This is a genomic window from Streptomyces capillispiralis (genome assembly GCF_007829875.1).
Taxonomy (GTDB): Bacteria; Actinomycetota; Actinomycetes; order Streptomycetales; family Streptomycetaceae; genus Streptomyces; species Streptomyces capillispiralis.
Window position 1 is genome coordinate 6,436,080 of sequence record NZ_VIWV01000001.1, and the last position, 113,830, is coordinate 6,549,909.

Genomic DNA, 113,830 nt, shown 5'->3' on the forward strand with positions numbered 1-113,830 from the left:
CGAGGGCTGGCTGTACGTCGTCGACCGCAAGAAGGACATGATCAACGCGTCCGGCTTCAAGGTGTGGCCGCGCGAGGTCGAGGACGTCCTGCACACGCACCCGGCGGTCCGCGAGGCGGCCGTCGTGGGCGTGCCCGACGGCTACCGCGGGGAGACCGTCAAGGCCTTCGTCAGCCTGCGCCCCGGCGCCGAGGCGGACCCGGCCGAGCTCGCCGCGCACTGCAAGGAGAGACTGGCCGCCTACAAGTATCCGCGGCAGGTGGAGGTCCTGCCGGAGTTGCCGAAGACGGCCAGTGGGAAGATCCTCCGGCGGGAACTGCGTTCCCCGAGCCACGACTAGCAGCGACACGGAAAGGCGGGTGGCGGCAGTGCCCAGGACCACGGACGGGGACGGCACTCCGGTGCCGCAGCGGCTCCTGGCCGCCGCCACCCGGCTCTTCGCCGAGCAGGGCTACGACCGCACCTCGGTGCAGGAGATCGTCGAGGCGGCCGGCGTCACCAAGGGGGCGCTCTACCACTACTTCGGCTCCAAGGACGACCTGCTGCACGAGGTGTACGCGCGCGTGCTGCGCGTCCAGCAGGAGCGCCTGGACGCCTACGCGGACGCCGACGAGCCGATCGAGAAGCGGCTGCGCGGCGCGGCGGCCGACGTCGTGGTCACCACGATCGAGAACCTCGACGACGCGTCGATCTTCTTCCGCTCCATGCACCAGCTGAGCCCGGAGAAGCACAAGCAGGTGCGCGCCGAGCGCCGCCGCTACCACGAACGCTTCCGCGCGCTGATCGAGGAGGGCCAGGAGGCGGGCGTCTTCTCCACGGCGACCCCGGCCGACCTGGTGGTCGACTACCACTTCGGCTCCGTGCACCACCTGTCGACGTGGTACCGCCCCGACGGCCCGCTCAGCCCGCAGGAGGTCGCCGACCACCTGGCCGACCTCCTGCTACGAGCCCTGCGCCCGTGAGGTCCGCCGGGGCCCGCACGTCAGGTGACTGCGGGCCCCGCGTCGGTGAGGTTCGCCCCCCGGGTGTCGGGTGACTGCGGGCCCCGCGTCCGTGAGACCAGCCCGCGTGTCAGCCGGCTGAGGACCCCGCGTCCGTGAGGTCCGCCCGCCCGCGTGTCAGGTGGCCGAGCAGGGCCGCCGCCGCGGGGTTGCGCGGCCGCGGGCCGCGCCCGGCCGGCACCATCGTGCGCCCCGGATCCGGCTGCCGCACCGTGACGCACGGCAGTCCCGCCCGCTCGCCGATCGGCCGGGGCACGAACGCCACCCCGATCCCGGCCCGCACCAGCTCCACCAGCAGCCGGCCTGCGTGACGTCGCAGGTGATCCGGCGCCGCAGCCCGCAGTGCGCGGCCAGGCGCCGTACGGCCGTCTCCAGACCGGTGCCCGCGCGGAAGTCCACGAACGGCTCCTCGGCGAGATCCCTGATCAGCGCCCTCCTGGCGCGGGCGAGCCGGCCCCGGCGCGGTGATCAGCACCAGCTCCTCGTGCCAGACCGCGTGCACCGTCAGCCCCTTTGGCAGCTCCCGCGCGTCCGGTGCGAGGTACGCCAGATCCAGCTCGCCCGCCCGCAGCGCCTCGGTCAGCTCGTCCACCGTGGCATCCCGCACGGAGACCCGGACAGCGGGGAACTCCTGGTGGAAGGCGGCCAGTTCACCGGGCAGATCGACACAGGTCAGCGTCTGGATGGTGCCGATGGACACCCGCCCGGTGTGCAGCCCGGCCACCGCCGCCACCGCGTCCCGCGCCGACCGCGCCCCGGCCGGCAGCGCCCGCGCCTGCGGCAGCAGCGCGCGCCCCGCCTCGGTGAGCACCACCCGCCGGCCGGTGCGGTCGAACAGGTCGGCGCCCAGCTCCCGCTCCAGATTGCGGACCGAGGTGCTGAGCGCCGACCGCACGATCAGTTCGGCGCGGGCGGCGGCGGTGAAGCTGCCCTCGGTGACGACCGCCACGAAATGGCGGAGCTGACGGATCTCCATCCCCCGACCCTAGGGATCCATCGATTCCGTAGATCGGTTTCAGCGAAACCATCTGTTGGACCGCGGGCCCGGCGGAAACCGATGCTGACGGCATGGATCTCCTGCCGGCCGGACCACCGCCTACGCCCCCACCGTCCGCCGTCTCGTGGCCCGCCGGATCCTGCGCCTGCGCGACTTCCTGCACGCCCTGGCGCTGACGGACCACATCCCGTCCGGCGGCTACTGGGTCCTACAGGTACTTCTTGAGTTCCCGCCGGGCCAGGGACCGCTGGTGCACCTCGTCCGGGCCGTCGGCGAGCATCAGCGTGCGGGCGCCGGCGTACAGCTCGGCCAGCGGGAAGTCCTGGCTGACCCCGCCCGCGCCGTACAGCTGGATCGCCCGGTCCAGGATGCCGACGACCGTGCGCGGAGTGGCGATCTTGATGGCCTGGATCTCGGTGTGGGCACCCCGGTTGCCGACGGTGTCCATCATCCAGGCCGTCTTCAGCACCAGCAGCCGCAGCTGCTCGACCGCCACGCGCGCGTCGGCGATCCAGTTCTGCACCACGCCCTGCTGCGCCAGCGCCTTGCCGAAGGCGTTGCGGGACACCGCCCGGCGGCACATCAGCTCGATGGCCCGTTCGGCCATGCCGATCAGCCGCATGCAGTGGTGGATCCGGCCGGGGCCGAGCCGGGCCTGGGCGATGGCGAAGCCGCCGCCCTCCTCGCCGATCAGGTTGGCCACCGGCACGCGCGCGTGGTCGAAGACCACCTCGGCGTGACCGCCGTGGTAGTGGTCCTCGTAGCCGAAGACCTGCATGGCGCGCCGGATCGTGACGCCGGGCGTGTCGCGCGGGACGAGGACCATGGACTGCTGGCGGCGGATGTCCGCCCCGTCCGGGTCGGTCTTGCCCATCACGATGAAGACCGCGCAGTCCGGGTGCATCGCCCCGGAGATGTACCACTTGCGGCCGGTGATGACGTACTCGTCGCCGTCCCGCTCGATGTGCGTGGTGATGTTGGTGGCGTCCGAGGAGGCGACGTCCGGCTCGGTCATCGCGAACGCCGAGCGGATCTCCCCGGCCAGCAGCGGCTCCAGCCACTGCTTGCGCTGCGCCTCGTCGCCGAACTGCGCCAGCACCTCCATGTTCCCGGTGTCGGGCGCGGCGCAGTTGGTGACCGTCGGCGCCAGCTGCGGGGAACGGCCCATGATCTCCGCGAGCGGGGCGTACTGGAGGTTGGTGAGCCCGGCGCCGTACCCGGAGTCGGGCAGGAACAGGTTCCACAGCCCCTGCCGGCGGGCCTCGGCCTTCAGCTCCTCCACCACCGGCACGGTCTCCCACGGCGAGGCCGCCCGCTCACGCTGCTCGTGGACGACCTGCTCGGCGGGGTACACGTGCGTGTCCATGAAGGCGAGGAGCCTGGCGCGCAGCTCCTCCGTGCGCGCGTCGAACGCGAAGTCCATGTCCTGTCAGCCTTCCTGAAGGGTCGTCAGACCGTGGTCGATGAAGACGGGGACCAGGTCGCCGATGCGGTCGAAGCCGCGTCCGACCGTCCGGCCCAGGGTGTAGCGGTAGTGGATGCCCTCCAGGATCACGGCGAGCTTGAACCAGGCGAACGCCGTGTACCAGGACACCGCGGAGACGTCGCGCCCCGAACGCTCGGCGTACCGCTCGACCAGCTCGGCCGGCGAGGGGTGTCCGGGGGCCTCCGCGGTGGTGGAGACGGGGGAGTCCGGCATGCCCAGCGGCATGCTGTACATCACCAGCAGACCGAGGTCGGTCAGCGGATCGCCGAGGGTGGACATCTCCCAGTCGAGGATCGCGTTGATCCGGTCGTCCTCACCGATCAGCACGTTGTCGAGGCGGTAGTCGCCGTGCACCACGGCCGGCGCGGGGGAGCCGGGCAGCTCCCGCCCGAGCGCGGCGTGCAGCTCGTCGATCCCGGCCAGCTCGCGGTTGCGGGAGGCGTCGAGCTGCTTGCCCCAGCGCCGCAACTGCCGGTCCAGGAAACCCTCGGGCCGGCCGAAGTCCGCCAGACCCACCTCGCCGGGCTCCACCGCGTGCAGCTCGACCAGGGTGTCCACCAGGTTCAGCACGGCGTCCCGGGTGCGCGCGGGGCCGAGCGGGACGAGCTGGTCCGCCGTGCGGTACGGGGTGCCCTCGACGAACTCCATGACGTAGAACGGGGCGCCCAGCACCTCCTCGTCCTCGCACAGCAGCACGGTGCGCGGGACGGGAACGGCGGTCGGGTGCAGCGCGCTGATCACCCGGTGCTCGCGCTTCATGTCGTGCGCGGTGGCCAGGACGTGGCCGAGCGGGGGCCGGCGCACGACCCACCGCGAGGTGCCGTCGGAGACCGCGTAGGTGAGGTTCGACCTGCCGCCCTCGATCAGCCGGCCGGAGAGCGGGCCGTTCACCAGGCCGGGCCGCTCCCGTTCGAGCAGGCCGCGCAGCCGGTCGAGATCGAGTCCGGGCGGGTGGTCGGGGCTCATCGTCACTCCTACGGGCAGGCGAAGGGTACCCGCTCATGATGCCGACCGGTCGGTATGCCGTCCAGAGCGACGGCGAAACGTGATCGGGGCCACGATAGGCGCACACCCCGTCCGCCGCCCGTCCGGCCGCCACGCGAACGGCGTATATCGTCCCATTCGGCTTGCACGGCACCGGCGTACCCCGGAGGGTCGGACACATGAAGGCGATCAGCTACGCACGGTACGGCGGCCCCGAGGTGCTGGAACTGGGGGAGGTCGACGATCCCAAGGTCGGTCCCGACTCGGTCCTGGTGAAGGTCCGGGCGGCGGCCGTCAACCCGGTCGACTGGAAGTGCCGCGAGGGGTACCTGGACCAGGCGCTGCGCGCCGTCTTCCCGGTCGTCCCCGGCTGGGACGTCTCGGGCGTGGTCGTCCGGCCGGGTCCGGCCGTCCCGGAGTTCGCGCCCGGTGACGAGGTCATCGGCTATGTGCGCGCGGACGTCCTGTCCGGCGGCACCTTCGCCGAGTACGTCGCCGCGCCCGTGCGCACCCTCGCGCGCAAGCCGCGCAACCTGACCTTCGAGGAGGCGGCCGGCCTCCCCCTCACGGGCCTCACCGCCTACCAGGTGCTGTACCGGATCCTCGAGGTCAAGCGGGGCGAGACCGTCCTGGTGCACGCCGCGGCGGGCGGGGTCGGCTCGATCGCCGTCCAGCTCGCCGCCCACCTCGGCGCCCGGGTCATCGGTACGGCGGGCGCGCACAACCACGACTTCGTCCGCGGCCTGGGCGGAGAGCCGGTGAGTCACGGCGACGGCCTGGCCGAGCGGGTGCGGGGGCTGGCCCCCGAGGGCGTGGACGCGGTCTTCGACTCGGTCGGCGGCGACGCGCTGAAGGTCTCCGCGAACCTCCTCGCCCCCGAGGGCCGCCTCGCGTCGATCACCGACCCCGAGGTGGTGGGCTACGGCGGCCGGTACTGGTTCGTCCGCCCCGACCCGCAGGACCTGCGACGCCTGTCCGAACTCGCGGAGGCGGGCGTGGTGAGCGTGCACGTCTCGGAGACCTTCCCCCTGGAACGGGCCGCGGACGCCCACCGCCTCAGCCAGGAGGGCCGCACCCGGGGCAAGATCGTGGTGACGGTCACGACGGACTGACGGCGCACCCCACGGGCACCGCGGGCCCACCGGGGATCCGCGGCCCCCGGGGACGGGCGGAGGGGACAGGACCCGCACTCCGCCGGGGCGGCCTCACCCCTGGAGCACCAGGGCCGCCCCGGACACCGCCATCACCACCGTGCACAGCACCGCCGCGCCCGCGTACCGCGGCACCATCGCCCCCGGCGCGGTCGCGGCCGCCAGCCACCGGATCCGCCGGTGGGCGATCCGCAGGAACCCCAGCCAGCACCCGCAGCACACCAGGCACGCGACCACTCCGGCCGCCGACACCCCGCCGGCCAGAGCCGTCTTCCCGGCGAGCACGGCCACCACCGTGCCCGACAGCGTCGTGCGCCGCCACGCCAGCCGTGTCCGCTCCGGCTGCAGCCCGGGATCCCGCTCCGGCACCCGCGCCGCCGGGCCGCCCACCGGTCCGCTCACCCCTCCCACCCGACGAGCACGACCACGACCATCACCACGGCCACGACCGCGACGACCAGGCTCAGCAGCGCGGGGAACCGGGACACCGGCAGGTCCTCGCCGCGCCGCATCGCCCGCTCGCAGCGCACCCAGTGGTTGACCGCGCGCAGTGCGCACAGCACGCCCGCGGCGAGCAGCGCCAGCGCGAGCCCGACCCGCCAGCCCCAGCGCAGGTCCGGCAGGAACTGGTCCACGGCGAACCCGCCGCCGATCAGCGCGAGCGCGGTCCGCAGCCAGGCGAGGAACGTCCGTTCGTTCGCCAGGGAGAACCGGTAGTCGGGCGTCCCGCCCTCCCGTCGCACCTCCTCGGGCGCGAACCACAGCCTGACGTTGCGCACGAAGTCGCTCACGCAGTGCCCCCCGGCCCCGCGGACGACGGAGCGGCAGCCCCCGACCGGTGCGCCTTGAACCGCTCGTACGCCACCAGCCCGTCCGGGGTCCACTCCCACTCGCCCAGGCGCCGCTCCAGCTCCGCCTCCGACAGGAAGCCGTGCCAGGCCACCTCCTCGGCCTGCGGCCGCACCGGCAGGTCGCAGCGGACCTCGTACACCGCCGACCACCAGCTGTGGCCGGCCGCGTCGTCGTAGCGGAACGTGAAGAGGTACTCGGGACGCGGCAGACCGGTCACGCCCAGTTCCTCCTCGGCCTCCCGCAGTGCCGCCTCGTCGTAGTCCTCGCCCGCGCCGACGACCCCGCCGACGAACATGTCGTACAGGGACGGGAAGACCTGCTTGCCCGGGGTGCGCCGGTGGACGAAGATCCGGCCCTCGGCGTCCCGGGCCAGGACGAAGGCGCAGCGGTGCCGCAGCCCCCGCGCGTAGGCCTCACCGCGGGAGGACCGCCCGATCACCCGGTCGTTCTCGTCGACGATGTCGATGATCTCGTCAGCACTCATACGGCCATCCAAGCAGGCCGGCCGTGCGGGGGCGGGCGGCGCCGCCCGGCACGGGAGCGCCGCCCGGCCCGCCCCGCGCCGGCCCCTGGAGCGCACCCGCCCCGGTGTCACAAGTGGTCTGCATGTGAACGCAGTTGACGCGTGTAACGCACCGGGCACCCTTGACGTGATCCGTTGGCTGACGGTTTGCTGTGAGTGATCAGCTCATGGCAGTCGGCAGCCGACCACTGCCGTACCACCGACCACCCGCCGTGAGTGGAGCCACCAGAAGAGCGCGTGAGGAAGTCCCGCGGTGTCCCCACCCCCGCCTCCCCTCGGCCGTCCCCGCAGACGTGCGGCACAGGCCTTCGACGAGGCTCTAGACGACGCCGACCTCGTCGCCGCACGGACCGCGCTGTCACAGGGCCGATGGCAGCACACCCGCACGCTGCTGGTGCAGACGGGGGACGACTGGGACCGCAGGGGCCACCGGCTCACGGTGCTCGCGCGGGAGTCGTACTGCGCCGCCTGGGCCCGCGAGTGGCTGCTCGCCGAGCCCGACTCCGGTGACGCGTCCGCACTGCTCGCCCTCGCCCAGGTGCGGCGCGTGCTGCGCGGCAAGGAGAAGCCCGCCCGCGCCCGCGAGGCCTGCGCCACGGCGGCGGACCTGCTGCCCGCCGACCCCAGCCCCTGGCTCGGACTGCTCCTGCTGGAGTGCGCCCAGGGGGCCGAGGGGGACGTGGTCCGGCTCTTCGAACAGGTCCGCACCCGCTACGCGGACCACCACCACGCCCACCACCTGGTGGTCGCCTGGCTCGCGGAGCGCCGCGTGGACGCGGGCCCCGACCCGCTGCACGAGGTGTACGACTTCGCCAACTGGGCCGCCGAACAGGCCCCCGCCGACTCGCCGCTGGCGATCCTGCCGGTCGTCGCGCACGCCGAGCGCTACCGCACCCTGGCCGCCGCCGGGCACGAACCCGCCGACCCGGTCGCCTCCGGCCACTGGGTCGGCCGCCGCGCCCGGCAGGTGATGAAGACCGCCTTCGACTGGTGGCTGGAGTGGGAGCAGGAAGGCCATCCGCGCCGCCTGGTCGACCTCAACTTCCTCGCCCACGCCAAGGTCTGCGAGGGCCGGGGGGCCGAGGCCGCCGCCCTCTTCCACCGCATCGGCGACCACGTCACGGCCGCCCCCTGGTCCTACCCCGACCGGGACGCCCGCACCGCCTTCCGCACCGCCCGCGCCGCCGCCCTGGGCACGGCCTGACCCCAGCCCCCACCCCCCGACCCCCCACCCCCCGACCCGCCACCGATCCGAGGACGGTCTCGACATGACGACGGACAGTTCGAGCACGAGCAGAGCCACAGCCGACGGCATCCACACCTTCAAGGGGCAGGAGCGCGCCCTGCGCGCCGACCGCCTCGGCACCGGAGGCCTGCTGCTCTCCGTCCTGGCCGCGACCGCCCCCCTCATGGTGGTCGCGGGTGTCATGCCCACTACATTCGCGGTGATGGGCATCGTCGGCCAGCCGCTGCTCTTCGTCCTCCTCGGCGTCGTACTGGTCCTGTTCAGCCTCGGCTACGCCGAGATGAGCCGGCACGTCCACAACGCCGGCGCCTTCTACGCCTACATCTCCCGCGGCCTCGGCGGCACCGCCGGCGCGGGCGCCGCCCTGGTCGCGCTCGTCGCCTACAACGCCCTCCAGGTCGGCATCTACGGCATCTTCGGCTTCGAGGTCTCCGGCCTGTTCGCCACCTACGCCGACCTGGAGGTCGCCTGGTGGATACCGGCGCTCGCGGCCGTCGTCGCCGTCGGCGCGCTGGGCTGGCTCAAGATCGACGTCAACGCGCGCGTCCTCGGCGTCCTGCTGGTCATCGAGGTGCTGCTCGTCGTCGTCTTCGACATCGCCGCCGTCGCCGACCCCGCCAAGGAGGGCCTGTCCCTGCACGCCTTCAACCCGGACACGCTCTCCGGCGCCGGCGTGGGCACCGCCCTCTGCTTCTGCATCGCCGCCTTCCTCGGCTTCGAGCAAGCCCCCGTGTACGCCGAGGAGACCAGCAGGCCGCACGTCCTCGTCCCGCGCGTGATGTTCCTCGCGGTCACCGGCGTCGCCGTCTTCTTCGCCCTCAGCAGCTGGGCGCTGACCGTCGCCACCGGCCCCTCCGCGATCGTCGGCACCTCCCGGGAGCAGAGCGCGGGCCTGCTGTTCTTCCTCACCGAGGACCGGCTCGGCTCCACCTTCACCGACGTCCTGCACATCCTGTTCGTGACCGGCATGTTCGCCGCGATGCTCAGCTTCCACAACGTCGTCGCCCGGTACGCCTTCGCCATGGGCCGCGAGGGCCTGCTGCCCGCCGCCTTCGGCCGCACCACCGGCACCAGCGGCGCCCCCGGCACCGGCTCCCTGCTCCAGACCGGCGTCGCCGCCGTCCTGGTCGTCGTCTTCGCCCTCACCGACGACAAGCCGGCCGGCGACCCGACCGCGCCCGTCCTGCACCTGTTCACCTGGGGCGGCAACATCGGCGCCCTCGGCGTGATCGTGCTCATGGCCATCGCCTCCCTGTCCGTCGTCGTCTTCTTCGTCCGGCGCGGCGCCGCGGGCGCCCAGGCGTGGCGGCTGGTCACCTCGGGCCTGGCGGGCATCGCCCTGCTGGTGATCGCGGGCTACACGGTCAGGGACTTCGACGTGCTGGTCGGCGCGGGACCCGGCTCCTCCCTGAGCTGGGTCCTGCCCGGCGTCATCGGGCTCGCCCTCGTCGTCGGACTGGTCCAGGGCGCGGTCCTGCGCGCCCGCGCCCCCGAGCGACACGCCCGCATCGGGCTGGGCAACGAGGCGTTCCAGCTGGACAAGGAGGCCGAACGCACCTCGTAGACGGGGTGGTTACGGAAGTCTGACGGGCACCCGCGCTCCCTGGCCCGGCCGGGACGCGGGTGCTCGAATGGAGAGGTGAACTCCGAACATCCGCCGCCACCGGACCCGGACGAGCAGAGCGAGCCGGGCCGTCCCATCGGCCGCCGGGTCCTCCTCGGCACCCTCGGTCTGGGCGCCCTCGGCGTGGTCGGCGCCCCCACCCTCCAACGCGGCCTGGAGAGCTTCCTCGCCGGAGCCTCCGACAAGGACCCCACCGGCCTGACCGGACTGCTGCCGAACGGCGGCGGCTTCCGCTACTACTCGGTCACCTCCTCCGTCCCGCGCAGGAACGCCGACACCTACCGCCTCACCGTCGACGGCCTCGTCGACCGCCCCACCACCTACACATTGGACGAGCTGAGGGCGCTGCCGCAGACCCGCACGGTCCGCGACGTCCAGTGCGTCACCGGCTGGCGGGTGCCGCACACCCCCTTCGAGGGCGTGCGCCTGTCCCGGATCCTGGACGCCGCGGGGGTACGCCCCACGGCCGGGGCGGTGCGCTTCACCTGCTTCGACGGCGCCTACTCCGAGAGCCTCACCCTCGCCCAGGCCCGCCGCGCCGACGTCCTGGTCGCCCTGCGCATGCGGGACGAGGACCTCGGCCACGCCCACGGCGGCCCGGTCCGCCTCTACGTGGCCCCCATGTACTTCTACAAGTCCGCCAAGTGGCTCTCCGGCATCACCGTCACCGAGGACGTCGAACCCGGCTACTGGGAGGAACGCGGCTACGACGTCGACGCCTGGGTCGGCCGCTCGAACGGACGCGACGATGAACCCACGAGCTGACGCCCCGCCCGCCGCCGCCGTACGGCGCTTCGGCCGCGCCCCCCGGTGGGTGCACCGCGCCACGGCCGCGCTGATGGGCGTCTGCGTGCTCTCGGCCGCCTGCCTCTACGTCCCCCAGCTCGCCCAGCTCGTGGGCCGCCGCGCCCTGGTCGTCACCCTCCACGAGTGGTCCGGCCTCGCCCTGCCCGTCCCCGTCCTCGCCGGTCTCGCCTCCCGCGCCTTCCGCGCCGACCTGGGCCGGCTGAACCGCTTCGGCCCGCACGACCGCACCTGGCTGCGGGCCGCCCTGCGCCGCGACAAACGGCCGTCGTCCCGACCGGCCGGCAAGTTCAACGCCGGACAGAAGGTCTACGCGGCCTGGATCGCGGGCGCCACCCTGGTGATGCTGGGCACCGGCCTGCTGATGTGGTTCACCCAACTCACCCCGCTGGTGTGGCGGACCAGCGCCACCTTCGTCCACGACTGGCTGGCGCTGACCATCGGCATCGTCCTCGCCGGCCACATCGGCATGGCGTGGGCGGATCCCGAGGCCCGGCGCGGCATGCGCACGGGGACGGTCCGCCGGGAGTGGGCGGAGCGCGAACACCCGCTGTGGCGGCCCTGAGACGACACGGGCCCACCCGCGCCCCGAGGGGGAGCGGGTGGGCCGTACGCGCCCGGTCTCCGGCTAGATGATCAGCGAGAGCAGCAGGACCAGGGCCCCGGCGACCACCGAGATGATCGTCTCCATGATCGACCAGGTCTTGATCGTCTGCCCGACGTTCAGCCCGAAGTACTCCTTCACCAGCCAGAAACCGGCGTCGTTGACATGGCTGAAGAACAGCGAACCGGCACCGATGGCCAGCACCAGCAGGGCCGCGTGCGTGGTCGACATGTCGGCCGCGAGCGGCGCCACCAGACCGGCCGCCGAGACGGTCGCCACGGTCGCCGACCCGGTCGCCAGCCGGATCGCCACCGCGATCAGCCAGGCCAGCAGCAGCGCCGGGATCGACCAGTCCTCGGAGATGTCCAGGATCATCCGGCCCACACCGGTGTCGATCAGCGTCTGCTTGAAACCGCCGCCCGCGCCGACGATCAGCAGGATGCCCGCGATCGGCGCGAGCCCCTTCTCGACCAGCGACGAGATCCGCTCCCGGCTGAACCCGGCGGGCATCCCCAGCGTGAAGATGCCGACCAGCACGGCCGCGAGCAGGGCGATGAGCGGGGAGCCGATCACGTCGAACACGCGCTGCACGGTGTTCTCGGGGTCGTCGACGACGATGTCGACCAGCGCCTTGGCCAGCATCAGCACGACCGGCAGCAGGATGGTGGCCAGCGTCGCGCCGAAGCCGGGACGCTTCTCCAGGTCCTCGGAGGGCCGCTGCGGGATCATCCGCTCCGGCGCCGGGACGTCCACCCAGCGGGCGGCGTACTTGGAGAACAGCGGACCGGCGATGACCACCGTCGGAATGGCGATGAGCACGCCCAGGGCCAGGGTCACACCGAGGTTGGCGCCGACCGCGTCGATGGCGACCAGCGGGCCGGGGTGCGGCGGCACCAGACCGTGCATCACGGACAGACCGGCGAGCGCCGGGATGCCGATGCGCATCAGGGAGTAGTTGCCGCGCTTGGCGACCATCAGCACCACCGGGATCAGCAGCACCACGCCGACCTCGAAGAACAGCGGCAGCCCGATCACCGAGGCGATCAGCACCATCGCCCACGGCATCGAACGGCCACCGGCCTTCGCCAGGATGGTGTCGACGATCTGATCGGCGCCGCCGGAGTCGGCGAGCATCTTGCCGAGGATCGCCCCGAGGGCGATCAGGACACCCACACCGGCGACGGTGGAGCCGAGTCCGGTGCTGAAGCTGGTGATCACCTTGTCCAGCGGCGCCCCGGCGAACGCGCCGAGCGCCAGCGACCCGATGGTCAGCGACAGGAAGGCATGCAGTTTGAACTTGGTGATGAGCAGGACGATGACGGCGATGCCCGCCAGGACGGCGATGCCCAGCTGAGCGTGGCCGGCCGAGGTGATCGGCTCCGGTGCGTCCGCTGCCAGCATCTCAACGCTGAGTCTGGTCACGGTGGTTCCCTTGCGTGTACGGGGGTCGGGGAGAAACCGGGGAGGTGGGGGCGCCCCGGGGAGGAGGTCCGGGCAGGGACCTACGGGGCCGGCTCGGGGAGCGCCGCCAGGGCGGTGACCGCCCCTTCGGTGATCTCCTCGGGGCTGCCGGTCACTTCCACGGCGACCCCCGCCTCGTCCGGCTCCAGCGGCTGGAGCGTGGCGAACTGGGAGTCGAGCAGTGCCGTGGGCATGAAGTGACCCTGCCGGTGCGACATCCGGTCCTCGATGAGCGCGCGGTCCCCGGTGAGGTGCACGAAGACCACGCCGGGCGCGGCGGCCCGCAGCCGGTCGCGGTACGACCGCTTCAGCGCCGAGCAGCTGACCACCCCGCCGAGACCGGCCCGCCCGTGCGCCCAGTCGCCGATGGCGTCCAGCCACGGCCACCGGTCGTCGTCGGTGAGCGGGGTACCGGCCGACATCTTGGCGATGTTGGCCTGCGGGTGGAAGTCGTCGCCCTCGGCGTAGGGAACGCCGAACCGGGCAGCGAGCAGGGGACCGATGGTGGTCTTGCCGGTGCCCGCGACGCCCATGATCACGACGACATGGGGGGTGTTCATCGCTGCCTCACTGTCTGCTGTCTTCGTCGACACGAGATGTCGACGACACTGAAGCCCATTAGATACGACGAATTCAAGAGTCTGTGACATATAAGTCTGACTTTTTGTTCGCGTGATCCGCCCCGTACGCTGAGTGCATGAGCACCACGGGCCGGGGGCTGCACGGCCGCGTACTGGACACCCTCGGCCCCGAGATCACCGCAGGCGAATACCCTCCCGGCAGCGTCCTGCGCACCGACGAGCTCGCCCAGCGCTTCGACGTGTCGCGCTCCGTGATGCGCGAGGTGGTCCGCGTCCTGGAGTCCATGCACCTGGTCCGGTCCCGGCGCCGCGTCGGCGTGACGGTCCTGCCGACCCACGAGTGGAACGTCTACGATCCCCAGGTCATCCGCTGGCGCCTGGCCGGCGCGGACCGCCCCCGCCAGCTGCGCTCCCTGACGGTGCTGCGCTCCGCGATCGAGCCCGTCGCGGCGGGCCTGGCCGCCCGTCACGCCACCGCGGAGCAGTGCGCCGAACTCACCGAGTGCGCCCTCGGCATGGTCGCCAACTCACGCGGTCACCGGCTGGAGGGCTACCTCTTCCACGACGTGGCGTTCCACCGGGTGATCCTCACGGCGTCCGGCAACGAGATGTTCGCCCGCCTCGGCGACGTCGTCGCCGAGGTGCTGGCCGGCCGCACCCACCACGACGTGATGTTCGAGGACCCCGACCCGGCCGCCGTCACCCTGCACGTCCAGCTCGCCGAGGCGGTCCGCGAACGCGACGCCCCCCGCGCGGAGAAGCTGACCCGCGAGATCGCCGAGGGCGCCCTCCAGGAGCTGGACATCCTGGCGCCGTAACGGGCTACTCCAGGAACTCCCCGTCGACGTACACCCACGCCCCGTCCACCCGCTCGAAGCGGCTGCGCTCGTGCAGCGAGCCGCCCCGGTAGGACGCCCGGAAGGTCACCGTGCCGGTGGAGTGGAAGGCGGAACCGTCGCCGGTGTCCAGGATCTCCAGCCCGGTCCACCGCGTCCGCGGATCGAAGTCGACCCGCTCCGGCCGCGTCCGCGGATGCCAGGTCCGCAGCAGATAACCGGCGTCCTGCCGTACGAAGGCGCAGTACCGGGACCGCATCAGCTTCTCCGCGGTCGGCGCGGCGGCGGAACCGGAGTGGAACCGGCCGCAGCAGGCCCCGTACGCCTCGGGCAGCCCGCAGGGGCAGGAACGTGTGGTCATGGTCGGCCTCCGCGACAACGCCCGAGGGCCGCGACCTCGTGGTCGCGGCCCTCGCGCTGCATGTGTCCGAGGGGGGACTTGAACCCCCACGCCCGATAAAGGGCACTAGCACCTCAAGCTAGCGCGTCTGCCATTCCGCCACCCGGACAAGGTGTCTGTCGCGCGGGTTTCCCCCCGCGGCGACGACGTAAACATTACCAGGTGTTCCGGGGTGGCCGATCACCCCCGCCCGGCGGCGCCGCCGCGTGAACGGCGTGTGACGGGCCGGGCCGGGTCTTGGGGTGCGCGCGCGGGAGAGAGAGGATGAGGACGACCCACCAGCGGGAACGGTCCACCGGCGGGAACCACCCACCACCGGGAACGGTCCACAGGCGGGCACACCAGCGACATCGGCAGCGGGAGGAAGCACGTGAGCGAGACGGACACGGCCAGGAGCGTCACCGGTGAGGACGAGGTCGTGGACCTCTGCCGCGAGCTGATCCGGATCGACACCAGCAACTACGGCGACCACTCGGGCCCCGGCGAGCGCAAGGCGGCCGAGTACGTCGCCGAGAAGCTCGCCGAGGTGGGCCTGGAGCCGCGGATCTTCGAGTCGCACCCGGGACGCGCCTCCACGGTCGCCCGGATCGAGGGGGAGGACCCCTCGCGGCCGGCGCTGCTGATCCACGGCCACACCGACGTCGTCCCGGCCAACGCGGACGACTGGACCCACCACCCCTTCTCCGGCGAGATCGCCGACGGCTGCGTCTGGGGGCGCGGCGCCGTCGACATGAAGGACATGGACGCGATGACCCTCGCGGTCGTCCGCGACCGGATGCGCAGCGGGCGCAAGCCCCCGCGCGACATCGTCCTCGCCTTCCTCGCGGACGAGGAGGCCGGCGGCACGTACGGCGCCAAGCACCTGGTGCACCGGCACCCGGAGCTGTTCGAGGGCGTCACCGAGGCGATCGGCGAGGTCGGCGGGTTCTCCTTCACCGTCAACGAGAAGCTGCGCCTGTACCTGGTCGAGACCGCCGAGAAGGGCATGCACTGGATGCGGCTCACCGTGGACGGCACCGCCGGCCACGGCTCGATGACCAACGACGACAACGCGATCACCGAGCTGTGCGAGGCCGTCGCCCGCCTCGGCCGGCACACGTGGCCGGTCCGGGTCACCAAGACCGTACGGGCCTTCCTGGACGAGCTGTCCGACGCGCTCGGCACCGAGCTCGACCCGGAGAACATGGACGAGACGCTCGCCAAGCTCGGCGGGATCGCCCGCATGATCGGCACCACGCTGCGCAACTCGGCGGCGCCCACCATGCTCGGCGCCGGCTACAAGGTCAACGTCATCCCCGGCCAGGCCACCGCGCACGTCGACGGCCGCTTCCTGCCCGGCTACGAGGAGGAGTTCCTCGCCGACCTCGACCGGATCCTCGGCCCGCGCGTGCGGCGCGAGGACGTGCACTCCGACAAGGCCCTGGAGACCGACTTCGACGGCCGGCTCGTCGACGCCATGCAGAGCGCGCTGAGCGCCGAGGACCCGATCGCGCGGGCCGTGCCGTACATGCTCTCCGGCGGCACCGACGCCAAGTCCTTCGACGACCTCGGCATCCGCTGCTTCGGCTTCGCGCCGCTGAAGCTGCCCCCGGAGCTGGACTTCGCGGGCATGTTCCACGGGGTGGACGAGCGGGTCCCGGTGGACGGCCTGAAGTTCGGCGTACGGGTGCTTGACCGTTTCCTGGACGCGTCCTGAAACGGTTACCCGATGAGCACGATAATCGTGCAAGCGTGCGGAGCTGACTGGGAAGAGTGAATGCGACCATAAGCTCGTAGCCTCATTACTTCCTCCTCGTTACCCGTGATGTGATCCGCGACTTTGGATCGCTTTGCCAACTAGGAGGAATAATGATCAAGAAGGTCGTCGCTGTCGCGGCTGCCACCGGTGGACTGGTTCTCGCGGGCGCGGGCCTGGCTTCCGCCCACTCGGGTGCCCAGGGTGCCGCCGTGCACTCCCCGGGTGTTGTGTCCGGCAACGTCGTTCAGGTTCCGGTCCACGTGCCGGTGAACGTCTGCGGCAACACGGTCTCCGTGATCGGGCTGCTGAACCCCGCCTTCGGCAACACCTGCGTCAACCAGTGACATTGCGCCCCGCTCGTCAAGGGCAGGCCCTCTGAGGGTTTGAGCCCGTCGGCCCCGGAGCGCGCGCCATGCGCTCCGGGGCCGACAGGTCTGTGAATACGTCGGAACACCGGGAATCCTTCGGAACGGAATTCCCGGCACCAGGTCGAAGGCAGGGATTCAGCAATGCGACAGGTCGCCCGCAAGGGCCTGATGACCATGGCGGGCGCCGCCGGAGTGCTCGCCGCCGCGGGCGGGGCCGCCCACGCCGACTCCGGCGCGGCGGGCGCCGCCATCGGCTCGCCCGGCGTGCTGTCCGGGAACACCGTGCAGGCGCCGGTGCACGTGCCGGTCAACGTCTGCGGCAACACCGTCAACGTCGTCGGTGTCCTCAACCCGGCCGTGGGCAACTCCTGCGCCAACCAGGGCGGCTCCGCCGCGGACGGACACGGCGGCTCCGGATCCCACGGCGGCTCGCACGCCGACGGCCGGGCGAGCGACTCGCCCGGCGTGGGCTCCGGCAACGTGATCCAGGCGCCGGTGCACGTCCCGGTCAACGTCTGCGGCAACAGCGTCAACGTCCTCGGCGCCGGCAACGCCACCGAGGGCAACGACTGCGCGAACGGCGGCCCGGGCCACGAGACGCCGGGACAGCCCGGCGAGCCCGGCACTCCGGGCAGCCCGGAGCACCCCGGCGACGAGCCGAGCACCCCGGCCACCCCGGGCGACCGCACCCCGCCCGGGGCCTCTCAGGGCAACGAGCCGGTCGCCCACACCGCCACCCGGTCCCAGGCCGACGCCCAGCTCGCCCAGACGGGCAGCGAGATGCCGATGGGCCTTGTGCTGCCGGTCGGCGCGGGCGCGCTGCTGGCCGGCGCGGTCCTCTACCGCAAGGCGCGGGCCGCTGCGTGATTCCGCGCACACGGAGCGGGCCCCGCGACCGCGGGGCCCGCTCCGTTCCGTGCGGGGAGCCGCCCGGGCTCACCAGGTGGCGCGTACCTGGCGGATGATCCGCCGCCGCAGCCGCACCCTGCGACTGCCGTCACGCATCAGCGTCAGGCGGTACAACTCCCAGTGTCCGTACTCCGCGTGGTCCGTCAGTAGACGCGCCGTCTCCCTGCGGGACACCCCGCGCGGCACGTACACGTCGACAAATTCGTATTCCGGCATCGCATCTATTGTGCGGGTCGGGCCCCGGTACGGATAGCGTCTGCACTATGTCTGATGCTGCGCAGCCCACCGCTGCCGAGGTACGCGCCGCCGCCGAGGCGGTCAAGACCGCGCTCGACCGCCACCTGGCCGCGGTCGAACGCCGGTCGGGGGAGGACGACCCGGCCGTCTACGAGGCGTTCAACCAGCTGGCCGCGGCCGCGGAGGCGTACGACGAACTGCTCTACGACCGCTACGACGAGGTCACCCCGTTCGAGATCCCCGGAGCGGAGGACGCGCTGCCGCCGTACGCCGGCCCCGAGGAACCGAACGCGCTCAGTGTGCTGATCCGCCGCGACTACTCGGTCGCGGAACCGCAGCGGCTGCTGGGGCACGCGCAGCGGATCGAGGCGGCGGACGGCGACGGCTCGGACGCCTCCGGCACCGTCCACGGCGCGCTCGGCCTGCTCTTCGGCGAGTTCGAACCGGACGAGATCGCCTCCCGGCACAAGGAGTTCGGCCTGGAGGAGGGCGACTCCACGCTCTGGGTGACGGCCTCGGACGTGCCCGCCGAACCCGGCGAATGGCTGGAGGCGCCGTTCGAGCAGGTGGACCCGCAACAGGTGGTGTGCCGCTTCGACGTGAGCGCGGTCTTCGACGAGGACGAGGACCTCGACGACGACACCGACGACCTCGACGAGCTGGATCCGGCCCTGGACGAGGACGAGGACCTGGAGCCGCTCGACGCGGACCGCTGACCGCACCCGTCCCGCATCACGGCGGCGGCATCCCGAAGGGGGCGCCGCCGTGGTGTGCGGCGCCGGCTCAGCCGTCCGCCGCCGGAACCTGCGGCGCCAGCAGCGCCGCCAGCCGCGTCGTCCGCGGCTTGGCCGCCACCTCGGCCACGGCCCGCGGCAGTGCCTGCTCCACCCCGTGCACCACGGACAGATGGCGGTCGGCGCGGCTGAACGCCGTGTAGACCCAGGGGCGGCTCAGTGCCGGCACGGCGTCGCCGGGCAGCACCACCACCGCCGCGGGCCACCGGCAGCCCACCGCCTGGTGCGCGGTCAGCGCCCACCCGTGCCGCACGGACTGCTCCACCCGCTCCCTCGGTACGACGATTTCCTCGCCCGCGCACACCAGGTGCAGCCCCTGCCCGTCGGCCTTGACCACGCGGCCCGGCAGCGTGCGGCCCGGAGCGGGGGAGTAGACGATCCGGTCACCGGGGTCGAACCCGCCGAACCGCCCCGCGCCCGGGTTCAGACGCTCCTTCAGCGCCGCGTTCAGCGCCCGTGTGCCCACCGCGCCCCCGTGGCCCGGGGTGATCACCTGCGTCTCCTCGGCGGGCACACCGATCGCGCGCGGCACCGAGTCCGCGACGAGCTGCACGGTCCGGTGCACGGCCTCTCCCGCGTCCCGCACCGGCACGATCACGACCTCCTTGCCGGGGGCCTCCACCTGGTTCAGCTCGCCCACGCCGATTCCCGAGACCAGCTCGCCCAGCGGCCCCGGATCCGGCCGCCGCGAGGCGATCTGCGGGCAGACCCGCGCCGCCAGCAGGTCCGCGAACACCCGCCCGGGCCCCACCGACCACAGCACCCCCGGATCACCGGCCAGCACCAGCCGGGCGCCGTCCGGCAGCGACTCCGTCACCAGCGCGGCGGCCTCGACGTCGAGCTGCGGGGCGTCGAGCACCACCAGCAGGTCCACGTCCAGTGCCCCGTCGGCGTCGCGCCCCGGCCCCTCGGCGCCGGAGAGCAGCCCGGCGACCGTGGCCACACCCGCTCCCTCGACCAGGGCCGCGAACCGCTCCCGGCCGACCGGACTGTGGGCGGCGGCCCAGGCCCGCAGCCCCAGACCGTGCGCGGCGGTCAGCAGCGCCGCCGGCTCGGCCAGCGAGGCCTCACCGCCGGTGTGCAGCACGAGCCCGTGCCGGGCGACCGCGCGGATCAGCTCACCCGCGGAGCCGTCCGCAGAGGCGGCCGCGGGCTCCCACTCCTCCTCCGTGCCGCCCTGCTCGGGCGCGGAGTTGACCAGCCGGGCCAGACCGTCGGCCAGGCTCTCCTCGGCCAGCGCGTACCGCTCCAGCCCCACCAGCACCCGGACCGGCCGCTCCTCGTCCTCCTCCTCGCCGTCCGCCCGCGGAGCCGGAGCCCCGGCGTCCGCGAGGGCGTCCTGGAAGACGAGCACGTCCCCTTCCGCGATGGCGTTCTGCACGGCCTCCTCGGGCTCCGGCACCCCCTGCCGCCCCAGCGCCGTGATCAGCGCGGACATGTCCAGGGCGGTGTGCCCGGCCAGTGCGGCCTGCTCCAGCAGCCACACGGTGACCGCCCGCCCCCGCCGCTCGTCGTCCGGACCGGCCCCGGCACCGAGCAGCGCCCGCGCGAACGCGTCGGCCTGTTCGGGCCGCACACCGGCGACCCGCAGCAACTGCCAGGGATCGGCGCGCAGCACCTCCGCGCCGCCCTCGCCCAGCACGCCGGCGGCCTGCGCGGCGAGCCCCTCCGGCGCGCCCCCCTGGGCCAGCACCCCCCGCACGTCCTCGACGGCGCCGGTGGCGGGAGCCACCTCGCCCGGGCTCACCGCGGGCGCCCGCCGCACCGGCTCGGGAGCGGGCCGCCGCGGCGCGGGCCGGTCCTCCTCGAACACCGTGGCGGCCGGCTTCTCCCCGCTCTCCACGGCCCGCACGGCGGCCAGCAGATCGGCGGCCGTGCCGCTCAGCTTGCCGCCGGCCTCGATCGGCCCCTGCCGCTCCGCCTTCCGCCGCTCGATCCGCTCCCGCTCCAGGCGCTGCGCGGCCAGTTCGCCCTCGGCCTCGGACACCTGCGCGCCCTCGGCGGGCTTGCCGTCCGCGCTTTCCGGCCCGGCGTCCTCCGTGGTCTCGGGCGGCTCGGTGCTCACAGCGTGCTCCAGTCGTGATCGGGATAGTGGTGCACGGGCGCCGACACATCGTCGAGCGCCCGGCAGATCTCGTCAGGAAGAGTAAGCGCCTCCACTGACAACGCCGCCGTGAGCTGCCGCGCGTTGCGCGCCCCGACGATGGGGGCGGCCACCCCGGGCCGGTCGCGGACCCACGCCAGCGCCACCTGGAGGGTGGTCACGGCGAGTCCGTCCGCCGCCGTCGTCACCGCGTCCACGATCCGGCTCGCCGCGTCGTCGAGGTACGGCTCGACGAACGGCGCGAGATGGTCCGACGCCCCCCGCGAGTCCGGCGGGGTGGCGTCGTTGCGGTACTTGCCGGTCAGCACGCCCCGCCCGAGCGGCGAGGAGGGGAGCAGCCCGATCCCCAGATCGAGGGCCGCGGGAAGCACCTCCCGCTCCACGCCCCGTTGCAGCAGCGAGTACTCCATCTGCGTACTCGCCAGCCGGGTCCGCGTCCCCGGCACGGCCAGCTGCCAGGTCGCGGCCTTGGCCAGCTGCCAGCCGCAGAAGTTGGACACACCGGCGTACCGCACCCGCCCGCTGCCGACCGCCATGTCGAGCGCCTGGAGGGTCTCGTCCAGCGGGGTGGCGGGGTCGTAGGCGTGGACGTGCCACAGGTCGACGTAGTCGGTGCCGAGCCGCGCCAGCGAGGCGTCGAGCGCGGCGAGCAGATGCCCGCGCGAGCCGTCGAACCGGCGGTCCGGGTCCGGTACGCTCCCGGCCTTCGTGGAGATGACGAGGTCCTGGCGCGGCACCAGCCCCTCCATCAGCCTCCCCAGCAGGTACTCGGCCTCTCCGTCGCCGTACACGTCCGCCGTGTCCACGAGGGTGCCGCCCGCCTCCCAGAACGTCTTCAAGAGGTCCGCGGCGTCGTGCTCGTCGGTGTCCCGACCCCAGGTCAGAGTCCCGAGCCCGATGCGGGACACACGCAGGCCGGTACGGCCGAGATGCCTCTGCTCCATGAACGCCGAGATTACTGGCCGGAGCCTGGGGTGTGCGTGCCTGTGGACAACGCAATTCCCGCCCGGGGAGGCCGGGCGGCGTGACCGCCCGCAGCGGCCGGCGCGTCCGCGCCCCGAGCCTCCTCGACCGACCGATTCCGCGCCGGAGACCGAGGACGGACACCCCCGCCCCACCACCGGAGGTATAAGGTCTCCGCACAAACGACGTTACTGATCGGTAAGGGGAGACGGCCATGCAGCTAGGGATCAACCTCGGCTACTGGGGCGCCGGAATGGACGCCGACAACCTCGCCGTGGCACAGGAGGCCGACCGCCTCGGCTACGCGGTGTGCTGGGCCGCGGAGGCCTACGGCTCCGACGCCGCCACCGTACTCACCTGGGTCGCCGCCCGGACCACCCGCATCGACGTCGGCTCCGCCATCTTCCAGATCCCCGCCCGCCAGCCCGCGATGACCGCGATGACCGCCGCCACCCTCGACTCCCTCTCCCGCGGCCGCTTCCGCCTCGGGCTCGGCGTCTCCGGCCCGCAGGTCTCCGAGGGCTGGTACGGCGTCAAGTTCGACAAGCCCCTCGCCCGCACCCGCGAGTACGTCGAGATCATCCGCAAGGCCATGACCCGCGAACGCCTCACCCACGACGGCGAGCACTGGACCCTTCCCCTCCCCGGCGGCCCCGGAAAGCCCATCAAGCTCACCGTGCACCCCCAGCGCGAGCACATCCCCCTCTACATCGCCGCCATCGGCCCGAAGAACCTCGAACAGACCGGCGAGATCGCCGACGGCGCCCTGCTGATCTTCCCCTCCGCCGAGCACCTCGAGGACACCGCCGTCCAGCACCTGCGCGCCGGCCGCGAGAAGGCGGGCAGGACCCTCGACGGCTTCGACATCTGCCCCACCGTCCCGCTGGCCGTCGGCGACGACAAGGACGTCACCACCCTCGCCGACACCTTCCGCCCCTACACCGCGCTGTACGTCGGAGGCATGGGCAGCCGCAAGCAGAACTTCTACAACCAGCTCGCCCGCCGCATGGGCTACGAACGCGAGGCCGCGGACATCCAGGACAAGTACCTGTCCGGCGACAAGCAGGGCGCGGCCGCCGCCGTACCGCACGACCTGATCGACAAGACCACCCTCCTCGGCTCGGTGGACCGCATCGCCGACCGGATGAAGGCCTACGCCGCCGCCGGAGTCACCACGCTCACCCTCGCCCCGGCGGGCTTCACCCTCGACGAGCGCCTGGCCTCGCTCCGCGCCGGCACCGAGGCCCTGGAGCGCGCGGGCCTGGCCTAGTCACGGCCGCGTCATGTGATCCCCACGGCCGTGGTGGGGGCTCGGGGGCACTCCCCGCCACGGCCGTCACCGGAACAACGCCCGCCGGCCCCCGCGGTTACGCCCGCATCCACACCCCCGTGTACTCCTTTTGGCGGAGTTGTCCGCCACACCTGTTGCCACCCCCGAAGCCGCGCACTTGACTCGTTCTTTGCGGATCCGCAGAACCGCAGAACCGGGAACCCGCGGAGAGGTGGCCCCCATGCTTTCGGCCAAGAGCCTGTTCCAGGAGATCCTCGACCACGACGACTCCTTCGCCCTCTTCTGCTCCATCGCCGCGAGCGGCGAGTCCCAGGGCGGCTGGGAGAACGCCCGCATCGCCGCGCTGGTGCCCGGCACCCAGCGCGACCTCGCTCCCAAGATCACCCGGCACGGCGCCGACGAGGACAAGCACGGCCGCATCTTCGACGCCCTGCTGAAGAAGCGCGGTCTGCGGCCCGTCCCCGTCCCGCCCGAGACCGACTACACGATGCTCCTCGAACAGAACGGCATCGGCCTGGCCCACGTCCGGCTCAAGCGCGACGAACCCCTCACCGAGGGGGACATCGTCACCTACCTCGCCCACAGCAGGGTCACCGAGCAGCGCGCCTCCGAGCAGATGGACCTGCTCCGCAAGCACTTCGCCGACCACCCCGACCTCGGCCGCGCGGTCAGGATGATCTCCCAGGACGAGGACAACCACCTCGCCTACTGCCACGAGGAGCTGCTGCGCTTCGCGTACGCCGGGCACGGCCGCGTCATCCAGCGCACCCTGCGCGAGTGCGCGCTCGCGGAGATCAGGATCTACCGGGACGTCAGCCTGGCGGTGATGGCCCACATGGGCCGCATCCTCGGCTGGCCCAAACCCAAGGCGGCCGCCCTCGCGGCAGGCATCCACGCGGTGTACGCGTACGAACGCCTGGGCGGCTGGCGCCGCATGGTCTCCCTCAGGATGCCGGATCGCCGCAACGCCCTGGGCGGCCCCGCCGGCCCGGAACCCGAGTTCGCCTGACCGGGCACCCCCGCCCCCGCCACGCCGGGACCCCCGCCTACAGCCATCCCCGCCGCTTGAACAACCGGAACAACAGCACCTCCAAGAGCGCCATCAGCACGATCACCGCCGGATACGACCACTCCCACCGCAACTCCGGCATGTGCTCGAAGTTCATGCCGTAGACCCCCGCGATCATCGTGGGGACCGCGGCCATCGCCGCCCACGCGGAGATCTTCCGCATGTCGTCGTTCTGCCGCACGCTCATCTGGGCGAGGTGGGCCGAGAGGATGTCCGAAACCAGACGGTCCAGCCCTTCCACGGACTCGTTCACGCGCGTGAGGTGATCGTGCACGTCACGGAAGAAGGGCCGCGCCCGGTCCTCCACGAACGGCACCCCCGCCCCGAACGTGCCCACCCCCGCCAGCCGCGTCATCGGCATCGCCAGCGGCCCGGTCGCCCGCCGGAACTCCAGGATCTGCCGCTTGAAGTTGTAGATCCGGGACGCGGTGTGCCGGGAGCCGCCCCCGTCGGGGGAGAAGACCTCCGTCTCCAGTTCCTCCAGGTCGGTCTGCAGCTCGGTCGCCACGTCCAGGTAGTGGTCCACGACGGCGTCGGCGACCGCGTACATCACTGACGTCGGCCCCTTGCCCAGCAGCTCCGGCTCCCGCTCCAGCCGGCTCCGCACGGCCTTGAGCGGGGCGCCCTCGCCGTGCCGCACGGTCACCACGAACGAGTCACCGAGGAAGGTCATGATCTCCCCGGAGGAGACGGTGTCGCTCCGGGGCTCGTACACCACCGGTTTGAGGACCAGGAACAGCGAGTCGTCGTACACCTCCAGTTTGGGCCGCTGATGGGCCTTGAGGGCGTCCTCGACCGCCAGCGGGTGCAGCCCGAACTCCTGCGAGACCAGGTCGAACTCGTCGGCCGTCGGCTCGTGCAGCCCGATCCAGACGAACCCTCCCGCCGACCGCGCCTCGGCGAGTGCGTCGGAGAAGTCCTCGGGCCCCTCCGACCGGTGCCCCTCCCGGTAGATGGCACAGTCGACGATCACGAAACGCACTCTCCCCTCATTCGGCGGACACCGCACACACACGTGCGCCTACCCTGGGCCGCATGCCCACGTTGCTCCTGGTCCGGCACGGACGCTCCACCGCCAATACCGAGGGACTGCTCGCCGGCTGGACGCCCGGCGTCACCCTCGACGACCGCGGGGCCCAGCAGGCCGCCGCACTGCCCGGGCGGCTCGCCGAGCTGCCGCTCTCCGAGATCGTCACCAGCCCCCTGCAGCGCTGCCAGGAGACCCTCCGGCCGCTCCTGGAAGCCCGCCCCGGCCTCACCGCCCACACCGACGACCGCATCGGCGAGTGCCACTACGGCGACTGGTCGGGCCGCAAACTCGCCGAGCTCCAGGACGAGCCCCTGATGCAGGTGGTGCAGGCGCACCCGTCGGCGGCGGCGTTCCCCGGCGGGGAGTCCATGCGCGCGATGCAGACACGCGCCGCCGAGGCGGTGCGCGAGTGGAACGCGCGTGTGGAGCGCGACCACGGCGCCGACGCCGTGTACCTCATGTGTTCGCACGGCGACATCATCAAGTCTCTCGTCGCCGACGCACTCGGACTTCATCTCGACCTCTTCCAGCGGATTTCCGTTGAACCGTGTTCCATCACCGCGATCCGTTACACACGACTGCGGCCGTTTCTCGTCCGTCTCGGCGACACCGGCGACTTCGCGTCCCTGGCGCCGCGCGAGGAGACGCCCGCCGACGACGCCACGGTCGGGGGTGACGCGGGCGCACCGTGATCGTCGGCCGCAGTAGGGTGAAGCGATCGCGAAGTTGCGCTCCCGTTCGAACAGCCGCCCGTTCCCACCACTCAATGGAGTCAGGACGTGTCCCGTCAGGTGTTCCTCTACGACCAACCGGAACGTTTCGTGGCCGGTACGGTCGGACTGCCAGGGCGCCGTACGTTCTTCCTCCAGGCCTCCGCCGGCTCCCGGGTGACCAGCGTGGCCCTGGAGAAGACCCAGGTCGCGGCGCTCGCCGAGCGCATGGACGAACTGCTCGACGAGGTCGTGCGGCGCAGCGGCGGCAGCGCCGCGGTGCCCGCCATGGCGCCGTCCGAGATCACCGACACCGCCCCGCTGGACACCCCCGTGGAGGAGGAGTTCCGCGTCGGCACCATGGCGCTCGCCTGGGACGGCGAGGAGCAGCGCATGATCGTCGAGGCGCAGGCCCTCGTCGAACTGGACGCCGACTCCGAGGAGGACCTCGCCGAGGCCGAGGAGCGGCTGCTCCAGGACGAGGAGAACGGGCCGCCCATGCTCCGCGTCCGCCTCACCGGCGCGCAGGCCCGTGCCTTCGCCAAGCGCGCCCTCGACGTCGTCAACGCCGGGCGGCCGCCGTGCCCGCTGTGCAGCCTCCCGCTCGACCCGGAAGGACACGTATGTCCGCGCCAGAACGGATACCGCCGCGGAGCGTGAGCGCCGACGACCCGGCCGTCGCGGTGCTGCTCGCCGAGGGCGAGCTGACCGTGCGCGGACGCATCCGTGAGGCGTCGAACGCCGCGCTGTACTGCACCGTGACGCACGAGGGCCTCGAGGCCGCGTGCGTCTACAAGCCGGTCGCGGGGGAGCGGCCCCTGTGGGACTTCCCCGACGGGACGCTCGCCGGGCGCGAGGTCGCGGCGTACGAGGTCTCCCGGGCGACCGGGTGGGGGCTGGTGCCGCCCACCGTGCTGCGCGACGGCCCCTACGGCGAGGGCATGTGCCAGCTGTGGATCGAGACGGCGCCCGCCGGCGCGGAACTCCTCGCCCTGGTGGATGCCGAGGAGCCCGAACCGGGGTGGAAGGCGGTCGGCTTCGCGGAGGTCGGCGAGGGCCGTACCGCGCTGCTCGTGCACGCCGACGACGAGCGGCTGCGCCGCCTGTCGGTGCTCGACGCGGTGATCAACAACGCGGACCGCAAGGGCGGGCACCTGCTGCCCACCGCGGACGGCCTGCTGTACGGCATCGACCACGGCGTCACCTTCAACGTCGAGGACAAGCTGCGCACGCTGCTGTGGGGCTGGGCGGGGGAGCCGCTGACCGAGGAGGCGCTCGACGTCCTCAAGGGCCTCAGGAAGGCCCTCGCGGACGGCGGGACCCTCACCACCGCCCTCACCCCCCTGATCACCCCCGCGGAGGTCGACGCGGCGCGGGCCCGCGTGGAGGCGTTGCTCACCTCGGGTGTCCACCCGGAGCCCGGCGGGCGGTGGCCGGCCATCCCGTGGCCGCCGGTCTGACCGGGGCGGACAGCACGTCGGGCGGCCGGGCGCAAGAGTGCCTTCCCGGCCGTCCGGACCGCTCCGGTTCGTATCTGGAACCGCGGTCCGGTTAGGCTCATGGCATGCATGCCTGGCCCGCTTCCGAGGTCCCCGCCCTGCCCGGTCAGGGCCGCGACCTGAGGATCCACGACACCGCGACCGGGGGCCCGATCACCCTCGACCCCGGTCCCGTCGCCCGTATCTACGTCTGTGGCATCACTCCCTACGACGCCACCCACATCGGACACGCGGCGACCTACAACGCGTTCGACCTCGTGCAGCGCGTGTGGCTCGACACCAAGCGGCAGGTGCACTACGTCCAGAACGTCACGGACGTCGACGACCCGCTGCTGGAGCGGGCCGAGCGGGACGGTGTCGACTGGGCCGCGCTGGCGGAGCAGGAGACCGCCCTCTTCCGCGAGGACATGACCGCCCTGCGGATGCTGCCGCCCCGCCACTACATAGGCGCCGTGGAGGCCATACCGGGCATCGTGCCGCTCGTCGAGCGGCTGCGCGACCTCGGCGCGGCCTACGAGGTCGACGGCGACATCTACTTCTCCGTCGAGTCGGACCCGCACTTCGGCAAGGTCTCGAACCTCGACGCCGCCGCGATGCGGCTGCTGTCCGCCGAGCGCGGCGGTGACCCGGAGCGTCCGGGCAAGAAGAACCCGGTCGACCCGATGCTCTGGATGGCCGCCCGCGAGGGCGAGCCGAGCTGGGACGGCGGCTCGCTGGGCCGGGGCCGGCCCGGCTGGCACATCGAGTGCGTGGCCATCGCCCTCGACCACCTCGGCATGGGCTTCGACGTCCAGGGCGGCGGCTCCGACCTGGTCTTCCCGCACCACGAGATGGGCGCCTCGCACGCCCAGGTGCTCACCGGCGAGTTCCCCATGGCGAAGGCGTACGTCCACGCCGGCATGGTCGCCCTGCACGGCGAGAAGATGTCCAAGTCCAAGGGCAACCTGGTCTTCGTGTCCGCGCTGCGGCGCGAGGGCGTGGACCCGGCGGCGATCCGGCTGGCGCTGCTCGCCCACCACTACCGTGCCGACTGGGAGTGGACCGACCAGGTCCTCCAGGACGCCGTGACCCGGCTCGGCCACTGGCGCGCCGCGGTCTCCCGCCCCGACGGCCCGCCCGCCGAGGCGCTGGTCGAGGAGATCCGCGAGGCGCTCGCCGCCGACCTGAACGCCCCGGCCGCCCTGGCGGCCGTCGACCGCTGGGCCCTGCTGCAGGAGGAGAGCGGCGGCACGGACCCGGGCGCGCCCGGCGTCGTCTCCCGCGCGGTGGACGCCCTGCTCGGCGTCGCGCTGTAACCGGCCCCGGACCAACGAGAAGGGGGCGTCCCGTCCATCGACGGGGCGCCCCCCTTCTCCGTACCGCCGGACCCGGTCAGTCCTCCGACGAATCCTCGCCGTCCGCGGTCGTACCCTTCCCCGGATCCGTCCCCGGACCGGTCCCCGGCTCCGCGCCGGAATCCGGACCCGGAGCGGGATCGGGACCCGTGTCCGTCTCCGGTCTGGACGGCTTCGACGGACGGGAGCGGCCGCCCGGAGTGTCCCGCCGGTACGGCGTGCCCTCCGAGCCGTCGGCCGTGGCGTGCCCGCCGGGCGGCCCCGACGCCCCGTCACGGCGCCGCAGATACCGCTCGAACTCGCGGGCGATCGCCTCGCCCGACGCCTCCGGCAACTCGGCGGTGTCCCGGGCCTCCTCCAGCGTCTGGACGTACTCGGCCACCTCGCTGTCCTCCGCGGCCAGTTGGTCCACACCCAGCTGCCAGGCGCGCGCGTCCTCGGGCAGTTCGCCCAGCGGGACGCGCACGTCGATCAGGTCCTCCAGCCGGTTGAGGAGGGCCAGCGTGGCCTTGGGGTTGGGCGGCTGCGACACGTAGTGCGGCACCGCCGCCCACAGCGACACCGCCGGGACACCGGCGTGCGTGCACGCCTCCTGGAGGATGCCGACGATCCCCGTGGGGCCCTCGTACTTGGTCTCCTCCAGGTCCATGCGGCGGGCCAGGTCCGGGTCGGACGTGGTGCCGCTGATCGGGACCGGGCGGGTGTGCGGGGTGTCACCGAGCAGCGCGCCCAGCACGACCACCAGTTCCACGCCGAGTTCGTGCGCGAAGCCGAGGATCTCGTTGCAGAACGAACGCCACCGCATGGACGGCTCGATGCCGCGCACCAGCACCAGGTCGCGCGGCTTGTCGCCGCCGACCCGGACCACCGACAGCCGCGTGGTCGGCCAGGTGATCTTGCGGACCCCGCCGTCCATGAACACCGTGGGGCGGTTCACCTGGAAGTCGTAGTAGTCCTCGGCGTCCAGCGCCGCGAACACCTCGCCCTTCCATTCCCGCTCCAGGTGTGCGACCGCGGTGGAGGCGGCGTCACCGGCATCGTTCCAGCCCTCGAACGCGGCCACCATGACCGGGTCGATCAGCTCGGGAACCCCCTCGAGCTCGATCACCCAGCGCCTCCTTCCGACGTGCCCTCGCGTACGCCCCAACCTTACGGCGTGCCCGCGGGGCGCCCGCAGCCCCCTCACAAGGGGAGTGCCCCCATCACTGCCCCGTGGGGGACCGTCGGACACCCCTCGGCGACCGGGGAGCGAACGGGGCGGAACGCACCGTTCACAGAGTGGAGCGCAGCCACTGCTCCACGCTCGCGATGTGCACCGTCGCCCAGGACCGCGCGGCCTCGGGATCCCGGTCCCGCAGGGCGGCGAGGATGGCCCGGTGCTCGCGCAGGGTGCGGCCGACCGCGTCCTCCTGGGTGAGGCCGCGCCAGACACGCGCCCGGGTGGTGGGGCCGGACAGACCGTCCAGCAGGGAACACAGCACGGAGTTGCCGGCCCCGCGCACGATGCCCCGGTGGAAGTCCAGGTCGGCGGCGACCAGGTCCTCCACCGACGGGTGTTCGCCGAGCGCGTCCAACTGGTCGGACAGGGCGTCCAGTTCGGCCTCGTCGATCAGGGTCGCCGCGAGGGCGGTCGCGGCCGGCTCCAGGATGCGGCGCACGGCGAGGAACTCCAGGACGGTGTCGTCGCGGTGGAAGTCGACCACGAAACTCACCGCTTCCAGCAGGAGTTGCGGGTCGAGGCTGGTGACGTAGGTGCCGTCGCCCTGCCGCACGTCGAGGATGCGGATCAGTGACAGGGCCCGCACCGCCTCGCGCAGGGAGTTGCGGGACAGCCCCAGCTCGGCGGCGAGTTCGCTCTCCTTGGGCAGCCGGGCACCGGGACGCAGCGCGCCGGAGACGATCATTTTCTTGATCTTCTCGATCGCCTCGTCGGTGACTGCCATGACCGGCCTCCCGCGGCTCGGACGTCCGATGTATCCCGCTCATTATGCGGGCCCGCGCAGGCCACCCGGAATCCGCTCGCCCCGGCCGCGACGGGCGGTCCGGGCGGCGGGGCACGGTGTGCGGCGGCGGAGGAAAGGGGCGGCTCCGCCGACGCGGAGCCGCCCCTCATCCCCTGCCGGCTCCGGTGTCCGCAAGCCGCGGGATCCTCGGTCGGTCCTCGGTCACTTCCTGTCGAGCAGGTCCTGGACGTTGGCGCGGACCTCGTCCGTGGCCAGGCCCCGGATCGTCAGGGTGGTGCGGCGGCGCAGCACGTCGTCCGCGGTCTCGGCCCACTCGTGGTCGCGGGCCCAGACGACCTGCGCCCAGATCTCCGGGGCCTCGGGGTGGACGCGCCGGGCGAGCGCCGGGTCGTCGTTGGCCATGCGGGCGATGTCGAAGGCCAGCGAGCCGTAGTGGGTGGCCAGGTGCCGGGCGGTGTCCGCGGCCATGCGGGGGCCGGGCGCCGGACCGTCGACCAGCAGCCGGTGGGCGACCGCGCGCGGGTTGGCGACACCCGGCAGCGGCAGCTTCTTCGGCAGCGCCGAGACCGGCTCGAAGTCGTCGCCGAGCGGGTGACCGGGCAGCGCCTGGAGCTTCTGCATCACCGTGCGGCCGATGTGGCGGAACGTGGTCCACTTGCCGCCGGCGACGGACAGCATCCCGCCCCGGCCCTCGGTCACGACCGTCTCGCGCTTGGCCTTGGCCGTGTCCCCGGGGCCGCCCGGCAGCACCCGCAGACCCGCGAACGCGTACGTGATCAGATCACGGTCGAGCTGCTGGTCGCGGATGGAGAACGCGGCCTCGTCGAGTATCTGCGCGGTGTCCTTCTCCGTGACCGCGACGTCCCCCGGGTCGCCCTCGAACTCCTCGTCGGTCGTGCCGAGCAGCAGCATGTCCTCCCAGGGGAGGGCGAAGGTGATCCGGTACTTGTCGATCGGCGTGGCCAGCGCGGCCTTCCACGGGGAGGTCCGCTTCAGGACCAGGTGCGCGCCCTTCGACAGCCGGATGGACGGCGCGGCACCGGGGTCCTCCATGCGGCGCAGGTGGTCGACCCACGGGCCGGTGGCGTTGAGCACCAGCCGGGCGTTCACACCGAACTCGTCGCCCGAGAGGCGGTCGCGCAGCTCGGCGCCGGTGACCTTGCCGCCGGTGAAGCGCAGGCCGGTGACCTCGGCGTGGTTGAGCACGACCGCGCCCGACTCGGCCGCCGCGCGGACCGTCATCAGGGCCATCCGCGCGTCGTTCATCTGGTCGTCGCCGTAGACGGCGACGGCCTTGAGGTTCTCGGTGCGCAGCTCCGGCACGTCCTGCGCGGCCTTGGCGGGGGAGAGCAGGTGCCCGACGCCGTCACCGAAGGCCGACAGCGCCGAGTAGGCGAAAACACCCGCCCCGAGCTTCGCCGCGCCGTGCGGCCCGCCCTTGTAGACGGGGAGGTAGAACGTGAGCGGGTTCGCCAGGTGGGGGGCGACCTGGCGGGAGACCGCACGGCGCTCGAAGTGGTTCTCCGCCACCAGCTTCACCGCGCCGGTCTGCAGGTAGCGCAGACCGCCGTGGAGCAGCTTGGAGGAGGCGGAGGAGGTGGCGCCGGCCCAGTCACCGGCGTCCACCAGAGCCACCCTGAGGCCGGACTGCGCGGCGTGCCAGGCGGTGGAGATGCCCAGGATGCCGCCGCCGATCACGAGAAGGTCGTACGACGCCTTGGAGAGCTGCTCCCGGGTCTCGGCCCGGCTCGGGTTCGAGCCGGAGGCCGGGTGCGTCCCCAGGGCAGGCACGGTCTGCAGGGTGGACTGAGTGGTCATCGCGGTTCTTACTCCTCGTCCTCGAGCCAGCCCATGGTCCGCTCGACGGCCTTGAGCCAGCTCTTGTACTCACGGTCGCGGGTCTCCGCGTCCATGCGGGGGGTCCACTCGGCGGCCCGCCGCCAGTTGGCGCGCAGGTCGTCGGTGCTGTTCCAGAAGCCGACGGCGAGACCGGCGGCGTAGGCGGCGCCGAGGCAGGTGGTCTCGGCGACCATGGGGCGCACCACCGGGGCGTCCACGAAGTCGGCGAGGGTCTGCATCAGCAGGTTGTTGGAGGTCATGCCGCCGTCGACCTTGAGGGCGGTCAGCTCCACGCCGGAGTCCTTGGTCATGGCGTCCGCGATCTCCCGCGTCTGCCAGGCGGTGGCCTCCAGCACGGCGCGCGCGAGGTGCGCCTTGGTGACGTACCGGGTCAGGCCGGCGATCACACCGCGGGCGTCGGAGCGCCAGTACGGGGCGAACAGGCCGGAGAAGGCCGGTACGAAGTAGGCGCCGCCGTTGTCCTCGACCGAGAGCGCGAGCGTCTCGATCTCGGCGGCGGTGGAGATCAGGCCCATCTGGTCGCGCATCCACTGCACCAGCGAACCGGTGACGGCGATCGAGCCCTCCAGGGCGTAGACCGTGTCCTGTTCGCCGATCTTGTAGCCGACCGTGGTCAGCAGGCCCGAGTAGGAGTTGATGATCTTGTCACCGGTGTTCATCACCATGAAGGTGCCGGTGCCGTACGTCGACTTGGTCTCGCCCTCGGCGAAGCAGGTCTGGCCGAACAGGGCCGCCTGCTGGTCGCCGAGCGCGGAGGCGACCGGGATGCCGCCGAGCAGGTCGCCCAGCTTGCCGCCCTTGATCTCGCCGTAGACCTCGGCGGACGAGCGGATCTCGGGGAGCATCGCCGTCGGGACGCCGATGGACTCGGCGATCTTCTGGTCCCACTGCATGGTGTGCAGGTTCATCAGCATCGTGCGGGACGCGTTGGTGACGTCGGTGACGTGGTGGCCGCCGTCGACACCGCCGGTCAGGTTCCAGATGACCCAGGAGTCCATGGTGCCGAAGAGGATGTCGCCCGCCTCGGCGCGCTCCTTGAGACCCTCGACGTTGTCGAGCAGCCAGCGGGCCTTCGGACCGGCGAAGTAGGAGGCGAGGGGAAGGCCGGTCTCGCGGCGGAAGCGGTCCTGGCCGACGTTGCGGCCGAGCTCCTTGCACAGGGAGTCGGTGCGGGTGTCCTGCCACACGATGGCGTTGTGGACCGGCTCACCGGTGTTCCTGTCCCACAGCACGGTCGTCTCGCGCTGGTTGGTGATGCCGATGGCCTTGATGTCGTCGCGGGTGATGCCGGCCTTGGCGACGGCTCCGGCGACGACCTCCTGGACGTTGGTCCAGATCTCGGTGGCGTCGTGCTCGACCCAGCCCGGCTTGGGGAAGATCTGCTCGTGCTCCTTCTGGTCGACGGAGACGATGCGCCCGTCGCGGTCGAAGACGATGCAGCGGGAGGAGGTGGTGCCCTGGTCGATGGCGGCGATGAAGGGGCCGGCGGTGTGGGCGTCGGTCACGGTGTGCTCCTGGGAGTTCCTTGGTTACGGGGCTGTGCGTACGGCGCTTCTACAACAGTGGGCGTTCGGGGCGACCTGGTCACCTCTACGCGAAGGCGACGTTGTAGAGACCGGCCGCGAGGGCGCCGCCGATCAGCGGACCGACCACCGGGATCCAGGCGTAGGACCAGTCGGAGCCGCCCTTGTTGGGCAGCGGCAGCAGCGCGTGCACGATGCGCGGACCGAGGTCACGGGCCGGGTTGATGGCGTAACCGGTCGGGCCGCCCAGCGACAGACCGATCGAGACGACCACGAGCGCCGTGATCAGACCGCCCAGCACGCCGAGGCCGTCGCCCGCGCCGTTCAGGCCCTGGGTGAGCACGGCGAGCAGCAGCACGAAGGTGCCGACGATCTCCGTGGCGAGGTTCTGCGCCGTGTTCCGGATCTCCGGGCCGGTGGAGAAGATGCCGAGCACCGGGCCCGCGCCCTTCTCCTGGGCCTCGACCGCCTTGGCGGCGGTGGTCTGCGCGCCCGGACCGCCGACGATCTCCTTGTCGGTGAGGTGGGCGTGGAACTGGCCGTAGTAGGCGACCCACACGAGCGCCGCACCGATCATCGCGCCGAGGAACTCTCCGGCGAAGTAGACCGGAACGTTGCTCCACTCGCCGTCCTTGATGGCGAGGGCCACGGTCACGGCCGGGTTGAGGTGGGCGCCCGAGAGCGGTCCCGCGATGTACACCGCCGTCATGACGGCGAAGCCCCACCCGAAGGCGATGGCGAGCCAGCCGGCGTTACGGGCCTTGGAGGCCTTCAGCGTCACGGCGGCACAGACGCCGCCGCCGAGCAGGATGAGTATGGCGGTACCGATGGTCTCGCCGATGAAGATGTCGGAGCTGGACACCCGCGACTCCTTTGTCCTTCGTCCAGGGAGCCGACCCCCGGGTCCCACCGGGGATTGGCGCCCTCAGGGGTGAGAGCGATGCCGGCCCTTGGCGTTGTCACACTCTAGCGCGTATTGCCGGTAAGTGTTCGACAATGCCGACCGATGGACGGGAGTCTTGCCCGGCGCCACGGATGCGTCAAGAGTTTGGTTATCGGAAGCGCGATCGTTATTGATCGCCACGATCTATCGGTCTCCGGGCGGTTCCGGTGCTCATGCCCGGTCCGTCCCTCCGGGACACGGCCGGGACGGCACGGCCGCGACCGGAACGCCGTACGGCGTCCCGGTCGTCGTCCGCTGTGCGCCCGCTGTCGCCGGCGCCCGATACCGCCCGGCGCTCAGAACCGCCCGGCGCCCAGGTCCCGCGACACCGCGCGGGCGCAGTCCCGTACCGCCGCGATCAGCTCGGGCCGCAGCTCGCCGTCCCGGCGCAGCCGCTCCACCGCGCCCGTGATGCCGACCGCGCCGACCGGCATCCGCCGCCGGTCGTGGATGGGGGCGGCCACGGAGGCCACGCCCTCCCAGGTCTCCTCCACGTCGGCCGCGTACCCGCGCGCGCGGGTCAGGTCGAGGATGTGCTCGAAGCCGTCCAGCTCGCACACGGTGTGGTCGGTGAACGCCTTGCGGTCCGCCTCCAGCGCCTCGCTGTGGGCCACCGGGTCGTACGCCGACAGCACCTTGCCCAGGGCCGTGGAGTGCAGCGGCTGCATGGCCCCTATCTCCAGGACCTGCCGGCTGTCGTCGGGGCGGAAGACGTGGTGCACGATCAGCACGCCCTGCTGGTGCAGGACGCCCAGGTAGACGCTCTCGCCGCTGGAGCGGGCCAGGTCGTCGGTCCACACGAGGGCGCGGGCCCGCAGCTCGTGGACGTCGAGGTAGGTCGTGCCCAGGCGCAGCAGCTCGGCGCCCAGCTGGTAGCGCCCGGAGGCGTCGTCCTGCTCCACGAACCCCTCCTGCTGGAGGGTGCGCAGGATGCCGTGGGCGGTGCCCTTGGCGAGGCCCAGCGACGAGGCGATGTCCGACAGGCCGAGCCGCCGCTCGCCGCCCGCGAGCAGCCGCAGCATCGCTGCCGCCCGTTCGAGCGACTGGATGTTCCGTGCCATCGCCGTACTGCCTCCGTCCCCTTCGGCCGTCGACCCGCGACTGCCGCTGCCACTGTTCGGCAATGTCGAACACTACCGGTCCATGTCGACCTCTCGCTAATGGTCGGACACGATCGGTTGCGCCGCTCCGGCCCGTGCCGTCGACTGTCGGCCATCCTCGTCCGTCCCGTGGACGCCCTGAACATCAGGTCGCGGTCCCCGATACCCTGACGGCGTGCGCCCCGCCGGGAAGGCTCGATCAGGAGCCTGCCGGGCAGCCGCAAAGCCGACAGCCGTCGCACCTGAGGGAGCCCCTTTCATGGCCTCGTTGCCGCTGACCCCTTCCGCCGACAGCCGGACCCGTGTGTCCGCGCTCCGTGAGGCGCTCGCCACCCGTGTGGTGGTCGCCGACGGAGCCATGGGCACCATGCTCCAGGCCCAGGACCCGACTCTCGAGGACTTCGAAAACCTCGAGGGCTGCAACGAGATCCTGAACCTGACCCGCCCGGACATCGTCCGTTCGGTTCACTCCGAGTACTTCGACGCCGGAGTCGACTGCGTCGAGACCAACACCTTCGGCGCCAACCACTCGGCCATGGCGGAGTACGACATCGCCGACCGGGTGTACGAGCTGTCCGAGGCGGGCGCCCGCATCGCCCGCGAGGCGGCGGACGAGTACGCCGCCCGGGACGGCCGCACCCGCTGGGTACTCGGCTCCGTCGGCCCCGGCACCAAGCTGCCCACCCTCGGACACATCGCCTACACCACGATCCGCGACGGCTACCAGGCGAACGCCGAGGGACTGCTGGCCGGCGGCGCCGACGCGCTGATCGTGGAGACCACCCAGGACCTGCTCCAGACCAAGGCGTCCGTCCTCGGGGCCCGCAAGGCCATGGAGGCGACCGGCGTCGAGGTGCCCCTGCTGGCCTCCATGGCCTTCGAGACCACCGGCACCATGCTGCTCGGCTCCGAGATCGGCGCCGCGCTCACCGCGCTGGAGCCGCTGGGCATCGACATGATCGGCCTGAACTGCTCCACCGGCCCGGCCGAGATGAGCGAGCACCTGCGCTACCTCACCCGGCACTCCCGCATCCCGCTGCTCTGCATGCCCAACGCCGGCCTGCCGATCCTCACCAAGGACGGGGCCCACTTCCCGCTCGGCCCCGAGGGGCTGGCGGACGCGCAGGAGAACTTCGTCCGGGACTACGGCCTGTCCCTGGTCGGCGGCTGCTGCGGCACCACCCCGGAGCACCTGCGGCAGCTCGTCAACCGCGTGCGCGGCGTGACGCCGCCCGAGCGCGCCCCCCGCCCCGAGCCCGGCGCCGCCTCCCTCTACCAGAGCGTCCCCTTCCGTCAGGACACCTCCTACCTGGCGATCGGCGAGCGCACCAACGCCAACGGTTCCAAGAAGTTCCGCGAGGCCATGCTCGAGGGCCGCTGGGACGACTGCGTGGAGATCGCCCGCGAGCAGATCCGCGAGGGCGCGCACATGCTCGACCTGTGCGTGGACTACGTGGGCCGCGACGGCGTCGCCGACATGGAGGAACTGGCCGGCCGCTTCGCCACCGCCTCCACCCTGCCGATCGTGCTGGACTCCACCGAGGTCGACGTGATCCGCGCGGGCCTGGAGAAGCTGGGCGGCCGCGCGGTCATCAACTCGGTGAACTACGAGGACGGCGACGGCCCCGAGTCGCGGTTCGCCAAGGTCACGCGGCTGGCGCAGGAGCACGGCGCCGCGCTGATCGCGCTGACCATCGACGAGGAGGGCCAGGCCCGCACCGCCGAGAAGAAGGTCGAGATCGCCGAGCGGCTCATCGACGACCTCACCGGCAACTGGGGCATCCACGAGGAGGACATCCTCGTCGACTGTCTGACCTTCACCATCTGCACCGGCCAGGAGGAGTCCCGCAAGGACGGCATCGCCACCATCGAGGGCATCCGCGAGCTGAAGCGGCGCCACCCGAACGTGCAGACCACGCTGGGCCTGTCCAACATCTCCTTCGGTCTCAACCCCGCCGCCCGCATCCTGCTGAACTCGGTCTTCCTGGACGAGTGCGTCAAGGCCGGCCTCGACTCGGCGATCGTGCACGCCTCCAAGATCCTGCCGATCGCCCGGTTCAGCGAGGAGGAGGTCACCACCGCCCTCGACCTGATCCACGACCGCCGCCGCGAGGGCTACGACCCGCTGCAGAAGCTGATGCAGCTCTTCGAGGGCGCCACCGCCAAGTCGCTCAAGGCCGGCAAGGCCGAGGAGCTGGCCGCCCTGCCGCTGGACGAGCGCCTCAAGCGCCGCATCATCGACGGCGAGCGCAACGGCCTGGAGGCGGACCTGGACGAAGCCCTCCGGGAGCGGCCCGCGCTCGACATCGTCAACGAGACCCTGCTGGACGGCATGAAGGTCGTCGGCGAGCTGTTCGGCTCCGGCCAGATGCAGCTGCCGTTCGTCCTGCAGTCCGCCGAGGTGATGAAGACGGCCGTCGCCCACCTCGAGCCGCACATGGAGAAGACCGACGAGGCGGGCAAGGGCACCATCGTGCTGGCCACCGTGCGCGGCGACGTGCACGACATCGGCAAGAACCTCGTCGACATCATCCTGTCGAACAACGGCTACAACGTGGTCAACCTGGGCATCAAGCAGCCGGTCTCGGCGATCCTGGACGCCGCGCACGAGCACAGGGCCGACGTGATCGGCATGTCCGGTCTGCTGGTCAAGTCCACGGTGATCATGAAGGAGAACCTGGAGGAGCTCAACAGCCGCGGGCTCGCCGCCGACTTCCCGGTCATCCTCGGCGGGGCGGCCCTCACCCGCGCCTACGTCGAGCAGGACCTGCACGAGATCTACCAGGGCGAGGTGCGCTACGCCCGCGACGCCTTCGAGGGCCTGCGCCTGATGGACGCCCTCATCGGCATCAAGCGCGGCGTGCCCGGCGCCCAGCTGCCCGAACTGCGGCAGCGCCGGGTCCGCGCGGCGACCGTGGAGGTCGAGGAGCGCCCCGAGGCCGGCCACGTCCGCTCCGACGTCGCCACCGACAACCCGGTCCCCGAGCCGCCCTTCTGGGACACCCGGGTGATCAAGGGCATCCAGCTCAAGGAGTACGCGAGCTGGCTCGACGAGGGCGCCCTGTTCAAGGGCCAGTGGGGTCTGAAGCAGGCCCGCACCGGGGACGGCCCGACCTACGAGGAGCTCGTCGAGACCGAGGGCCGGCCGCGGCTGCGCGGCCTGCTCGACCGGCTCCAGACGGAGAACCTGCTGGAGGCGGCCGTGGTCTACGGCTACTTCCCGTGCGTCTCCAAGGACGACGACCTGATCATCCTGGACGACCAGGGCAACGAGCGCACCCGCTTCACCTTCCCGCGCCAGCGCCGCGGCCGCCGCCTGTGCCTGGCCGACTTCTTCCGCCCGGAGGAGTCCGGCGAGAGGGACGTCGTCGGCCTCCAGGTCGTCACCGTCGGCTCCCGCATCGGCGAGGAGACCGCCCGGATGTTCGAGGCCAACGCCTACCGCGACTACCTGGAGCTGCACGGCCTGTCCGTGCAGCTGGCCGAGGCCCTCGCGGAGTACTGGCACGCGCGCGTGCGCTCGGAGCTCGGCTTCGCCGGGGAGGACCCGGCCGCGATGGAGGACATGTTCGCCCTGAAGTACCGGGGCGCCCGCTTCTCCCTCGGCTACGGGGCCTGCCCCGACCTGGAGGACCGCGCCAAGATCGCCGACCTGCTCCGGCCGGAGCGCATCGGCGTGCACCTCTCCGAGGAGTTCCAGCTGCACCCGGAGCAGTCCACGGACGCCATCGTGATCCACCACCCGGAGGCCAAGTACTTCAACGCCCGCTGAGGCCCGGAGCGCCGCTCCACGGGCCACACCAGGCGATCGCCTCCCGCACGACGTACACTGGTCGGTCCACTGCAGGCCGGTTCCCCTCGTGGGAACCGGCCTGGTCGTCCCCCAAGGAGGTACGTGGATGACCAGTACGGTCCCCGCGCTCGGAACCCTTACGGAGGAAGGCTCGGCGCTCCAGGCCGTGCTCCTCGACATGGACGGAACCCTGGTGGACACCGAGGGCTTCTGGTGGGACGTCGAGGTCGAGGTCTTCGCCTCCCTCGGCCACACCCTCGACGACTCCTGGCGCCATGTCGTGGTCGGCGGCCCGATGACCCGCAGCGCGGGCTTCCTCATCGAGGCGACGGGGGCCGACATCGGCCTCGCCGAGCTGACGGTGCTGCTCAACGACGGCTTCGAGGACCGCATCGACCACGCCCTGCCGCTGATGCCGGGCGCCGCGCGGCTGCTCGCCGAGCTGTCCGAGTACGAGATCCCCACCGCGCTCGTCTCCGCCTCCCACCGGCGCATCATCGACCGGGTGCTCACCACGCTGGGCCCGCAGCACTTCGCGCTGTCGGTCGCCGGTGACGAGGTGCCGCGCACCAAGCCGCACCCCGACCCGTATCTCGCGGCCGCCGCCGGACTCGGGGTGGACCCCGTGCGGTGCGCCGTCGTCGAGGACACCGTGACCGGCGTCGCCGCCGCCGAGGCCGCGGGCTGCCAGGTCGTCGCGGTGCCGTCGGTGGGGCCGATCACACCGGCCGCCCGGCGGACGGTCGTACCCTCGCTGGAAGTCGTGGACCTGACATTCCTGCGCGGTCTGATGACGGAAATGCGCTAGGCGTTCACCCAGCGTGCGGCGGTGTTACCGCCGGAATTCCGGCCTGTCGGGCCAGGGTGGCGGGCTCATGGGATCGAAAGAATTCGATCCGGTTCCGGTCGGCTGAATTCCGGCCCTCCGAGCCCGTTTTCACATGTGATGTTCACCACATGACAGGGGGTCGACAACGATGTCCACCTGTGCCGTCCGCCCCATTTCGGAGGTGATCGGTGCGCCCTTGTGTCCCGATTGGTGGGAAGCTGCACTAATCCTTCCCCGGTCACCCTCGTCGATCCGTTCACACCCGGTTTCACTGCGTGATGACGCCTCAACTCCGGCGGCCGCGAACCCTCCTGCGGGCGCGGACTAATGTCGTCGCGAGAACCTCGCCCCCATCCCCGTGACCCGCTGCAACAACCCCCGCATGCGGGATACACGGAGTCGACAGTCCTGGAGAAACTCGAGCATGAACCGCAAGACTTTGGTGCTGGCGGCCGCGATGGGCCTGCTCGCCCCGGTGCTCGCCGCCTGCGGCGACAGTGAGGGCGGGAGCGGCGACGGCGACGCGATCGTCGTGGGCACCACGGACCGGTTCACCGCCTCGAAAGAGGAAGGCCCGGCGCCCGTCGACCCGGCCTACGCCTACGACGTCGGCACCTGGAACATCCTGCGGCAGACCGTGCAGACCCTGATGGTCCAGCCCCGCGGCGACGGCGAGCCGGTGCCCGACGCCGCCGAGAGCTGCGGCTTCACCGACGCCGGCAACGAGCGTTACAGCTGCAGGCTGCGCGACGGCCTGAAGTTCCCGGGCGGCGACGCGATCACCGCGGCCGATGTGAAGTACTCCATCGACCGCGCCCGCGCCATCAAGGCCGACAGCGGTGTCTCCGGCCTGCTGTCCACCATCGACACGGTCGAGACGCAGGGCGACCGCGAGGTGATCTTCCACCTCACGTCCGCCGACGCCACCTTCCCGTACAAGCTGTCCACCCCGGTCGCCGGCATCGTCAACCCGGACAAGTACGCCAAGGACAAGCTGCGCGAGGGCTTCGAGGTGGACGGCTCCGGCCCGTACACGCTGGAGACCGAGGTCGAGAACAACGAGCTCGTCCGGGCCACCTACGTCAAGAACCCCGACTACAAGGGCGCCTTGGAGGTGAACAACAGCAAGGTGGAGATGGTCTCCTTCGAGGACGCCGAGGCCATGGGCGAGGCCCTGGAGAAGGCCGAGATCGACGTCATGACCCGCAGCATGTCGCCGGAGCAGATCCGCGAGCTCGGCAACGGCACCGACGGTGAGATCGAACTGGTCGAGTCGCCCGGTCTGGAGATCCGCTACCTGGCCTTCAACACCGAGGCCGAGAGCGTGAAGGACAAGGCCGTCCGCCAGGCGATGGCCCAGCTCGTCAACCGCAGCGAGCTGATCGGCAAGGTCTACGGCTCCCAGGCCGAGCCGCTGTACTCGCTGGTCCCCGCCGGCATCACCGGCCACTCCAACGCGTTCTTCAACAAGTACGGCGACCCGAACGCCTCGAAGGCCCGCGACCTGCTCGAGAAGGCCGGCGTCAGCACCCCGGTGAAGCTGACCCTGCACTACACGACCGACCACTACGGCCCCGCCACCAAGGCCGAGTTCGAGCAGCTCAGCAAGCAGCTCAACGACAGCGGTCTGTTCGAGACGGACATCGAGGGCGCCCCCTGGTCCACGTACCGCCCGGCCGGCCAGAAGGGCAAGTACGACGTCTACGGCATGGGCTGGTTCCCCGACTTCCCCGACGCCGACGGCTTCATCGCGCCCTTCCTCGCCGAGGACAACTTCCTCAACACGCCCTACGCGAACGCCGAGATCCGCAACGACCTGATCCCCGAGTCGCGCCGCCAGGCCGACCGGCTCTCCGCCTCGGACAGCCTGACGGAGATTCAGGACATCGTCGCGGCCGACGTCCCGCTGCTGCCGCTGTGGCAGGGCAAGCAGTACATCGCCGCGCGCGACGACATCACCGGCACCGCCTACATGCTCAACTCCTCCTCCACCCTCCAGCTCTGGGAGCTCGGCCGGGGCGTCAGCGGCTGACGCACGGAGCACGGCGGACCCGCCAATGGACCGACCGAGGGCGCCCTCCCCAGCGGAGAGGGCGCCCTCGGCGTACGTACCGGCACCGGCGGCCGCGTCACTGCGCGCCGGGGCGCACCAGTCCGCTCTCGTAGGCGTACACCGCCGCCTGCACCCGGTCGCGCAGCCCCAGCTTGGTCAGCACATGGCCGACGTGCGTCTTCACGGTGGTCTCGCTGACGAACAGGTCGGCGGCGATCTCCGCGTTGGACAGCCCGCGCGCCACCAGCTTCAGCACCTCGACCTCACGCTCGGTCAGCGTGTGCAGCGTGTCCGGCACCGGCTCGTCGCCGGACGGCAGGTGCGTGGCGTACTTGTCCAGCAGCCGGCGCGTGATGCTCGGCGCGAGCATCGCCTCACCGGCCGCCACCACGCGGATCGCCTGCACCAGCTCGTTGGCGGGGGCGTCCTTCAGCAGGAAGCCGCTGGCCCCCGCCCGCAGCGCCTCCACCACGTACTCGTCGAGATCGAAGGTCGTCAGCACCAGCACCTTCGCCGGGCCGTCCCGCTCGGGGCCGGTGATCTGACGGGTCGCCTCCACCCCGTCCATCCGCGGCATGCGGATGTCCATCAGCACCACGTCGGGCTGGAGCGCCCGCACCTGGTCCAGGGCCTGGAGGCCGTCACCGGCCTCGCCGACGACCGCGAGGTCCTGCTCGGCCTCCAGGATCATCCGGAAGCCGGTACGCAGCAGCGGCTGGTCGTCGACCAGTAGGACGCGGATGGCCACGTAAGTCTCCTTCGCTAGTCCGGCCCCATTCTGCCCTGTTGGACCCCGCCGGACTCGGGCGCCCTCACCGGGAGGGGGTACGGCGGGGGAGTGCCGCCGAACTCCGGACAGTGCGCCTGGTGGTCGCACCAGCCGCACAGCTTCGTCGGCCGCGGCCGCCAGTCACCCGTCTCCGTCGCCAGCCGGATCGCCTCCCACAGTGCGAGCAGCTTGCGCTCCACCCGCTCCAGATCGGCGAGGACGGGGTCGTAGGTCAGCACGTCACCGCTGCCGAGGTACACCAGCTGGAGCCGGCGCGGGACCACCCCCTTCAGTCGCCACACCACCAGGGCGTAGAACTTCATCTGGAACAGCGCGCCCTCGGCGTACTCCGGACGGGGGGCCTTGCCCGTCTTGTAGTCGACGATCCGCACCTCGCCGGTGGGCGCCACGTCCACCCGGTCGATGATGCCGCGCAGCCGCAGCCCGGAGTCCAGCTCCGCCTCCACGAACAGCTCCCGCTCGGCGGGCTCCAGACGGCTCGGGTCCTCCAGCGTGAACCACCGCTCGACCAGGGACTCGGCCTGCGCCAGCCAGCGCGCGAGCCGCTCGCCCTCCGGGTCGTCGGCGAACAGCTCCCCGACCTCCGGACGGGACTCGCGCAGCCGGTCCCACTGACCCGGGATCAGCGCCTTCGCCCGCGGCGCGGTCCGCTCGGCCGCCGGGGCGTCGAACAGGCGCTCCAGCACCGCGTGCACCAGGGTGCCCCGGGTGGCCGCCTCGCTCGGCTTCTCCGGCAGCCGGTCGATGACCCGGAAGCGGTAGAGCAGCGGGCACTGCATGAAGTCACCGGCGCGCGAGGGGGACAGCGAGGCGGGCGGTACGGCGGTGGCCCCGGTCACCACGACCGCGTCCCCCGCCACCCCTTCCGCCGTGACCACGCTGCTGTCGGGCGGTGCCGCGCCCCCGGTGCTCGTCTCCATGCCCACAGACCTTACGGCCCCGCACCGACAGCGCGGGGTGATCGAGGGGGAAGCGGGGGAAGGAGGGGAGGAGACAGGGGTGCCGGGGCGGAAGGGGCGGCGAGCGCCGCATACCATCGACTCGAGACCCTCCCGCCCGGCAGGCGCGGGAGACGCAGCGAACGAGGGGACACCGGTGGACGTAAGCGGCGGGCGCGGGCAGCCGCGGTCCGGCAACGACGAGTCGGCCGAACACCCGGGGCCCCGCGCCCCGGCCACCGACGACGCCGGCGGACACCCCACGGCCGCGTCCGGCGCCCCCGAGCCCGGGGACCGGCACCCCGCCCCCGACGCCCCACCGGCCACAGGAGCCACGACGCCCCCCGACGAGGGCCCCCGCACCCCCTCCGGCGACGAGCGGGGCCGGCCGGCCGCGGACCGCGCCCCCGCCGACAACGCCACGGCTCCCGGCACCGCGGACGGCGCCCCCGCCGACGGGGCGGCCCCCGCCGCCGAGGACACCCCGGCCGACGCGCGCCGTACGGCGGGAACCGGCCACCGCGTCACCGAGTGGGGCCGCGCCGACGACGGGCACCCGGGCGGCGCCCCCGCGGGCCACCGCGGCGGCGGGCGCCCGCCCGCCCGCTCCGGCAGCGGCCGGGGCGACGGGCCGCACAAGCCGCAGGAGCAGCAGCGGGGCGGACTGCTGATGGGCCGCCCGTTCGGGGTGCCGGTGTACGTGGCGCCCAGCTGGTTCCTCGTCGCCATCCTCATCACCTGGGTGTTCGGCGGCCAGATCGACCGGGTCCTGCCCGAGCTCGGCGCCGCCAGCTACCTGGTCTCCCTGTTCTTCGCGGTGGCCTTCTACGCCTCCGTGCTGGTCCACGAGCTGGCCCACACGCTCGCCGCCCTCCGCTTCAAGCTCCCCGTGCGCCGCATCCAGCTCCAGTTCTTCGGCGGCGTCTCCGAGATCGAGAAGGAGGCCGAGACACCCGGACGCGAGTTCGTGCTGGCCTTCGTCGGCCCGCTACTCTCCCTGGTACTGTCCGGCCTGTTCTACCTCGCGCTGCTGGCCGTCGACCCCAGCAGCGTCCCCGGCGTCCTGCTGGCCGGCCTGATGATCTCCAACCTCATCGTGGCCGTCTTCAACCTGCTGCCCGGCCTGCCCCTCGACGGCGGCCGGATGCTCCGCGCCGTCGTCTGGAAGATCAGCGGCAAGCCGATGACCGGCACCATCGCCGCCGCCTGGGTCGGCCGCGCCCTCGCCGTCTGCGTCCTGATCGGCCTGCCGCTCCTCACCCAGTCCGGCGCGCTCGGCTCCGACGCCGTCGACAACGTCGGCATGGACACCGTGCTGGACGCCCTGCTCGCCGCCATCCTGGCCGCGATCATCTGGACCGGCGCCGGCAACAGCCTGCGCATGGCCCGCCTGCGCGAACACCTGCCCGAGCTGCGCGCCCGCACCCTCACCCGCCGCGCGGTGCCCGTCGAGAACGACACCCCGCTCTCCGAGGCCCTGCGCCGGGCCAACGCCGCCGGCGCCCGCGCCCTGGTCGTCGTCGACCCCGACGGCGTCCCCCTCTCCCTGGTCCGCGAGGCCGCCATCGTCGGCGTCCCCGAGCACCGGCGCCCCTGGGTCCCGGTCAGCGGACTCGCCCAGGACCTCACCGACGGCATGCGGGTCTCCGCCGAACTCGCCGGGGAGGACCTCCTGGACGCCCTGCGCGCGACCCCCGCCACCGAGTACCTGGTGGTCGAGGAGACCGGCGAGATCTACGGCGTCCTGTCGGCGGCCGACGTGGAGCGGGCCTTCGTGAAGGCGATGGCACGGCCCTCCTGAGCCGCACGTGGTCGGCGGCCCCCGCCGGGACCGGTAGGCTGGTCACATGTCCGAACCGACCGGTGCCGCCCGCAGGCGCGGGCCCTTCAAGGTCGGGGACCAGGTTCAGCTGACCGACCCCAAGGGCCGCCACTACACGTTCACGCTCGAGGCCGGGAAGAACTTCCACACCCACAAGGGTTCCTTCCCCCACGACGAACTGATCGGTGCTCCCGAGGGCAGCGTTGTCCGCACCACCGGGAACGTCGCCTACCTCGCGCTGCGCCCCCTGCTCCCCGACTACGTCCTGTCCATGCCCCGCGGGGCAGCCGTCGTCTACCCCAAGGACGCGGGGCAGATCCTCGCCTTCGCCGACATCTTCCCCGGCGCGCGCGTCGTGGAGGCGGGCGTCGGCTCCGGCTCGCTCAGCAGCTTCCTGCTGCGCGCCATCGGCGACCAGGGCATGCTGCACAGCTACGAGCGCCGCGAGGACTTCGCCGACATCGCCCGGCAGAACGTGGAGCGCTACTTCGGCGGCCCGCACCCCGCCTGGCAGCTCACCGTCGGTGACCTCCAGGACAACCTGTCCGACACCGACGTCGACCGCGTCATCCTCGACATGCTCGCCCCCTGGGAGTGCCTGGAGGCCGTCTCCAAGGCACTCGTGCCCGGCGGCATCCTGTGCTGCTACGTGGCGACCACCACCCAGCTCGCCCGGACCGTCGAGTCCATCCGCGAGATCGGCTGCTTCAACGAGCCGACCTCCTGGGAGACGATGATCCGCAACTGGCACATCGAGGGCCTGGCCGTCCGCCCGGACCACCGGATGATCGGCCACACCGGCTTCCTCCTCACCGCGCGCCGCCTCGCCGACGGCGTCGAGCCGCCCATGCGCCGCCGCCGCCCCGCCAAGGGCGCCTACGGCGAGGACTACGCCGGCCCCAACGCCGACGGAGGCGCCGCCCGCTGACGCGGCCCGTCATCAGCACAACGCACAGGCGCCGTGGCGCAGTTCCCCGCGACCGCGGGAAACTGCGCCACGGCGCTTCGGCCTTGACGCGACGGCAGCACCACAACCCCTCCCGGTTCCCCCGCACCGGACCTGCACACCCCCGCCGTTCCCTCCGTACTGTGACGTGTGGCACGATGCTGGCCACCCCCACCGGCACAGCCCTCACAGGAGACACTCCTCGTGCAGCCTTCCGCCGTCCCGGAGCTCGCCCACACGCACACCCGCCCCATCCACTGGGTCGCCACCGCCACCGCGGTCGCCGGTGTCGTCGCCCTGTCCTCGGTCCTGCAGCCCGGCGCCGCCACCGCCGCGCCGCCCGGACCGCACACGAAGAGCGCGCCGGCGCACGCCGCCCCGCCCGACCCGGCGGCCGTCGAGTTCCCCCTCGAGTGCGGTCCGGTGAAGGCCGTGGTGAAGAAGAAGGTTTCCGGCGACCTCGACGGGGACGGGCGCCCCGAGACGGTGGCGGTGGTCCACTGCGACGCCCCGATGGGCACCCCGCCCGACGGCGTGTACGTCCTCACCCGGGCCGCGGGCAGCACGGAACCGCGCCTGGTCGCCACCCTCGTGGACCCCCGGGACCGCACCAACGTCGACGACTTCGCCCTGCGTGACGGCGAGGTCACCGCCGCGCTCCTCGGCTACTCGTCCGCCGACGTGCCCAGTTGCTGCCCCGACGTGCGGGAGAGCGTGAAGTGGCGGTGGGAGAACGGCGCGTTCGTCCGGTCCACGCCGTCCGGGGCGAAGAGCGTGTGACCCGCGCGCGGGCGCACGGAGGCGCGTGCGCCGAAGTGTGAGAAATCAGACAGTCGTGACGCGTCGTGTCATCTCGGTCACCCGGCGTCCGGCCCGTACACCTCGACGCTGTCCGAAACCCGACGGACGTGGATGCACTCGCCCGGGCACTCCTTCGCGGAGTCGATCACGTCCGTGAGGAGCGGCAGCGGTACGGGCGTTGTCGCGCCCTTGTCCTGCAGCAGCTCGTCCCGCGGGCTCTTCACGTAGGCCAGACCGTCGATGTCCAGCTCGAAGACCTCGGGCGCGTACTGGGCGCAGATGCCGTCTCCGGTACACAGGTCCTGGTCGATCCAGACCTCCAGGTCCTCTCCGCCGACTCCGGCCTCCTGCTGCACGCTCATCTCTCCTGCCGTCTGCTGCGTCGAGCCGGGCGGGAATCCGGCCAGCTCTGACGGGTGTTGAACACTTCGACCCTACCTTCGCCTGGGTTCCAATCATCATCGGTGGGTATTCCCCTGGCGTGAGGGAGAGCGCAAGGGTGAAGATCGGACACACCCCGACCGTCTTTGTGATCTAGGGGTTTCAATCGACACCCGCCCAGGTAGGGTCTGGAAGCGTCCAGCTCCCCTTGGAGGAGGTGAGGACCGTGGCAGCCCACGACGACGACATGAACCGCGGCATCCGCCCGGGACGCGGGTCCGACGACCCGGCCGGGCAGATCGCCTACCTTGAGCAGGAGATCGCCGTCCTGCGACGCAAGCTCGCCGACTCTCCGCGACACACGAGGATTCTCGAAGAGCGGATCGTCGAGCTGCAGACAAACCTGGCCGGCGTGTCCGCCCAGAACGAACGACTCGCGGGCACGCTCCGTGAGGCCCGTGACCAGATCGTGGCCCTCAAGGAGGAGGTCGACCGGCTCGCACAGCCCCCGGCCGGCTTCGGTGTCTTCCTCACGGCGAACGAGGACGGCACGGCCGACATCTTCACCGGCGGCCGCAAGCTCCGGGTGAACGTCAGCCCCAGCGTCGAGCTGGAGGAGCTCCGGCGCGGCCAGGAAGTGATGCTCAACGAAGCGCTCAACGTGGTCGAGGCCATGGAGTTCGAGCGCGTCGGCGACATCGTCACCCTCAAGGAGATCCTCGAGGACGGCGAGCGGGCCCTGGTGCTCGGGCACACCGACGAGGAGCGGGTGGTGCGGCTCGCCGAGCCGCTGCTGGACGTCACCATCCGCCCCGGCGACGCCCTGCTCATGGAGCCCCGCTCCGGGTACGTCTACGAGGTCGTCCCCAAGAGCGAGGTCGAGGAGCTCGTCCTCGAGGAAGTCCCCGACATCGGCTACGAGCAGATCGGCGGCCTCGGCAACCAGATCGAGGCCATCCGCGACGCGGTCGAGCTGCCGTACCTCTACCCGGACCTGTTCAAGGAGCACGAACTGCGCCCGCCCAAGGGCGTGCTGCTGTACGGGCCCCCCGGATGCGGCAAGACGCTCATCGCCAAGGCCGTCGCCAACTCGCTGGCCAAGAAGGTCGCCGAGGTCACCGGCCAGGCCGCCGGCAAGAGCTTTTTCCTCAACATCAAGGGTCCCGAGCTGCTGAACAAGTACGTCGGCGAGACCGAGCGGCAGATCCGCCTGGTCTTCCAGCGTGCCCGGGAGAAGGCCAGCGAGGGCACGCCCGTCATCGTCTTCTTCGACGAGATGGAGTCCCTCTTCCGCACCCGTGGCTCCGGTGTCAGCTCGGACGTGGAGAACACCATCGTCCCGCAGCTGCTCGCCGAGATCGACGGCGTGGAGGGCCTGCAGAACGTGGTCGTGATCGGCGCCTCCAACCGTGAGGACATGATCGACCCCGCCATCCTGCGGCCCGGTCGGCTGGACGTGAAGATCAAGATCGAGCGTCCGGACGCCGAGGCGGCCAAGGACATCTTCGGCAAGTACCTCACCGAACGCCTCCCGCTGCACGGTGACGACCTCACCGAGCACGGCGGCGACAAGTCCATGACGGTCCAGAGCATGATCCAGACCGCCGTGGAACAGATGTACGCCGAATCCGAGGAGAACCGCTTCCTGGAAGTCACCTACGCCAATGGCGACAAGGAAGTCCTGTACTTCAAGGACTTCAATTCCGGTGCCATGATCGAGAACATCGTGGGCCGCGCCAAGAAGATGGCGATCAAGGACTTCCTGGAGAAGAGCCAGAAGGGCCTCCGCGTCTCCCACCTGCTCCAGGCCTGCGTGGACGAGTTCAAGGAGAACGAGGACCTGCCCAACACCACCAACCCGGACGACTGGGCCCGGATCTCCGGAAAGAAGGGCGAGCGGATCGTGTACATCCGTACGCTCATCACCGGAAAGCAGGGCGCCGACACCGGACGCTCCATCGACACGGTGGCGAATACCGGTCAGTACCTGTAAAAGCCAGGGCGGCTGCGGGTGCCCTCAGCGGGGTACCCGCAGCCGACTGTTTTTCGGTGCCACGGCTGGAGCACAGCAATGACGCAAATGATCTCCCCACCAGCGCAAAGGCGTTCTAGGCTCTTCGGTACCGCCGAGTCGCGCAGTGCGGGGACGGGCACCGCACACGCACCGGAGCGCCAGCGGTACAGCAGCGCCCCCGACCGGGGACGCCGCCGGGCAAGGAGGGCCGCATGACCGTACGGCGAGTAATGGGCATCGAGACGGAGTACGGAATCTCCGTCCCCGGCCACCCCAACGCCAATGCCATGCTCACCTCGTCCCAGATCGTGAACGCCTACGCGGCGGCGATGCACCGGGCCCGCCGGGCCCGCTGGGACTTCGAGGAGGAGAATCCGCTGCGGGACGCGCGAGGCTTCGACCTCGCCCGCGAGGCCGCCGACGCCAGCCAGCTCACCGACGAGGACATCGGCCTGGCCAACGTCATCCTCACCAACGGCGCGCGGCTCTACGTGGACCACGCACACCCCGAGTACAGCGCCCCGGAGGTCACCAACCCTCGCGACGCCGTCCTGTGGGACAAGGCCGGCGAGCGGATCATGGCCGAGGCGGCGGAGCGGGCCGCCCAGCTACCCGGCGCCCAGCCGATCCACCTGTACAAGAACAACACCGACAACAAGGGCGCGTCCTACGGAACGCACGAGAACTACCTGATGAAGCGGGAGACCCCCTTCTCGGACATCGTGCGCCACCTGACGCCCTTCTTCGTCTCCCGCCAGGTCTTCACCGGCGCCGGCCGCGTCGGCATCGGCCAGGACGGCCACGAGCACGGCTTCCAGCTCAGTCAGCGGGCGGACTACTTCGAGGTCGAGGTGGGCCTGGAGACGACGCTGAAGCGCCCGATCATCAACACCCGGGACGAGCCGCACGCCGACGCCGAGAAGTACCGGCGGCTGCACGTGATCATCGGCGACGCGAACCTGTCCGAGATCTCGACGTATCTGAAGCTGGGTACGACGGCGCTGGTCCTGTCGATGATCGAGGACGGGTTCATCGCCGTGGACCTGGCCGTCGACCAGCCGGTGCGGACGCTGCACCAGGTCTCGCACGACCCGTCCCTGAAGCGGCTCGTCACGCTGCGCAGCGGTCGCACGCTGACCGCGGTCCAGCTCCAGATGGAGTACTACGAGCTGTCCCGCAAGTACGTGGAGGAACGGTTCGGGGCGGACGCCGACGAGCAGACCAAGGACGTGCTGGCCCGCTGGGAGGACACGCTCACACGGCTGGAGAACGACCCGATGAGCCTGGCCGGCGAGCTGGACTGGGTCGCCAAGCGGGAGCTCATGGAGGGCTACCGGCGCCGGGACGGCCTGGACTGGGACGCCGCCCGGCTCCACCTGGTGGACCTGCAGTACGCCGACGTGCGCCCCGAGAAGGGCCTCTACAACCGTCTGGTGGCCCGCGGCCGGATGAAGCGGCTGCTGGACGAGGGCGAGGTCGAGCGGGCCCGTACGAGCCCGCCGGAGGACACCCGGGCCTACTTCCGCGGGCGGTGCCTGGAGCAGTACGCGGACGACGTGGCGGCGGCCTCCTGGGACTCGGTGATCTTCGATCTGCCGGGCCGGGACTCGCTCCAGCGGGTCCCAACCCTGGAACCGCTTCGCGGAACGCGTAATCACGTCAAGGAACTCCTGGACCGCTGCCGGACGGCGGAAGACCTGGTCAGGGTGTTGTCCGGAGGGTGAGCCGGGGCCGAGCGGGTACCTGCGGATACCCGGGAAGGACCGGCCGGACAGGGTGGAACATCCCGGGTCCGGGAATCATCGGAGTGGTCCCCGTACGTTGGAGCAACTGCGGGGGCATTGTCGGACCCGGCTTGTAGGGTCTGATCTTGACCGAGCAAGTGTGTCGGGCGAACCGAGCGGGGTGAGGGTGATGGCGACCAAGGACACCGGCGGCGGACAGCAGAAGGCCACCCGGTCCACCGAGGAGGTCGAGGAGCAGGCGCAGGACGCGCAGGCCTCCGAGGACCTCAAGGAGCGTCACGAGAAGCTGAACGACGACGTGGAGGACGTCCTCGACGAGATCGACGACGTCCTCGAGGCCAACGCCGAGGACTTCGTGCGGTCGTTCGTGCAGAAGGGCGGCCAGTAACCTTCGGATCGAAGGTTGCGGGGGCGTCCGACGTGAGAGTCGTTGGCGGTGTGGAGCGCTGTTCGTGGTGCGGGCCGGGGGTGCCGTTTCGGATCAGGCCGCGATCCCGGCAGATCCGAACGGCGCTCCCGCGCCGGCCGCGGGCAGCGTTCGCGCTTCGGGGGACGCCTCCCGAAAGCCTCTTCCCCATATGTGGATCATTGCCGTGAGACGGGTAGGGTCCGTGGCGTACTGTGCTTCAACTGCAATTCGGCCATCGGCAAGTTGGGAGATGATCCCGACGCTGTTCGTCGGGCAGCTGCCTACCTGGAAGGAACTTCGTGGAAGCCAATACTCGTAGCACCGGGCGTCTGCCGTCTGCCTTCCTGACGCCGGGGTCTTCCTCCTTCATGGACTTCCTCTCCGAGCACCAGCCGGAACTGCTGCCGGGCAAGAGGACGTTGCCGCCCGTGCAGGGCGCGATCGAGGCGCCGCACGGCACGACGATCGTCGCCGTGACGTTCCCCGGCGGCGTCGTGCTCGCCGGTGACCGGCGCGCCACCATGGGCAACGTGATCGCGCAGCGGGACATCGAGAAGGTGTTCCCCGCCGACGAGTACTCGGCGGTGGGCATCGCCGGTACGGCGGGCCTGGCCGTGGAGATGGTGAAGCTGTTCCAGCTGGAGCTGGAGCACTTCGAGAAGGTCGAGGGCGCGCAGCTGTCGCTGGAGGGCAAGGCGAACCGGCTCTCGACGATGATCCGGTCGAACCTGGGCATGGCCATGCAAGGTCTGGCCGTGGTCCCGCTGTTCGCCGGGTACGACGTGGACCGCGAGAAGGGGCGGATCTTCTCCTACGACGTCACGGGCGGGCGGTCGGAGGAGCAGGGGTACGCCGCCACCGGTTCCGGGTCGATCTTCGCGCGCGGAGCGATGAAGAAACTGTTCCGGAGCGACCTGAGTGAGGCCGAGGCCACCACACTGGTGGTGCAGGCGCTGTACGACGCGGCAGACGACGACTCGGCGACCGGTGGTCCCGATGTCGCCCGCCGGATCTACCCGATCGTCACCGTGATCACCGAGGACGGCTTCCGCCGGCTCACCGAGGACGAGGCGTCCGACATCGCCCGGTCCGTGCTGGAGCGGAGGCTGGAGCAGCCGGACGGTCCGCGGGCCTCGCTGCTGTAGCCGCGAGGGCGGGTTGTTCGGTTGTTTCAGGTGGTCCAGTGACTTCGACAGAAAGGGACGGATAACCGGTGTCGACGCCGTTCTATGTCTCACCCCAGCAGGCGATGGCCGACCGGGCGGAGTACGCCCGCAAAGGCATCGCCCGTGGCCGCAGCCTGGTTGTGCTGCAGTACGCCGATGGCATCGTGTTCGTCGGCGAGAACCCGTCCCGGGCGCTGCACAAGTTCAGCGAGATCTACGACCGGATCGGGTTCGCCGCGGCCGGTAAGTACAACGAGTACGAGAACCTGCGGATCGGGGGCGTGCGCTACGCCGACCTGCGGGGTTACACCTACGACCGGGACGACGTGACCGCCCGGGGCCTGGCGAACGTGTACGCGCAGACGCTGGGCACGATCTTCTCCAGCGTGGGGGAGAAGCCGTACGAGGTGGAGCTGGTGGTGGCCGAGGTCGGGGAGACCCCGGAGCAGGACCAGATCTACCGGCTGCCGCACGACGGCTCCATCGTCGACGAGCACGGGTCGGTGGCGGTGGGGGGCAACGCGGAGCAGATCAGCGGGTACCTCGACCAGCGGCACCGGGACGGGATGACGCTGGCGGAGGCGCTGAAGCTGGCGGTGCAGGCGTTGTCGCGGGACACCAATGGCAGTGAGCGGGAGATTCCCGCGGAGCGGCTTGAGGTGGCGGTGCTGGACCGTACGCGGCCGCAGAAGCGGAAGTTCCGGCGGATCGGGGGGCGGCAGCTGGCGCGGCTGCTGGGGGCCGGGGGTGCGGAGACGGCGTCGGAGGCGGATGTGGACGCGGATGCGGATGCGGATGCCGGGACGGAGTCCGGCGGGGACGTCGAGTAGTCCTCGGGCGGGGTGGGGGATGCCTGCGGCGCAGCGTTCGGTCCGGTGGGGGCTGGGGTAGCGCCTACGGTCCGGTGGGTGGGTCGGGGCCGGGGCGGGGGTGTCCGTCCTCGGACTGGCGCGGAATCGGTCGCCTGAGAAGCGGGGGCGCGGACGCGCCAGCCGCTGCGGGCGGACACCCCCGCCCCGTCCCCTTTCCGCCGTAGGCGGCACATTGGCGCTGCCGCGGTGTTGCCCATCGTGGTCACACGTCGGCTGCGGTCACCCGCTTGCCGCCTACCGCGGGCGGCCACGGTCGTCCACCGCGGACATGGTGGGCGCGGTGGCACGCCGGCGGGGACGGGCTGCGCGGACACCCCCGGTCCCAACGCGACGCCGGACACCCCTCAGCGCGGGGCGTGGGCCGTGGAGCCTCTTACCGCCAGGTGGACCGGGATGTCGCCCGCCTCGGGGGTGCGGCCGTCCAGGACCGCCAGGAGCGCCTCCATGCCCCGTTCACCGAACAGCTCCGCGTCCAGCCGGACCGTCGTCAGCTCGGGGTCGATCGCCGTCGCCAGGGCCAGGTCGTCCAGCCCGGTGACGGACAGGTCCTCCGGGATCCGCAGCCCCAGGCGCCGCGCCGCCTTGTATGTGCCGGCCGCCAGCTGGTCGTCGTCGCAGACGACCGCCGTGGGACGGCCGCCGGGCGGTGCCAGCGCGGCCTGCGCCGCGGCCTCCGCGCCCCGGATGGAAATGGGCGAGCGCGCCGTACGGAGTGAGGTGCCGGCGACCGCCGCCAGCCGGGAGGCCAGCTCCCGGGCCCGTACCTCGAAGGTCCACGACGCCACGTCCGCCGCCAGGTGGAGGACGTCGCGGTGGCCCAGGCCGAGGAGGTGGTCCGTGACCTGGCGGACGCCGTCGGCGATGTCGAGGTTGACCGTGGCCGCGCCCGTCGTACCCTCCGGGTCGCTGTCCAGCATCACCAGGGGAAGCTGGTCGCCGCGGATCGCGGAGAGGGCGTCCGCCGCCATGGAGGACGCGATGACGCCGTCCAGGGCGGCCTGGGCGGAGGCGAACGGGTCGCGGGCGGGGCCGATGCCCTCGGGGGAGGGGTAGAGGACCACGCCGAAGCCGTGCCGGGAGGCGACGCGGGCCGCTCCCGTGTAGACGCCCGCGAAGAACTCCGTCGTGAGCGCCGGGACGACCAGGAGGACCGTACGGGTGCGGCCCAGGCGCAGATTGCGCGCGGCGAGGTTGGGGCGGTAGCCCAGGGTGCGCGCGGCCTCGCGGACGCGCTGTGCCGTGGCCTCGGAGACCCGGCCGCGCCACTTGTCGCCGAGGACCAGGGAGACCGCGGCCTGGGAGACGCCGGCGGCCTGGGCGACGTCCCGGCTGGTGGGGCGGGTGCTGGCTCGTGGCACCGTCGGCCGCTCCTTCGTCTGGACTGGTGAACAGCGCACATGGTACGTATGGAGTCGTTCGTTATACGTAACACTTCGAGGGTCCCGGCGAAGACCGGGCGATGAGTGGAGGGGCCGGGATGGCCACGGGATACCTGGAACTCCTCCGGGCGCGGCACGCCACCCGGCTGCTCGTCGGCACGCTCGTGGGACGGCTGCCCAACGCGACCGCCCCCATCGCGATCGTGCTGTTCGTGCGCGCGGAGGGCGGCGGCTACAGCCTGGCGGGCGCGCTGGCGGCGGTGTACGGCGTGGCCAACGCCGTCGGTCAGCCGGTGCTGGGACGGCTGGTGGACCTGCGCGGGCAGCCGCGGGTGCAGCTGCCCGCCGCGGTGCTGTCGGCGCTGGCGATGGCGCTCTTCGCCTTCGTCGGGACCGAGCCGGCGGCGGTGTCCTGGGCGGCCGTGGCCGCGGCCGGGCTCTTCACCCCGCCGCTGGAGGGCGGGCTGCGGGCGCTGTGGTCCTCCGTGCTGCCCAAGGAGGACCAGGTGCACCGGGCGTACGCCATGGACGCCGTGGCCCAGGAGGTGATGTTCACCGTCGGACCGCTGCTGGTGACGGTGTGCGTCTCGCTGTGGTCGGCCCAGGGCGCTCTGCTGGTCGTGAACGCCCTGGGGGTGCTGGGCGCCCTGTCCGTGGTCGTCTCGCCGCCCTCGCGCGCCTGGCGGTCCTCACCGCGCGAGGCGCACTGGCTGGGCGCCCTGCGCTCCCCGGGGCTGCTCGCCCTGCTGGGCGCCTTCCTGTCCGTCGGCATCGCGATGGGGTCGATCACCGTGGTGGCCGTGTCGTACGCGGACGAGCACGGCGGCGACCACGTGTACGGCTGGATGATGGCCGGCATCGGTCTCGGCGCGCTCATCGGCGGTGCGGCGTACGGGGCGCGGCAGTGGACCGGTGAGCCCGCGCGGCGACTCCAGGTGCTGGTGGCCCTTCTGGCGGTGTGTTACCTGCCGCTGATGCTGATGCCGGGCCCGGTGGTCATGACGTTGCTCACGGTGATCGCCGGTCTGTTCCTCGCGCCCGCCATCGCCTGCGCCTTCGTCCTGGTCGACCGGCACGCGCCGCGCGGGACGGTCACGGAGGCGTTCTCCTGGCTGGTGACGACCTTCACGGTGGGCGGGTCGCTCGGAACCGGCCTCACCGGCCCGGTGGTCGAGGCGGGCGGCACCCTGTGGGGATTCGCCGTGCCCGGTCTCGCGGGCGGCGTGTCGCTGGTGGTTTTGATCGCCACCGGACGGGTAATGGCAGTTCCGGCCGGGAGAGCGGTGGTCGCGGCTCGTTCGGAAAATGATCCGAACCGTGCCCTCGAACCCCGTTTCAGGTCGGGGGATCGGGCGTAATGTTCCCTCATGGACCGCCGCATTTTCGGGCTGGAGAACGAGTACGGCGTCACGTGCACGTTCAGGGGACAGCGCCGCCTGTCGCCTGACGAGGTGGCGCGGTACCTCTTCCGCCGTGTCGTGTCATGGGGCCGAAGCAGCAATGTCTTTCTGCGGAACGGCGCCCGCCTCTATCTCGACGTCGGGTCACATCCCGAATACGCAACGCCGGAATGTGACAACGTGACCGAGCTGGTCACGCACGACAAGGCCGGCGAGCGCATTCTCGAGGGACTCCTGGTGGACGCGGAACGACGCCTGCACGAGGAGGGAATCGCGGGCGACGTCTACCTCTTCAAGAACAACACCGACTCCGCCGGCAACTCCTACGGCTGCCACGAGAATTACCTCGTGGCCCGGCACGGGGAGTTCTCGCGGCTCGCGGACATCCTCATCCCGTTCCTGGTGACGAGGCAGTTGCTGTGCGGCGCCGGCAAGGTGCTGCAGACGCCGCGCGGCGCCGTGTACTGCGTCAGCCAGCGGGCCGAGCACATCTGGGAGGGCGTCTCCTCGGCGACGACCCGCTCCCGGCCCATCATCAACACCCGCGACGAGCCGCACGCGGACGCCGAGCGCTACCGCCGCCTGCACGTGATCGTGGGCGACTCGAACATGTCCGAGACGACCATGCTGCTCAAGGTCGGCGCCACCGACCTGGTGCTGCGCATGATCGAGGCGGGCACCGTGATGCGCGACCTCACCCTGGAGAACCCGATCCGGGCGATCCGCGAGGTCAGCCACGACATCACCGGACGCAGGAAGGTACGCCTGGCCAGCGGCCGGGAGGCGTCGGCGCTGGAGGTGCAGCGCGAGTACTACGAGAAGGCCGTGGACTTCTGCGAGCGCCGCGGCATCCGCACCGGCACCGTGGAGCAGGTGCTGGAGCTGTGGGGCCGCACCCTGGACTCGATCGAGTCCGAGGACCTCGACCGCATCGGCACCGAGATCGACTGGGTCATGAAGTACAAGCTCCTCGAGCGGTACCGGGCCAAGCACAACATGACCATGTCGCACCCCCGGGTCGCCCAGATAGACCTCGCCTACCACGACATCCACCGTCGGCGGGGTCTGTACTACCTGCTGGAGAAGAAGGGACAAGCCGCCCGGATCTGCAATGATTTGAAGATCTTCGAGGGCAAGTCCGTTCCGCCCCAGACCACTCGGGCCCGGCTGCGCGGCGACTTCATCCGCCGCGCCCAGGAGCAGCGCCGCGACTTCACGGTCGACTGGGTGCACCTCAAGCTCAACGACCAGGCTCAGCGCACCGTGTTGTGCAAGGACCCGTTCCGTTCGGTGGACGAACGGGTGGAGAAGCTGATCGCCGGAATGTGAGGGACGCGTTCCGCCAGGGGATCCCAAAATTCCCGGAACGTCACACGGGCGCCGTACGTTACACCGTGCGGCGCCCTTCCCACGCCGTAGAGTTGCGCGGACGCCATCCACAAGATCGACGATTACGAGGCCCCCACCGTGCGCCGACGCTCACTTCTCATTGCCGTTCCCGCTGGACTGGCCACCCTCGCCGCCTGCGGCGACGACAAGTCCGACTCGGGCAAGGCCAGCGACAGCGCCTCGCCCACGGCGCCGGAGACGGGGGCGGCGCCGCCGCCCAAGATCGTCGACGGCCCGCTGCCGGCGATCACGGAGGGCACGAAGTTCGGCGAGAAGCCGACGGTCGCCAAGGGCAGCGGGGACCCCTCCGACCAGCTCGCCGTCAAGACGGTCATCGCGGGCAGCGGCAAGGCGGTCGCCGAGAACGACTTCGTCGTCGCCCACTACCTCGGCCAGGTGTGGAACACCGCGAAGGTGTTCGACAACTCCTACGACCGCAAGACCCCGCTGGCCATCCAGCTCGCCCAGGGCAGCATCATCGACGGCTGGCGTTACGCGCTGACCGGCAAGAAGACCGGCAGCCGCGTCCAGATGGCCGTCCCGCCCACCTGGGGCTACGGCGAGCAGGGCAACGAGCAGGCGGGCATCAAGGGCACCGACACCCTGGTGTTCGTGGTCGACGTGCAGGACGCGTACAACGCCAAGAGCTCCGCCAAGGGCGGCGAGGTCGCCCAGGACAACACCGACCTGCCCAAGGTCGGCACCAACACCGACGGCAAGGCCCCCTCCATCGAGGTGCCCGACGCGGACGCCCCGAAGAAGCTCGTGTCGAGCTACGTCCTCGAGGGCGACGGCGAGGAGGTCGGCGCCGAGAACAGCGTCCTGGTGCAGTACAAGGGGGTGCTGTGGGACGGCGGCAAGGAGTTCGACTCCACGTACGGCCGGGGCCAGCTCACGTCGTTCTCGCTCCAGCAGGTCGTCAAGGGCTGGGCGCAGGGGCTGACCGGCAAGAAGGTCGGCAGCCGGGTCCTCATCGTGATCCCGCCGGAGCTGGGCTACGGCGACCAGCCGCCGCAGGGCAGCGGCATCAAGAAGGACTCCACGCTGGTCTTCTCGGTCGACATCCTCGCGAAGCTGTGACGCCGTGAGGATGTAAGACTGTGCGTGTTCGCCTTTCCGCAGACAAGCAGGAGCGTTAGACGTGAGCATCGACAAGCCCGAGATCGACTTCCCGGGCGGCGAGCCCCCGGCGGACCTCGAGATCAAGGACATCTGGGAGGGCGACGGCGAGGTCGCGAAGGCGGGCCAGACCGTCACCGTGCACTACGTCGGCGTCGCGTTCAGCACGGGCGAGGAGTTCGACGCCAGCTGGAACCGTGGCACCCCCTTCCGCTTCCCGCTGGGCGGCGGCCGGGTCATCAAGGGCTGGGACCAGGGCGTGCAGGGCATGAAGGTCGGCGGCCGCCGCCAGCTGACCATCCCCGCCCACCTCGCCTACGGCAACCAGAGCCCCACCCCGGCGATCAAGCCCGGTGAGACCCTGATCTTCGTGGTCGACCTGCTCGGCGTCTGATCCGACCGAAGCCGATCATCCGGAGCCCATGCCTGTCCGGGCATGGGCCCTCGGCTTTTACCGCGCCACCCCGGAGCGGTACGGTCATCGCTCGTAAGCACCATAGGGAGGCGAAGCGGGTCGATGGCCATTGCCAAGGCCGAGCGGCTGATGAACCTGGCGCTGTGTCTGCTCGGGACCCGGCGGCCGCTCAGCAAGCGCGAGCTGCGCGAGTCGATCGAGGCCTACCTCGAAGCGGGCTCGGACGACTCCTTCAACCGCATGTTCGAGCGCGACAAGGACGACCTGCGCGAGCTGGGGCTGGTCATCGAGACCGTGGAGAACCTCGACGGCGAGACCGGCTACCTGGCCCGCCGCGACAGCAACCGGCTGCCGCCCATCACCCTCGACGCCGAGGAGGCCGCCGCCCTCGGGCTCGCCGCCAAGGTGTGGCAGCAGGCCCGGCTCGCCGGAGCGGCCAGCGGCGCCCTGCAGAAGCTGCGCGCGGCAGGCCTCCCCGAGGACGTCGACCCCTACGGCGCCCACGGCGCCCTGGAACCGCGCATCCCCGTGCACGAGGCCGCCTTCGAACCGCTGATGCTGGCCTGCCGCGACCGCCGCCCGGTCGTCTTCGACTACCGCAAGGCCAACGCCGCCCAGCCCGGGCAGCGGCACGTCGAGCCGTGGGCACTGGAGTGCTGGCGCGGCCACTGGTACCTGGCCGGCTGGGACCGCGACCGGGGCGCCGAGCGGGTCTTCCGGCTCTCCCGGATCACCGGCAAGGTGCGCTCGCGCAGCGGCCGGTTCACCGTCCCGGTGCCGGACGTCGTCACCGTACGGGAGACGGTGGCGAGCTGGGCCGGGGAGAGCGCCGACCGCTCGGCACGGATCCGGCTGCGTTCCGACGCCGGCTACCCCCTTCGGGCGAAGGCCACCGCGGTCCGGGAACTCGGCGACGGCTGGGACGAGTTGGAGATTCCGTACGGGCACGGGCTGGACGCCTGGCTGGTGGAGTTCGGACCGGACGTGGTGGTCATGGAGCCCGCGGAGCTGCGGGCCGACGTGGTGGACCGGCTGCGCGCCGTGGCCAAGGGCTGAGGGGGAGCGGAGAAGGACGTGGCAGGCAAACCGGTCAGGCCCGTGAACGCCATCGACCAGACCCGGCGGATGCTCTCCCTGGTGACCTATCTGCGGGAGCGCCCCGGCGCCCGGATCGAGGACGTCGCGCGGGCCTTCGGGATCACCGAGGACGAGCTGGTCTCGGACCTCGACGTGCTGCCCATGTGCGGCACCAGCTTCCGCGGCGGCGATCTGCTAGACATCGACACCGACGGCGAGCGCATCTGGTGGCACAACCCTGCCGCCCTCGGCGCCGACGCGGCCGAGCCGCTGCGGCTCGCCGCCGACGAGGCCACCGCCCTGCTGGTGGCCGCCCGCGCCGTGGCCACGCTGCCCGGGCTGCGCGAGAGCGACCGGCAGGCACTGCTGCGGGCCACCGCCAAGGTGGAGACCGCCGCCGGCGAGGCGGCCGGCGCCAGCTCCCGGCTCTCGGTGACCTTCGAGTCGGAGGGCGGTGTCTTCGCCGACGTCGACCGGGCCATCGCCGAGCGCCGCAGACTGTGGATCCGCTACTACTCACCGGCACGCGACGAGGTCACCGAGCGCGAGATCGACCCCATCCGCCTGGTCAGCGTCGGGCACACCTACGTCGAGGCGTGGTGCCGCCGCTCCGAGGCGCGCCGCACCTTCCGTCTCGACCGGGTCGCCGAGATCAGGATCCTCGACGAGCCGTCCGCGCCGCCCGAGGTCGAGCTGCGGGACCTGTCGGAAGGGCTGGTGCAGCCCGCGGCCGAGGACCCGGAGGTCGTCGTCGAGGTCGGACCGGGCGGGCGCTGGGTCGCCGAGTACTACCCGCACGACAGCGCGGAGGAGCTGCCGGACGGCGGGCTGCGCATCACCCTGCGCACCCCCGACCCGGCCTCGCTCCGCCGGCTGGCCCTGCGGCTCGGGCGCGACGGCCGCATCGTCGGGCCGCACGAACTGGCCGACAGCGCCCGGCAGGCCGCCCGCGAGGCGCTGGCGGCGTACGACGGGCTCGAGGCGGCCGGATGAGCGGGCCGCACCCGGTTCCCGGTGCGGCACGGGCAGGACGACAGTCAGGAGCGAGCACTGTGAGCGAGTCGGCGACCCCTGATGTGCGGGGCATGACGGCGGCGTCCGCGTTCGCCGGGATGAGGAGCGTGGCCCCGGTCGTGTTCCGGGCGGGCTGCCCGGACTGCCGGGAGCGCTTCGAGCTCACCGCGAGCGCGCTGCGCCTGGCCATCGGCGCCAGCAGCCGCACCACCTTCTACTCCTTCACCTGCCCCAAGTGCGGTGCCGCCGTGCGCAAGCCGGCGGGGGAGCGGATCGTCGAGCTGCTGACCGGCGGCGGGGTCCGCACGCTGCGCCTGCACTCGACCGTCTAGGCTCGCCCTCATGTTCTGGCCGATGTTCGCGATTGCCCTGGGGTTCCTGGGACTGCTGGTGCTCGGGGTGCTCGCCGTCCGGGTCTTCGTCGAGGCGGAGCGGCTCGGCAGACAAGTGACGGAGTCGGCGCGGCGCATCAGCCGGGCGGCGGAGGACCTGGAGCACGCGGCGGCCGGCGCGGCCCGTTCCGCCGAAGCGCTCTGAGCGGTCCCGGCTCCGGACCGCCCCTCGCTCTGGCCCGCTTCGCCCTGTCACCTTGCGGGCCCCGGCAGGTACGCTGCTGATCGCGGCCCGGAGAACGAGGCCCGGACCGCGGACGGGAGTACGCACGGGGATTGCCGGACGTTTACCCCAGAGCGTTACGATCGCTGCCAGCACCGTCGTTCGGACACATGTCCGACCGGTCGGACAGCCACCCACCCACCCGCCTCGGTGAGAAGGTAAAGACTTATGGGACGGCTCGGACCTACCGAGATCATTCTGATCCTCGTCGTCATCATCCTGCTGTTCGGCGCGAAGAAGCTTCCGGACATGGCGCGGTCGCTCGGCAAGTCCGCGCGCATCCTCAAGAGCGAGGCCAAGGCGATGAAGGACGACAACAAGTCCTCCGCCCCGGCCGACCCGCCGGCCACCGGCGAGCAGCCCCCGGCGCAGCGCACCATCCAGGCGGCCCCCGGCGACGTGACCAGCTCCCGCCCGGTCACGGAGCCCACGGACACGACCAAGCGCTGACGCAGGGCCGGTGAACTCCGGCCCGCCGCACGAGATGGGAACGTGGGTTGCTCAAGTCTGCCCGCAAACAGGAGAGGGATCCCGAGGGGCGGATGCCCCTCGTGGAACACCTGCGTGAGCTGCGCAACCGGCTCGCCAAGGCCGTCGTCGCGATCGTCCTGGTGATGATCGTGGCCGCGTTCTACAGCGAACAGCTCATGCAGTTCCTCGCGGAGCCGGTGCCGAAATGCGAGGATCTGGCGAACAGCGACGGCGGCAACTGCGCCATCGTCTCCTTCAACACCCTGACGTCGCCGTTCACCACGACGATCAAGGTGAGCCTCATGGCCGGCCTGATCGTCTCCAGCCCTGTGTGGCTCTACCAGCTCTGGGCCTTCATCGCCCCCGGACTGCACAAGCACGAGAAGAAGTACACCTACGTCTTCGTCTCGGCCGCGGTCCCCCTGTTCGTCGGCGGCGCCTACCTGTCGTACGTCATCCTCCCCGTCAGCATCAAGGTGCTGCTCAGCCTGACGCCCGGGGGATCGGCCAACATCCTCTCGCTCGACGAGGTCCTCGACTTCACCATCAGGATGGTGCTGGTCTTCGGCCTGGCCTTCGAGCTCCCCCTGCTGCTCATCATGCTGAACATGGTCGGCATCGTCTCCGGCCGCCGCATGATCGGCTGGTGGCGCGGTGTCGTCATGGGCGTCTTCGTCTTCGGCGCGGTCGCCACGCCCACGACCGACCCGGTGGGAATGATCGCCCTTTCCGGACCGATCGTCGTCCTCTACTTCGTCGCGGTGGGGATCTCACTGCTCAACGACAGACGACGGGCCCGCAAGGAGTCCACGGGCCCCGCCGACGACGAGGCCTCCGAGCTGGACCTCACCCCCGAGTCCATCGACCCGGTGGAACCCGTGGCCGCCCTGCCCGAGCAGGCCACCAAGGACCGGGTCAACGGTTATGACGACGTGACCTGAGGATCGGCTCGCAGCTCGTAGGGTCACTGCGTGACCAGCGAGATCACCCTCTTCGTCAATCCCACCGCGGGCCGCGGCCGGGGCGCCCGCGCGGCGCGGCCGGCCGCTTCCGCGTTGCGGGACGCCGGTTTCTCGGTGCGGACCGTCCTCGGCGAGAACGCCGGGGACGCCCTGGCCCGCGCGCGTGCCGCCGTCGAGGACGGCACCGGCGCCCTGATCGCCGTGGGCGGCGACGGCATGGCGAACCTGGCACTGCAGGCCGTGGTCGGCACCGGGACCCCGCTCGGGCTGATCGCCGTCGGCACCGGCAACGACTTCGCCCGCGCGCTGGGGATGCCGCTGCGGGAACCGGCCGCCGCCGGCCGGATGATCGCCGACGCCCTGAAGTGCGGCCGGGTGCGCGACATCGACCTGGGGCGGGCCGGCGACCGCTGGTTCGGCACCGTCCTCGCCTCCGGCTTCGACTCCCGGGTCAACGACCGGGGCAACCGGATGCGGCTGCCCGCGGGGCGCTTCAAGTACGACCTCGCCATGGTCGCCGAACTCGCCGCCTTCCGTCCGGTCCCCTACCGGATCACTATGGACGGGGGCGACGTCCGCGAGGTCGAGGCGACGCTGGTCGCCGTCGGCAACGGGTCGTCGTACGGCGGTGGGATGCGGATCTGTCCCGGCGCCGATCTCACCGACGGGCTGTTCGACGTCACGGTGGTCGGGGACTGCGGCCGGGGCACGCTGCTGAGGGTGTTCCCGACGGTGTACCGGGGCACCCACGTCGACCATCCCAAGGTCACCGTGTTCCGGGCGGCGCGGGTGGAACTGGAGGCCGCCGGGACCACCGGGTACGCGGACGGCGAGCCCCTCGGGCCGCTTCCGCTCGGCGCGCGCTGCGTGCGCGGCGCCGTACGGGTCGTGGGCCCCTGAGCTGGGCGGTTCCCACCGCCCGCCGGAGCCGATCCGGATAATGATCGTCCTGTTGTCGGTGCGGCCCGGTACGCTCGAAAGCACGATGACAGAGGATCTCTCACCGGCCGAGCGGTACGCGGCAGCACGCAGGCGCGCTGCCGAGCAGGCCACCGCGCTCGCCTCCTTCCGCGAGATGTACGACTTCGGCCTCGACCCCTTCCAGATCGAGGCCTGCCAGGCGCTCGAGACGGGGAAGGGCGTGCTGGTCGCGGCGCCCACCGGCTCCGGCAAGACGATCGTGGGCGAGTTCGCCGTCCACCTCGCCCTGGGCCAGGGCAAGAAGTGCTTCTACACGACACCCATCAAGGCGCTGTCGAACCAGAAGTACGCCGACCTGTGCCGCCGCTACGGCACCGACAAGGTGGGCCTGCTCACCGGCGACAACAGCGTCAACTCCGACGCCCCCGTGGTCGTGATGACCACCGAGGTGCTGCGGAACATGCTGTACGCCGGCTCGCAGACCCTGCTCGGGCTCGGCTACGTGGTGATGGACGAGGTGCACTACCTCTCCGACCGCTTCCGCGGCGCGGTCTGGGAGGAAGTGATCATCCACCTCCCCGAGTCGGTGACCCTGGTGTCGCTGTCGGCGACGGTGTCGAACGCCGAGGAGTTCGGTGACTGGCTGGACACCGTCCGCGGCGACACCGAGGTGATCGTCTCCGAGCACCGGCCCGTGCCGCTGTTCCAGCACGTGCTCGCCGGGCGCCGGATCTACGACCTGTTCGAGGAGGGCGAGGGCCAGAAGAAGGCCGTCAACCCCGACCTCACGCGCATGGCCCGCCTGGAGGCGAGCCGTCCGTCGTGGGGCGACCGCCGACGCGGCCGCAACAACATGCGGGAGGCGGACCGGGAGCGGGAGCGCCGGCAGCGCTCCCGCGTGTGGACGCCGAGCCGGCCGGAGGTCATCGAGCGGCTGGACGCCGAGGGCCTGCTGCCCGCCATCACCTTCATCTTCAGCCGCGCCGCCTGCGAGGCCGCCGTCCAGCAGTGCCTGTACGCCGGGCTGCGGCTCAACGACGAGGAGGCGCGGGCCCACGTCCGCTCCCTGGTCGAGGAGCGCACCGCCTCCATCCCGGCCGAGGACCTGCACGTCCTGGGCTACTACGAGTGGCTGGAGGGACTGGAGCGCGGCATCGCGGCCCATCACGCGGGCATGCTGCCGACGTTCAAGGAGGTCGTCGAGGAGTTGTTCGTACGCGGTCTGGTGAAGGCCGTGTTCGCCACCGAGACCCTCGCCCTCGGCATCAACATGCCCGCCCGCTCGGTGGTGCTGGAGAAGCTCGTCAAGTGGAACGGCGAGCAGCACGCAGACATCACCCCCGGCGAGTACACCCAGCTGACCGGCCGGGCCGGCCGGCGCGGCATCGACGTCGAGGGCCACGCGGTGGTGCTCTGGCAGCGCGGCATGAACCCCGAGCACCTGGCGGGACTGGCCGGCACGCGCACGTATCCGCTGCGCTCCAGCTTCAAGCCGTCGTACAACATGGCGGTCAACCTGGTCGAGCAGTTCGGCCGGCACCGCTCGCGCGAGCTGCTGGAGACGTCGTTCGCGCAGTTCCAGGCGGACAAGTCGGTCGTCGGCATCTCGCGGCAGGTGCAGCGCAACGAGGAGGGTCTGGAGGGCTACAAGGCCTCCATGACCTGCCACCTCGGCGACTTCGACGAGTACGCGCGGCTGCGCCGCGAGCTGAAGGACCGGGAGAACGAGCTGGCCCGGCAGGGCGCGTCCCAGCGTCGCGCGGAGGCAGCCGTCGCGCTGGAGAAGCTGAAGCCCGGTGACGTCATCCACGTACCCACCGGCAAGTACGCGGGGCTGGCGCTGGTCCTGGACCCGGGGTTGCCGGCGGGGCGGTCCAACGGCCACCGCGGCTTCGAGCACCACGACGGTCCGCGCCCGCTGGTGCTGACCGCCGAGCGGCAGGTGAAGCGGCTGGCGTCGATGGACTTCCCGGTGCCGGTCGAGGCGCTGGAGCGGATGCGGATCCCGAAGTCCTTCAACCCGCGCTCCCCGCAGTCGCGTCGGGACCTCGCCTCCGCGTTGCGCACCAAGGCCGGGCACATCACCCCGGACCGGCACCGCAAGAAGCGGTCCGAGGCGGCCGACGACCGGGAGATCGCGCGGCTGCGCAAGGCACTCCGGGCGCACCCGTGCCACGGCTGCCAGGACCGCGAGGACCACGCCCGCTGGGCGGAGCGCTACCACCGGCTGCTGCGCGACACCTCGCAGCTGGAGCGGCGCATCGAGGGCCGGACGAACACCATCGCCCGCACCTTCGACCGGATCGTCGCGCTGCTGACCGAGATGGACTATCTGCGCGGCGACGAGGTCACCGAGCACGGCAAGCGCCTGGCGCGGCTGTACGGCGAACTCGACCTGCTGGCCAGCGAATGTCTGCGCGAGCGTGTCTGGGAGGGGCTCGCCCCGGCCGAACTGGCCGCCTGCGTCTCGGCGTTGGTGTACGAGGCCCGGGCCGCCGACGACGCGATGGCGCCCAAGCTGCCCTCGGGCAAGGCCAAGGCGGCGCTCGGCGAGATGGTCCGCATCTGGGGCCGGCTGGACGCCCTGGAGGAGGACTTCCGGATCAGCCAGACCGAGGGCGTGGGCCAGCGCGAGCCCGACCTCGGCTTCGCCTGGGCCGCCTACATGTGGGCCTCCGGCAAGGGCCTGGACGAGGTGCTGCGCGAGGCGGAGATGCCGGCCGGCGACTTCGTGCGCTGGTGCAAGCAGGTCATCGACGTGCTCGGCCAGATCTCGGCCGCGGCGCCCGCCGGTGACGGCTCGACGGTCGCCAAGAACGCCCGCAAGGCCGTGGACGCGCTGCTGAGGGGCGTGGTGGCCTACTCGTCCGTGGGGTGATCCATGCGACGACGTCCGTGGGGTGAGCGACACGACGACGTCCGTGGCGTGAGCCCCCGGCGGCGTCCGCCGCCGAGCCCCGACGCCGAACCGCCGTAAGCCCGGTGCGCCCCCTGCGCGCCGGGCTTCTGCGTTTCCCGCGCCCCCGCCGGCAGCATCACCGGGCGGTTTCCTGGGCAGGATCAGCAGGCGCGGGACGCCCGGGGGGTCTTCGTCACCCCTGACGGTGAAAGGGTCTCGTACGCGCGTTCGCGGTGACGGAGTGTGTTCGAACATATTCACACCGTTTAAATGACCCGAGCGTACTCCTGCCTCAGAGGTCATTTCCGGCACTTGCTGAATATGACATGGCGATGATCCCGTCGGACTAAGCTCGCCCGCAGCGCACCGAGTTGAGATGAATTCGTGCGCCTGTTCCCCTATGCGCAGGTTTCCGACCATCAGTCGATTCGCTTCAGAGGGCCCACATGGCGAGTGTCCACCTTCCTTATGCACGCGTGCTGTTGCTGCCGGCCATAGTGATGGCCGCGGCGACCGGAGCCGCCGTCGCCCTGGTGACGGAGCCCGCCCGGGTCGCCGTCGGTGTGTGCGGCGCGGTCGCGACCCTGCTGGTGACCGCCGCCGCGACGGAGGCGGTGCGCCGCGGCCGCGTCCTGCGGGACGCGCGCGCCGAGTACGAACGTCACCGCGCGTACCTGGAGGCGCGGATCGCCGCCCACGACACGGAGACGCACCACTTCATCCGCCAGGTGGTCCCCACCGCCCTGGACTACCTGCACAGCGGGCACGACGCCGACGAGGTGCTCCGCCACCTGCACCTGCTCAACCCGGCCTGGAGCGATCTGCCGAAGTACCAGCTCCAGATGCTCAAGACGATGCTGACGATCATCGACGAGGAGGAGACCCTGCGCGACTCGGCCCAGCGCTCCTTCGTCAGCATCGCCCGCCGCGTCCAGGCGATCGTCCACCAGCAGGCCAAGGAACTGCGCGAGATGGAGGAGGACCACGGCCGCAACCCCGAGGTCTTCGACGACCTGCTGCGCATCGACCACGGCACCGCGCTGATCGGCCGCCTCGCCGACTCCATCTCCGTCCTCGGCGGCGGCCGGCCCGGACGCCAGTGGCCCAAGCCCGTCGCGCTCTACAGCGTGCTGCGCGGCGCCATGTCGCGCATCCTCGAGTACCGCCGCATCGACCTGAAGTCGATCGCCAAGATCAACATCAAGGGCATCTACGTCGAGCCGGTCATCCACGCCGCCGCCGAACTCCTCGACAACGCCACCCGCTACTCGCCGCCGACCGCCAAGGTGAGCGTCACCGCCACGGAGGTGCAGACCGGCGTCGCCATCGAGATCGAGGACGCCGGTGTCAGCCTCGACGAGCAGGCCCGGGCCCGTATCGAGGGCATCCTGGAGCAGGCCCAGAGGGGCGTCGACCTCCAGGAGATCGGCGCCAACCCGCGCCTCGGCCTCGCCGTCGTCGGCCGGCTCTGCACCGCGTTCAACATGCAGGTCTCGCTGCGCGCCTCCGCGTACGGCGGCGTCCGCGCCGTCCTCATCGTGCCGAGCGAGATGATCACCGACCAGCCCGGCGTCGGCCTCGCCCACGGCATCGGGGCGACGGCCGTGCCCCGTCCGGTCGACGCCCTCCCGGGCCCCGAGCGCGCCCCCAAGAAGCGCCGCCCCACCAGCCCCCGCATCCCCGAGTCGGTCTCCATGGAGGACGACGTCCCCGAGGTCACCGAGTGGACCGCGGGCGGACTGCCGCAGCGCCGCAGCCGGGTCAAGACCCCGCTCGCCCAGCGGTACGCCGAGCAGGCCGCCGCCGAACGGGCCGAGCGGGAGGCCGCGGAGCGCGGCGAGGAGTACCACGACATCTGGGCCAGGCCGGAGCCCGAGAAGAAGCGGGACGACCGTGAACCCGGGCTCTGGGTCGACGCCTTCTGGGAGGGGATGAAGAAGGACCTCGACCCGGGCGTCCACCCCACCGACTTCACCCGGAACCCGACCGCCTACCTGCATCTCATCAACGAACCGGCCCGCACCGAGGCCGATGACGAGGGGGACCTCAAGTGATCCAGCAACGAGCCAACTTCGACTGGATGCTCAAGGAGCTCGCCGACGGCGTACCCGGCGTCGAGATGATCGTGGTGCTCTCCGCCGACGGTCTGCGCATCGCCCGCTACGGCGGTGACCCGGACGCCGCCGACCGGGTCGCCGCGGCCTGCGCGGGCGTCCAGAGCCTCGCCGGGGCCGTCGCCCAGGAACTCCCGCACGGCGACGGCGAGATGAAGCTGGTCCTCATCGAGATCAACGAGGGCTACTTCTACCTGATGGCGGCCGGCGCCAACGCCTATCTCGCGGTGCTCTCCGACATGACCTGCGAACCCGGCCGCATGGGCGGCATGATGCGCGACCTCGTCGTCCGCATCGGCGCCCATCTGACCAGTCCGCCCCGACGGAACGGGCAGACCGTATGACTCCTCCCCAACGCCAGAGGCGCTTCCCCCAGGGCGACCCCGCCCCGCGGCCGGCCGAGCCGGCCAAGAAGGAGGGTGAGGGCGGCAACCCGGAGCGGTTGTACGTCGTCGCCGGTCCGGACGGCGAACGTGCGGACCTCGACCTCGTGACGCTGATCGTGGCGCGCTCCCCGGACCCCCCGCCCTCCGCCACCCCCGAGCAGGCGGCGCTGCTCCGGCTCTGCGTCGCCCCTCTGTCCGTGGCCGAACTGTCGGCCTACCTCAGCCTGCCGTTCAGCGTGGTGACCGTGCTGCTCACCGAGATGCTGACGGCGGAACTGGTGCAGGCGCGCTTCCCGATCGTCCGCAAGGCGCTCCCGGACCGTTCCCTTCTCGAAGCGGTGATGCATGGACTTCAAAGGCTCTGACACCATTCCGGGCCCACGGGCCGAGGACCAGTTGCCGCACACGGCACAGTCCGCGGTGAAGATCGTGATCGTGGGCGGATTCGGGGTCGGCAAGACGACCATGGTCGGCTCGGTCAGCGAGATCAAACCGCTGACCACCGAGGAGACCATGACGCAGGCCGGCATCGGGGTCGACGACAACTTCGGTTCCGCGTCCAAGACGGCCACCACGGTCGCCATGGACTTCGGCCGGATCAAGATCACGGAACAGCTGGTGCTGTACCTGTTCGGCACCCCGGGGCAGGAGCGCTTCTGGTTCCTGTGGAACGGGCTGTTCGAGGGGGCGCTCGGCGCGGTCGTCCTGGTCGACACCCGGCGTCTCGAAGTCAGCTTCGACGTGATGGGGCGGCTGGAGGAACGCGGCGTGCCGTTCGTCGTCGCCGTCAACTCCTTCCCGGACGCCCCGCGCTACCCGATCGCGGACCTGCGCACCGCCCTCGACCTGTCCGAGCAGATCCCCATCATGGAGTGCGACGTGCGGCGCCGGGCCTCCAGCCGTGACGTCCTGATGACCCTGATGCGCTTCCTGCACTCGCTCGCCATGACGGGCTCGCTCACCTGATCCCCGGTATCCGTCCCTTCCCCCGACCCTGCTTCCCCTTCCGGAGCGACCACTGTGACGCCTGAATCCCACTCCCTGACCGGAGACTCCCCGGCCGGAACGGACGGCCCCCGGCCCGGCCCGCCCCCCGGCTGCCCCGCGCACGGCCTGGGCCCCGGAGGGCTGAGCCGGCTGCACGAGTCGGACGACCTGAAGAAGCTGTACGAGCGGCTGCGGGCCGAGCACGGTCCGGTGGCGCCCGCGCTGCTCCACGACGACGTGCCGGTGTGGGTGGTGCTCGGCCACGCCGAGAGCCAGCAGATGCTGCGCACCCCCGGGCAGTACTGCCGCGACACCCGCATCTGGGGTCCGCTCAGGGAAGGCCTGGTCAAGCCCGACTTCCCGCTGATGCCGCACATCGCCTGGCAGCCGATCTGCGCCTTCGCCGAGGGGGACGAGCACAAGCGGTTGCGCGGCGCCCTCGACTCCGCCGTGGCCACCATCGACTTCCGCACACTGCGCCGGCACATCAACCGCAGCGTGCAGCGGGTCGTCAACGCGTTCTGCGAGGACGGCGAGGCCGATCTCGTCAGCCAGTACGCCGAGCACCTGCCGATGGCCGTGATGTGCCAGATCCTCGGCATGCCCGAGGAGTACAACGACCGGATCGTCGAAGCCGCCCGCGACATGATCAAGGGCACCGAGACCGCCATCGCCAGCAACGCCTACATCGTGGAGGTCCTGGACCGCCTCACCGTCCGGAGCCGCGCGGAACCGCAGAACGACTTCGCCGGCCACCTCGTCACCCACCCGGCGGGACTGACCGACGACGAGGTCAGGGAACACCTCCGGCTGGTCCTCATCGCCGCCTACGAGACCACCGCCAACCTCCTGTCCAACGTGCTGCGCCAGGTGCTGATCGACCCGCGCTTCCGCGCCCAGCTCAACGGCGGCCAGATGACCGTGCCGGAGGCGGTGGAGCAACTGCTCTGGGACGAACCGCCGTTCAGCACCATCCTCGGCTACTTCGCCAAGCAGGACACGGAGCTCGGCGGCCAGCGCATCCGCAAGGGGGACGGCCTGCTGTTCGCGCCCGCGCCGGCCAACGTCGACCCCCGCGTACGCCCGGACCCCACCGCCGACATGCAGGGCAACCGCTCGCACCTCGCCTTCGGCGGTGGCCCGCACGAGTGCCCGGGGCAGGACATCGGCCGGGTCATCGCGGAAGTCGGCGTCGACGCGCTGCTCATGCGGCTGCCCGACGTCGAACTGAGCATCCACGAGGACGAGTTGTACTACACCGAGTCCATCGCCTCACGGCACCTCGTGGCCCTGCCCGTCCACTTCACCCCCCGGCCGCAGCAGGACGTGATGCAGCGGCCCACCCACGAGAACGACGCGCCCGTCCAGCAGGACTGGCACATCGGCGCCGCCCGGCCGGGGACCGTGCGGGAGACCGCGCCGGCGGCCGCGCCCGCACCGGTCCTCGAACCCCCCGTGCCGCAGCCGGTTCCGGTGCCGCTGCCCCCGCCGGTCGCGGAACAGGGCCCGCCGCGGAACACGTGGCAGCGCTTCCTGCGCTGGTGGCGCGGCTACTGACCGGCGGCCCAGTCCTCGTACGCGCTCCAGGCCCCGAGCGCCCTGCCGCTGGTGAACCGGTGCGCCACGCCCGTCACCGGGTCGGTGAACGCCAGGATCCGCGCCAGCAGTTGCAGCGGGCGCCGGAAGTCACCGGCCGGGACGGGGGCGGCCACCTCGGGGTACAGCGGATCGCCGAGGATCGGCACGCCGAGGGCGTTCATGTGGACCCGCAGCTGATGGGTCTGGCCGGTCCCGGGCAGCAGCCGGTAGCGGCCGAGGCCGTCCGCCCGGTGCTCGGCCAGTTCGACCCGGGTCAGCGCGTTCGGTTCGCCCTCCACCTCCCGGGCGGTCAGCACCCCGCGCTCCTTCACGATCCGGCTGCGTACGGTCCGGGGCAGCTCCAGCCCCGGATCGTACGGGGCGACGGCCTCGTACTCCTTGTGCACCAGCCGGTCGCGGAACAGCGTCTGGTAGGCGCCCCGCTCCTCGGGCCGCACGGTGAACAGCACCAGGCCCGCGGTCAGCCGGTCGAGGCGGTGGGCGGCCCCCAGCTCCGGGACGCCCAGTTCGCGGCGCAGCCGGGCGAGCGCGGTCTGGGCGACGTGAGCGCCGCGCGGGGTGGTGGCCAGGAAGTGCGGCTTGTCGACGACGACGATGTGCTCGTCCCGGTGGACGATCTCCAGCGGGAAGGGCACCGGCACCTCAGCGGGCGGTTCCCGGTGGAACCACAGGAACAGGCCGGGCGCGTACGGCGTGTCCGCCGGTACGGCGCGTCCGTCCGCGCCGACGATCAGCCCCGCGGCGAACATCCCGTCGACGACACCGTCCCCCGCCGACAGCCGCTGCACCAGATGGTCCCGCACGGTGGCTCCCGGCCCCCCGGCGGGCAGCCGCACCCGCACCGGGTCCACCCCGTCGCGCTGCGGCAGGGGAGCGGGCGGCACCGGGCGTCTGCGTCTCACAGGGTGCAAGGGTACGAGGCGGGCCGCGGGCCCGGTGCTACGCGTCCGGGGTGCCCGTCCCGGGCGGTTCCTCGGGGTGGACGGCCCGTCTCAGGCGGGCCTCGATCTCCTGGCGCGGCACGCCCTCGGCCCGCGCGTACTCGGTCACCGCGATCCGCACGTCACGGGCGAGGTCGCGCCAGGCCCGCCAGGCGGTCTCCCAGGTGGCGGTCTGGCGCCCGCTCCATCTGGTCCGGGCCGGTGGACCGTAGGCCTCCCGCAGCCGCCGTACCCGGGCGTGTGCCTCGTCCGCCGCGCGTTGCTTGGCCACGAGCTCGTCGAAGGTGTGTGCCACGCGCCCGGATCCTGGAGCAGCCGCCCGCCACCGGGGGCTCGCCACGCCGACCGGTCCGGGTCAGTGGACCTCGGTTCACCCGGGTGGCGCTCCGGGGAGGCCGGCGGGAGGCCCGGATGCGGTGGGGCGGAGGCCCGGGGCAGGCGGCAGCCGGACGCCCGGGGGAGTCGGTCGGCGCCCCGGGTGAGGTCAGCGGGAGGCCCGGAAAGGGGCCGGGCCCGGGTGAGGTCGGCCAAGGGCCCTGGGGTGGCCGGGCGGCGCTCCGGGGGGCGTCAGGCGGAGGCTCGGGCGGCTTCCTGTTCCGCTTCGATGCGGGCGTTCCACTCCGGCTTGGAGGCCTGCCAGCCGTCCTCGTTGTGGCCGAGCCGCCAGTAGCCGGAGATCGACAGGTCCTCGCGCGGAATGCCGCGCTCCACGCGCAGCAGCCGGCGCAGCTCCTTCACGAAGTGGGCCTCGCCGTGGACGAAGGCCTGCACCCGGCCCCCGGGGAAGTCGAGCGCGCGGACCGCCTCCACCAGGGCCTCGCCGACGGGACGCGCGCCGCGGTGCAGCCAGCGGACCTCCACGTCGGAGTCGATCTTCTGCTCCTCCTCGGGGCCGGAGATCTCCACGAAGGCGTACGCCCTGCTGCCGTGCGGCAGTGCCTCCAGCGAGCGGGCGATCGCGGGCAGCGCGCTCTCGTCACCGACGAGCAGGTGCCAGTCCGCGGCCGGGTCCGGGGCGTAGGCGCCGCCGGGGCCGAGGAACCGCACGACCTCGCCCGGGCGGACCCCCGCCGCCCAGGGGCCGGCCAGGCCCTCGTCGCCGTGGATCACGAAGTCCAGGGTCATCTCCCGGTGCTCGGCGTCCCACTGGCGCACCGTGTAGGTCCGCGTCACCGGCCACTGCTCGCGCGGCAGCTCCTCGCGGATGCGCTGCAGGTCGAACGGCTCCGGGTAGTCCGCCCCCGCGACCGGGAACAGCAGCTTGACGTAGTGGTCGGTGCACGTGTCGGCGGGGAGGCCGGCGAGCCCCTCGCCGCCGAGCACCACGCGCTGCATGTGCGGGGTCAGCCGCTCGGTGCGGACGACCTCGGCGGTGTGCGGCGTGCGCGGTGAGCGTCCGGGTCGCTCTGCCATGAGGGGCCTCCCAGCTGTCACAGTTAGGTTTACCTAAGTTAGCACCTCGGTCCCGGTCGGCGCCTCATCGTCGGGCGGGCCCTGCGGTCCGGCGGAGGCCGCGCCTCACGCCGTGAGGGTCGTCAGCAGGCGTTGCAGCGAGCCGCCCAGCCCCCAGCGGGCGGCCAGGGACTCCACGGCCGCCGGATCGCGCGGTGCGCGCGGCAGCGCCGTGTCGACGTCCGGGAGCGGCACGTCGTCGGCGACCCGGACGACCTTGGGGGCGACCGCGAGATACGGCCGCGCCAGATCCAGACGCTTGCGCTGCGTCGGGGTGAGCCTGGCCCGCCGGTCGTCCACGGCCGCCAGGATGCCCGCCAGGTCGCCGAACTCGGCGAGCAGCTTGGCCGCCGTCTTCTCGCCGATACCCGGCACGCCCGGCAGGCCGTCGCTCGGATCACCGCGCAGCAGCGCCAGGTCCGCGTACCCCCTGCCGTCCACCCCATACTTCTCGCGCAGCGCGGCCTCGTCGGTGACCTGCAGCGTGCCGACGCCCTTCAGCGGATACAGCACCCGCACCCCGCGCGCGTCGTCCACCAGCTGGTACAGGTCGCGGTCGCCGGTGACGATGTCGACCGGCCCCTCGGCCCGCGCGGTGAAGGTGCCGATCACGTCGTCCGCCTCGTACTCCGCGACGCCCACGCGGGCGATGCCCACCGCGTCCAGGACGGCCTCGATCACCGGCACCTGCGGCGAGAGCGTGTCGGGCACCTCCTCCTCGTCCGGGCCCGCCGGGCGCTCCTCGGCGACGCGGTGCGCCTTGTAGGACGGGATCAGCTCCACCCGCCAGTGCGGGCGCCAGTCGGCGTCCATGCAGGCCACCAGGTGGTCCGGCCGGTGGTCCCGGACCAGGCGGTCGATGAAGTCGAGCAGCCCGCGCACGGCGTTCACCGGGGTGCCGTCCGGGGCCCTGACGGACTCCGGGACGCCGAAGTAGGCACGGAAGTACAGGGAGGCGGTGTCGAGGAGCATCAGTCGTCCGGTCACGTCCGCATCATGCCGCACCCCACCGACAGTGCCCCGCAGGAAAGAGCGGCGGTGCGTCATCCGCAACGGGTTGCGTAACCCGCCTGCTGTGTGAGGCGTCACACCAACACGTTTGCCCCATGCAAAAGCGGGGAGGCGCGGCCCCGGAGCGATGCCGGTCACAGATTCAACTGTTGTGGGCCGCGTGAGGTCCGACGGGCGTCGCTCCTGTCCTTTGCCGTCGAGACAAGAGGTACGCGTGTCATCCAGGCTTGAGGCCGAGCATCTGTTCAAGGTGTTCGGCAGACGACCGGACCAGGCGGTCGAACGACTGCGCCAGAAGAATGCAGACCGGGAGGAGCTGCGCGCCGACGGCACCACCGCCGCCGTCATCGACGCCTCCTTCACCGTGGAGCCGGGCGAGATCTTCGTCGTCATGGGCCTCTCGGGCTCGGGCAAGTCCACCTTGCTGCGGATGCTCAACGGCCTGCTGGAGCCGACCGCCGGACACGTGCGCTTCGACGGTCAGGACCTGACCGCGCTGCCGGACCGGGAACTGCGCCAGGTCCGTTCCAGGAAGATCAGCATGGTCTTCCAGCACTTCGCGCTGTTCCCGCACCGCAGCGTCCGGGACAACGCCGCGTACGGACTTGAAGTGCAGGGCGTGCCCCGCGCCGAGCGCGAAGCCCGCGCCGACGAGGCGCTCGCCCTGTGCGGCCTGGCCGGCTGGGAGAAGTCGTGGCCGGACGAGCTGTCCGGCGGCATGCAGCAGCGCGTCGGTCTCGCCCGCGCGCTCGCCACCGACGCGGACCTGCTGCTGATGGACGAGTCGTTCAGCGCGCTCGACCCGCTGATCCGCCGCGACATGCAGGACCAGCTGCTGGAACTGCAGAAGACCCTGAAGAAGACGATCGTCTTCATCACCCACGACCTCAACGAGGCCATGCGCCTGGGCGACCGCATCGCGGTGATGCGCGACGGGCGCATCGTGCAGATCGGCTCCGCGCAGGACATCCTGATCCGGCCCGCCAACGACTACGTCGCCTCCTTCACCCAGGACGTCGACCGCTCCCGCGTGCTCACCGCCGGCGCGGTGATGGAGCGCGAGGTGCGCGGCGACGAGGCCGACTGCGGCTGCGAGACCGCGACGCCCGACACGCCGTTCACCGACCTGTGCGCGATCAGCGCCCGCGTGCCGCACCCGGTGGCCGTGCTCGACCGGGAGGGAGCGGTCGTCGGGGTCGTGCCCCGGCAGCGTCTCGTGGGCTTCCTCGGCGACGAGGAGGCCGATCCCGGGATCTGCGACTCCCCGCGCGACAAGGGCGGCGAGAAGGTGATGGCCAGTGCCTAGGATTCCGCTCGGCGACTGGGTCAACAGCACCGTCGACTGGCTGCTCGCCAACGTCACCTGGCTGTTCGACTTCTTCAAGGCCGTCTTCACCGGCGCCTACGACGGCGTGAACGCCGTCCTCCAGGCACCCGAGCCGCTGCTGCTCGCCGGCATCTTCGCGGTGATCGCCTTCTGGCTGCGCGGCACCGTCGCCGGTGTCCTCACCTTCGCCGGCTTCGCCTTCCTGGACTCCCTCGAACTGTGGGAGGACTCGATGGTGACGCTGGCGCTGGTCATCGTCGCCACCGCGATCGCGCTGGTCATCTCGGTGCCGGTGGGCATCTGGGCGGCCCGCTCGGACCGGGTCAGCGGATTCGTCCGGCCGATCCTGGACTTCATGCAGACGCTGCCCGCGATGATCTACCTCATCCCGGCCATCCTCTTCTTCGGGACCGGTCCCGCCCCGGGCATCGTCGCCACGCTGATCTTCGCGCTCGCCCCGGGCGTGCGCATGACCGAGCTGGGCATCCGCCAGGTCGACAAGGAACTGGTCGAGGCCGCCGAGGCGTTCGGCACCACGCCCCGCAACACCCTGCTGCGCGTCCAGCTGCCGCTGGCGCTGCCCACGGTGATGGCGGGCGTCAACCAGGTCATCATGCTCGGCCTGTCCATGGCCGCGATCGCCGGCATGGTCGGCACCGGCGGGCTCGGCGGCGCGGTCATCGAGTCCATCGGCCAGCTCAACATCGGTCTGGGCTCCGAGGCCGGCATCGCCATCGTCATCCTGGCGATCTACCTGGACCGGATGACCAGCGCCCTGGGCACCCAGGTCTCCCCGCTCGGCCGGCGCGCCGCCGCCAAGGCGCGCGCCGCGCAGGGCCTGAAGATCTGGTCCTACCGGCCGCGTCCGCAGGTCGCCGTGATCGGCGTCGTGGTCCTCGCGCTGGTCGCGGGCGGCATGAGCCTGTTCGGCGGCAGCACCGCCGGCTCCGCGCCCGCCGCCGACGGCAAGAACGTCGGCAACGGCAAGAAGATCACCATCGGCTACATCCCGTGGGACGAGGGCGTCGCCTCCACCTTCCTGTGGAAGGAGATCCTGGAGCAGCGGGGCTTCGAGGTCGAGGCCGAGCAGTTCGAGGCCGGCCCGCTCTACACCGCGCTCGCGCAGGGCAACATCGACTTCCAGACGGACGCCTGGCTGCCCACCACCCACGAGGCGTACTGGAAGAAGTACGGCGACCGGCTCGACGACCTCGGTGCCTGGTACGACGAGACGTCGCTGGAGCTGACCGTCCCGTCGTACATGAAGGACGTCGACTCCCTGGAGGACCTGAAGGGCAGGGCGGACCTGTTCGGCGGGAAGATCACCGGCATCGAGTCCAGCGCCGGCATGATGGGCCTGCTCAAGAGCAAGGTCCTCGGGGAGTACGGCCTGGACAAGGAGTACAAGGTCGTCGACAGCTCCACGCCGGCGATGCTGGCCGAGCTCAAGCGGGCCTACAGCAAGAAGGAACCGGTCGTCGTCACGCTCTGGTCGCCGCACTGGGCGTACAGCGACTACGACCTGAAGAAGCTGAAGGACCCCAAGGGCAGCTGGGGCAAGGGCGACGGCGTGCACACGCTGTCCCGCAAGGGCTTCGCCGGTGACCACCCCGCCGTCGGGAAGTGGCTGAAGGACTTCTCGATGACCGAGGAGCAGCTCACCGGCCTGGAGGCCGAGATCAACAAGGCCGGCAAGGGCAAGCAGCAGGACGCCGTCCGCGCCTGGCTGAAGGACAACCCCGGTGTCGTCGACGAGCTGGCCCCGGTCGGCTCCGGCTCCGGTGCCGCCCCCGCCGAGGCGAAGCGGCCGCTGGACGTGGCCTGGTTCCCCTGGGAGGAGGACGTCGCCGTCACCTACCTGTGGAAGAACGTCCTCGAGCGGCGCGGCTACCGGATGAACCTCAAGCAGATGGACGTCGGCCCGGTCTACACCGGCCTCGCCTCCGGGGACCTCGACCTCAACTTCGACGCGTGGCTGCCGTACGCGCAGAAGAACTACTGGGACAAGAGCAAGGACGACCTCACCGACCTCGGCACCTGGTACGAGCCCACCTCGCTGGAGATCGCCGTCCCCTCCTACGTCAAGGACGTCAAGTCCCTGGAGGACCTCAAGGGCAAGGCCGACCTCTTCGACGGGCGGATCATCGGCATCGAGCCGGGCACCGGTGAGATGAACCTGCTCAAGACCAAGGTCCTGCCCGGCTACGGCCTGGAGGACGAGTACGAGGTCGTCGACGGCTCCACGCCCGCGATGCTGGCCGAGCTGAAGCGCGCCTACGCCAAGAAGGAGCCCATCGCGGTCACGCTCTGGTCGCCGCACTGGGCGTACAGCGACTACGAGCTGACCAAGCTGAAGGACCCGAAGAAGGCCTTCGGCGAGGGCAACACGATCCGCACCATCGCGAGCAGGAAGTTCCCCGAGCAGTACCCGCAGCTCACGAAGTGGATCAAGGGTTTCCGGATGAGCGAGGACGAGCTCGGCACCCTGGAGGCGGAGATCAAGAACCGCGGCCAGGGCCATGAGGAGGAGGCCGTCGCCGCCTGGCTGGAGGAGCACCCGGACATGGTGGAGCGGATGACTCCGCAGTAGTCCGCCGCACCGGCCGTCCCCGAGGGGCGGGCCCGGATCCGCACCCAGTGGTGCGGCCGGGCCCGCCCCTCACGCCGTGTCCGGGCCGAACGGGAACACGAGAGGAATCCGGACAACCACGGAGCGCGATGCCCTCCCCGAACTTCCCCGTGACCTTCCGCCGAAGGCGGGGAACAATGGCGGGAACACCCCGTAACGCACGCGCGGGGGACCGAGGGGCTCGCCGGGCGGCTGGCGCGAACTGTGAGGTCGGCGCCGCTCCCGCGTGACGGCGACGTGACAGGCACCTGAAACGGTGTGCCGAACATGCGTAGGGTGCAGACAACTGCACAGGAGGAGTGCGCCGGGCATCCGGCGCACACGGCGCGGGACGACGGCGGAGGAGGGAGCCGGAGCGATGGGCGACCACAAGGAACAGCCCCTGCGGGTGGGCGCGGCCGTGCGGCGGCGACGCCGTGCGCTGGAGCTCACCCTCGCCGTCGTGGCCGAGCGCAGCGGCCTGTCGGTCCCGTTCCTCAGCCAGATCGAGAACGAGCGCGCGCGGCCCAGCCAGAGCTCCCTGGAGAAGGTCGCCGACGCCCTGCGCACCACCGCCGTGGAGCTCCTCGCCGCCGCCGACCCGGCGTGCAGCGTGGACGTGGTCCGGGCCGAGGGCCCCGGCGGGGAGCCGGTGCCCGACCCGCAGGTGCGCTCCCTGGTGCGCGGTCACCACCAGATGCACGCCTCGGAGTTCACCGGCGACCACGACGCCGGCCGTGAACTGCAGTTCCGCAACGACCAGTTGATGTACGTGGCGGACGGTGCCGTGGAGATCGAGGCGGAGGGCCGCGCCTATCGCCTGGGCCGCGGCGACACCCTGTACCTCACCGGCGGAGTCCGGCACCGCTGGCGGGCCACGGTCCCGGAGACGCGGCTGCTCGTCGTCGCCGTCGCCGAGCACATCGAGGCGCTGCGGGACAAGCCGCGCCGATGAGCGCGGCCAGGATCGTCTCCCTCGTCCCGTCGCTGACCGAGGCGGTGGCGCTCTCCGCCCCCGGCTCCCTGGCCGGCGCCACCGACTGGTGCACGCACCCGTCCGGCCTGGACGTCGTACGCGTCGGCGGGACGAAGAACCCGAAGGTGGACCGGATCATCGGCCTCGCCCCCGATCTGGTGATCGCCAACGAGGAGGAGAACCGCGCACCCGATCTGGCCGCGCTGCGTGCGGCGGGTCTGGAGGTGCTGGTCACGGAGGTGCGGACGCTGCCGCAGGCCTTCGGCGAGCTGACCCGGGTGCTCACGGCGTGCGGTGTCGGGGCGCGGCCGCGGTGGCTGGACGAGGCCGAGGCCGCCTGGGCGGCCCTGCCCGCGCCCGCGGAGCCGCGGACGGCCGTCGTGCCGGTCTGGCGGCGGCCCTGGATGGTGCTCGGCCGGGACACCTTCGCGGGCGACCTGCTGGCCCGGCTCGGCGTGCGCCACCTCTACGCGGACCACGCGGAACGGTATCCGCGCGCCCCGCTGGAGGAGCTGCGCGCGGCGCGACCGGATCTCGTCGTGCTCCCCGACGAGCCGTACCGCTTCACCGCCGGGGACGGCCCGGAAGCCTTCCCCGGGCTGCCCTGCGCGCTGGTCAGCGGCCGGCACCTGACCTGGTACGGGCCGTCGCTGGCCGAGGCGCCGACGGTGCTGGCCCGGGCGCTGCGAGCAGCGCGCCGCTGAGCAGGCCCCGCACGGTGTGCAGCGCGGCGGTGGCCCAGGCGGTGACGAGGAGCGCGTACAGCAGGACGGTCAGCGCGTCGTAGGCGAGGAGCCCGGTGTGCCGGGACAGGGCCGCGGCGCCGGTGACACAGGTGCCGACCGGGAAGGTGAACGACCACCAGGTCATCGAGAAGCGCATCCCCCGGCGGTGGGCCCGCACGACATGGGCGCCGGCGAGGCAGAGCCACAGCAGCGCGAAGCCGGTCACGGGCACCCCGTACAGGACGGCGAGCAGGCCGAAGCCCTCGTCGTACGGTGCCGGTACGACGCCGGGGGCGACGTCCGCGAACGCGCCGACGGCGGTGGTGGACTGGCCCAGCGGGCCGAGCACGAGGAACAGCGTCGGGGTGAGGGCGAGCGGCAGCGGGCCGCCGGTGACCAGCCGGGCGAAGACCAGCGGCAGCATCAGCAGGGTCGCGAGCAGGCTGAGCCCGAACAGGGCGAAGCAGGCGAACAGGAGGGTCGCCCGGGGCTGCCCCGCCGGCAGGTGCGGCACCAGACGCGGCCCGACGGCGGCGGACACCATGGGCGCGACCAGCGGCAGCAGCCACGCGGGCGTCGCCTGCCGCGGCGTGAGGCGGTGGCGTACGGCCATCAGGTACGGGACGGCCACGGCGGCCGCCAGCCCGACGGCCGTACCGGCGGTGAACAGCACCGCGTCGAGGGCGACGGCCGGACCGGTGCCGATCCAGCCCCGTCCGACGGCCGGCGCGCCGCCGCCGACGGCGAGCAGGGCCATGGACGGACAGCCGTAGAACGGGGCCACCGCCGGGTCGAGCAGATGGGCCCTGGCCTGGTCGCGGTGGTGGGCCCAGTGCAGGGCGCGGGCGGCGAGCAGGGCCACGAGGAGGACGAGGGACAGGGCCCAGACGGCGGCGAGGGCGGTGCGCAGGCCGGGCACCGGCACGGGGAGCACGGCGCCCGCGGCGGCCACGACGGCGGTGCCCATGACGCAGGCGTACCAGTTCGGTCCGAGGTGACGGACGGCCGGGGCGCGCGGGGGCGGTGCGGCGGTGAGGAGGAGGGCCATGGTCATACGGTCGTACCGGGTGGAGGGGCGCCACCAGGGAGTTTGCCCCTATGGCCGCATAAGCTGGGTTTATGAGCAGGACGGAAGAGCACGCCGACGACCGGCCGGTGAGCGCCGGGTCCCTGGCCCACCGGGTGCCGGACCTGGGAGCGCTGGAGCTGCTGCTGGCGGTGGCGCGGCTGGGCAGTCTGGGCAGGGCGGCGCGGGAGCTGGGCATCACCCAGCCCGCGGCGAGCAGCCGGGTCCGGTCCATGGAACGCCAGCTCGGGGTGGCCCTGGTCGACCGCTCGCCGAGGGGGTCGCGGCTGACCGACGCCGGGGCGCTGGTCACCGACTGGGCGCGGCGGATCGTGGAGGCGGCCGAGGCCTTCGACGCGGGCGCGCAGGCGCTGCGGGACCGCAGGGACTCACGGCTGCGGGTGGCGGCGAGCATGACGATCGCCGAGTACCTGCTGCCGGGCTGGCTCCTCGCGCTGCGCGCGCAGCGGCCGGACACGGCGGTGTCGCTGCTCGCCGGGAACTCGGCGGCGGTGGCGGAGCGGCTGGTGTCCGGGGAGGCGGACGTGGGCTTCGTGGAGGGGCTGACGGTGCCGGCGGGGCTGGACTCCGCGGTGATCGCCCACGACCGGCTGATCGTCGTGACGGCACCGACGCACCCCTGGGCCCGCCGCCGGAGCCCGCTCGCCGCGCGGGAGCTGGCGGCCACCCCGCTGATCCTGCGGGAGAAGGGCTCGGGCACCCGCCAGGTGCTGGACTCCGCCCTGGGCGGGCTGGCCCGCCCGCTGATCGAGCTGTCGTCCACCACCGCGGTGAAGGCGGCGGCGGTCAGCGGCGCCGGGCCGGCGGTCCTCAGCGAACTGGCCGTCGGCGAGGAGATGGCGACGCGCCGCCTGGTCCGCGTCCCCGTCGACGGCATCGCCCTCGCCCGTGACCTGCGCGCGGTCTGGCCGACGGGCCACCGTCCCACCGGCCCGGCCCGGGACCTGCTGTCGCTGACCCGGTCCTGAACCGGCCGTTCAGGACCGCACGCGGTCGCGATCGCCTGCGGCGGCGACCAGCGCCCGCATCACGCGCGGGTCCTCGCCCATCTCCGGGTGCCACTGCACCCCCAGGACCCACTCCGGTCCGGTGGCGGGTTCGACCGCCTCCACCGTGCCGTCCTCCGCGTACGCGGACGGGACCAGGCCCGCACCGAGTCGGTCCACGCACTGGTGGTGGTAGGTGGGCACGGAGGCCTCCTCCGGGACGGCGTCGGCGTACCGGGTGCCCGGCACCGGCTTGACCGGGTGCCGGCCGAAGACGCCCGGCACCTCGGCGTGCCCGTCGAGGTGCTGGACGAGGGTGCCGCCCAGGGCGACGTTCAGCAGCTGCATGCCCCGGCAGATCCCGAGCAGCGGGATCCGGCGCTCCAGGGCCGCCCCGATCAGCGCGAGTTCCCAGGCGTCCCGTGCCCGGGCGGGCGGCCCGGTGCGCGGGCCGGGCTCGGCGCCGTAGCGCGACGGCTCCACGTCGGGGCCGCCCGCGATCACCAGGCCGTCGAGCCGGGCCACGGCCGCCGCCGCGTGCTCCGGCGCGTCCGGCGGGAGCATCGCCGCCAGCCCGCCCGACCGCTGCACCAGCCCCGGGTAGCCGGCCGGCAGCAGCGCGGCGTCGAGCTGCCACACGCCCCAGCGCACCCCGGACTCCGCGTACGTACTGATCCCGATCAGCGGCCTGGCCGCCATGCCGGACACCTCCCTCGCCTCAGTCCCGTGACAACTCTGCCTCGGCCGCCGCCAGCGCCGCGAACTCCTCCTCCGGCGCCCTCGCCACCAGGCGGCCGCGGCTGTAGAGACCGAAGTACGCCAGGGCCACGACGTAGACCGCCAGCGCGATCAACGCCGCCGTCACGTCCACCAGGAACGTCGCCACCAGCGCCGCGCAGGCCAGCACCAGCGCCACCGACGAGGTCAGCACCCCGCCCGGGGTCCGGTACGGCCGCGGCAGCTCCGGCTCCCGGCGGCGCAGCACGATGTGCGACAGGGACATCAGCGCGTACGAGATCGTCGCGCCGAACACGGCGATGTTCAGCATGCGCGCGCCGTCGCCCGACCCGGCGGCCAGTGCGAAACCGATCGCGCCGGGCACCAGCAGACCGAGGTAGGGCGCACGGCGGCGGCTGGTCAGGGAGAGGAACTTCGGCAGGTAGCCGGCGCGGGACAGCGCGAACAGCTGCCGCGAACCGGCGTAGATCAGCGAGAAGAACGAGGCGACCAGACCGGCGAGCCCCGCGTAGTTCACGATCCGGCTCAGCGCCGTCGCCTCGCCGTCCGGCTGGAGCGCCTCCACCAGCGGGTTGCCCGCGTCCTGCACCGCCGCCGAGCCGCGCGCCCCGGCCGCCGCGACGAAGGTCACCACGGCCAGCACCACCAGGATGCCCATGGACCAGCGGATCGCCCGCGGCAGCGTGCGCGCCGGGTCCCGGGTCTCCTCGGCGGCCAGCGGCACGCCCTCCACGCCCAGGAAGAACCACATCCCGAACGGGAACGCCACCCAGATGCCCAGCAGTCCCATCGGCAGCCAGGAACTCGCGCCGAACGCCGAGGGGTCCACCGGGATGTCGTCGAGCGAGGACGCGTCGAACTCGGGCAGCGCCCCCAGGGCGAAGACCACCAGCGCGGCCACCGCGATGCCCGTGACGACGAAGCTGAAGCGCAGCGCCTCGCCGACGCCCCACAGGTGGATGCCGATGAAGAGCACGAAGCAGGCCAGGTACACCGGCCAGCCGGACTCCAGCCCGAACAGGCCCAGGGACTCGACGTAGTCGCCGATGAAGATGGAGATCGCGGCGGGCGCGAGGACGTACTCGATGAGGATCGCCGTGCCGGTGAGGAACCCGCCCCAGGGGCCGAGCGCCCGGCGGGCGAAGCCGTAGCCGCCGCCCGCCGTGGGCAGGATCGAGGACAGCTCGGCCAGGGCGAACACCATGCAGGTGTACATGGCGCCCATCAGCACCATGGCGATCGCCAGGCCGCCGAAGCCGCCCTCGGCGAGGCCGAAGTTCCAGCCCGAGTAGTCACCGGAGACGACGTAGGCGACGCCGAGGCCGGTCAGCAGCAGCCAGCCGGCGCTGCCGCGGCGCAGTCTCCTGCGCTCCAGGTAGTCGTCGTCCGCCGCACCGGCGGGTTCACGGGACGCGGGTGGCAGGCTCACGGGGCGACTCCCCAGGGGGCGGCGGCGAGGGCATGGGCAATGGAGCGGATCCAGACCTTTGTGGGCCCATACCTTCGTGGCGCGGACGGCGTGCGCGCAAGCCCCCTGCGTCAAGCCGCGGTAAACCCTGCCCGGTCCGGTGGACCCTGCCCGGCCCCGGCCCGCCGCACGCGCCCTCAGCCCAGGAACCCCCGCAGCAGCGCCGCCGTCCCCGCACAGTGCTCGCGCGTCATCTCCCGCGCCCCGTCCGCGTCGCCCTCCAGCACCGCCTCCACCAGCGCCGTGTGCTGGCGCTGCGAGTGCTCCAGGTTGCGCACCAGCAGCGGGATGCAGTCCAGCAGGTCGTTCACCGTCGCCCGCACCGCCGCGTACTGCGCGGTCAGCGACGGCGAGCCGCACAGCTCCGCCAGGGTGAGGTGGAAGAGCGTGTCCCGACGCCGGTACTCGGCCAGCGGGGCGTCGTGCGTGCCCGCCAGCGCCGCGCGCAGCCGCGCCGCCTGCCCCTCCGTGAGCCCGTGCGCCGCGCACAGCCCCGCCGCGCCCACCTCCAGCACCTCGCGGAAGCGCAGCACGTCCTCTATGTCGGTCTCGGCGATCCGCCGCCGCAGCTCCGCCTCACCGGTCTCCGTGGGCCGGGGCAGCACGAACGTGCCGCCGTACCGGCCGCGCCGCGACTCCACCAGCCCCTGCTCCTGGAGCACCTTCAGTACCTCGCGCAGCGTCACCCGGCTGATGCCCAGCCGCTCCGCCAGCTCCCGCTCGGCCGGCAGCCGCTCCCCGCCCGCCACCAGGCCCAGCCGCACCACCTGGAGGATCTGCTCCAGCGCCTCCTCGAACCCGTTGCCCGCGCGGACCTGCCGCAGCACCGGCGCCAGCCGGTCCCCGACGCCGCCGACCGCCTCCTGTGCCATCCGGCCGTGCCCCCTTCCCAAGCAATGGTTCTCGGCAATACCTTATGGCTCCCGGCTGACCGAAGAAGCCCGAGGAGGGTCTCCCGTGGCAGACCGCACACCCCCGCTCGCCGTCGAGGAGCTGCACGCCCTCGTCGCCGGCGGTGAGATCGACACCGTCGTCCTGGCCTTCCCCGACATGCAGGGGCGGCTCCAGGGCAAGCGGTTCGCCGCCCGCTTCTTCCTCGACGAGGTGCTGGAGCACGGCACCGAGGGCTGCAACTACCTGCTCGCCGTCGACGCCGACATGAACACCGTCGACGGCTACGCCATGTCCTCCTGGGAGAGCGGCTACGGCGACTTCGCCCTGCGCCCCGACCTCGCCACCCTGCGCCGCCTGCCGTGGAACGAGGGCACCGCCCTGGTCATCGCCGACCTCGCCTGGGACGACGGCTCCCCGGTCGTCGCCGCGCCCCGCCAGATCCTGCGCCGCCAGCTCGACCGCCTGGCCGAACTCGGCCTCACCGCCCAGGTCGGCACGGAGCTGGAGTTCATCGTCTTCAAGGACACCTACGAACAGGCCTGGGACGCGAACTACCGCGGCCTCACCCCGGCCAACCAGTACAACATCGACTACTCCGTGCTCGGCACCGGCCGCATCGAACCCCTGCTGCGCCGCATCCGCAACGAGATGGCCGGCGCCGGGCTCACCGTCGAGTCCGCCAAGGGCGAGTGCAACCCCGGCCAGCACGAGATCGCCTTCCGCTACGACGAGGCCCTGGTCACCTGCGACCAGCACGCGGTCTACAAGACCGGCGCCAAGGAGATCGCCGCCCAGGAGGGCGTCTCGATCACCTTCATGGCCAAGTACAACGAGCGCGAGGGCAACTCCTGCCACATCCACCTCTCCCTCGCCGACGCCGACGGCACCAACGCCATGGCGGGCACCGCGCGGGACCCCGGCGGCATGTCCGAGCTGATGCGGCACTTCCTCGCCGGACAGCTCGCCGCGCTCCGCGAGTTCTCCCTGCTCTACGCCCCGCACATCAACTCCTACAAACGCTTCCAGCCCGGCTCCTTCGCCCCGACCGCCGTCGCCTGGGGCCGCGACAACCGCACCTGCGCCCTGCGCGTGGTCGGCCACGGCCGCTCCCTGCGCTTCGAGAACCGGCTCCCGGGCGGCGACGTCAACCCGCACCTCGCCGTCGCCGGCATGGTCGCCGCCGGCCTGTACGGCGTCGAGCACAAGCTGGAGCTGCCCGAACCCTGCCCCGGCAACGCCTACACCGCCGGCTTCGCGCACGTCCCCACCACCCTGCGCGAGGCCGCCGAGCTGTGGGAGAACAGCGCGATCGCCCGGGCGGCCTTCGGCGACGAGGTCGTCGCGCACTACCGCAACATGGCGCGCGTCGAGACGGACGCCTTCGACGCCGCGGTCACCGACTGGGAGCTGCGCCGCTCCTTCGAACGCATGTGAGGCCCTCCGTGTCCGAGCAGACCCCCGCACTCCAGGTGCAGAACCCCGCGACCGAGGAGGTGATCGCCACCGTCCCGGCCGCCACCCCCGCCGACGTCGACGCCGCCGTCGTCCGCGCCGCCCGCGCGCAGACCGCCTGGGCCGCCCTCGCCCCCGGCGACCGGGCCCGGCTGCTGCGCCGCTTCGCCGCCACCGTCGACGAGCACGTCGAGGAACTGGCCCGGCTGGAGGTCCGCGAGGCCGGCCACACCCTCGGCAACGCCCGCTGGGAGGCCGGCAACGTCCGCGACCTGCTCGACTACGCGGCCGGGGGAGTGGAACGCCTCACCGGCCGCCAGATCCCGGTCCCCGGCGGGGTGAACGTCACCTTCCTCGAACCGCTCGGCGTCGTCGGCGTGATCGCCCCCTGGAACTTCCCCATGCCCATCGCGGCCTGGGGCACCGCCCCCGCCCTCGCCGCGGGCAACGCGGTGATCCTCAAACCGGCCGAGACCACCCCCCTCACCGCCCTGCGCCTGGCCGGACTCGCCCTGGAGGCAGGACTCCCCGAGGGCCTGTTCCAGGTGCTCCCCGGACACGGTCCCGTCGCCGGCAACGCCCTCGTGGAACACCCCGGCGTCGCCAAGATCGTCTTCACCGGGTCCACGGCCGTGGGCAAACAGGTGTGGGCCAAGGGCGCGGCCCACCTCAAGCGCGTCACCCTGGAACTCGGCGGCAAGAGCCCCAACATCGTCTTCGCCGACGCCGACCTCGAAGCCGCCGCGGCCACCGCCCCCATGTCCTTCCTCGACAACGCCGGACAGGACTGCTGCGCCCGCACCCGCATCCTCGTCCAGCGCTCCGTGCACGACCGCTTCCTGGACCTGCTGGCGCCCGCGATCGAGTCCGTCCGGGTCGGCGACCCCGCCGACGAGCACGTCCAGATGGGCCCGCTGATCTCCGCCGCCCAGCTCGCCCGCGTCCGCTCCTACGTCACCGACGACCTCGACGGCATCCGAGGCAAGGCCCCCGAGGGCCCCGGCCACTGGTACCCGCCCACCGTCCTCACCGGCGTCGACCCCCGCGCCCGCGTCGCCGTCGAGGAGGTCTTCGGGCCCGTCGCCGTCGTCCTCCCCTTCGACGACGAGGCCGACGCCGTCCGCCTGGCCAACGCCACCGACTACGGCCTGTCCGGCTCGATCTGGACCCGGGACGCCGGCCGCGCCCTGCGCGTCTCCCAGGCGGTCCGCGCGGGCAACCTGTCCGTCAACTCCCACTCCAGCGTCCGCTACTGGACCCCCTTCGGCGGGTTCAAGCAGTCCGGCGTCGGGCGCGAACTCGGCCCGGACGCGCTGGCCGCCTTCACCGAAACCAAGAACGTCTTCATCAGCACGGAGGCCTGAGCCCACATGAGCGAGGAAAACATCTGCCGCCGCCTGACCGGCCGCACCGCCGTCGTCACCGGCGCGGGCAGCGGCATCGGCCTGGCCACCGCCCGCCGGCTCGCCTCCGAGGGCGCGCACGTGGTCTGCGCCGACGTGGACGAGGCACGCGGCAAGGCCGCCGCCGAGGAGACCGGCGGCCTCTTCGTGAACACCGACGTCACCGACCCCGAACAGGTCGAGGCCCTGTTCCGGACCGCGTACGACACCTACGGCAGCGTCGACATCGCCTTCAACAACGCCGGGATCTCCCCGCCCGACGACGACTCCATCCTGGAGACCGGACTGGAGGCCTGGAAGCGCGTCCAGGAGGTCAACCTCACCTCCGTCTACCTGTGCTGCAAGGCCGCCATCCCCTACATGCGGCGCCAGGGCAAGGGCTCGATCATCAACACGGCGTCCTTCGTGGCCCGGATGGGCGCGGCCACCAGCCAGATCTCGTACACCGCCTCCAAGGGCGGCGTCCTCGCCATGTCCCGGGAACTCGGCGTGCAGTTCGCCCGCGAGGGCATCCGCGTCAACGCCCTGTGCCCCGGCCCGGTCAACACCCCGCTGCTCCGGGAACTCTTCGCCAAGGACCCCGAGCGCGCCGCCCGCCGCCTGGTGCACATCCCGCTGGGCCGGTTCGCCGAGGCCGAGGAGATCGCCGCCGCCGTCGCCTTCCTGGCCAGCGACGACTCCTCCTTCGTCAACGCCACCGACTTCCTGGTGGACGGCGGAATCTCGGGGGCGTATGTCACACCGCTGTAGCGCGCGTCCTACAGTGCCGGGATGAGCATGACGCCCCCGCCCGGCTGGTACCCCGACCCGCACGGACCCCACCTGGAACGCTGGTGGGACGGCACGGCCTGGACCGAACACCGGCGCGCCCCCGAGGCCCCCGGCGGTCCGGTGCCGCCGCCGTCCCCGGGCGGCACCGGCCGGGCCAGGGCCGTCGCGCTCACCACCGCGGGGGCCGTGCTCGTCGCCGCGATCGTCACCGGCGCCGTGTTCCTCGGCGAGGACGAGGGCGGCCCGGGGACGGGGACCGGCCCGACGGCCACCACCACCGCGCCCCCCACCGAGCAGCCCGTCCCCCCGCCCGCCCCGTCGGAGTCCGCCACCGAGGACCCGGACCTGGTCGAGGACCAGCTCAACGGGATCACCTTCGCGCTCCCCGACGGCTGGATCCGGCCCGAGCACGTGGCCGTGGACGACGTCGTCATGACCACCGAGGGCACCTACGACTGCCCCGGCGAGGGCACCGTCTGCCGCCACGGCCTCGTCATCTCCCGCACCGTGACCGCCACCGCCGGCGACGAGCAGTCGCCCCGGCTGCTCGCCGAGCAGGACATCCCGGACGCGGCCGAGGAGGGCTTCGAGGAGGACGCCATCGGCAACCGCCCCTACGGCGGCATCGAGTCCCACGAGGTCGTGAAGTCCGGCCCCATCGCGGTGGCGGGCCGTGCCGGGTACTTCGTGCGCTGGCGCGTCACCACCGGCAAGGGGCCCGGCGGTTACGTGCAGTCGACGGTCTTCCCGTCCAGCGTCGGCACCGAGTCGCCGGTCGTCGTCCGCTACGTCTTCGACGCCGGCGAGGACGGCCCGCCCCTGGCCGACATGGACCGCATCACCGAGGGCATCCGCCCGGTCACCGACGCGGCGACCGGCGGCGGCGTCGGCAGCAGCATCGGCCCCACCGACTGACGCACCGTCCGGCGACCGGCCTACAGGAAGGTGTGGCCCTCGCCGCGGTACGTCGGCACGGTCGCCGTCACCGCGTCGCCCTCCACCAGGTGCAGCGCGTCGAACCGCTCGCACAGCTCGCCCGCCTTGGCGTGCCGGAACCACACCTTGTCGCCGATCAGCAGATCGTCGGCGGGCGACCCCAGCAGCGGCGTCTGCACCTCGCCGGCGCCCTCCTGCCCGTCGTACCGCAGGCCCTCCGGCAGATACGGCACCGGCAGCCGGTCCGCGCCGGGCGCGCCGGACGCCGGGTACCCGCCGCCCAGCACCGTCACCACGCCCACCCCCGGCCGCCGTACGACGGGCAGGGCGAACAGGGCCGACGGGCGGGCGCTGAACGACGTGTAGTTGTCGAACAGCCGCGGCACGTACAGCCCCGAACCGGCCGCTATCTCCGTGACCGCGTCCTCCGCGGCGGTGTGCTGCACACTGCCCGTGCCCCCGCCGTTGACGAACTCCAGATCCGGCACGACCTCCCGCACCGCCCGGACCACCGCCGCGCGCCGCTCGGCGAGTTCACGGCGGGCTGCGGCCTGCATCAGCCGCACCGCGCGGGACCTGAGGGGCCGTCCGGCCACCGCGTCCCCGACCCCGGCCACATGCCCCTCGTACGCCATGATCCCCACGACCCGGAAACCCGGGCGCCGGGCCACCGCGCGCGCCAGCTCGGCGACCTGGGCGGGGGAGTGCAGCGGGGAACGCCGGGCACCGACCCGCACCCGGCCGCCGAACAGCTTCAGCGACGTGTCCAACTCCAGGCAGACGCGCACCACTTCGCCGCCGCCCGCGCGCGCGGCGTCGATCAGGTCCAGCTGCGCCGGATCGTCGACCATGACGGTGACGGCGGCCGCGAGCTTGGGATCGGCGGCCAGTTCCGCGTAAGCGGCACGGTCGGCGGAGGGGTAGGCGAGGAGGACGTCGTCGAAACCGGAGCGGGCCAGCCACAGGGACTCGGCGAGGGTGAACGACATGATGCCCGCGAAGCCCTCCCGGGCCAGGGTCCGTTCGAGCAGCGCGCGGCAGCGTACGGACTTGCTGGCGACCCGGACCGGCTTGCCCCCCGCCCTGCGGACCAGGTCGTCCGCGTTGGCGTCGAAGGCGTCCAGGTCCACGAGGGCGAGGGGGGCGTCGAGCTGGGCGGTGGCCCGGTCGTAACGGGCCCGGTCGGCGGCACGCGCAGTCATGACCGAAGCCTGCCAGACGGGATTACCGCAGGGTAGGGGGACGTTCCGGGCAGATGCCGCGGCCCTGCGGACTGGGTTCCCGTTCGAGCGGGGCCACGCCGTAGAGTGACGCGCACGCACGGCGGAACAGGGCCGGCCCGGAGACCGGGCGGGATGACGCGCCGTCCGTGCGGGTATCTGTGCCCGGACGAGTCCGGGCCCCTGGCAGGAGATCACCGGCCCGCACGTGGACGGCCCGGGCACGAGGAAACGGGGGGTGCATGAGCACGGAAGCGCGGCGCGCCCCGCTCCCCCCGCGGCCCTCCGTCCCGCCCCGCCCCGCGCACCCGCCGCGCCCGTCCGCCGCCGACACGGCGCACCAGGACCACGAGGAGCCGACCCCGGACGCGACCGCTCCGCGGGGGCTGACCTCCGGCGGCTCCGGCGCGTTCGACATGCGCGCGCCGGCGCGTCCGCCGGTCGACGGATCCGGCCGTGTGTCCGGCGGGTCGGACGACCGGGGCGCAGTGCCGGGTCCTCGGGGGCTGACCTCGGAGGGGTCCGGTGTCCTCGGCGGGCGTGGGCCGGGTCCGGCCGGCGCTCCGGACGGGCGGGGTGCGATGTCGCCGGGTCCCCGGGGGCTGACCTCGGGCGGCTCCGGCGCGTTCGACATGCGCGCGCCGGCGCGTCCGCCGGTCGACGGGACCGGCCGTGTGTCCGGCGGGTCCGGTGACCGCGACGGGGCGCCGGGTCCCCGGGGGCTGACGACCGCCGGTTCCGGCCTCTTCGACGCCCGCGCGTCGGCCGAACCACCGGCCGGGGACGGCCGACGGGCGACCGGTTCCGGTGAGCCGGGCACCGGGAGCGGTCCCGGCGCCGCCCCGGCGGACTCCCGGGCGGGCGACACGAATCCGGTACCCGGGCCGCGCTTCCCCGCCTCCGGATCGGGCTCCGCATCCGGCTCGGGCTCCAGCGGCTCCGCCTCGGGGTCGGGCTCCGGATCCGACTCCAGCGGTTCCGGTTCCGGTTCCGGATTCGGCGCACGCTCGGACTCGGGCTCCAGCGGCTCCAGCGGCTCCGGCTCCGGCGTGCCCGCACCCCCGCCGCCCCCGCGCGCCTCCGCCCGCTTCCCCGACGCCCCGCCGACCGCGGGCCGGGCCACGCCCCCCTCTGAAGCCCCGCCGACCGCGGGCCGGGCCACGCCCACCCCGGACGCCCCGCCCGCCGTACCCCCGCAGCCCGCCCACCGGCCCACCGCACGCGGCGCGGGCACACCTCCCGCGGCCTCCCGCACCCCCGAGACCGCGTCGGAGACCACCACCCGCCTGCGCGCCGTCCCCACCGACCCGGCGGCCCGGCCCAGTGGCACGTCCCCGGTGCCGCCCGTCCCGCCCCGCAGGCCGGCGCCCGAACCGCGCGGGGCGTACCCGCCCCCCGGCGGCCCCGACCCCGCGCTCTCCTGGAGCGCGCCCATGACGCCCGGCCGCCCGCCCGGCGCGGGCCGGCGGCCCATCGTGACGTTCGGTGAGCCGGAGGGCTACGACCAGGACGCCCGGCCGCGCCCGCTCGGGCGGCGCAGCCGCTCACAGGTCGTGGCGGCCGCCGCCTGCCTCATCCTCGGGACGGGGCTGATCAGCGGCGCCGTCGCCGGCAGCTGGCTCGCGGACGGCTCCGACGGGTCCGGCGCCCGCGGAGGCTTCGCCGCCGCCGGGGCCATGTGGCACAACGTCCCCGTCGACCAGCTCTTCCCGCCCACCGTCCAGGGCAAGGGCGCGGGCCCCGGCGACGCCGACCGGACCTGGACGCGCATCGCCGTGGCACCCGACAGCGGCTGCGACGGCGCCTTCGACCCCCTGCTGGGCAAGGTCCTCGCCCCCGTCGGCTGCGAACGCCTGCTCCGCGTCACCTACACCGACGCCACCCGCAGCCACGTCACCACCGTCGGCCTGCTGTTCACCAAGGCCGACGCCGCCGGCATGGCCTCACTCGCCCGCCGTTTCGACCGGGAACGCCTGGACCGCCGTACCGACCTGATGCCCCTGCCGTACGCCGCGAAGGGCACCGCCGCCGCGGGCTTCGGCGCCGAGCAGCGTGCCTCCTGGGTGATCTCCGTCCTCACGGACGCCCCCGTCGTCGTCTACGCGGTCTCCGGCTGGGCCGACGGCCGCGCCGTCGACACCCCGCAACCCGCCGAGGATGCCATGGAGTCCGGAGCCACCACCGCCCCCGCCCAGGCGGGCCTCGGCCACGAGGCCCGGGGCCTCGCCGACCGCGTGGAGCGCGGCCTGCGCAAGAAGGCCGGCACCGCCACGGAGCGGCCGTCATGAGGCAGGTCACCGGCCGCCGCCCCGCCGCGTCCCTCGCCGTCCTCCTCGCCGGCACGCTCGTGCTCCTCCCCGCCACCCCCGCGCACGCCGACGGCATCCGGGCCCGGCAGTGGTCCCTGGAGGCCATGCGCACCCAGGAGGCCTGGCGGACCACCCAGGGCGAGGGCGTCACCGTCGCCGTCCTGGACACCGGCGTCGAGGCCGACCACCCCGACCTCGACGGCAACGTCCTCCCCGGCGAGGACCTGGTCGGATTCGGCGCGAGCGAGGGCGACCGCGCCTGGGCGCGGCACGGCACCGCCATGGCCGGGATCATCGCCGGCCACGGACACGGCCCCGGCAACACCGACGGAGTCATGGGCATCGCGCCCGAGGCCAGAATCCTGCCCGTGCGCGTCATCCTGGAGGACGGCGACCCCTCCCGCGCCAAGGCCCGCAGCACCCGCGGCAACGCCCTCGCCGAGGGCATCCGCTGGGCCGCCGACCACGGCGCCGACGTCATCAACCTCTCCCTCGGCGACGACTCCGCCTCCGCGCACCCCGAACCCGGCGAGGACGAGGCCATCCAGTACGCCCTGCGCAAGGGCGTGGTCGTCGTCGCCTCCGCCGGGAACGGCGGGGAGAAGGGCGACCACATCTCCTACCCGGCCGCCTACCCGGGCGTCATCGCCGTCACCGCCGTCGACCGCTACGGCACCCGCGCCCCCTTCTCCACCCGCCGCTGGTACGCCACGGTCAGCGCCCCCGGCGTCGACGTGATCATCGCCGACCCCGATCACAAGTACTACGAGGGCTGGGGCACCAGCGCCGCCGCCGCGTTCGTCTCCGGCGCCGTCGCCCTGGTCAGGGCGGCCCACCCGGGACTGACCCCGGCCCAGGTCAAGCGGCTCCTGGAGGACACCGCCCGCAACGCCCCGGCCGACGGCCGCGACGACTCCCGGGGCTTCGGCTTCATCGACCCGGTCGCCGCGATCGAGGCCGCGGACCGCCTGGAGCCGGAGGGCCTGAACCCGGCCGCCCACGGCGAGCGGTACTTCGGCCCCGGCCCGGACACCGCCGAGTCCGACGACGACACCGCCGACTGGGCCGCCCCGCTGGCAGGCGGCGCCGGCGGGGTGCTGCTGGTGGCCACGGTGATCCTCTGGCGCGGCCGCCGCGCAGCGCCCGAGGACTTCTAGACCCCCGTCGTCGGCCGCCCGTCGGGACCCGCGCGGCCGGACGCGCCACGCCGGACGCTCAGCCGGCGACCGCCGCCCGCGCCGCTTCCGCCGCCCGCTCCACCAGCGCGACGCCGTGCGCCAGGGTGGCGTTGCCGTCGGAGAGCACGGCCAACAGACACGGGCGCCCGCCGGCCGTGACGCGCCCGACGCTGTGCACGACCCACAGCCCCGTCGCGTCGCGCGGCAGCCACCCGTTCTTCACGGCCCACGCCGTGCCCGCGTCCGCCACCGCCGGCACACCCCACGCCTGATCCGGCACGACCCGCTCCATCAGCCCCCGCGCATACGCCCGCGCGTCCTCGCCCAGCACCGGGCCCGCGCCGAACACCTGCCGCAGCAGCCTGATCCGGTCCTCCGCCGTGGTGCGGGTCAGCCCCCACAGGGTGCCGTCGCCGCCCGCGGTCCGCGTCAGCCCCAGGCGGGCGTTCGCGGCGTCCAGGCCGGCCGCCCGTCCGATCCCGTCCCACAGGGCCGACGCCGCGTCGTTGTCGCTGCGCCCGATCATCGCGGCCGCGTACTCCCGCTCCTGCCCGGTGAGGTCCCGTCCCGCGTCCTGCGCCCGGAGCAGCAGCGCGAGCAGGATGTCGACCTTGACGACGCTCGCGGTGACGAACGCCCGGTCGCCGTACGAGACGGCCCCACCGGTGACCAGGTCCACCGCCGCCACCGACAGCCCCCCACCGTCCGCCGGCCGCACCGCCTCCACCGCCGCCGCGAACCGCGCCTCACGCGCCGCCCCCGTGCCCCTACCCGTCCCCATGCCCATGCCCATGCCCGTCCCCCTCCGCCGGAGCCGCCCGCGTCCGAGCGTGCCACGGACGGCCGCTAAGGTCGGTGACCGTGGCGAACAAGAACATTCCCGACCCCGGCTACCGCGACGACGACGGCTCCGCCGACCCCCGGCTGAGCGCCGCGCTCGCCGCCTGGGCCGAGGACGGCTCCGCCGTCGGCCCCGTCCTGGAGGCGCTCAAGGGCGCCCGGCTGCTCGTCCCCGTGGTGGCCCTGCTCGGCGAGGTCGAGGAGGACGAGAACGGGCTGCGCCGCGAGAAGACCAGCGACATGGCCGTCCCCACCCTCAAGGCGGGACACCGCACCGCGCTGCCGGCCTTCACCTCCACCGACTCGCTCGCCCGCTGGGACCCGTCGGCCCGCCCCGTCGCCGTACCGCTGCACCAGGCGCTGCAGGCCGCCGCGCACGAGAAGGCCGACACGGTCGTCCTCGACCTGGCCGGCCCCGTGCCGTTCGAACTGACCGGTCCCACCCTGCTCGCCCTCGCCGAGGGCCGCACCAGCACCGACCCGCTCGCCGACCCGGCCGTCGTCGAGGCCGTACGGGCTGCGGTGGCCGCCGAGCCCGCCGTGCTGCGCGCCCACCTCGGGCCCGGACAGGCCGACGGCACCCTGGCCCTCGTCCTCGACCCGGCCGTCCCCGCCGCCGAGGCCGCCCGGGCGGTGGCCCGGCGGCTGGCCGCCGACGAAACGCTGAGGGCCCGCCTGGTGCGCGGCCTCGACCTGGCAGTCCTGCCGGCCGAGGCGACGCCGCCCGGCGAGCCCCTGTACGTCCGTACTCCCTGAGACCTAGCCGTAGATCGGGCCCGTGTACTTCTCGCCCGGGCCCTGACCCGGCTCGTCCGGGACCAGCGAGGCCTCGCGGAAGGCCAGCTGCAGCGACTTCAGGCCGTCGCGCAACGGCGCCGCGTGGAAGGAGCTGATCTCGGTCGCGGAGGCGTCGAGCAGACCGGCCAGCGCGTGCACCAGCTTGCGCGCCTCGTCCAAGTCCTTGAACGTGTCGCCCTCCTCGGTCAGACCGAGCTTCACGGCGGCGGCGCTCATCAGGTTGACGGCGACCGTCACGATCACCTCGACGGCCGGGACCTCGGCGATGTCGCGGGCCATGGCGTCGAAGTCGGGGCTGCCGGGGGTCTCGGGGGTGTCCGAGGGGGAGGTCTCACTCATGCCCCACACGATAGGCGCAGGCCGGCCTCCCCCCGACGGCAGGAGGCGGGAGACGGCCGGTTAGCGCACCTCCCGGGGAGCTGCTAACCTTGTGTAACGACCGGTCGGACCCGTATGCCTCGCGGCGCACGAGCCCGGCCCACAAGTGGAGGCTTTCGAACTCCCACCTGACCGCCCTCAGGGCGGCAGGTCACCGGTCAGGCGGTCCCGCTCTGCGGCGATCCGCCCGAAAGCGCGCCCCGCGTTCACGTGGCGGTGTTCCGGTAGTTCGAGGAGCCCCGCATGTGATCGTCCGGGGCATTTTTTCTGCTTCGGCGCGGTTAGGTCTTACGAAAACAGACGTTACGCGGCTGTCCGCCAGACCGTCGCGTGGTGCTATCGAGGAGGATCCATCAGCGCCGAGCCCCGCATCAACGACCGGATTCGCGTTCCCGAGGTGCGACTTGTCGGTCCCAGTGGCGAGCAGGTGGGCATCGTCCCCCTGGCCAAGGCACTGGAGCTTGCCCAGGAGTACGACCTCGACCTCGTCGAGGTAGCGGCGACCGCCCGTCCGCCCGTGTGCAAGCTCATGGACTACGGGAAGTTCAAGTACGAGTCGGCCATGAAGGCCCGTGAGGCGCGCAAGAACCAGGCGCACACGGTCATCAAGGAGATGAAGCTCCGGCCGAAGATCGACCCGCACGACTATGACACCAAGAAGGGTCACGTCGTCCGGTTCCTCAAGCAGGGCGACAAGGTCAAGATCACGATCATGTTCCGTGGTCGCGAGCAGTCCCGGCCGGAGCTCGGCTACCGGCTGCTGCAGCGGCTCGCGGAGGATGTCCAGGACCTCGGGTTCATCGAGTCGAACCCGAAGCAGGACGGCCGCAACATGATCATGGTTCTCGGTCCGCACAAGAAGAAGACCGAGGCGATGGCCGAGGCTCGCCAGGCACAGGAGGCCCGCAAGGCGTCCGCGAAGGCCAACCCCGGCCGCTCGCAGAACCCCGCGGACGCCGACACCGACGCCGATGTCGACATCGACGCCGAGGTGCCCGCCGAGGAACCTGCCGAGGCGTGACTCCCCGGGGCGCAAGCCCCAGGAAGCAACCGAAACAAGTACGACGCTCCACCGTGCCCGGTTTTCGTGACCGGGCACCGGAGCGCCACCGACGAGGAGAGAACGGCGCTATGCCGAAGAACAAGTCGCACAGCGGTGCCAGCAAGCGCTTCAAGATCACCGGCTCCGGCAAGGTGCTCCGCGAGCGCGCCGGCAAGCGCCACCTGCTCGAGCACAAGTCGTCCCGCGTGACGCGTCGCCTCACCGGCAACGCCGAGATGGCCCCGGGCGACGCCGCGAAGATCAAGAAGCTTCTCGGCAAGTGACGCCCCGGCGCGCGAGCGCCGTACGCACGTCAGACCGGGACCCAATCGATTTCGGGCCGTGTGGGCACAACCACGGCCCCGCTACAAGGAGTTAACAAGTGGCACGCGTCAAGCGGGCAGTCAACGCCCACAAGAAGCGCCGGGCGATCCTCGAGCAGGCCTCCGGCTACCGCGGTCAGCGTTCGCGCCTGTACCGCAAGGCCAAGGAGCAGGTCACCCACTCGCTGGTCTACAACTACAACGACCGCAAGAAGCGCAAGGGTGACTTCCGCCAGCTGTGGATCCAGCGCATCAACGCCGCTGCCCGCGCCAACGGCATCACGTACAACCGCTTCATCCAGGGCCTGAAGGCCGCGAACGTCGAGGTCGACCGCAAGATCCTCGCCGAGCTGGCCGTCAACGACGCCACCGCCTTCGCCGCGCTCGTCGAGGTCGCCCAGAAGGCGCTCCCGGCGGACGTGAACGCGCCCAAGGCCGCGTGATCGCCGCGCCGGCCTGACGCCGGCGCGAGAGAAGGACCCGCAGGCTCGAAGCTTGCGGGTCCTGCTGTTGCCCGGAACGCGCCGCGCGTTCCCGATCTCCCGAAGGTGAAGAGGAAGATGCCCCCCGTCGGCCCCGAGCTGATCTCCCCCCGTTCCCCCCGTGTCTCCGCCGCGCGGCGGCTCGGCAAGCGGAACTTCCGGGGGAAGGATCGGCTGTTCCTCGCCGAGGGGCCGCAGGCCGTGCGGGAGGCCGCCGCGCACCGTGCCGGGGACACCCCCACCCTCGTCGAACTCTTCGCCACCCCCGAGGCCGCCGAACGCTACGCCGACATCATCGGCGCCGCCCGCGACGCCGGGGCCCGCGTCCACCTCGCCGCCGAGCAGGTCATCGCCGACATCTCCACCACCGTCACCCCGCAGGGACTGGTAGGCGTGTGCCGGTTCCTGGACACGCCCTTCGAGCGGGTCCTCGCCGCCCGCCCCCGCCTCGTCGCCGTCCTCGCGCACGTCCGCGACCCCGGCAACGCCGGCACCGTGCTGCGGTGCGCCGACGCCGCCGGCGCCGACGCCGTCGTCCTCACCGACGCCTCCGTCGACCTGTACAACCCCAAGGCCGTCCGCGCCTCCGTCGGCTCCCTGTTCCACCTGCCCGTCGCCGTCGGCGTCCCCGTCGAACAGGCCGTGACGGGACTGCGGGACGCCGGCGTACGGCTGCTCGCCGCGGACGGCGCCGGCGACCGGGACCTCGACGACGAGCTCGACAAGGGCACCATGGGCGGCCCGACCGCCTGGGTCTTCGGCAACGAGGCCTGGGGGCTCCCCGAGGAGACCCGCGCGCTCACCGACGCCGTCGTGCGCGTCCCGATCCACGGAAAGGCCGAGAGCCTGAACCTGGCGACCGCCGCCGCCGTATGTCTGTACGCGTCGGCACGTGCACAGCGCGCCGCCGGAGGGTGCCGCTCCGTCACCAGGAGCTAGTAGGGTGACCAGCCCGGGGACCCTCCCCGAGCCCTCGGCCGGGCACGAGCACGGGGCGCCCCGCGAAGGTTCTGAGAGGTGGGGTACGGGGATGAGCGTCGGCACGAGCAGCGCACCGGGAGCACAGCGGGCGGCGCGCCCGCCCGCGCCCCGGCCCGGTGATCTCGCCGAACTCGGCATCGACCCCGACCAGCTGCCCGACGGGCTCGTCGTCGCCGACGAACACGGCCGGGTGATCTGCTTCAACGCGGCGGCGGCCCGCATCACCGCCGTCCCCGCCGAGCGGGCCCTCGGCCGGCCGCTGGAGACGGCCCTGCCGTTAGAGGACCTGGAGGGCCGCCGCTGGTGGCAGCTCACCGACCCCTACGGCGGCCTCGCCATCCGGGTCGGCCAGCCCGAACGCAACCTCCTGCTCCCCGGCGGCCGCGAGGTCCTCGTCTCCGCCCGCTACGTCCGCAGCCGTCCCACCGGGCCGGTCCGCCGCCTCGTCGTCACCCTGCGCGACACCGAGGCCCGGCGCCGCACCGAGCGCAGCCACGCCGAGCTGATCGCCACCGTCGCCCACGAACTGCGCTCCCCGCTCACCTCCGTCAAGGGCTTCACCGCCACCCTCCTCGCCAAGTGGGAACGGTTCACCGACGACCAGAAACGCCTGATGCTGGAGACCGTCGACGCCGACGCCGACCGCGTCACCCGGCTCATCGCCGAGCTGCTCGACATATCCCGCATCGACTCCGGGCGCCTGGAGGTGCGCCGCCAGCCCGTCGACATCGGCGCCGCCGTCGGACGGCACATCCAGGCCTACGTCGCCGCCGGGCAGCCGGCCGACCGGTTCCTGCTGCGGGTCCAGCACCCCCTGCCCGACCTGTGGGCCGACCCCGACAAGGTCGACCAGGTGCTGAGCAACCTGCTGGAAAATGCGGTGCGCCACGGCGAGGGAACCGTCACCATCGACATCACGCCCTCGGCGTCCCCCCGCGAACGGGAGACCGCCGAGAACGCTGAGAACGCAGCCACGTCGGTCACCGTGAGCGACGAGGGTCCCGGCATCCCGGAGGAGTCCATGAACCGCGTCTTCACCCGCTTCTGGCGGGGCAGCAAGCGCGGCGGGACGGGCCTCGGGCTGTACATCGTCAAGGGCATCGTCGAGGCCCACGGCGGCACCATCACGGTCGGACGCGCCCCCGGCGGCGGCGCCGAGTTCCGATTTACGTTGCCCGTGGCGGCACCGGCGTACCTCACCTGAGACGCCCCGGGGCCCCACGGGCGCGTTCGCGTTCCCCCACCCCGTTAGACTCGGCCTTTGGCACCTTTGCGTCCCAGAAACCGTGACGAGCCGTCCACGAGTCGGTACGGGGACCTTCAGCCAGCCAATCGGAAGCACGGGAAGAGATGTCGGCACCGAATAAGTCGTACGACCCTGTTGAGGTCGAGGCGTTGAAACCGGAAGAGATCGAGCGCATGCGGGACGAGGCGCTCGCCGCCTTCGCCGCCGCGGACTCCCTCGACGCGCTCCACGAGGCGAAGGTCGCCCACACCGGCCCCGCCTCCCCGCTGGCGCTCGCCAACCGCGAGATCGGCGCCCTGCCGCCGCACGCCAAGGCGGACGCCGGCAAGCGCGTGGGCCAGGCCCGCGGTGCCGTGAACAAGGGCCTCGCCGCCCGCCAGGCCGAGCTGGAGGCCGAGCGCGACGCGCGCGTCCTGGTCGAGGAGGCCGTGGACGTCACGCTGCCCCACGACCGCGTGCCGGCCGGCGCCCGTCACCCGCTCACCACGCTCTCGGAGCGCATCGAGGACATCTTCGTGGCCATGGGCTACGAGGTCGCCGAGGGCCCCGAGGCCGAGGCCGAGTGGTTCAACTTCGACGCCCTCAACATCGGCCCGGACCACCCGGCCCGCGGCGAGGCCGACACGTTCTTCGTGCAGGGCCCGGAGGGCGGCACCGAGTCCGGCGTCGTGCTGCGCACCCACACCTCGCCCGTCCAGATCCGCTCCGCGCTGGAGCGCGAACTGCCGGTCTACGTGATCTGCCCCGGCCGCGTGTACCGCACCGACGAGCTGGACGCCACGCACACCCCCGTCTTCCACCAGGTCGAGCTGCTCGCCGTGGACGAGGGCCTGACCATGGCGGACCTCAAGGGCACCCTGGACCACATGGTGCAGTCGCTGTTCGGCGCGGAGATGAAGACCCGGCTGCGGCCGAACTTCTTCCCCTTCACCGAGCCGAGCGCCGAGATGGACATGCTCTGCTACGTCTGCAAGGGCGCGTCCGTCGGCAACCCCGACCGGCCCTGCCGCACCTGCTCGTCCGAGGGATGGATCGAGCTCGGCGGCTGCGGCATGGTCAACCCGCGGGTGCTCACCGCCTGCGGCGTCGACCCGGAGAAGTACAGCGGCTTCGCCTTCGGGTTCGGCATCGAGCGGATGCTGATGTTCCGCCACAACGTCGAGGACATGCGAGACATGGTCGAGGGTGACGTCCGGTTCACCCGGCCGTTCGGGATGGAGATCTGATGCGGGTCCCGCTTTCCTGGCTGCGGGAGTACGTCGACCTGCCGGCCACCGAGACCGGCCGCGACGTGCAGGCCAAGCTGATTTCGGCCGGCCTCGAGGTCGAGACCGTCGAGCACCTGGGCGCCGACCTCAAGGGCCCCCTCGTCGTCGGCCAGGTGCTCACCATCGAGGAGCTGGAGGGCTTCAAGAAGCCGATCCGCTTCTGCACGGTCGACGTCGGCCGGGCCAACGGCACCGGTGAGCCCCAGGAGATCGTCTGCGGCGCCCGCAACTTCGCCGTCGGCGACAAGGTCGTCGTGGTGCTCCCCGGCGCCACCCTCCCCGGCGGCTTCTCGATCGCCGCCCGCAAGACCTACGGCAAGGTCTCGCACGGCATGATCTGCTCCACCGACGAGCTGGGCATGGGCGACGACGGCACCCACGGCATCATCGTGCTGCCGCCGGAGACCGAGGTCGGCAAGGACGCCATCGAGCTGCTCGAACTGGTCGACGAGGTCCTGGACATCGCCGTCACCGCCAACCGCGGCGACTGCCTGTCCATCCGCGGCGTCGCCCGCGAGGCGGCCATCGCCTACGGCCTGCCGCTGCGCGACCCGGCGCTGCTCGACGTGCCCGGCCCGAACGCCTTCGGCTACCCGGTGAAGGTCTCCGACCCGGCCGGCTGCGACCGCTTCACCGCCCGCACGGTGACCGGCCTCAGCCCCGAGGCGCGGTCCCCGATCTGGCTCCAGCGGCGGCTGCAGAAGGTCGGCATGCGTCCGATCTCGCTCGCCGTCGACGTCACCAACTACGTGATGATGGAGCTGGGCCAGCCGCTGCACGCCTACGACCGCGGCCTGGTCCGGGGCACCATCGGGGTCCGCCGGGCCGAGGAGGGCGAGAAGATCGTCACCCTCGACGGCGTCGAGCGGACCCTGCACGCCGAGGACCTGGTCATCACCGACGACCGCGGCCCCATCGGACTGGCCGGCGTCATGGGCGGCGCCAACACCGAGATCGCCGACCACGACGACCTGGAGAACTCCACGGCCGACGTGGTCATCGAGGCCGCCCACTTCGACGCGGTCTCCATCGCCCGCACCGCACGGCGCCACAAGCTGTCCTCGGAGGCCTCCCGCCGCTTCGAGCGCGGCGTCGACCCGCAGGCCGCCGCCGCTGCCGCGCAGCGCACCGTCGACCTGCTGGTGCTGCTCGCCGGCGGCACCGCCGAGGCCGGTGTCACCGAGGTCGTCGCCCCGGGCGCGCCGCACACCATCACCCTCCCGGCGGACCACCCGGACAAGGTCGCGGGCGTCACCTACGGCCGCGAGACCGTCGTACGCCGCCTCCAGGAGGTCGGCTGCGACGTGTACGGCCAGGACGAGCTGATCGTCACGGTGCCGTCCTGGCGGCCCGACCTCACCGACCCCAACGACCTGGCCGAAGAGGTCATCCGGCTGGAGGGCTACGAGAACCTGCCCTCCACGCTGCCCAGGCCCCCGGCGGGCCGCGGCCTCACCGCCCGGCAGCGGCTGCACCGCCGCGTCGGCCGCGCCCTGGCCGGCGCCGGCTACGTCGAGGCGCTGAACTACCCGTTCGTCAGCGAGCAGGTCTTCGACCAGCTCGGCCTGGAGGCGGACGACCCGGACCGCCGTGTCGTCAAGCTGGTCAACCCGCTCAGCGACGAGGAGCCCGCGCTGCGGACCTCGCTGCTGCCGGGCCTGCTCGGCGCGCTGCGCCGCAACGACGGCCGGGGCTCGCACGACCTGGCCCTGTTCGAGACCGGCCTGGTCTTCCACCCGCGCGACGAGCGGAAGGTCGCCGCCGACCTGCCCGTCGACCGGCGCCCCAGCGCCGACGACCTCGCCGCGCTGGACGCCGCGCTGCCCGACCAGCCGCGACACGTCGCCGTGGTGCTGGCCGGCGCCCGCGAACAGGCCGGCTGGTGGGGCAAGGGCCGCCCGGCCGACTGGGCCGACGCGGTCGAGGCCGCCCGGACCGTCGCCCGCGAGGCCGGTGCCGAACTCGGCGTGCGCAAGGGCCAGTACGGGCCGTGGCACCCGGGCCGCTGCGCCGAGCTGACGGTCACCGTCGACGGCGCCGAGCGCGTCATCGGCCACGCCGGTGAGCTGCACCCGCGCGTGCTCAAGGCCCTGGGCCTGCCCACGCGCAGCTGCGCGATGGAGCTGGACCTCGACGCCCTGGCGCGGGTCGGCGACGACACCCCGCAGGCGCCGGGCATCTCCACCTTCCCGGTCGCCACGCAGGACGTCGCGCTGGTCGTCGACGCGTTCGTGCCCGCCTCGGAGGTCGAGGCGGCGCTGCGCGAGGGCGCCGGCTCCCTGCTGGAGTCCATCCGCCTGTTCGACGTGTACGAGAACGCCGAGCAGCTGGGCGAGGGCCGCAAGTCACTGGCGTACGCGCTGCGGTTCCGCGCGAGCGACCGGACGCTGACCGTCGACGAGGCGTCGGCGGCCCGTGAGACGGCCGTCGCCCTCGCGGGCGAGCGCACCGGAGCCGTCCTGCGGGGCTAGTTCTCGCCGCGGTGAGGGGTGTGGGAGGCGTGCGGTACGCCTCCCGCGCCCCTCGCATTTCTCCGCACACCGGTCACCTCACTCGTTCGGGTGACTATTCGGGGTGATACGTCCGGATCGGGTGATCCGGTCGACAGAATCGGACCGGCCTCTCGAGGCCGGTCTGCGCTGTCCGGGCCTATATGGGGGGCCATCGGCATGATCCGCTTCAAGCCCGGGGTTCCCCGCTGGGTGCCGCCCCGGCTCCTGTCACGGGCGTCCGGCCTGGCGGTGCCCACGGTCTGGGGTGCCGTCGCGGTCGCCTACCGGATGACCTGCCCGCTCGCCCACGACGGCACGCTGGGGGCCCGGCTGGTCAGCAGCGCCGTCATGTGCACCGTCGTCACCGGTCTCGTGATGCACGTACGGCGGCGGCTGCTGCGGGAGCTGCGGCGGGCCCGGCGGATCGCGGACGCCGCCCAGAGCGTGCTGCTGCGGCCACCGCCGCCGCGGGTCGACGGGCTGGCCGTCGCCGCGGTCCACCTGTCCGCGGACCGGGGTGCCCGGATCGGCGGCGACCTGTACGACGTGATCGCCACCGAGCACGGCGTACGGGCCGTCATCGGTGACGTCCGCGGCCACGGACTCGGTGCCGTGCGCACCGGCGCCGCGGTGCTGGGCAGCTTCCGCGAGGCGGCCCACGACGAGGCGGACCTCGCCGGTGTGCTGCGCCGGCTGGAGCGGGCGATGGCCCGCCACCTGCGGGAGCGGTCCCACGCCGAGAGCGACCTCACCGGCGACGTCCCGGACGGCGAGGACTTCGTCACCGTCCTGCTGCTGGAGATCCGCCCGGACGGGGAGATCCGGGCCCTGAACTGCGGGCACCCCTGGCCGCACCTGCTGACCGGCGCCCGGGCCGACCCCCTGTCCCACGCCGAACCCCTGCCGCCCCTCGGCCTGTTCCCGCTGCCGCCCGAACTCCCGGCCGTCCCCTGCGGGCACCTGTTGCCCGGCGACGCCCTGGTGCTGCACACCGACGGGGTCGAGGAGGCGCGGAACGCCGAGGGCGGCTTCTTCCCGCTGCGCGCCGTCCTCGCCGAGGCTGCGCGCGACCACCCGCTCACGCCGCAGTCCGTGCGGCGCACGGTCCTCGCCGCCCTGCTGCGGCACACGACCGGCCCGCCGAAAGACGACGTGGCGCTGCTCGTCCTCCGCAACGAACGCCCGCCCCGGTGCCCGTCGCCGGGGGCGGCGCGGGACACCGTGCGGCCGGCCGCGGCGGACCCGTGCCCGACCGACCCCCTGCAGTTCCCCGCGTGACCGGCACGGCCGTACGCGCCGTCCGCCCCGCCACGGAGTGTCGGGCAGGCAGCCGGGCGGACGGCGCGGATACGGGCCGCCGCACTGTACGAGGGGGAGCCGGCGGCCCGGCCGGCCTCTTTCGAGGCAATTCAGTCAAGCGGCTGGAAACTCTCCGCGACAGTGCGCGCACACTACGGATTCGAGCACTCCGTTCACACCCCGTGTGAACGGCCGGCCACTACTCTGTCGGCACCGAACCACCGGGGGGCCTCATGCAGCCCAATACTCTGCTCGACGCGATCCTGGACGAGGCGGGGATCTCGCACGCGGGACTGGCCGCGCACGTCAACCAGGCCGGAAGAGCGCGCGGCCTGACGCTCAGATACGAGCACACCGCCGTGGCGCGGTGGCTGAAGGGGCAGCGGCCCCGGGGACAGGTGCCGGACCTGATCTGCGAGGTGCTCGCCGCCCGGCTGCGACGCCCGGTCACCCTCGACGACATCGGGCTCGGCGTCCCCGGCGAACCGTCCGCCCCGCACACCGGCTCGCTCTCCGGGTTCGTCGAGCGGGCCACCGCGCTGTGGCGCTCCGACCAGCAGCGGCGCCCGCACCTCCTCGGCGCCCCGGCGGTCACGGGGACGCCCGCCGTGATGCCCGTCTGGGAGTGGGAGAACCCGCCCGAGGACGTGGACGTCTCCCGCGGCGGCCGGCACCGGGTCACCCCCGGCGACCTCGACATGCTGCGCGCCGCCCGCACCCACTACGAGCAGATGTACCGCAAGGCGGGCGGCATGGCGACCCGCGCCCGGATCGTCGGCTTCCTCAACTCCGAGGCCGCGCCGCTGCTGCGCGGCAGCTACACCGACGCCACCGGCCGCCAACTGCACCGCGCCACCGGCGGCCTGGTGGCCATCGCCGGCATCTGCGCCTACGACTCCGACGCCCACGGCCTCGCCCAGCGCTACTTCCACCAGGCGCTGCGGCTGGCCAAGGCCAGCGGGGACCGCGGACTGGGCGCCTATGTGATCGCGCTGCTCGTCAACCAGTCGCTGTTCATGCGCGAGTACCGGCAGGCCGTCGCCTTCGCGGAGGCCGCGCTGCGCGCCGCCGGCACCGACATCACCCCGGCGCTCGCCTCCGACCTGTACGCGATGCAGGCCAAGGCCTACGCGCACCTGGGCGACGGCGGCAGCGCCCTGTCCTGCATCCGGCGCGCCGAGCGGACCGCCGAGCGCATCCGGCGCGGGCACGAGCCCGACGAGACCGGCTATGTCCAGCCCGGCCTGGTCAACGTGCAGGTGGCGGAGGCACTGCTCAGCCTCGGTGAGATCGCGGCGGCCGGGGAGCACGCGGCGGCGGCCGTGGACAACCCGGCGCACGACCGGGGCCGGGTGCACCGGCTGGCCATGCTCAGCACCATCGAACTGCGCCGGGGCAACGCCGACAAGGCGGTGGCCATCGCGGTGGAGATGGCCGAGCAGGCCCGGGGGATGGAGTCGCAGCGGCTGCGCGACCGGCTGCGCGCGGTGCGCGAACACCTCGTGCGCAGCGGCTGCGCGGGCACGGCCGAGGCGGCCGAACTCATCGACGGGGCACTGCGCGTACCGCTGTAGCACCGCGCGCGGTGCGGGCGACCCGGACCCGGAGCGTGCCTCCGGCGCGCCTTCCGCTGCGCCGCGGGCGGCCTCCCGTGCGCCTGCCTACCGGACCGCTGAGGCTGCGATATTGCCCCTTACCCGTCGGAAGGTGGCAGAACCGTGCAGTGGACGAAGCAGAACGAACAGACTGTGTACGCAAACCGCTGGTTCAGCGTCAATCTCGCGGATATCGCCCTGCCGGACGGCCGGCATCTCGACCACTTCCTCATACGGCTGCGGCCCGTCGCCGTGGCCACGGTGGTGAACGCGGCCAACGAGGTCCTGCTGTTGTGGCGGCACCGCTTCATCACCGACAGCTGGGGATGGGAACTGGCGGCGGGCGTGGTCGAGGACGGCGAGGACGTGGTGCGGGCCGCGGCGAGGGAGCTGGAGGAGGAGACCGGCTGGCGTCCGGGGCCCCTGCACCACCTGATGAGCGTGGAGCCGTCCAACGGCCTCACCGACGCCCGGCACCACATCTACTGGGCCGACGAGGGCGAGTACGTCGGACACCCGGTGGACGACTTCGAGTCGGACCGCCGGGAGTGGGTGCCCCTCAAGCTCGTCCCCGACCTGGTCGCCCGCGGCGAGGTCCCGGCGGCCAACATGGCGGCCGCGTTACTCCTGCTGCACCACCTGAGGATCTGACAGCCGGGACCCGGCACCCCGTCGGTGCCGGGCCCCTTCGCTCCGGCCGTCAGCCGTAGGTGTAGAACCCGGAGCCCGTCTTGCGGCCCAGCCGGCCCGCGTCCACCATGCGCTGGAGCAGCGGGGGAGCGGCGTACAGCGGCTCCTTGTACTCCTCGTACATCGAGTGCGCGACCGAGGCCACCGTGTCCAGGCCGATCAGGTCGGACAGCTTCAGCGGGCCCATCGGGTGGGCGCAGCCCATCTCCATGCCGTTGTCGATGTCCTCGCGGCTGGCGATGCCCGACTCGAACATCCGGATCGCGGAGAGCAGGTACGGGATCAGCAGCGCGTTCACCACGAAACCGGAGCGGTCCTGGGCGCGGATGGCGTGCTTGCCCAGCACCTTCTCGGTGAACACCTGGGCCCGGCTCAGCGTGCCCTCGGAGGTGGTGAGCGCCGGGATCAGCTCGACCAGCTGCTGCACCGGGGCCGGGTTGAAGAAGTGGATGCCGATGACGTGGTCGGGCCGCGAGGTGGCGACCGCCAGCTTCACCAGCGGGATGGAGGAGGTGTTGGAGGCCAGGATCGCGTCCGGCCGGGTCACCACCTGGTCGAGCACCTGGAAGATCTCGGTCTTCACCTGCTCGTTCTCGACCACGGCCTCGATCACCAGGTCACGGTCGGCGAACTCGCCGAGGTCCGTGGTGAAGCTCAGCCGGGCCTGCGTCGCCGCCAGCTCCTCCTCGGTGATCTTGCCGCGCTCGGCCGCCTTCGACAGGGAGTTGAACAGCCGGGTACGGCCGATCTCCAGCGCTTCGCCGGTGGTCTCGGCGACCTTGACGTCGAGTCCGGCCCGGGCGCACACCTCGGCGATCCCCGCGCCCATCTGACCGCAGCCCACCACTCCGACGCGTTCGATGTCGGTCACATCGTCCCTTTCCGCTCTGTCCGGCGGCGCGCCTCGTGGGCGCCCCGCACCCCTTCGGCCCGCGCGCTTGCGCTGGTTTTCGGCCGGGCAGGTCCGCCGGGTCCCGGTGCCTGCTCCGTTCGTGCACGTTACTCCGAAGTATCAATGATCGATCGCGGGGGTGGGGCATCCTGGCCTCCGGGACGGTCCGTGACCAGGCGGTCCGTGTGCGGTGCAAGAGGGGGCCCGATGGGACGCGTGTCACGCAGGGTGTTCGCGACGGCGGCGCTGGCCGCGCTGGCGACGGTGCCGCAGGCGTCGGCCGCGCCGGTGCGCCGCCCGGCGACGGCGCCGGTCCGCGAGATGCGCGGCATGTGGCTGGCCACCGTGACCAACCGGGACTGGCCCTCCCGGCCGGGCCTGAGCGCGGCCGAGCAGCGCGGCGAACTGCTCGCCCACCTCGACGCGGCCGTCCGCGCCCGGCTCAACACGGTGGTCTTCCAGGTGCGGCCCACGGCCGACGCGCTGTGGCCCTCCCCGTACGAGCCGTGGTCGCGGTACCTGACGGGCACCCAGGGGGTCCACCCCGGCTGGGATCCGCTGGGCACGGCCGTCGCGGAGGCGCACGCCCGCGGTCTGCACCTGCACGCCTGGTTCAACCCGTACCGGGTGGCGATGCACGACGACCCCGCCCGGCTCGCGGCCTCCCACCCGGCCCGCCGCAACCCCGACTGGGTCGTGACGTACGGCGGCAAGCTGTACTACAACCCGGGGCTGCCCGAGGTCCGCGCCTTCGTCCGGGAGGCGATGCTGCACGCCGTGCGCCGCTATCCCGTCGACGCGGTCCACTTCGACGACTACTTCTACCCGTACCCGGTGGCCGGCCAGACCTTCGACGACGACCTGGCCTACGACACCCACGGCGGTGCCTTCCCGGACCGGGCCGCCTGGCGGCGGGACAACGTGGACCGGCTGGTGCGCGAGACGGCCGCCGGGATCAGGGCGGTCCGGCCCGGCACCCGCTTCGGCATCAGCCCCTTCGGGGTGTGGCGCAACGCCGCGACCGACCCCCGCGGCTCGGCCACGCAGGCCGGCGTGCAGACGTACGACGACCTGCACGCGGACACCCGCAGATGGGCCCGGGAGAACTGGATCGACTACATCTGCCCGCAGCTGTACTGGCACATCGGCTTCGCCGCCGCCGACTACGCCGCGCTGCTTCCCTGGTGGGCCGAGGTCGTCCGGGACTCGGGGACCCGGCTGTACGCGGGGGAGGCGCTGTACAAGGCGGGCGATCCGGCGCAGCCCGCGCCCTGGGGGGACCCGGCGGAACTGTCCCGCCACCTCACGCTGGCCGGCCAGTACCCACAGGTGCGCGGGCACGTGTTCTTCGCCGCCCGTGAGGTGGCGGCCGATCCGGCCGGGGCGATGGCGCGGGTGGTCGCCGACCACTACCGGCGGCCGGCGGAGCCCCCGCGCTGATTCCGGGCGCTGATCCCGGGCGATGTCGTCCGGACCCCGGGGTCGCGGCGCCGCCGGGGCGCCGTCTCCCGGGGCCGGCCGATCCGAGCGCCGTCGCCCGGCGCTCAGCGGTGCTGCGTCGCCCTGTGGCGGATCTCGGTGTCGGGCCCGGGCGAGCAGACGCCCTCGTGTCCGTCCTCGAAGCGGACGCGGTAGGGCGGGTTGCCCTCCTGGCCCATCACTTCGACGATCTCGCCGACCTTGTCGTGCTGTCCGACCACCCTGCCGTGCTGGACAAGCTGGTCACCCTCGGTTGCGCGCATCGCGGGCCTCCTCGGCGAATGCGGGAGCAGCGGTCCGTGTCCTCGAGTCTACGGCGGAGCACGCCGCCCGGCAGCGGCCGTGCCCTCCTCAGCCGCGGGCCCGCTGGGTGACGGCGATGCACACCAGCACCGCCGCGGCCGTCAGCGGGGCAGCCGCCGTCAGGTGCTCGTTCAGCAGCAGCACCGACCACACCAGTGTGAGCAGCGGCTGGGCCAGCTGCAACTGGCTGGCCTTGGGGATGCCGATGGCAGCCATGCCCCGGTACCAGACGATCAGCCCGAGGAACTGCGAACCCGCCGCCACCCACAGCAGCCCGGTCACGCTGTGCGCGGTGAGCGTCACCGGCTCGACGGAGAGCGCGATCGCGGCGGCGGGCACGGTGAGCGGCAGGCACAGCATCAGCGCCCAGCCGATCACCTGCCAGCCCGGCATCACCCGGGCCAGCCTGCCGCCCTCGGTGTACCCGGCCGCGCACACCAGCAGCGCCCCGAACAGGTAGAGGTCGGCCGTGGTCAGCGCGCCGCCGCTCTGCTGCACGGTGAAGGCCACGACGGCCGCGGCCCCGGCGAGCGCGGCCAGCCAGAAGGTGCGCGAGGGGCGGGAGCCGACCCGCAGGGCGGACAGCAGCGCCGTGGTCAGCGGGAGCAGGCCCACCACGACGGCCGCGTGCGCGGTGGTCGAGGTCCGCAGCGCCAGCGTCGTCAGCATCGGGAAGCCGAGCACCACCCCGGCGCCGACCACCGCGAGCCCGGGCCAGTGCCGGCGCTCGGGCACCGGGACGCGCAGCGCGAGCAGACAGCCGCCCGCGATCACCGCGGCGAGCACGCTGCGCACGGCCACCAGCGTCCAGGGCCCGAACCCTTCGAGGCCCCAGGCGGTGGCCGGGAAGGTGAGGGAGAAGGCGACGACGCCGAGGGCGGCCTGGAGGGTGCCGAGGCCGCGGCGGTCGGGGGCGGCGGGGACCGCTATCGCCGCTGCGGTAGTAGC

106 protein-coding genes, 1 tRNA gene and 1 pseudogene (2 of these 108 only partly in view) are annotated in these 113,830 nt (G+C 72.4%); 70 read left to right on the forward strand and 38 right to left on the reverse strand.

Annotated elements, in window-relative coordinates; translation table 11 throughout:
* Both FHX78_RS28110 and FHX78_RS28115 read left to right on the forward strand, forming a co-directional pair.
* Positions 1–340: the 3' portion of a class I adenylate-forming enzyme family protein gene (locus FHX78_RS28110; RefSeq protein ID WP_145870198.1), read on the forward strand. It extends 1,322 nt beyond the left edge of the window; the window shows 340 of its 1,662 coding nt (coding positions 1,323–1,662); its start codon lies beyond the left edge, outside the window; it ends in the stop codon at positions 338–340.
* Positions 341–368: 28 nt separating this feature from the next.
* Entirely contained in the window at positions 369–962 is a 594-nt protein-coding gene (locus FHX78_RS28115) for a TetR/AcrR family transcriptional regulator (RefSeq protein ID WP_145870199.1), read from the forward strand.
* Positions 963–1,071: 109 nt separating this feature from the next.
* Here the strand turns inward: FHX78_RS28115 and FHX78_RS28120 are convergent, their stop codons facing one another.
* From FHX78_RS28120 to FHX78_RS28130, 3 genes are all read right to left on the reverse strand, one after another.
* Positions 1,072–1,977: a LysR family transcriptional regulator gene (locus FHX78_RS28120; protein WP_229923978.1), complete on the reverse strand. Its 906-nt coding sequence runs from the start codon at positions 1,975–1,977 to the stop codon at positions 1,072–1,074.
* Positions 1,978–2,206: 229 nt separating this feature from the next.
* Positions 2,207–3,421 carry an acyl-CoA dehydrogenase family protein gene (locus FHX78_RS28125; protein WP_145870200.1) on the reverse strand — a complete coding sequence of 405 codons (1,215 nt, stop codon included), beginning with the start codon at positions 3,419–3,421 and terminating at the stop codon, positions 2,207–2,209.
* A gap of 6 nt (positions 3,422–3,427) precedes the next feature.
* Complete coding sequence (locus FHX78_RS28130; protein ID WP_145870201.1) at positions 3,428–4,450, reverse strand: phosphotransferase family protein; 1,023 nt, start codon at positions 4,448–4,450, stop codon at positions 3,428–3,430.
* Between the two features lie 197 nt (positions 4,451–4,647).
* On the opposite strand from FHX78_RS28130, the gene FHX78_RS28135 reads away from it, so the two are divergent.
* Entirely contained in the window at positions 4,648–5,580 is a 933-nt protein-coding gene (locus FHX78_RS28135; RefSeq protein ID WP_145870202.1) for an NADP-dependent oxidoreductase, read from the forward strand.
* 93 nt (positions 5,581–5,673) lie between these two features.
* On the opposite strand, the gene FHX78_RS28140 is transcribed toward FHX78_RS28135, so the two are convergent.
* Genes FHX78_RS28140 through FHX78_RS28150 form a run of 3 tightly spaced genes read right to left on the reverse strand, consistent with a single transcriptional unit; the run spans position 5,674 to position 6,955 of the window.
* Complete coding sequence (locus FHX78_RS28140; RefSeq protein WP_229923979.1) at positions 5,674–6,021, reverse strand: DUF202 domain-containing protein; 348 nt, start codon at positions 6,019–6,021, stop codon at positions 5,674–5,676.
* Positions 6,018–6,410: a YidH family protein gene (locus FHX78_RS28145; protein WP_145870203.1), complete on the reverse strand. Its 393-nt coding sequence runs from the start codon at positions 6,408–6,410 to the stop codon at positions 6,018–6,020. Before FHX78_RS28145 ends, FHX78_RS28140 begins: the two co-directional genes overlap by 4 nt.
* A complete protein-coding gene (locus tag FHX78_RS28150) occupies positions 6,407–6,955 on the reverse strand; it encodes an NUDIX hydrolase (RefSeq protein WP_145870204.1) in 549 nt (182 codons plus the stop codon). Before FHX78_RS28150 ends, FHX78_RS28145 begins: the two co-directional genes overlap by 4 nt.
* Positions 6,956–7,247: 292 nt before the next feature.
* On the opposite strand from FHX78_RS28150, the gene FHX78_RS28155 reads away from it, so the two are divergent.
* The 4 genes from FHX78_RS28155 to FHX78_RS28170 all read left to right on the forward strand — a co-directional run bounded on the left by FHX78_RS28155 (position 7,248) and on the right by FHX78_RS28170 (position 11,233).
* A complete protein-coding gene (locus FHX78_RS28155) occupies positions 7,248–8,198 on the forward strand; it encodes a hypothetical protein (protein WP_145870205.1) in 951 nt (316 codons plus the stop codon).
* Between the two features lie 64 nt (positions 8,199–8,262).
* Positions 8,263–9,804 carry an APC family permease gene (locus tag FHX78_RS28160; protein ID WP_145870206.1) on the forward strand — a complete coding sequence of 514 codons (1,542 nt, stop codon included), beginning with the start codon at positions 8,263–8,265 and terminating at the stop codon, positions 9,802–9,804.
* Between the two features lie 75 nt (positions 9,805–9,879).
* The gene (locus tag FHX78_RS28165; RefSeq protein ID WP_145870207.1) at positions 9,880–10,629 is read left to right on the forward strand and encodes a molybdopterin-dependent oxidoreductase; all 750 of its coding nucleotides are present in this window, start codon (positions 9,880–9,882) and stop codon (positions 10,627–10,629) included.
* Positions 10,613–11,233, forward strand: coding sequence for a cytochrome b/b6 domain-containing protein (locus tag FHX78_RS28170; RefSeq protein WP_145870208.1), 621 nt, complete (start codon positions 10,613–10,615; stop codon positions 11,231–11,233). Before FHX78_RS28165 ends, FHX78_RS28170 begins: the two co-directional genes overlap by 17 nt.
* A gap of 63 nt (positions 11,234–11,296) precedes the next feature.
* On the opposite strand, the gene FHX78_RS28175 is transcribed toward FHX78_RS28170, so the two are convergent.
* A complete protein-coding gene (locus FHX78_RS28175; RefSeq protein WP_145870209.1) occupies positions 11,297–12,694 on the reverse strand; it encodes a GntT/GntP/DsdX family permease in 1,398 nt (465 codons plus the stop codon).
* Positions 12,695–12,774: 80 nt separating this feature from the next.
* Positions 12,775–13,293 carry a gluconokinase gene (locus FHX78_RS28180; protein ID WP_145870210.1) on the reverse strand — a complete coding sequence of 173 codons (519 nt, stop codon included), beginning with the start codon at positions 13,291–13,293 and terminating at the stop codon, positions 12,775–12,777.
* A gap of 137 nt (positions 13,294–13,430) precedes the next feature.
* Between FHX78_RS28180 and FHX78_RS28185 the strand changes: the two genes are divergently transcribed.
* Positions 13,431–14,132, forward strand: a complete 702-nt coding sequence (locus FHX78_RS28185; protein WP_145870211.1) for a FadR/GntR family transcriptional regulator — start codon at positions 13,431–13,433, stop codon at positions 14,130–14,132.
* A 4-nt stretch (positions 14,133–14,136) separates the two neighbouring features.
* On the opposite strand, the gene FHX78_RS28190 is transcribed toward FHX78_RS28185, so the two are convergent.
* Positions 14,137–14,511 carry a YchJ family protein gene (locus tag FHX78_RS28190; protein ID WP_145870212.1) on the reverse strand — a complete coding sequence of 125 codons (375 nt, stop codon included), beginning with the start codon at positions 14,509–14,511 and terminating at the stop codon, positions 14,137–14,139.
* Between the two features lie 63 nt (positions 14,512–14,574).
* A tRNA-Leu gene (locus FHX78_RS28195) sits at positions 14,575–14,659 on the reverse strand.
* A gap of 261 nt (positions 14,660–14,920) precedes the next feature.
* Between FHX78_RS28195 and FHX78_RS28200 the strand changes: the two genes are divergently transcribed.
* The 3 genes from FHX78_RS28200 (at position 14,921) to FHX78_RS28210 (ending at position 17,523) form a co-directional block, all read left to right on the forward strand.
* The gene (locus FHX78_RS28200; RefSeq protein ID WP_145870213.1) at positions 14,921–16,246 is read left to right on the forward strand and encodes a M20/M25/M40 family metallo-hydrolase; all 1,326 of its coding nucleotides are present in this window, start codon (positions 14,921–14,923) and stop codon (positions 16,244–16,246) included.
* Between the two features lie 152 nt (positions 16,247–16,398).
* On the forward strand, positions 16,399–16,632 hold the full coding sequence (gene chpH, locus FHX78_RS28205) for a chaplin ChpH (RefSeq protein ID WP_145870214.1): 234 nt from the start codon (positions 16,399–16,401) through the stop codon (positions 16,630–16,632).
* Positions 16,633–16,797: 165 nt separating this feature from the next.
* Positions 16,798–17,523 carry a chaplin gene (locus FHX78_RS28210; RefSeq protein WP_145870215.1) on the forward strand — a complete coding sequence of 242 codons (726 nt, stop codon included), beginning with the start codon at positions 16,798–16,800 and terminating at the stop codon, positions 17,521–17,523.
* Positions 17,524–17,592: 69 nt separating this feature from the next.
* On the opposite strand, the gene FHX78_RS28215 is transcribed toward FHX78_RS28210, so the two are convergent.
* The gene (locus FHX78_RS28215; RefSeq protein ID WP_142196342.1) at positions 17,593–17,781 is read right to left on the reverse strand and encodes a DUF5703 family protein; all 189 of its coding nucleotides are present in this window, start codon (positions 17,779–17,781) and stop codon (positions 17,593–17,595) included.
* Positions 17,782–17,828: 47 nt separating this feature from the next.
* On the opposite strand from FHX78_RS28215, the gene FHX78_RS28220 reads away from it, so the two are divergent.
* Entirely contained in the window at positions 17,829–18,518 is a 690-nt protein-coding gene (locus tag FHX78_RS28220) for a hypothetical protein (RefSeq protein WP_145870216.1), read from the forward strand.
* A gap of 67 nt (positions 18,519–18,585) precedes the next feature.
* Here the strand turns inward: FHX78_RS28220 and FHX78_RS28225 are convergent, their stop codons facing one another.
* Together FHX78_RS28225 and FHX78_RS28230 are read right to left on the reverse strand one after the other, a co-directional pair.
* Positions 18,586–20,661, reverse strand: a complete 2,076-nt coding sequence (locus FHX78_RS28225; RefSeq protein ID WP_229923980.1) for an ATP-dependent DNA helicase — start codon at positions 20,659–20,661, stop codon at positions 18,586–18,588.
* Positions 20,658–21,644 carry an aldo/keto reductase gene (locus FHX78_RS28230; protein ID WP_145870218.1) on the reverse strand — a complete coding sequence of 329 codons (987 nt, stop codon included), beginning with the start codon at positions 21,642–21,644 and terminating at the stop codon, positions 20,658–20,660. The genes FHX78_RS28225 and FHX78_RS28230 overlap by 4 nt, the downstream gene beginning before the upstream one ends.
* 233 nt (positions 21,645–21,877) lie before the next feature.
* Between FHX78_RS28230 and FHX78_RS28235 the strand changes: the two genes are divergently transcribed.
* Both FHX78_RS28235 and FHX78_RS28240 read left to right on the forward strand, forming a co-directional pair.
* Positions 21,878–22,933: an LLM class F420-dependent oxidoreductase gene (locus FHX78_RS28235; RefSeq protein WP_145870219.1), complete on the forward strand. Its 1,056-nt coding sequence runs from the start codon at positions 21,878–21,880 to the stop codon at positions 22,931–22,933.
* 241 nt (positions 22,934–23,174) lie between these two features.
* Complete coding sequence (locus FHX78_RS28240) at positions 23,175–23,963, forward strand: ferritin-like domain-containing protein (RefSeq protein ID WP_145870220.1); 789 nt, start codon at positions 23,175–23,177, stop codon at positions 23,961–23,963.
* 37 nt (positions 23,964–24,000) lie between these two features.
* Here the strand turns inward: FHX78_RS28240 and corA are convergent, their stop codons facing one another.
* Positions 24,001–24,996, reverse strand: coding sequence for a magnesium/cobalt transporter CorA (corA, locus tag FHX78_RS28245; RefSeq protein WP_167531873.1), 996 nt, complete (start codon positions 24,994–24,996; stop codon positions 24,001–24,003).
* Positions 24,997–25,058: 62 nt separating this feature from the next.
* On the opposite strand from corA, the gene FHX78_RS28250 reads away from it, so the two are divergent.
* From FHX78_RS28250 to mshC, 4 genes are all read left to right on the forward strand, one after another.
* Positions 25,059–25,745 (forward strand): histidine phosphatase family protein, encoded by a 687-nt coding sequence (locus FHX78_RS28250; protein WP_145870222.1) that lies wholly within the window; start codon positions 25,059–25,061, stop codon positions 25,743–25,745.
* Positions 25,746–25,832: 87 nt separating this feature from the next.
* Positions 25,833–26,423, forward strand: a complete 591-nt coding sequence (locus FHX78_RS28255; protein ID WP_145870223.1) for a DUF3090 domain-containing protein — start codon at positions 25,833–25,835, stop codon at positions 26,421–26,423.
* Positions 26,387–27,223: an SCO1664 family protein gene (locus FHX78_RS28260; RefSeq protein ID WP_189908604.1), complete on the forward strand. Its 837-nt coding sequence runs from the start codon at positions 26,387–26,389 to the stop codon at positions 27,221–27,223. The genes FHX78_RS28255 and FHX78_RS28260 overlap by 37 nt, the downstream gene beginning before the upstream one ends.
* A 104-nt stretch (positions 27,224–27,327) precedes the next feature.
* A complete protein-coding gene (mshC, locus tag FHX78_RS28265; RefSeq protein ID WP_145870225.1) occupies positions 27,328–28,557 on the forward strand; it encodes a cysteine--1-D-myo-inosityl 2-amino-2-deoxy-alpha-D-glucopyranoside ligase in 1,230 nt (409 codons plus the stop codon).
* A 76-nt stretch (positions 28,558–28,633) separates the two neighbouring features.
* Here mshC and FHX78_RS28270 read toward each other — a convergent pair whose 3' ends face one another.
* The 6 genes from FHX78_RS28270 to FHX78_RS28295 all read right to left on the reverse strand — a co-directional run bounded on the left by FHX78_RS28270 (position 28,634) and on the right by FHX78_RS28295 (position 35,947).
* A complete protein-coding gene (locus FHX78_RS28270; RefSeq protein WP_145870226.1) occupies positions 28,634–29,704 on the reverse strand; it encodes a PAC2 family protein in 1,071 nt (356 codons plus the stop codon).
* 163 nt (positions 29,705–29,867) lie between these two features.
* A complete protein-coding gene (locus FHX78_RS28275) occupies positions 29,868–30,539 on the reverse strand; it encodes a FadR/GntR family transcriptional regulator (RefSeq protein ID WP_145870227.1) in 672 nt (223 codons plus the stop codon).
* A 222-nt stretch (positions 30,540–30,761) separates the two neighbouring features.
* Positions 30,762–32,378, reverse strand: coding sequence for a glycerol-3-phosphate dehydrogenase/oxidase (locus FHX78_RS28280; RefSeq protein ID WP_145870228.1), 1,617 nt, complete (start codon positions 32,376–32,378; stop codon positions 30,762–30,764).
* Between the two features lie 8 nt (positions 32,379–32,386).
* Positions 32,387–33,925 (reverse strand): glycerol kinase GlpK, encoded by a 1,539-nt coding sequence (gene glpK / locus FHX78_RS28285; protein WP_145870229.1) that lies wholly within the window; start codon positions 33,923–33,925, stop codon positions 32,387–32,389.
* Between the two features lie 85 nt (positions 33,926–34,010).
* Positions 34,011–34,805 carry an MIP/aquaporin family protein gene (locus FHX78_RS28290; RefSeq protein ID WP_145870230.1) on the reverse strand — a complete coding sequence of 265 codons (795 nt, stop codon included), beginning with the start codon at positions 34,803–34,805 and terminating at the stop codon, positions 34,011–34,013.
* Positions 34,806–35,182: 377 nt separating this feature from the next.
* The gene (locus FHX78_RS28295) at positions 35,183–35,947 is read right to left on the reverse strand and encodes an IclR family transcriptional regulator (protein ID WP_145870231.1); all 765 of its coding nucleotides are present in this window, start codon (positions 35,945–35,947) and stop codon (positions 35,183–35,185) included.
* A gap of 298 nt (positions 35,948–36,245) precedes the next feature.
* On the opposite strand from FHX78_RS28295, the gene metH reads away from it, so the two are divergent.
* The 3 genes from metH to FHX78_RS28315 all read left to right on the forward strand — a co-directional run bounded on the left by metH (position 36,246) and on the right by FHX78_RS28315 (position 42,640).
* Positions 36,246–39,758, forward strand: a complete 3,513-nt coding sequence (gene metH, locus FHX78_RS28300; RefSeq protein ID WP_145870232.1) for a methionine synthase — start codon at positions 36,246–36,248, stop codon at positions 39,756–39,758.
* A 127-nt stretch (positions 39,759–39,885) separates the two neighbouring features.
* Positions 39,886–40,587 (forward strand): HAD family hydrolase, encoded by a 702-nt coding sequence (locus tag FHX78_RS28305; protein ID WP_145870233.1) that lies wholly within the window; start codon positions 39,886–39,888, stop codon positions 40,585–40,587.
* 445 nt (positions 40,588–41,032) lie between these two features.
* Positions 41,033–42,640: an ABC transporter substrate-binding protein gene (locus FHX78_RS28315; protein ID WP_145870235.1), complete on the forward strand. Its 1,608-nt coding sequence runs from the start codon at positions 41,033–41,035 to the stop codon at positions 42,638–42,640.
* A 97-nt stretch (positions 42,641–42,737) separates the two neighbouring features.
* Here FHX78_RS28315 and FHX78_RS28320 read toward each other — a convergent pair whose 3' ends face one another.
* Positions 42,738–43,409: a response regulator gene (locus tag FHX78_RS28320; protein WP_121545344.1), complete on the reverse strand. Its 672-nt coding sequence runs from the start codon at positions 43,407–43,409 to the stop codon at positions 42,738–42,740.
* A 14-nt stretch (positions 43,410–43,423) separates the two neighbouring features.
* On the reverse strand, positions 43,424–44,371 hold the full coding sequence (locus FHX78_RS28325) for a RecB family exonuclease (protein ID WP_145870236.1): 948 nt from the start codon (positions 44,369–44,371) through the stop codon (positions 43,424–43,426).
* 175 nt (positions 44,372–44,546) lie between these two features.
* Here FHX78_RS28325 and FHX78_RS28330 point away from each other — a divergent pair, with 175 nt between their 5' ends.
* The 3 genes from FHX78_RS28330 to FHX78_RS28340 all read left to right on the forward strand — a co-directional run bounded on the left by FHX78_RS28330 (position 44,547) and on the right by FHX78_RS28340 (position 47,937).
* On the forward strand, positions 44,547–46,190 hold the full coding sequence (locus tag FHX78_RS28330; RefSeq protein ID WP_145870237.1) for a site-2 protease family protein: 1,644 nt from the start codon (positions 44,547–44,549) through the stop codon (positions 46,188–46,190).
* Between the two features lie 46 nt (positions 46,191–46,236).
* Positions 46,237–47,139 (forward strand): tRNA (adenine-N1)-methyltransferase, encoded by a 903-nt coding sequence (locus tag FHX78_RS28335; RefSeq protein WP_073933638.1) that lies wholly within the window; start codon positions 46,237–46,239, stop codon positions 47,137–47,139.
* Between the two features lie 222 nt (positions 47,140–47,361).
* Positions 47,362–47,937: a hypothetical protein gene (locus FHX78_RS28340; RefSeq protein ID WP_145870238.1), complete on the forward strand. Its 576-nt coding sequence runs from the start codon at positions 47,362–47,364 to the stop codon at positions 47,935–47,937.
* Positions 47,938–48,014: 77 nt separating this feature from the next.
* Here the strand turns inward: FHX78_RS28340 and FHX78_RS28345 are convergent, their stop codons facing one another.
* Complete coding sequence (locus tag FHX78_RS28345) at positions 48,015–48,320, reverse strand: ferredoxin (RefSeq protein WP_145870239.1); 306 nt, start codon at positions 48,318–48,320, stop codon at positions 48,015–48,017.
* Between the two features lie 245 nt (positions 48,321–48,565).
* Here FHX78_RS28345 and arc point away from each other — a divergent pair, with 245 nt between their 5' ends.
* From arc to prcA, 6 genes and pseudogenes are all read left to right on the forward strand, one after another.
* Positions 48,566–50,332, forward strand: coding sequence for a proteasome ATPase (gene arc, locus FHX78_RS28355; protein WP_145870241.1), 1,767 nt, complete (start codon positions 48,566–48,568; stop codon positions 50,330–50,332).
* A gap of 233 nt (positions 50,333–50,565) precedes the next feature.
* Positions 50,566–52,077 (forward strand): depupylase/deamidase Dop, encoded by a 1,512-nt coding sequence (dop, locus tag FHX78_RS28360; protein WP_341874756.1) that lies wholly within the window; start codon positions 50,566–50,568, stop codon positions 52,075–52,077.
* A gap of 190 nt (positions 52,078–52,267) precedes the next feature.
* A complete protein-coding gene (locus FHX78_RS28365) occupies positions 52,268–52,486 on the forward strand; it encodes a ubiquitin-like protein Pup (RefSeq protein WP_145870242.1) in 219 nt (72 codons plus the stop codon).
* 174 nt (positions 52,487–52,660) lie between these two features.
* A pseudogene (locus FHX78_RS28370) lies at positions 52,661–52,855 on the forward strand (endonuclease domain-containing protein); the annotation flags it as partial.
* Positions 52,807–53,652 carry a proteasome subunit beta gene (gene prcB, locus FHX78_RS28375; RefSeq protein ID WP_145870243.1) on the forward strand — a complete coding sequence of 282 codons (846 nt, stop codon included), beginning with the start codon at positions 52,807–52,809 and terminating at the stop codon, positions 53,650–53,652. The pseudogene FHX78_RS28370 and the gene prcB, both read left to right, overlap by 49 nt.
* 68 nt (positions 53,653–53,720) lie before the next feature.
* Positions 53,721–54,503 (forward strand): proteasome subunit alpha, encoded by a 783-nt coding sequence (gene prcA / locus FHX78_RS28380; RefSeq protein WP_145870244.1) that lies wholly within the window; start codon positions 53,721–53,723, stop codon positions 54,501–54,503.
* A 386-nt stretch (positions 54,504–54,889) separates the two neighbouring features.
* On the opposite strand, the gene FHX78_RS28385 is transcribed toward prcA, so the two are convergent.
* Positions 54,890–55,903 (reverse strand): LacI family DNA-binding transcriptional regulator, encoded by a 1,014-nt coding sequence (locus FHX78_RS28385; protein WP_145870245.1) that lies wholly within the window; start codon positions 55,901–55,903, stop codon positions 54,890–54,892.
* A 119-nt stretch (positions 55,904–56,022) separates the two neighbouring features.
* Here FHX78_RS28385 and FHX78_RS28390 point away from each other — a divergent pair, with 119 nt between their 5' ends.
* From FHX78_RS28390 to FHX78_RS28470, 17 genes are all read left to right on the forward strand, one after another.
* Positions 56,023–57,282 carry an MFS transporter gene (locus FHX78_RS28390; RefSeq protein ID WP_145870246.1) on the forward strand — a complete coding sequence of 420 codons (1,260 nt, stop codon included), beginning with the start codon at positions 56,023–56,025 and terminating at the stop codon, positions 57,280–57,282.
* Positions 57,283–57,291: 9 nt separating this feature from the next.
* Positions 57,292–58,653 carry a Pup--protein ligase gene (gene pafA, locus FHX78_RS28395; RefSeq protein ID WP_145870247.1) on the forward strand — a complete coding sequence of 454 codons (1,362 nt, stop codon included), beginning with the start codon at positions 57,292–57,294 and terminating at the stop codon, positions 58,651–58,653.
* 138 nt (positions 58,654–58,791) lie between these two features.
* Positions 58,792–59,793: an FKBP-type peptidyl-prolyl cis-trans isomerase gene (locus FHX78_RS28400; protein WP_145870248.1), complete on the forward strand. Its 1,002-nt coding sequence runs from the start codon at positions 58,792–58,794 to the stop codon at positions 59,791–59,793.
* A gap of 61 nt (positions 59,794–59,854) precedes the next feature.
* Positions 59,855–60,226 carry an FKBP-type peptidyl-prolyl cis-trans isomerase gene (locus FHX78_RS28405; RefSeq protein WP_006132299.1) on the forward strand — a complete coding sequence of 124 codons (372 nt, stop codon included), beginning with the start codon at positions 59,855–59,857 and terminating at the stop codon, positions 60,224–60,226.
* Between the two features lie 123 nt (positions 60,227–60,349).
* Positions 60,350–61,303 (forward strand): helix-turn-helix transcriptional regulator, encoded by a 954-nt coding sequence (locus FHX78_RS28410; protein WP_145870249.1) that lies wholly within the window; start codon positions 60,350–60,352, stop codon positions 61,301–61,303.
* Between the two features lie 18 nt (positions 61,304–61,321).
* Positions 61,322–62,317 (forward strand): helix-turn-helix transcriptional regulator, encoded by a 996-nt coding sequence (locus tag FHX78_RS28415; protein ID WP_145870250.1) that lies wholly within the window; start codon positions 61,322–61,324, stop codon positions 62,315–62,317.
* Between the two features lie 92 nt (positions 62,318–62,409).
* Entirely contained in the window at positions 62,410–62,670 is a 261-nt protein-coding gene (locus FHX78_RS28420; RefSeq protein WP_145872191.1) for a hypothetical protein, read from the forward strand.
* A gap of 10 nt (positions 62,671–62,680) precedes the next feature.
* On the forward strand, positions 62,681–62,875 hold the full coding sequence (locus FHX78_RS28425) for a hypothetical protein (protein ID WP_145870251.1): 195 nt from the start codon (positions 62,681–62,683) through the stop codon (positions 62,873–62,875).
* Between the two features lie 246 nt (positions 62,876–63,121).
* Positions 63,122–63,403, forward strand: coding sequence for a Sec-independent protein translocase subunit TatA (gene tatA, locus FHX78_RS28430; protein ID WP_145870252.1), 282 nt, complete (start codon positions 63,122–63,124; stop codon positions 63,401–63,403).
* Positions 63,404–63,495: 92 nt separating this feature from the next.
* A complete protein-coding gene (gene tatC / locus FHX78_RS28435; RefSeq protein ID WP_145870253.1) occupies positions 63,496–64,365 on the forward strand; it encodes a twin-arginine translocase subunit TatC in 870 nt (289 codons plus the stop codon).
* A gap of 30 nt (positions 64,366–64,395) precedes the next feature.
* Positions 64,396–65,286 carry a diacylglycerol kinase gene (locus tag FHX78_RS28440; protein ID WP_145870254.1) on the forward strand — a complete coding sequence of 297 codons (891 nt, stop codon included), beginning with the start codon at positions 64,396–64,398 and terminating at the stop codon, positions 65,284–65,286.
* Between the two features lie 40 nt (positions 65,287–65,326).
* Positions 65,327–68,185, forward strand: coding sequence for a DEAD/DEAH box helicase (locus FHX78_RS28445; RefSeq protein ID WP_145870255.1), 2,859 nt, complete (start codon positions 65,327–65,329; stop codon positions 68,183–68,185).
* Between the two features lie 467 nt (positions 68,186–68,652).
* A complete protein-coding gene (locus FHX78_RS28450) occupies positions 68,653–70,260 on the forward strand; it encodes an ATP-binding protein (RefSeq protein WP_189908605.1) in 1,608 nt (535 codons plus the stop codon).
* Positions 70,257–70,664 carry a roadblock/LC7 domain-containing protein gene (locus FHX78_RS28455; protein WP_145870257.1) on the forward strand — a complete coding sequence of 136 codons (408 nt, stop codon included), beginning with the start codon at positions 70,257–70,259 and terminating at the stop codon, positions 70,662–70,664. The genes FHX78_RS28450 and FHX78_RS28455 overlap by 4 nt, the downstream gene beginning before the upstream one ends.
* Complete coding sequence (locus tag FHX78_RS28460; RefSeq protein ID WP_145870258.1) at positions 70,661–71,071, forward strand: DUF742 domain-containing protein; 411 nt, start codon at positions 70,661–70,663, stop codon at positions 71,069–71,071. The genes FHX78_RS28455 and FHX78_RS28460 overlap by 4 nt, the downstream gene beginning before the upstream one ends.
* The gene (locus FHX78_RS28465) at positions 71,052–71,672 is read left to right on the forward strand and encodes a GTP-binding protein (RefSeq protein WP_145870259.1); all 621 of its coding nucleotides are present in this window, start codon (positions 71,052–71,054) and stop codon (positions 71,670–71,672) included. The genes FHX78_RS28460 and FHX78_RS28465 overlap by 20 nt, the downstream gene beginning before the upstream one ends.
* Positions 71,673–71,726: 54 nt before the next feature.
* A complete protein-coding gene (locus FHX78_RS28470) occupies positions 71,727–73,250 on the forward strand; it encodes a cytochrome P450 (RefSeq protein WP_145870260.1) in 1,524 nt (507 codons plus the stop codon).
* Here the strand turns inward: FHX78_RS28470 and FHX78_RS28475 are convergent.
* The 4 genes from FHX78_RS28475 to FHX78_RS28490 form a co-directional block, all read right to left on the reverse strand.
* Positions 73,244–74,194, reverse strand: coding sequence for an RluA family pseudouridine synthase (locus tag FHX78_RS28475; protein ID WP_145870261.1), 951 nt, complete (start codon positions 74,192–74,194; stop codon positions 73,244–73,246). The two genes, FHX78_RS28470 and FHX78_RS28475, sit on opposite strands and share 7 nt — an antisense overlap.
* A gap of 37 nt (positions 74,195–74,231) precedes the next feature.
* On the reverse strand, positions 74,232–74,528 hold the full coding sequence (locus tag FHX78_RS28480; protein WP_145870262.1) for a hypothetical protein: 297 nt from the start codon (positions 74,526–74,528) through the stop codon (positions 74,232–74,234).
* 272 nt (positions 74,529–74,800) lie between these two features.
* Positions 74,801–75,646, reverse strand: coding sequence for a siderophore-interacting protein (locus FHX78_RS28485; protein ID WP_145870263.1), 846 nt, complete (start codon positions 75,644–75,646; stop codon positions 74,801–74,803).
* A 105-nt stretch (positions 75,647–75,751) separates the two neighbouring features.
* A complete protein-coding gene (locus FHX78_RS28490; RefSeq protein ID WP_145872192.1) occupies positions 75,752–76,657 on the reverse strand; it encodes a 5'-3' exonuclease in 906 nt (301 codons plus the stop codon).
* Between the two features lie 253 nt (positions 76,658–76,910).
* Between FHX78_RS28490 and FHX78_RS28495 the strand changes: the two genes are divergently transcribed.
* The 4 genes from FHX78_RS28495 to FHX78_RS28510 all read left to right on the forward strand — a co-directional run bounded on the left by FHX78_RS28495 (position 76,911) and on the right by FHX78_RS28510 (position 82,311).
* Complete coding sequence (locus FHX78_RS28495) at positions 76,911–78,002, forward strand: quaternary amine ABC transporter ATP-binding protein (protein ID WP_145870264.1); 1,092 nt, start codon at positions 76,911–76,913, stop codon at positions 78,000–78,002.
* Positions 77,995–80,613, forward strand: coding sequence for an ABC transporter permease/substrate binding protein (locus tag FHX78_RS28500; RefSeq protein ID WP_145870265.1), 2,619 nt, complete (start codon positions 77,995–77,997; stop codon positions 80,611–80,613). Before FHX78_RS28495 ends, FHX78_RS28500 begins: the two co-directional genes overlap by 8 nt.
* Positions 80,614–81,010: 397 nt before the next feature.
* The gene (locus tag FHX78_RS28505; protein WP_145870266.1) at positions 81,011–81,586 is read left to right on the forward strand and encodes a helix-turn-helix domain-containing protein; all 576 of its coding nucleotides are present in this window, start codon (positions 81,011–81,013) and stop codon (positions 81,584–81,586) included.
* A complete protein-coding gene (locus FHX78_RS28510) occupies positions 81,583–82,311 on the forward strand; it encodes a helical backbone metal receptor (RefSeq protein ID WP_145870267.1) in 729 nt (242 codons plus the stop codon). Before FHX78_RS28505 ends, FHX78_RS28510 begins: the two co-directional genes overlap by 4 nt.
* Here the strand turns inward: FHX78_RS28510 and FHX78_RS28515 are convergent.
* Positions 82,223–83,380, reverse strand: a complete 1,158-nt coding sequence (locus FHX78_RS28515; protein ID WP_167531874.1) for a TDT family transporter — start codon at positions 83,378–83,380, stop codon at positions 82,223–82,225. The genes FHX78_RS28510 and FHX78_RS28515 overlap by 89 nt on opposite strands.
* Before the next feature lie 71 nt (positions 83,381–83,451).
* Here FHX78_RS28515 and FHX78_RS28520 point away from each other — a divergent pair, with 71 nt between their 5' ends.
* Positions 83,452–84,387, forward strand: coding sequence for a LysR family transcriptional regulator (locus FHX78_RS28520; protein WP_145870269.1), 936 nt, complete (start codon positions 83,452–83,454; stop codon positions 84,385–84,387).
* Between the two features lie 9 nt (positions 84,388–84,396).
* On the opposite strand, the gene FHX78_RS28525 is transcribed toward FHX78_RS28520, so the two are convergent.
* The 3 genes from FHX78_RS28525 to FHX78_RS28535 all read right to left on the reverse strand — a co-directional run bounded on the left by FHX78_RS28525 (position 84,397) and on the right by FHX78_RS28535 (position 87,483).
* Positions 84,397–85,104: a gamma-glutamyl-gamma-aminobutyrate hydrolase family protein gene (locus FHX78_RS28525; protein WP_145870270.1), complete on the reverse strand. Its 708-nt coding sequence runs from the start codon at positions 85,102–85,104 to the stop codon at positions 84,397–84,399.
* 19 nt (positions 85,105–85,123) lie between these two features.
* The gene (eat, locus tag FHX78_RS28530) at positions 85,124–86,572 is read right to left on the reverse strand and encodes an ethanolamine permease (RefSeq protein WP_373313040.1); all 1,449 of its coding nucleotides are present in this window, start codon (positions 86,570–86,572) and stop codon (positions 85,124–85,126) included.
* Positions 86,573–86,748: 176 nt separating this feature from the next.
* Complete coding sequence (locus FHX78_RS28535) at positions 86,749–87,483, reverse strand: FadR/GntR family transcriptional regulator (RefSeq protein WP_145870271.1); 735 nt, start codon at positions 87,481–87,483, stop codon at positions 86,749–86,751.
* 85 nt (positions 87,484–87,568) lie between these two features.
* Here FHX78_RS28535 and FHX78_RS28540 point away from each other — a divergent pair, with 85 nt between their 5' ends.
* From FHX78_RS28540 to FHX78_RS28555, 4 genes are read left to right on the forward strand one after another with little or no spacing between them, the layout of a single operon-like run.
* Positions 87,569–88,939 (forward strand): glutamine synthetase family protein, encoded by a 1,371-nt coding sequence (locus tag FHX78_RS28540; RefSeq protein ID WP_145870272.1) that lies wholly within the window; start codon positions 87,569–87,571, stop codon positions 88,937–88,939.
* 8 nt (positions 88,940–88,947) lie between these two features.
* Complete coding sequence (locus FHX78_RS28545) at positions 88,948–90,321, forward strand: aldehyde dehydrogenase family protein (protein WP_167531875.1); 1,374 nt, start codon at positions 88,948–88,950, stop codon at positions 90,319–90,321.
* A gap of 6 nt (positions 90,322–90,327) precedes the next feature.
* Positions 90,328–91,110: a 3-oxoacyl-ACP reductase gene (locus tag FHX78_RS28550; RefSeq protein ID WP_145870273.1), complete on the forward strand. Its 783-nt coding sequence runs from the start codon at positions 90,328–90,330 to the stop codon at positions 91,108–91,110.
* Between the two features lie 27 nt (positions 91,111–91,137).
* Positions 91,138–92,046, forward strand: a complete 909-nt coding sequence (locus tag FHX78_RS28555) for a DUF2510 domain-containing protein (protein WP_145872195.1) — start codon at positions 91,138–91,140, stop codon at positions 92,044–92,046.
* A gap of 20 nt (positions 92,047–92,066) precedes the next feature.
* Here the strand turns inward: FHX78_RS28555 and FHX78_RS28560 are convergent, their stop codons facing one another.
* Positions 92,067–93,269 carry an amino acid deaminase/aldolase gene (locus FHX78_RS28560; protein WP_145870274.1) on the reverse strand — a complete coding sequence of 401 codons (1,203 nt, stop codon included), beginning with the start codon at positions 93,267–93,269 and terminating at the stop codon, positions 92,067–92,069.
* Positions 93,270–93,529: 260 nt separating this feature from the next.
* On the opposite strand from FHX78_RS28560, the gene FHX78_RS37650 reads away from it, so the two are divergent.
* Entirely contained in the window at positions 93,530–95,575 is a 2,046-nt protein-coding gene (locus FHX78_RS37650; protein ID WP_229923982.1) for a hypothetical protein, read from the forward strand.
* Positions 95,572–96,753 (forward strand): type VII secretion-associated serine protease mycosin, encoded by a 1,182-nt coding sequence (gene mycP / locus FHX78_RS28570; protein ID WP_145870275.1) that lies wholly within the window; start codon positions 95,572–95,574, stop codon positions 96,751–96,753. Before FHX78_RS37650 ends, mycP begins: the two co-directional genes overlap by 4 nt.
* A gap of 58 nt (positions 96,754–96,811) precedes the next feature.
* Here the strand turns inward: mycP and FHX78_RS28575 are convergent, their stop codons facing one another.
* Positions 96,812–97,555 carry a serine hydrolase gene (locus tag FHX78_RS28575; RefSeq protein WP_145870276.1) on the reverse strand — a complete coding sequence of 248 codons (744 nt, stop codon included), beginning with the start codon at positions 97,553–97,555 and terminating at the stop codon, positions 96,812–96,814.
* 80 nt (positions 97,556–97,635) lie between these two features.
* Here FHX78_RS28575 and FHX78_RS28580 point away from each other — a divergent pair, with 80 nt between their 5' ends.
* Complete coding sequence (locus tag FHX78_RS28580; RefSeq protein ID WP_145870277.1) at positions 97,636–98,370, forward strand: SseB family protein; 735 nt, start codon at positions 97,636–97,638, stop codon at positions 98,368–98,370.
* A 3-nt stretch (positions 98,371–98,373) separates the two neighbouring features.
* On the opposite strand, the gene FHX78_RS28585 is transcribed toward FHX78_RS28580, so the two are convergent.
* Complete coding sequence (locus FHX78_RS28585; RefSeq protein ID WP_145870278.1) at positions 98,374–98,751, reverse strand: DUF1844 domain-containing protein; 378 nt, start codon at positions 98,749–98,751, stop codon at positions 98,374–98,376.
* Between the two features lie 391 nt (positions 98,752–99,142).
* Between FHX78_RS28585 and infC the strand changes: the two genes are divergently transcribed.
* From infC to FHX78_RS28635, 10 genes are all read left to right on the forward strand, one after another.
* Complete coding sequence (gene infC, locus FHX78_RS28590) at positions 99,143–99,811, forward strand: translation initiation factor IF-3 (RefSeq protein WP_145872197.1); 669 nt, start codon at positions 99,143–99,145, stop codon at positions 99,809–99,811.
* A gap of 110 nt (positions 99,812–99,921) precedes the next feature.
* Positions 99,922–100,116 (forward strand): 50S ribosomal protein L35, encoded by a 195-nt coding sequence (gene rpmI / locus FHX78_RS28595; RefSeq protein ID WP_003977225.1) that lies wholly within the window; start codon positions 99,922–99,924, stop codon positions 100,114–100,116.
* Between the two features lie 98 nt (positions 100,117–100,214).
* On the forward strand, positions 100,215–100,598 hold the full coding sequence (rplT, locus tag FHX78_RS28600; RefSeq protein ID WP_004933571.1) for a 50S ribosomal protein L20: 384 nt from the start codon (positions 100,215–100,217) through the stop codon (positions 100,596–100,598).
* A gap of 117 nt (positions 100,599–100,715) precedes the next feature.
* Positions 100,716–101,576, forward strand: a complete 861-nt coding sequence (locus tag FHX78_RS28605; RefSeq protein ID WP_145870279.1) for a TrmH family RNA methyltransferase — start codon at positions 100,716–100,718, stop codon at positions 101,574–101,576.
* 91 nt (positions 101,577–101,667) lie between these two features.
* The gene (locus FHX78_RS28610; RefSeq protein WP_145870280.1) at positions 101,668–102,822 is read left to right on the forward strand and encodes a sensor histidine kinase; all 1,155 of its coding nucleotides are present in this window, start codon (positions 101,668–101,670) and stop codon (positions 102,820–102,822) included.
* 146 nt (positions 102,823–102,968) lie between these two features.
* Complete coding sequence (gene pheS / locus FHX78_RS28615) at positions 102,969–104,090, forward strand: phenylalanine--tRNA ligase subunit alpha (protein WP_145870281.1); 1,122 nt, start codon at positions 102,969–102,971, stop codon at positions 104,088–104,090.
* The gene (pheT, locus tag FHX78_RS28620; RefSeq protein WP_145870282.1) at positions 104,090–106,603 is read left to right on the forward strand and encodes a phenylalanine--tRNA ligase subunit beta; all 2,514 of its coding nucleotides are present in this window, start codon (positions 104,090–104,092) and stop codon (positions 106,601–106,603) included. Before pheS ends, pheT begins: the two co-directional genes overlap by 1 nt.
* A 198-nt stretch (positions 106,604–106,801) precedes the next feature.
* The gene (locus tag FHX78_RS28625; protein ID WP_145870283.1) at positions 106,802–107,902 is read left to right on the forward strand and encodes a PP2C family protein-serine/threonine phosphatase; all 1,101 of its coding nucleotides are present in this window, start codon (positions 106,802–106,804) and stop codon (positions 107,900–107,902) included.
* Positions 107,903–108,156: 254 nt separating this feature from the next.
* Positions 108,157–109,497 carry an NsdA family TPR-like regulatory protein gene (locus FHX78_RS28630; protein ID WP_145870284.1) on the forward strand — a complete coding sequence of 447 codons (1,341 nt, stop codon included), beginning with the start codon at positions 108,157–108,159 and terminating at the stop codon, positions 109,495–109,497.
* Positions 109,498–109,641: 144 nt separating this feature from the next.
* The gene (locus FHX78_RS28635) at positions 109,642–110,169 is read left to right on the forward strand and encodes an NUDIX hydrolase (RefSeq protein WP_145870285.1); all 528 of its coding nucleotides are present in this window, start codon (positions 109,642–109,644) and stop codon (positions 110,167–110,169) included.
* A gap of 49 nt (positions 110,170–110,218) precedes the next feature.
* On the opposite strand, the gene FHX78_RS28640 is transcribed toward FHX78_RS28635, so the two are convergent.
* Positions 110,219–111,079: a 3-hydroxybutyryl-CoA dehydrogenase gene (locus FHX78_RS28640; protein WP_145870286.1), complete on the reverse strand. Its 861-nt coding sequence runs from the start codon at positions 111,077–111,079 to the stop codon at positions 110,219–110,221.
* Positions 111,080–111,307: 228 nt separating this feature from the next.
* Between FHX78_RS28640 and FHX78_RS28645 the strand changes: the two genes are divergently transcribed.
* Complete coding sequence (locus FHX78_RS28645) at positions 111,308–112,540, forward strand: glycoside hydrolase family 10-like protein (RefSeq protein ID WP_189908606.1); 1,233 nt, start codon at positions 111,308–111,310, stop codon at positions 112,538–112,540.
* A 104-nt stretch (positions 112,541–112,644) separates the two neighbouring features.
* Here FHX78_RS28645 and FHX78_RS28650 read toward each other — a convergent pair whose 3' ends face one another.
* Together FHX78_RS28650 and FHX78_RS28655 are read right to left on the reverse strand one after the other, a co-directional pair.
* Positions 112,645–112,842: a DUF1918 domain-containing protein gene (locus tag FHX78_RS28650; protein ID WP_145870287.1), complete on the reverse strand. Its 198-nt coding sequence runs from the start codon at positions 112,840–112,842 to the stop codon at positions 112,645–112,647.
* Positions 112,843–112,930: 88 nt separating this feature from the next.
* On the reverse strand, positions 112,931–113,830 hold the 3' portion of the coding sequence (locus FHX78_RS28655; protein ID WP_145870288.1) for a DMT family transporter. It continues 18 nt past the right edge of the window; the window shows 900 of its 918 coding nt (coding positions 19–918); its start codon lies beyond the right edge, outside the window; it ends in the stop codon at positions 112,931–112,933.

Bases quoted from the DNA above. Each gene is read 5' to 3' on its own strand.
- FHX78_RS28210 (WP_145870215.1), top strand. From the start codon at position 16,798: ATGCGACAGGTCGCCCGCAAGGGCCTGATGACCATGGCGGGCGCCGCC.
- FHX78_RS28425 (WP_145870251.1), top strand. From the start codon at position 62,681: ATGTTCTGGCCGATGTTCGCGATTGCCCTGGGGTTCCTGGGACTGCTG.
- FHX78_RS28325 (WP_145870236.1), bottom strand. From the start codon at position 44,371: ATGGAGACGAGCACCGGGGGCGCGGCACCGCCCGACAGCAGCGTGGTC.
- FHX78_RS28560 (WP_145870274.1), bottom strand. From the start codon at position 93,269: ATGACTGCGCGTGCCGCCGACCGGGCCCGTTACGACCGGGCCACCGCC.
- FHX78_RS28160 (WP_145870206.1), top strand. From the start codon at position 8,263: ATGACGACGGACAGTTCGAGCACGAGCAGAGCCACAGCCGACGGCATC.
- FHX78_RS28490 (WP_145872192.1), bottom strand. From the start codon at position 76,657: ATGCTCCTCGACACCGCCTCCCTGTACTTCCGTGCCTACTTCGGCGTC.
- FHX78_RS28135 (WP_145870202.1), top strand. From the start codon at position 4,648: ATGAAGGCGATCAGCTACGCACGGTACGGCGGCCCCGAGGTGCTGGAA.
- FHX78_RS28520 (WP_145870269.1), top strand. From the start codon at position 83,452: ATGAGCAGGACGGAAGAGCACGCCGACGACCGGCCGGTGAGCGCCGGG.
- FHX78_RS28345 (WP_145870239.1), bottom strand. From the start codon at position 48,320: ATGAGCGTGCAGCAGGAGGCCGGAGTCGGCGGAGAGGACCTGGAGGTC.
- tatC (WP_145870253.1), top strand. From the start codon at position 63,496: ATGCCCCTCGTGGAACACCTGCGTGAGCTGCGCAACCGGCTCGCCAAG.
- FHX78_RS28645 (WP_189908606.1), top strand. From the start codon at position 111,308: ATGGGACGCGTGTCACGCAGGGTGTTCGCGACGGCGGCGCTGGCCGCG.
- FHX78_RS28585 (WP_145870278.1), bottom strand. From the start codon at position 98,751: ATGAGTGAGACCTCCCCCTCGGACACCCCCGAGACCCCCGGCAGCCCC.
- FHX78_RS28410 (WP_145870249.1), top strand. From the start codon at position 60,350: ATGGCCATTGCCAAGGCCGAGCGGCTGATGAACCTGGCGCTGTGTCTG.
- FHX78_RS28260 (WP_189908604.1), top strand. From the start codon at position 26,387: ATGTCCGCGCCAGAACGGATACCGCCGCGGAGCGTGAGCGCCGACGAC.
- FHX78_RS28215 (WP_142196342.1), bottom strand. From the start codon at position 17,781: ATGCCGGAATACGAATTTGTCGACGTGTACGTGCCGCGCGGGGTGTCC.
- FHX78_RS28305 (WP_145870233.1), top strand. From the start codon at position 39,886: ATGACCAGTACGGTCCCCGCGCTCGGAACCCTTACGGAGGAAGGCTCG.
- FHX78_RS28515 (WP_167531874.1), bottom strand. From the start codon at position 83,380: ATGGCCCTCCTCCTCACCGCCGCACCGCCCCCGCGCGCCCCGGCCGTC.
- FHX78_RS28555 (WP_145872195.1), top strand. From the start codon at position 91,138: ATGACGCCCCCGCCCGGCTGGTACCCCGACCCGCACGGACCCCACCTG.
- FHX78_RS28365 (WP_145870242.1), top strand. From the start codon at position 52,268: ATGGCGACCAAGGACACCGGCGGCGGACAGCAGAAGGCCACCCGGTCC.
- FHX78_RS28185 (WP_145870211.1), top strand. From the start codon at position 13,431: ATGAGCACCACGGGCCGGGGGCTGCACGGCCGCGTACTGGACACCCTC.
- FHX78_RS28240 (WP_145870220.1), top strand. From the start codon at position 23,175: ATGCTTTCGGCCAAGAGCCTGTTCCAGGAGATCCTCGACCACGACGAC.
- dop (WP_341874756.1), top strand. From the start codon at position 50,566: ATGACCGTACGGCGAGTAATGGGCATCGAGACGGAGTACGGAATCTCC.
- FHX78_RS28535 (WP_145870271.1), bottom strand. From the start codon at position 87,483: ATGGCACAGGAGGCGGTCGGCGGCGTCGGGGACCGGCTGGCGCCGGTG.
- FHX78_RS28465 (WP_145870259.1), top strand. From the start codon at position 71,052: ATGGACTTCAAAGGCTCTGACACCATTCCGGGCCCACGGGCCGAGGAC.
- FHX78_RS28230 (WP_145870218.1), bottom strand. From the start codon at position 21,644: ATGGAGCAGAGGCATCTCGGCCGTACCGGCCTGCGTGTGTCCCGCATC.
- pheT (WP_145870282.1), top strand. From the start codon at position 104,090: ATGCGGGTCCCGCTTTCCTGGCTGCGGGAGTACGTCGACCTGCCGGCC.
- FHX78_RS28525 (WP_145870270.1), bottom strand. From the start codon at position 85,104: ATGGCGGCCAGGCCGCTGATCGGGATCAGTACGTACGCGGAGTCCGGG.
- FHX78_RS28170 (WP_145870208.1), top strand. From the start codon at position 10,613: ATGAACCCACGAGCTGACGCCCCGCCCGCCGCCGCCGTACGGCGCTTC.
- FHX78_RS28335 (WP_073933638.1), top strand. From the start codon at position 46,237: ATGTCCGAACCGACCGGTGCCGCCCGCAGGCGCGGGCCCTTCAAGGTC.
- FHX78_RS28280 (WP_145870228.1), bottom strand. From the start codon at position 32,378: ATGACCACTCAGTCCACCCTGCAGACCGTGCCTGCCCTGGGGACGCAC.
- FHX78_RS28450 (WP_189908605.1), top strand. From the start codon at position 68,653: ATGGCGAGTGTCCACCTTCCTTATGCACGCGTGCTGTTGCTGCCGGCC.
- FHX78_RS28485 (WP_145870263.1), bottom strand. From the start codon at position 75,646: ATGGCAGAGCGACCCGGACGCTCACCGCGCACGCCGCACACCGCCGAG.
- FHX78_RS28125 (WP_145870200.1), bottom strand. From the start codon at position 3,421: ATGGACTTCGCGTTCGACGCGCGCACGGAGGAGCTGCGCGCCAGGCTC.
- FHX78_RS28445 (WP_145870255.1), top strand. From the start codon at position 65,327: ATGATCGTCCTGTTGTCGGTGCGGCCCGGTACGCTCGAAAGCACGATG.
- pafA (WP_145870247.1), top strand. From the start codon at position 57,292: ATGGACCGCCGCATTTTCGGGCTGGAGAACGAGTACGGCGTCACGTGC.
- FHX78_RS28275 (WP_145870227.1), bottom strand. From the start codon at position 30,539: ATGGCAGTCACCGACGAGGCGATCGAGAAGATCAAGAAAATGATCGTC.
- FHX78_RS28130 (WP_145870201.1), bottom strand. From the start codon at position 4,450: ATGAGCCCCGACCACCCGCCCGGACTCGATCTCGACCGGCTGCGCGGC.
- FHX78_RS28235 (WP_145870219.1), top strand. From the start codon at position 21,878: ATGCAGCTAGGGATCAACCTCGGCTACTGGGGCGCCGGAATGGACGCC.
- FHX78_RS28390 (WP_145870246.1), top strand. From the start codon at position 56,023: ATGGCCACGGGATACCTGGAACTCCTCCGGGCGCGGCACGCCACCCGG.
- tatA (WP_145870252.1), top strand. From the start codon at position 63,122: ATGGGACGGCTCGGACCTACCGAGATCATTCTGATCCTCGTCGTCATC.
- pheS (WP_145870281.1), top strand. From the start codon at position 102,969: ATGTCGGCACCGAATAAGTCGTACGACCCTGTTGAGGTCGAGGCGTTG.
- FHX78_RS28610 (WP_145870280.1), top strand. From the start codon at position 101,668: ATGAGCGTCGGCACGAGCAGCGCACCGGGAGCACAGCGGGCGGCGCGC.
- FHX78_RS28295 (WP_145870231.1), bottom strand. From the start codon at position 35,947: ATGGCACGGAACATCCAGTCGCTCGAACGGGCGGCAGCGATGCTGCGG.
- FHX78_RS28510 (WP_145870267.1), top strand. From the start codon at position 81,583: ATGAGCGCGGCCAGGATCGTCTCCCTCGTCCCGTCGCTGACCGAGGCG.
- FHX78_RS28250 (WP_145870222.1), top strand. From the start codon at position 25,059: ATGCCCACGTTGCTCCTGGTCCGGCACGGACGCTCCACCGCCAATACC.
- metH (WP_145870232.1), top strand. From the start codon at position 36,246: ATGGCCTCGTTGCCGCTGACCCCTTCCGCCGACAGCCGGACCCGTGTG.
- FHX78_RS28180 (WP_145870210.1), bottom strand. From the start codon at position 13,293: ATGAACACCCCCCATGTCGTCGTGATCATGGGCGTCGCGGGCACCGGC.
- FHX78_RS28625 (WP_145870283.1), top strand. From the start codon at position 106,802: ATGATCCGCTTCAAGCCCGGGGTTCCCCGCTGGGTGCCGCCCCGGCTC.
- FHX78_RS28315 (WP_145870235.1), top strand. From the start codon at position 41,033: ATGAACCGCAAGACTTTGGTGCTGGCGGCCGCGATGGGCCTGCTCGCC.
- FHX78_RS28630 (WP_145870284.1), top strand. From the start codon at position 108,157: ATGCAGCCCAATACTCTGCTCGACGCGATCCTGGACGAGGCGGGGATC.
- mycP (WP_145870275.1), top strand. From the start codon at position 95,572: ATGAGGCAGGTCACCGGCCGCCGCCCCGCCGCGTCCCTCGCCGTCCTC.
- FHX78_RS28190 (WP_145870212.1), bottom strand. From the start codon at position 14,511: ATGACCACACGTTCCTGCCCCTGCGGGCTGCCCGAGGCGTACGGGGCC.
- FHX78_RS28575 (WP_145870276.1), bottom strand. From the start codon at position 97,555: ATGGGGACGGGTAGGGGCACGGGGGCGGCGCGTGAGGCGCGGTTCGCG.
- FHX78_RS28505 (WP_145870266.1), top strand. From the start codon at position 81,011: ATGGGCGACCACAAGGAACAGCCCCTGCGGGTGGGCGCGGCCGTGCGG.
- FHX78_RS28420 (WP_145872191.1), top strand. From the start codon at position 62,410: ATGACGGCGGCGTCCGCGTTCGCCGGGATGAGGAGCGTGGCCCCGGTC.
- FHX78_RS28220 (WP_145870216.1), top strand. From the start codon at position 17,829: ATGTCTGATGCTGCGCAGCCCACCGCTGCCGAGGTACGCGCCGCCGCC.
- FHX78_RS28550 (WP_145870273.1), top strand. From the start codon at position 90,328: ATGAGCGAGGAAAACATCTGCCGCCGCCTGACCGGCCGCACCGCCGTC.
- FHX78_RS28460 (WP_145870258.1), top strand. From the start codon at position 70,661: ATGACTCCTCCCCAACGCCAGAGGCGCTTCCCCCAGGGCGACCCCGCC.
- mshC (WP_145870225.1), top strand. From the start codon at position 27,328: ATGCATGCCTGGCCCGCTTCCGAGGTCCCCGCCCTGCCCGGTCAGGGC.
- FHX78_RS28650 (WP_145870287.1), bottom strand. From the start codon at position 112,842: ATGCGCGCAACCGAGGGTGACCAGCTTGTCCAGCACGGCAGGGTGGTC.
- FHX78_RS28605 (WP_145870279.1), top strand. From the start codon at position 100,716: ATGCCCCCCGTCGGCCCCGAGCTGATCTCCCCCCGTTCCCCCCGTGTC.
- FHX78_RS37650 (WP_229923982.1), top strand. From the start codon at position 93,530: ATGAGCACGGAAGCGCGGCGCGCCCCGCTCCCCCCGCGGCCCTCCGTC.
- FHX78_RS28150 (WP_145870204.1), bottom strand. From the start codon at position 6,955: ATGAGTGCTGACGAGATCATCGACATCGTCGACGAGAACGACCGGGTG.
- chpH (WP_145870214.1), top strand. From the start codon at position 16,399: ATGATCAAGAAGGTCGTCGCTGTCGCGGCTGCCACCGGTGGACTGGTT.
- FHX78_RS28120 (WP_229923978.1), bottom strand. From the start codon at position 1,977: ATGGAGATCCGTCAGCTCCGCCATTTCGTGGCGGTCGTCACCGAGGGC.
- rpmI (WP_003977225.1), top strand. From the start codon at position 99,922: ATGCCGAAGAACAAGTCGCACAGCGGTGCCAGCAAGCGCTTCAAGATC.